Source organism: Pseudomonas sp. GW458-11-26-14-LB4, assembly GCF_059423925.1.
The window spans coordinates 1-112,925 of record NZ_JBWKYU010000021.1 but is presented as its reverse complement, the minus strand read 5'-3'; the positions used below and the strand labels follow the sequence as shown (position 1 = coordinate 112,925).

The window sequence follows — 112,925 nt, the reverse complement described above, 5'->3', positions numbered from 1 at the left end:
GGACGCAATGTGCTGCTGGTGGAGGACAACCCGGTCAACCAGACGGTGATCGAAGCGATGTTGCGCAGTCTGGGATTTACCGTCAGCGTCGCCACCGATGGTGTGCAGGCGGTGCGCAGCGCCGGGGACAACCGTTTCGAAGCGATCCTGATGGATTGCCGCTTGCCGCTGATTGACGGTTACGAGGCAACCCGACAGATCCGCCGCCTGCCCGGCTGCGGCCATGTGCCGATCATCGCCCTGACCGCCAATGCGTTGCAGGGCGACCGCGAAAACTGCTTGTCGGCGGGGATGAACGATTACCTGGCCAAGCCATTCAAACGCAATGATCTGCAGCAGATTCTGCAGCGATGGGTGCAGTAACGGGGCCCTTTCGAGCATCTGCGACTGGCGTGAAAAGCGAAAGTGCGGCAGTCTTAGGCACCCGAACGAGCCTCAAAAGGGGCTTGATTAAAAATTTCAGTGCACAAGTGTACATTCATGTCCTTGGTGCTGTGACTTTCACCACAACGCAATAGTCTATGAGTAGGCTGCCGGTTCGAGGCATGAACGCGTCGATCGGCCGGGAAGATTTGCCCCACCTGCCGCATGGGATTATTGAGGAGCTCGCATGACCAAACAAAACGCCTTTACTCGGGAAGACCTGCTGCGCTGCAGTCGCGGTGAGCTGTTCGGCCCAGGTAACGCGCAACTGCCCGCCCCGAACATGCTGATGGTGGATCGCATCACCCTGATCAGCGAAGAAGGCGGCAAGTACGGCAAAGGTGAATTGGTCGCCGAGCTGGATATCAACCCTGACCTGTGGTTCTTCGCGTGCCACTTCGAAGGCGATCCGGTGATGCCGGGCTGCCTGGGTCTGGACGCCATGTGGCAACTGGTCGGCTTCTTCCTCGGCTGGCAAGGCCTGCCGGGCCGCGGCCGTGCGCTGGGTTCGGGCGAAGTGAAATTCTTCGGCCAGGTCCTGCCGACCGCCAAGAAAGTCACCTACAACATTCATATCAAGCGCGTCCTCAAGGGCAAGCTGAACCTGGCCATTGCCGACGGTTCGGTGACTGTCGACGGTCGCGAAATCTACACCGCCGAAGGCCTTCGCGTCGGCGTGTTCACCTCCACTGACAACTTCTAAGGGTTATTCGCATGCGCCGCGTCGTTATCACTGGTCTGGGCATCGTTTCGTGCCTGGGCAATGACAAAGAGACCGTCTCCGCTAACCTGCGTGCAAGCCGCCCTGGCATCCGGTTCAACCCGGAATACGCCGAAATGGGTCTGCGTAGCCAGGTTTCCGGCTCCATCGACCTCAACCTTGAAGAGCTGATCGATCGCAAGATCTATCGCTTCGTCGGCCACGCAGCGGCTTACGCCTACCTGGCCATGAAAGACGCCATCGCTGACTCCGGTCTGACCGAAGAGCAGGTGTCCAACCCGCGTACCGGCCTGATCGCAGGTTCCGGCGGCGCGTCGACCCTGAACCAGATGGAAGCGCTGGACATCCTGCGCGAGAAAGGCGTCAAGCGCGTCGGCCCATACCGTGTAACGCGGACCATGAGCAGCACCGTTTCGGCTTGCCTGGCCACCCCGTTCAAGATCAAGGGCCTGAACTACTCCATCGCATCTGCCTGCGCCACCAGTGCTCACTGCATCGGTACCGCCATGGAACAGATCCAGATGGGCAAGCAGGACATCGTTTTCGCCGGCGGCGGTGAAGAAGAGCACTGGAGCCAGTCGTTCCTGTTCGACGCGATGGGCGCCCTGTCCAGCAAGCGTAATGACACCCCGGAACAAGCTTCCCGCGCCTACGACGCCGACCGTGACGGTTTCGTCATCGCCGGCGGTGGCGGCATGGTCGTGGTCGAGGAGCTGGAACACGCTCTGGCCCGTGGCGCGAAGATCTACGCGGAAATCGTTGGCTACGGCGCGACTTCCGACGGCTACGACATGGTGGCTCCAAGCGGCGAAGGCGCCATCCGCTGCATGCAGCAGGCGCTGTCCACCGTCGACACCCCGATCGACTACCTGAACACCCACGGCACTTCGACTCCGGTCGGCGACGTTGCGGAAATGAAAGGCGTGCGTGAAGTGTTCGGCGACAAGGCCCCGGCCATCAGCTCCACCAAGAGCCTGTCGGGTCACTCCCTGGGCGCCGCCGGCGTTCACGAAGCGATCTACTGCATGCTGATGATGGAAGGCAACTTCATCGCCGGTTCCGCCAACATCGACGAACTGGACCCTGAAGTGGCCGATCTGCCGGTGCTGACCAAGACCCGCGAGAACGCCACCATCAACACCGTGATGAGCAACAGCTTCGGCTTCGGTGGCACCAACGCCACCCTCGTGCTGAAGCGCTGGGAAGGCAAGTAATTCCCTTCCGCTGAGCCGCACATGAAAACGCCCCGACCGGTTCGGGGCGTTTTTTTTCGCCTGGAGAAAGGCATTTTCAGCGGCGCCAAGATGAAACGTTTGTCATGCAACTTACCGCCCTGCGACTGAATGTCGCGGATTCAGTGGGCTCCAGCGCTGTTGCAGATTTCGCAAGAATACATTGCACAAATCGGGCGTTTACTTAGCAGGCTAACAAAATCTATAAAAGAGTCCTGCACACGCCTTGCTGCAGATAACTTGAGATTTGGAGCTAGCAGATGACTGTAAAAGTAACTGAACGCGACGATTCACACATGTCCCATGAAGGCGTAGCCGCCGGCGTACGGATCTGGGATGTGCACCAACAAGACTTGCTGGTCGGCATGTTCCACAACGAGATCGACGCCCACAACTACAAGGCCGAACTGGAACTGCAGGAACAGCAGCGGGATCGGAAATCCGCCTGAAGCAAAACCACAGCATTGAAAACGACAAACCCCGCCATGAGCGGGGTTTGTCGTTTTGGGGATTTCAGGGCCGCTTCGCAGCCCGGCGGAACCCGCTTACCACATCAGATCATCAGGGATCACATAGGCCGCGTACGGATCGTCCTCGGCATTGACCTCTTCGACCTTCTCGTTGAGCTGCACGATGCGCTGTGGATCGCGCTCCTGAATCTTCAGGGCCGCCTCACGAGGAATCACTTCGTAACCACCGGCATGGTGCACGATCGCCAGCGAGCCGCTGCTGAGCTTGTTGCGCATCAGCGTATTGACCGAGATGCGCTTGACCTTTTTGTCGTCAACGAAGTTGTAGTAGTCCTCGGTCGTCAGCTTCGGCAGACGCGAGACTTCGATCAACTGCTTGACCTGGGCGGCGCGGGCCTTGGCTTCCGCCTTCTCCTGCTGCTGACGGTTCAGCTCCTGGTCGCGCTTGACCTTCTCGGCCTGGGCTTCCTGGGCAGCACGCTGCTGGGAGTCGTCCAGTTCGATCTGGCCTTTGTGGGCCAGGCGCTGTTGTTTCTGTTTGTCTTTGCTGACCTGCTTGGCCTGCTTTTGGTTGACCAGTCCTGCCTTGAGCAACTGGTCGCGAAGGGAAAGGCTCATTGATGCTTACTCACTTGGGCAACGGCTCAGCCACAGCTGGGCGAATTCTTTTCCTGACGTTTGGCTTCGCCCCACAGGGCGTCCAACTCTTCGAGGGTGCAATCTTCCATGGGTCGGTGGGTGTCGCGCAATGCCTGTTCGATAAAACGGAAACGTCGCTCGAACTTGGCGTTGGCGCCACGCAACGCGCTTTCCGGATCGACCTTCAGGTGCCGGGCCAGATTGACCACGGAAAACAGCAGGTCACCAATCTCGTCGGCCACCGCTTGCGGGTCATTTTCGGACATGGCTTCGAGTACTTCATCGAGCTCTTCACGGACCTTGTCCAGCACCGGCAAGGCATCCGGCCAGTCAAAACCGACCTGCCCGGCGCGCTTCTGCAACTTGGCCGAGCGGGACAGGGCCGGCAATGCAGCCGGCACATCGTCGAGCAGTGACAGTTGCTGCGGCTCGGCGGATTTCTCGGCGCGCTCTTCGGCCTTGATCTCCTCCCAGCGCTGTTTGACCTGCTCTTCGTTCAGGCGCGGCACATCCAGCGGCGCATACAGATCACCGGTGGGAAACACATGCGGATGGCGACGGATCAGCTTGCGGGTGATGCTGTCGACCACGCCGGCGAATTCGAACCGCCCCTCCTCCCGTGCCAGCTGGCTGTAATACACCACCTGAAACAGCAGATCGCCCAACTCGCCCTGCAGGTGGTCGAAGTCGCCGCGCTCGATGGCGTCGGCGACTTCGTAGGCCTCTTCAAGGGTGTGCGGGACGATGGTCGCGTAAGTCTGCTTGATGTCCCACGGGCAACCGTACTGCGGGTCGCGCAGACGGTTCATCAGGTGCAGCAGGTCTTCAAGGCTGTAGATCGGTTTCATGGAGTCCGGTTACGCCGCGTTTCGATGATGTTCGGCAACTGGGAAATCCGCCCCAGCAACCGCCCCAGCGCGTCCAGACCCGGAATCTCGATGGTCAGGGACATCAGCGCGGTGTTGTCCTCCTTGTTCGAGCGGGTGTTGACCGCCAGCACGTTGATCCGCTCGTTGAGCAGCACCTGCGAAACGTCACGCAGCAGACCGGAACGGTCGTAGGCGCGGATGACGATGTCCACCGGATAGGTGAGCACCGGCACCGGGCCCCAGCTGACCTGAATGATCCGCTCCGGCTCCCGCCCGGCCAGTTGCAGCACCGAGGCGCAGTCCTGACGGTGAATGCTCACGCCACGGCCCTGGGTGATGTAGCCGACGATCGCATCGCCCGGCAACGGCTGGCAGCAGCCGGCCATCTGGGTCATCAGGTTGCCGACACCCTGGATCTGGATGTCGCCGCGCTTGCCCGGTTTGTAGCCGGTCGCCTTGCGCGGAATCAGTTCCAGCTGTTCGTTGCCGCGTTCCGGCTCGACCAGTTGTTGCGCCAGATTCACCAGTTGCGCCAGACGCAGGTCGCCGGCGCCAAGGGCGGCGAACATGTCCTCGGCGGTTTTCATGTTGGCCTTGTCGGCCAGCTTGTCGAAATCCACCGCCGGCAGGCCGAGGCGACTGAGTTCGCGTTCGAGCAGGGTCTTGCCCGCCGCGACGTTCTGATCGCGCGCCTGCAACTTGAACCAGTGCACGATCTTCGCCCGCGCCCGGGACGTGGTGACGTAACCGAGGTTCGGGTTCAGCCAGTCACGGCTCGGGGTGCCGTGCTTGCTGGTGATGATCTCGACCTGCTCGCCGGTCTGCAGGCTGTAGTTGAGCGGGACGATGCGCCCGTTGATCTTCGCGCCACGGCAGTTGTGACCGATTTCGGTGTGCACGCGGTAGGCGAAGTCCAGCGGCGTCGCGCCCTTCGGCAAGTCGATGGCGTGACCGTCCGGGGTGAAGATGTAGACCCGGTCCGGCTCGATATCGACCCGCAGCTGTTCGGCCAGACCACCGATGTCGCCCAGCTCTTCGTGCCACTCGAGGACCTGACGCAGCCAGGAGATTTTCTCTTCGTAGTGGTTCGAGCCGGACTTGACGTCGGTGCCCTTGTAGCGCCAGTGCGCGCAGACGCCGAGCTCGGCCTCTTCGTGCATCGAATGGGTCCGGATCTGGACCTCCAGCACCTTGCCTTCCGGGCCGATCACCGCCGTGTGCAACGAGCGGTAGCCGTTCTCTTTCGGGTTGGCGATGTAGTCGTCGAACTCTTTCGGGATGTGCCGCCACAGGGTGTGGACGATGCCGAGCGCGGTGTAGCAGTCGCGCATTTCCGGCACCAGCACGCGCACCGCACGCACGTCGTAGATCTGGCTGAATTCCAGACCCTTGCGCTGCATTTTGCGCCAGATCGAATAGATGTGTTTGGCCCGGCCGCTGATGTCGGCTTCGACGCCGGTGGCCTGCAATTCGTCCTTGAGCTGGGTCATCACGTCGGCGATGAAACGCTCGCGGTCGAGCCGCCGCTCGTGCAGCAGCTTGGCAATCTGTTTGTATTGATCGGGTTCCAGGTAACGGAAGGACAAGTCCTCCAGTTCCCATTTGATATGACCGATGCCGAGTCGATGCGCGAGCGGCGCATAGATGTCGAACACTTCCCGGGCGACCCGGTTACGTTTTTCGTCGTCGGCGGTTTTCACCGCGCGGATCGCGCAGGTGCGTTCGGCGAGTTTGATCAGCGCGACACGCACGTCGTCGACCATCGCCACCAGCATCTTGCGCAGGTTTTCCACCTGGCCCTGGGTGCCGAGAACCATCGACTGGCGAGGGCTGAGGCTGGCACTGATCGCCGCCATGCGCAGCACGCCGTCGATCAGCTTGGCGACCACCGGGCCGAAGCGCTGGCTGACCGCCGCGAGTTCGATCTGGCCTTCGCGCACGCCGCGATAGAGAACCGCAGCCACCAGCGAATCCTGATCGAGCTTGAGGTCGGCGAGGATCTCGGCGATCTCGAGGCCCGTGCTGAAACTGCCGCTGCCTTCGGACCAGAGATTCTTCGCCGCATTGGATTGTTGCTCGGCCTGGCGAGCGTACTCGCAGGCCTCTTTCAAGGCTTCGCGATCCAGTGCCAGATCGACACTGACCGCATGATCGAGCCAAGCCTCGAGATTGATACTGCCGTCAGTGTTGATCGGCTGGTGTGCTCTCACCTGTACCATCTTGCTTTACCTTCCCTACGACGCAGATTCAATGCGTCAAATCACTGACCGTCAATGCCCGTTCGCGCTCGCGGGGCCAATGCGAGCGCTACGGACGACCAGTCGGATCAGACGAGCCATCCTGGCTCGCTTCAAATAACGCCATGGCCTCGACATGTGCCGTCTGAGGAAACATATCGAGAATCCCGGCACGTTTTAACCGGTAGCCCTGCTTGATCAATTCGACCGTATCGCGCGCCAGAGTTGCAGGGTTGCACGACACGTACACCAACCGTTTGGCGCCCAGGGTCGCCAGCTTGCGCACCACCTCGAAAGCACCGTCGCGCGGTGGGTCCAAGAGTACCGCAGAAAAGCCGTTTCCGATCCACTGGGCATCGGTCAAAGGCTGGGATAAATCGGCCTGAAAAAACTTTGTGTTATGCAAATTGTTGCTAGCGGCATTGGCCGCCGCGCGATCGACCATGGTCTGCACGCCTTCGACCGCCACCACTTCACGCGCGGCTTTCGCCAGCGGCAGGGCGAAGTTGCCCAGACCGCAAAACAGGTCGAGCACGCGCTCATCGCTCGTCGTTTTCAACCAGTCCAGCGCTTGCGCCACCATGGCCTCGTTGACCCCGGCATTGACCTGAATGAAATCCCCCGGCCGGTAGGCCAGTTGCAGATCCCATTGTTCCAGGCGATAGCCGAGCGACAGTGCATCATCCACCGGCTGCGGCTCGCCTTCGCCATGCAGCCAGAGTTGCGCTTCATGGAACGCGCAGAAATCCTTGAGGATCGTCAGGTCAGCCTCGGACAGCGGCGCCATGTGACGCAGCAGAACGGCGAGTGACGAGCCACTGAACAATTCGACATGCCCCAGCGCCTGAGGTTTGCTCAAGCGACGAAGCATCTCCGGCAAGCGGGTCATGATCGGCTGCAAGGGCTGTACCAGCACCGGGCATTCGCTGATCGCGACGATGTCCTGACTGCCGGCGGCACGGAAACCGACTTCAAGCTTTTTGGCCTTGCTGTCCCAGCGTACGGCGATCCGGGCGCGGCGACGGTAGCCGAATTCTGGACCGGTCAACGGCGCCGCCCACTCCTCGGGTTCGGCACCGGCAACTCGCGACAACTGCTCGGCGAGCATGCGCTGTTTCAGGGCAAGCTGTTCGTTGTGGGGCAGATGCTGAACGCTGCAACCGCCGCAACGGCCGGCGTGCTGGCAAGGTGCGGGACGGCGCAATTCACTGGCGGTGAATACGCGCTCGGTGCGCGCCTCGACCACTTTGCCGTGGGCACCAAGCACCCGCGCTTCGACCTCTTCACCCGCGAGGGCGCCGAGGACGAACCAGGTTTTGCCTTCAAAAAACGCGATGCCGCGACCGTCATTGGCCAGGCGCTCGATGCTCAAACGCTGCTTTTTGCCGGTCGGGATTTGCGGGGCCTTGCTGCCGCCGGTGGGCTGGAAGCGCAGGCCTCTCTCGTGCTTGGCCATCAGTTGGGCGCGTCGAAAATGCCGGTCGACAGGTAACGGTCGCCACGGTCGCAGATGATCGCAACGATCACCGCGTTTTCAACTTCTTTGGACAGGCGCAGCATCGCTGCCACCGCACCGCCCGAGGACACGCCACAGAAGATGCCTTCTTCGCGGGCCAGACGACGAGTGACGTCTTCGGCTTCACTTTGCGCCATGTCGACGATGCGGTCGACACGCTCGGCCTGATAGATCTTCGGCAGGTATTCCTGCGGCCAGCGGCGGATGCCGGGAATGGCCGAGCCTTCCATCGGTTGCAGGCCGACGATCTGCACGTTGTCGTTCTGCTCCTTGAGGTAGCGCGACACGCCCATGATGGTGCCGGTGGTGCCCATGGAGCTGACGAAATGGGTGATGGAGCCCTGGGTCTGACGCCAGATTTCCGGGCCGGTGGTGGTGTAGTGCGCTTCAGGATTGTCGCCGTTGGCGAACTGATCCAGCACCTTGCCACGGCCTTCGGCTTCCATCCGCTGGGCGAGATCGCGAGCGCCTTCCATGCCCTCTTCCTGGCTGACCAGAATCAGCTGCGCGCCGTACGCGGTCATCGCCGCTTTACGTTCGGCACTGGAGTTGTCCGGCATGATCAGGATCATCTTGTAACCCTTGATCGCGGCGGCCATCGCCAGGGCGATCCCGGTGTTGCCCGAGGTCGCTTCGATCAGCGTATCGCCTTCGTGGATCTGCCCGCGCAACTCGGCGCGAGTAATCATCGACAACGCCGGACGATCCTTGACCGAACCCGCCGGGTTGTTCCCTTCGAGCTTGAGCAAAAGGGTGTTGCTGGTGACACCGGGCAGGCGCTGCAAACGCACCAGCGGCGTGTTGCCGACGCAATCGGCGATGGTTGGGTACTGCAAGGTCATGGCGTTTTTCGCAATCCGGACAGCGGGGGCGCCTATCATACCGGCAAACCTGCGCAGGCCATATCACGCAAAGTGTGGTGCTTATGGTTTCTTGGAATAAGCAATAAAAGTCGCGCCAGTGGTGCGACTTTTAAATAGTGTCAGCAGCGCTGACACTTTCTTGTGCAGCTCAAACTATCTGCGGGCGGCTCATGTCCCCGGTGGGAGCTGGCTTGCCAGCGAAGACGTCGGGACTGACAGCACTGTCCTCCGCCACCAACCGCAGATTCAGTCGCAATCCCGACGGGCCGTTCTCGGCCCACAGGGTTCCGCCCTGGCGTTGCACCGCGTTCCTCGCGATGCTCAGTCCCAGACCAAATCCACCGCCCCCCGGCCGCGAGCCGTCGAGGCGAATGAAGGGCGAGAAGATCCGTTCCAGATCCGCCTCGTCCACACCGCCGCCCTCGTCCTCCAGCCACAGGTGCCAGTAATCGCCATCCCGCCGACCGTCGAGTCGCACGATGCCGCCCGGCGGCGAATGACGAATCGCATTGCGCAGAATGTTTTCCAGGGCCTGGGCCAGGGTGTTGAGATTGCCGCGTACCCAGCAGGAAGCTTCCACCCCACATTGCAACTGCCCCACCGGACAGCAGCTTTCGTAGCAGGCATTTTCCGTGAGCATTTCCCACAGCGCCTGAATCTGGATCGCTTCGTCCGGCAACGGTGCGCGCTCGGTGTCGAGCCAGGCCAGTTGCAGGGTGTCCTCCACCAGCCGCTGCATCACGTCGACTTCGCGACCGATGCGTTCGCGCAAAGGTTGCAGCTGCTGCTCGCTTTCGCTGGCAACCCGCAACCGGCTCAGAGGCGTGCGCAGTTCGTGAGACAGGTCGCGCAGCAATTGCTGTTGCAGGGCCACGGTGGATTGCAGGCGTTCGGACATCGAGTCGAAGGCGCGGGCCAGTTCACCGAGCTCATCGGGGCGCTGGGTGATGCCGCTCGACAACCGCACATTCAATTGATCGGCGCGCCAGGCATTGGCCTGCTCGCGAAGATTGTTCAGCGGCACCACCAGCAGGCGATACAGGCCGACGCACAGCAGCAAGGTGAACAGACCGGGAATCACACCGTTGGTGATGACCCGCCAGAACACACGGTATTTCCCCGGCAGGAATCGCTCGGGCAACTCGATCACCAGACTGCCGGCAGTCGGGTCAGTGGGGAACGGGACCCGCAGCCACGGCCGGCCCTTTTTGTGAATCGGCCAGTCAAGGCCTCGCAGGAAAGTCAGGTGCTGAAGCTCTTGAGTGCTCAACGGCTGGCTGCCCAGCGACTGCAGATTGCCACCGATCACGCCGACCCAGCCGGCTTCGCGCAGCTCCATGCTTTGCAACCAGCTATCGATGCCATCGCGCTCGCCCTGCTGCCAGGCGCGTTCGGCCTCGGCGGCATAACGGCTCAGCGTGCGGCGGGCGTCGTCGGAGAGGAACTGGTTGCGCTGTTCCATGTACCGGCCCCAGGACCAGCTCAGCCAGATCATCAGCAGACAGAACGCCACCAGCAGGCAGGCGAGTTTCCAGAACAGCGAGTGCCGGCCCGGCAGGTCATACACTTTCATCGACGGCACTCAGGACGTAACCCTTGCCCCACACCGTGCGCACTTCCCGCTCGGTGTAGCCGACCGACTTGAGTTTGCGGCGGATCTGGCTGATGTGCATGTCGAGGCTGCGGTCGTGGGCGGCATAACCGCGCTGAAGAACGTGCTGATAAAGGAAGGCCTTGCTCAGCACTTCCTCGTCGTTGCGGTTGAGGGTTTCCAGCAGACGGTATTCACTGCGGGTCAGGCCGGCGGGCTGGTCGAGGTAGAACACATCGCACTGCTCGTCGTCGAAACGCAGCCCGCCGACCGGCACCACCGGGGTGACGGCAGCCGGACGACGGTCGAGGGCGACCCGGCGCAGGATCGCTTCGATCCGCACATGCAGCTCGGCCATGCTGAAGGGTTTGGGCAGATAGTCGTCGGCGCCGAGGCGAAACCCGCTGATACGGTCGGCTTCGGCACCGAGGGCTGACATCAGCAGCACCGGGGTGGAATGGCTCTGACGCAGCTGGGTCAGGACGTTCAATCCATCCAGCCCCGGCAACAGAATATCCATCAGCACCACATCGAACGGCTGGCGCCGGGCGATGCTCAGGCCTTCGCTGCCGTTCTGGCACCAGGTGACCTGGAAGCCGCTGCGACCCAGTTGTTCATGGACATAGGCACCGAGGACGGGATCGTCTTCGATGGAAAGAATGCGGGGTTGGCCAATAGAGACAGGAGTCATGACTATCTGCAAATAATTCTCAGTTGGGCGATTATTCAAGATTGCCCGGCGCCCGGCAACCCAAGCTTGACCTGTCGGACAGATGACCGGCCTGCGAGTGAACCACCACGACATCATTTTTCCCAAGATTGCCCGCAAGCAAATCGCTACACTGCGCCGATACCGCGTGCCGGACGCACGTGTGAGTCAACGATCAGCGGGATGCAGGAGAAAGGCGTGCTCAAGAAACTGGGAATCAAAGGTCGCGTGTTGCTGCTGACCCTGTTGCCGACCAGCCTGATGGCACTGGTGCTGGGCGGGTATTTCACCTGGACGCAGCAGTCCGACCTGCAAGCCCAATTGATGCAGCGCGGCGAAATGATCGCCGAGCAACTGGCCCCGCTGGTAGCACCGGCCATGGGCCACGGCGATGCCGAACTGCTCGAGCGCATCGCCACTCAGTCCCTCGAACAACCGGACGTGCGCGCCGTGACCTTCCTCGCGCCCGACCGCTCTCCCCTCGCCCACGCCGGCCCGACCATGCTCAATCAGGCGCCGAGCGGCGACAGCGCGCACTTGCTGCGGCGCAGCGGCAACGATGCCACGCGCTATCTGCTGCCGGTTTTCGGCAAACACCGCAACCTCGCCGGCGAACTGATCCCGCAAGAGTCCGACCGCCTGCTCGGCTGGGTCGAACTGGAGCTGTCGCACAACGGCATGCTGTTGCGCGGCTATCGAAGCCTGTTCGCCAGCCTGCTGCTGATCGGCGCGGGTCTGGCCGGCGCCGCGTTGCTGGCCTTGCGCATGGGCCGCACGATCAACCGCCCGCTGAGCCAGATCAAACAGGCCGTCGCCCAGCTCAAGGACGGTCACCTGGAAACCCGTCTGCCACCGCTGGGCAGTCAGGAACTGGATGAACTGGCGTCCGGCATCAACCGCATGGCCGGCACCCTGCAAAACGCCCGCGAAGAATTGCAGCACAGCGTCGACCAAGCCACCGAAGACGTGCGCCAGAACCTGGAAACCATCGAGATCCAGAACATCGAGCTGGACCTGGCCCGCAAGGAAGCGCTGGAAGCGAGCCGGATCAAATCCGAATTCCTCGCCAACATGAGTCACGAGATCCGCACACCGCTCAACGGCATTCTCGGTTTCACCCACCTGTTGCAGAAAAGCGAGCTGACCCCGCGCCAGCTCGACTACCTGGGCACCATCGAAAAGTCCGCCGACAGCCTGCTGGGGATCATCAACGAGATCCTCGATTTCTCGAAGATCGAGGCTGGCAAACTGGTGCTCGACCATATCCCGTTCAACCTGCGCGACCTGTTGCAGGACACCCTGACCATCCTCGCCCCCGCTGCTCACGCCAAGCAGCTGGAACTGGTGAGTCTGGTGTACCGCGACACGCCGTTGTCGCTGGTCGGCGATCCGCTGCGGCTCAAGCAGATCCTGACGAATCTGGTGAGCAATGCGATCAAGTTCACCCGCGAAGGCACCATCGTCGCCCGCGCCATGCTCGAAGAAGAAAACGACGACAGCGTGCAGTTGCGCATCAGCATTCAGGACACCGGCATCGGTTTGTCGAACGAGGACGTGCGCGCGTTGTTTCAGGCGTTCAGCCAGGCGGACAACTCGCTGTCGCGCCAGCCCGGCGGCACCGGTCTGGGGCTGGTGATTTCCAAGCGTCTGATCGAGCAGATGGGCGGCGAGATCGGCGTCGACAGCACGCCGGGGGAAGGCTCGGAATTCTGGATCAGCCTGAACCTGCCCAAGACCCGCGACGACGCCGAAGACCTGCCTTCCGCGCCACTGCTCGGGCGCCGGGTGGCGGTGCTGGAAAACCACGAACTGGCGCGTCAGGCCCTGCAGCATCAACTGGAAGACTGCGGCCTCGATGTCACGCCGTTCAATACCCTGGAAAGCCTGACCAATGGCGTTACCGGCGCCCATCAAACCGATCAGGCCATTGATCTGGCGGTGCTCGGCATCACCAGTAACGATATGCCGCCGGAACGCCTCAACCAGCACATCTGGGACCTTGAGCACCTCGGTTGCCGGGTGCTGGTGTTGTGCCCGACCACCGAACTGACGCTGTATCACCTTTCGGTGCCCAACCCTCACAGCCAGCTGCAATCGAAACCGGCCTGCACCCGCAAACTGCGCCGGGCCTTGTCGGACATGGTCAACCCGCGCCAGCCGCGCAGCGAACCGGGCGAACCGTTGTCGAGCCGCGCGCCGAAAGTGCTGTGCGTCGACGACAACCCGGCCAACCTGTTGCTGGTGCAAACGCTGCTCGAAGACATGGGCGCCAAGGTGCTGGCCGTGGAAAGCGGTTACGCCGCGGTCAAGGCAGTACAGAACGAAACCTTCGATCTGGTGCTGATGGACGTGCAGATGCCCGGCATGGACGGACGCCAGAGCACCGAAACCATTCGCCAGTGGGAAAGCGAGCGGCACTGCACGCCGCTGCCGATCGTCGCCCTCACCGCCCACGCCATGGCCAATGAAAAACGCGCGCTGCTGCAAAGCGGCATGGACGACTACCTGACCAAGCCGATCAGCGAGCGGCAACTGGCGCAAGTCGTGCTGAAGTGGACGGGCCTGGCGTTGCGCAATCAGGCGCCGGACCGTGGCGGCGAAAGCCTGCTGGGCAATCAGGAATTGCCAATTCTCGATCACGAAGAAGGTTTGCGCCTGGCTGCCGGCAAGGCGGATCTGGCGGCGGACATGCTGGCGATGCTGCTGGCTTCGCTCGAGGCCGACCGCGAAGCCATCCGCACCGCCCGCGACAGTCAGGATCAGAACAGTCTGCTCGAACGGGTGCACCGTCTGCACGGCGCCACCCGTTACTGCGGTGTGCCGCAATTGCGCGCCGCCTGCCAGCGCAGCGAAACCCTGCTCAAGCAGCAGGACCCCAAGGCATCGACTGCGCTGGACGAGCTGGAGCGGGCAATCAATCGCCTGGCGGCCCAGGCGAAGATCAGCGCCTGATCCACGGCAATGCCGGTCAACGTCGACGCAGCTAAAGTTGTCGCGGGTGATTTGCGCCCGCGTCGATGCTCCAGGAGGATTTCATGCGCACGATCGTTTTCAGCAGCCAGACCTACGACCGCGACAGTTTCCTCGCCGCCGACTGCCCGGCCGGGATCGAACTGCACTTTCAGCCAGCCCGGCTCAGTCTCGATACCGCAGCGCTGGCCGAACATCACGAAGTAGTCTGCGCGTTCATCAACGATGACCTCAGCGCCCCGGTGCTGGAGCGTCTGGCGGCGGGCGGCACTCGCCTGATCGCCTTGCGTTCGGCCGGCTACAACCATGTGGATCTGGCCGTCGCCAAACGTCTGGGGCTGGCCGTCGTGCGCGTACCGGCCTACTCGCCCCATGCGGTGGCCGAACATGCGGTGGCGTTGATCCTCGCCCTCAACCGGCGCTTGCATCGCGCCTACAACCGCACCCGCGAAGGTGATTTCAGCCTGCACGGGCTCACCGGTTTCGATCTGGTGGGCAAAACCGTCGGCATCGTCGGCACCGGACAGATCGGCGCGACCTTCGCGAAGATCATGCACGGCTTCGGCTGCGAATTGCTGGCCTACGACCCTTACCCGAACCCTGCCGTCGAAGCGTTGGGCGCGCGCTACCTCAGCCTGCCGGACCTGCTGGCGCAAGCACGGATCATCAGCCTGCACTGCCCGCTCAACGAACAGAGCAAACACCTGATCAACCGCGATTCGCTGGCGCACATGCAACCGGGGGCGATGCTGATCAACACCGGGCGCGGCGGTCTGGTGGACACGCCGGCGCTGATCGACGCCCTGAAGGACGGCCAGCTCGGTTATCTGGGACTGGATGTGTATGAAGAGGAGGCGCAGCTGTTCTTCGAAGATCGCTCCGATCTGCCGCTACAGGACGACGTGCTGGCGCGGCTGCTGACGTTCCCGAATGTGATCGTCACCGCGCATCAGGCATTCCTGACCCATGAGGCGCTGGGCGCGATTGCCGCGACCACCTTGCACAACATCGCGACCTGGGCGGCGGGTACGCCGCAGAACCAGGTCGAAGGCTGAACGATCAGACTCAGACCGGAGGCGGCGTCGGGGTAATCGCCACGCACAGGATCAACAGCGCCAGCCAGCCGAACCCCAGCAAACGTTGCTTGAGGGAGTGGCCGCTGCGCAGCAGGAACCAGACAAACACCAGCGGCATCAGAAACGCCATGATTTTCAGCCAGCCTTCCACCGGGCGCGAACCGTCCGGGTTCAACACCGGTTCGACAGGCTGCGAACGACGGCGTCGCCCCGCCGCGGCCGGCATGATCTTCGGCCGCTCGGGAGCCGGCGGCGGAACGAAGGCCTCGGGCACGGCCTTGTTACGCGGCAGGCTGCCAAAGGAAATCGTCGACGCGCCCTTTTCGGCGTGAGGAGCCTGTGCATCTGCCAGTGGAGCCCCGCAATGAATGCACGCCGTGGCTTCTGAGCTGATGCTCCGCTTGCATTCATAACATTCGATCAGCGCCATGTTCCGTTCCTTGAAAATGAAGGCGGCAGTTTGCCACGACTGCGGTGTCGATTTGAACCGGATCGAAGGTCGCACGCGCGCATCATTCTGCAATCAAGCCCGTGCTAGCATGTCGCGCATATTTGGAGGACCCATGGTCGAACACGATTTCCGCTACACCCTGATGAACCCGCAACATACCCTCACCGAATGCCGCGCCCTGGTTCCGGGCCGCTATCAGGTCACCGGCAACGGTGGCTCGATCCGCATCGGCGACGTGCTGGTCGTGACCCTCAAAGGCAGCAAGGACTTGTCCATGCGCCTGACCGTCGACACCGTCCGCCACCTGATCAACCCGCCGGGTCAATGGACTGCCATGACCACCGGCCCGGTGTTCGGTGAACTGGCGATCCACACCTGGCAGGTCAACTGCGACAGCTGCGCCAAGGAGCTGAGCTTCGAATTCGCCGTGGACGCCAAGCTCGGCAAACCTGCGGAAAAACCGGCCGCCACGGCACGTATTGCGGAGCTGGGCTGGAAAGCCGTCGGCGACAAGCACCTGTGCCCGAAATGCCAGGAGCCGGCGTGATGAAACACCTGGCCCTGACCGCCGTTGTCGGCGCCGGCCTGATGGGTTGCGCCGCGGAACCTGTGCAACTGCAACAGAACCGCAGCTACATTCTGGAATGGATCGGCGAGCGTCCGCTGATGGACTACAGCCACCTGACAGTGACCCTCGGCGATGATGGCCGGGCGTACGGTAATGGCGGCTGCAACCACTGGTTCGCGCCGTACACTCTGGAAGGCGACAAGCTGAGCTTCGGCAAGATCGGCAAAACCCGCAAACTGTGTGCCCCGGCGCTGATGGAGCAGGAGCAACGCTTCCTCCAGGCCCTGGAACACGTGGAACGCTGGGATATCTCGCCGATCGAGCAGATGCGCTTCTGGCCGGCTGAAGGCAAGCCGTTGCGCTGGTGGCTGGAAGAAGGTTGATGCTTTAGATCGCCAAGCCCCTCACCCTAACCCTCCCGAAACGTCGGACCGCCCAAAGGGAGAGGGGACTGATTGGGGGATATTGGAGAGATACGCCGACCTGAAAGACCTTCACCGAATCCATAACCAACCGGATTCCGCTCTGACGAATCTTCAGTCGACCTGATCCTCCAGGTCGATGCAAATCGCCAGACACCTCGGTCGGCCCCCTCTCCCTTCGGGAGAGGGCTGGGGTGAGGGATGCTTTTTAGCGGCAACTCAATTTGTAGCCTGCAACGCCTCAAGCTTCGCCATCACCCCCGCCGCCGTCTGCTCGCCCATCAACTGTTCCCGCACCTTGCCCTTGTTGTCGATGATGTAAGTCACCGGCAAGGCTTCACTGCGCGGCAGTTCGAACAATTCCGCCGGGTCCTGCGCCAGCACGGTGAACTTGATGCCCAGCTTCTCGCTGGCGCTCTTCAGCTCTTCACCCTGCACGTTGTCGAAATTGACCCCGAACACGCCGATCTTCTTGCCCTTGAGTTCGTCCGCCAGGTGATTGAGTTCCGGGATTTCCGTGCGGCACGGGCCGCACCATTCGGCCCAGTAATTGAGCACGACCCATTGTTTGTCGAGGCGCTCGGACGCCACTTTCTGCCCGTTCTGGTCGATGCCGTAGTCGTTACCGCAGCCCCCCAGCATCAACGCCCCGATGATCGTCAATGCCGCTGCCAGTGCCCGTGTCATGTCGTGTTCCTTGTGAAAAATTGAATGCGCCTGCGACCCATCGCCTCCCAAGGTTCTGGATTGCGCGCTGCACAGTTAGAATAGCCGCCACTCTACGCAAGAAGCGACCCGCCCATGACCGATCTGACGCTTTATCACAACCCGCGCTGCTCGAAATCCCGCGGTGCGCTCGAACTGCTCGAAGCCCGTGGCCTGACGCCGACCGTGGTGCGCTACCTCGAAACCCCGCTGGACGCCGCGCAGATCAAGGCCTTGCTCGGCAAGCTGGGCATCAGCGCACGGCAACTGCTGCGCACCGGCGAAGACGAGTACAAGACCTTGAATCTGGCCGATGCCAGTCTCACCGAGAAACAATTGATTGAAGCGATCGCGGCCCATCCGAAGTTGATGGAGCGACCGATTCTTGAGGCCGGCGACAAAGCCGTCATCGGTCGTCCACCGGAGCAGATCCTGGAGCTGCTGCCGTGAGTGCGCCGTACATTATGGTTCTGTATTACAGCCGCAGCGGCTCGACCAACGAGATGGCCCGGCAGATTGCCCGTGGTGTCGAGCAGGCCGGCCTCGAAGCGCGCCTGCGCACCGTGCCGGCGATCTCCACCGAGTGCGAAGCCGTGGCGCCGGACATTCCGGATGAAGGCGCGCTGTACGCCACATTGGATGACCTGAAGAACTGCGCCGGCCTGGCCCTCGGCAGCCCGACCCGTTTCGGGAACATGGCCGCGCCGCTCAAGTACTTCCTCGACGGCACCAGCAACCTGTGGCTGACCGGCGCGCTGGTCGGCAAGCCGGCCGGAGTGTTCACGTCCACCGCCAGCCTGCACGGCGGTCAGGAAACCACCCTGCTGTCGATGATGCTGCCGCTGCTGCACCACGGCATGCTGATCACCGGCCTGCCCTACAGCGAATCGGCGCTGCTGGAAACCCAGGGCGGCGGCACGCCGTACGGCGCCAGCCATCACGCCGGGGCCGACGGTAAAAGCGGTCTCGATCAGCACGAAGTGACGCTGTGCCGCGCCCTCGGCGCACGTCTGGCCAAGACGGCCCGGAAACTGGGGAACTGAGATGGCCAGAAAGACGAAAGTCCTGCCCGCCGTCGAGTGGCTGGAGCCGCGGGTGCGGGCGATGCGGGTGATCAGTCTGCTTTGCTTTTTCGGCCTGGCCGGACTGCTCGCCGCTTATTACCTGATGTTCGCCGACCTGCACGGCGCGCGGCCGTGGGTGATTCTGCTGATCGAGCTGATCCCGTGGATCGTGCTCGCACCGGGCATGATCATGGGCAGCGCACGCGGGCATTCATGGATGTGCTTTGTGGTGAATCTGTATTTCATCAAAGGCGCACTGGCCGCGTATGACCCGAGCCGGCAGCTGTTCGGTGTGCTGGAGATGATCGCCAGTCTGGCGGTGTTTTGCTCGGCACTGCTGTATGTGCGGTGGCGGTATCAGTTGAATCGCAAACTGGCGGGCGAAGGCGAAGTCTCCGTCGCCTGACTGCTCGCCAGATCGCCGAGTTCACCGAGTCTGCCGGGATCGTTCCCACGCTCTGCGTGGGAATGCCGCCCGGGACGCTCTGCGTCCCTGAGACGCGGAGCGTCTCTTTATGCATTCCCACGCGGACGGTTCGACGCCTCGACGTGGGAACGATCGCTTTGAACTCAATGGTTGACGGTGTAAGCCAGCATCATCGAGATCTGGCTCATCGGCCGTCCACCGCTTTCTTCATGCCACTGGTTGAACGCATTCTGCACCGTCGCCAGATCCCGCAGACTGCTCGGCACCTTGTCGACGATCTTCTGTGCATTCAACGCCGCGACCACGTCGTAGCTCGGCACAAAGGTATCCTTGCCAACCATCCGCAAGAACCGTGGCGCCGACAGCCCGCCCAATTGATGACCGTGCTTTTTCAGGTAGGTCCACAAACCGACGATATCGGTCACCGGCCAGTCGGCGAGCAACGCACCGAAACTGCCCTTCTCTTTCTCGACGTCCAGAATGAACTGCGCATTGCGCGGCACGCTCTTGAGCTTGCCCAGGTGACGGATGATCCGCGCATCCTGCATCAGCCGCTCAAGGTGTTCGGCGCTCATCAGCACGACCTTTTCCGGGGCGAACTTGAAGAACACTTCCTCGAAGGCCGGCCACTTGGCATCCACCAGGCTGTGCTTGAGCCCGGCGCGAAACACCCGCAGGGCCATGGTCGAAAGATAACGGTCGTCGCTGATCTTGCGCAGTTGCGCCGGGGTCTTGGGAACGGGCAGATGGGCTTCCAGTTCAGCCGCCGAACCGAAGCGGTTCAGACAGTATTCGTGCAGCCACTTGTAGTCGCGCATGCCCTCTCCTAAAAAATGAATTGAAAACGGCGCCCGCGAGCGCCGTTTCTTTCGAGCGATCAGATCACTTACAGGTTCACCACATTGACGAAACGCGAAGCCGCCGTCTCGTCGATCTTCAGGCTGGTGAAATCAAACAGGTTACGGTCAGCCAGTTGCGACGGGATCACGTTCTGCAGGCTGCGGAAGATGCTTTCGGTACGGCCCGGGGTCTTGCGCTCCCAGTCCACCAGCATTTCCTTGACCACCTGACGCTGCAGGTTTTCCTGGGAACCGCAGAGGTTGCACGGGATGATCGGGAATTGCTTGAAGTCCGAGTAGGCCTGGATGTCTTTCTCGTTGCAGTAGGCCAGCGGACGGATGACCACGTTGCGGCCGTCGTCGGCGCGCAGCTTCGGCGGCATGGCCTTGAGGCTGCCGTTGAAGAACATGTTGAGGAAGAACGTCTCTACGATGTCGTCGCGGTGATGACCGAGGGCCATTTTGGTCGCGCCGATTTCGTCGGCGAAGGTGTACAGCGTGCCGCGACGCAGGCGCGAGCACAGCGAGCAGGTGGTCTTGCCTTCCGGGATCAGCTCCTTGACCACCGAGTAGGTGTCCTTCTCGACGATGTGGTACTCGATGCCCAGCTCTTTCAGGTAGGCCGGCAGCACGTGCTCGGGGAAACCCGGCTGCTTCTGGTCCATGTTCACGGCGACGATCTCGAACTTGATCGGTGCAACCTTCTGCAGGTGCATCAGCACGTCGAGCATGGTGTAGCTGTCCTTGCCCCCGGACAGGCAGACCATGACCTTGTCGCCGTCTTCGATCATGTTGAAGTCGGTGACGGCTTCGCCGGCCAGGCGGCGCAGGCGCTTTTGCAGTTTGTTCTGGTTGACCGTAAGAGTGCCCATGACGCGAAATCCGTGAGGTGTGACGAAAGGCGGGCATTTTACGCAAAAACACTTGGCTTGTGGCCACAGGTTGTCGCCCCTCAAGTGCCTGCTTACACAGACCCCGACGCGATTACCCCGCGGTTTTACAGCGCGATTTGCTCTAAGCCCCCATCACCTGTGCGGTTAAGACCTTTCTATACTGCGACATAAGGTCGCACACAATCTGAAGACCTGTATTTGCTCGGCCGCATTGGCCCGTAGGCGCTCCGCTGGGGGGCGATGGCAATAACGAGAGGAGTGACTGGCATGATCCATCACGTAGTGGGACTTTTTACCCACCCCGATCAGGAATGGAAGGAAATCCGTGGCGACCAGGAAGAAAGCATCAGCCACATGTACCTGACGCACACGCTGATTCTGGCGGCGATCCCCGCTGTTTCGGCATTTATCGGCACGACTCAGGTCGGCTGGGTGATCGGCAACCGCGCACCGGTGATGCTCACCGTCGAAAGCGCGTTGTGGATGACGATCATGTCTTACCTGGCAATGCTCGGCGGAGTCGCGGTCATGGGTGCCTTCGTGCACTGGATGGCCCGCACCTATGACGCCAACCCGAGCCTGGCCCGTTGCGTGGCATTTGCCACCTACACCGCGACACCGTTGTTCGTCGGCGGGCTGGCGGCGCTCTATCCACACATGTGGCTGGGGATGATCGTCGGCACGGCGGCCATCTGCTACACGGTTTACCTTTTGTATGTGGGGCTGCCGACCTTCATGAACATTCCGTCCGACGAGGGTTTCCTGTTTTCCAGCTCGGTGCTGGCGGTGGGTCTGGTGGTGCTGGTCGCCATCATGGCGTTTACCGTGATTGTCTGGGGTCTGGGCGTGGGGCCTGTCTACACCAATTAACGACCGGTTCCTCCCGAGAAGAACAAGATCCGCCAACACAGGCCGCCGCAAGGCGGCCTTCTCATGCCTGGAATGAACGTCGCGACCATTCGGCAGTTTGGCGATACGCAACGCCGAAAGGTTGCGGCATACTCCAAATCTCTGGAGATCCATCAAGCATGCCCGAGCAACTCAATACCCGCGTCGAAGACTGTTTCCAACTCGCTGAATCCTTTTTCAAACGTCCCTTCAAACGCCCCGTGGTGAGCCTCAAGCTGCGCGGGCAAAAAGCCGGGGTCGCGCATCTGCACGAGAACCTGCTGCGCTTCAATCCGCAGCTGTACCGGGAAAACACCGAACATTTCCTCAAGCAGACCGTGGCCCACGAAGTCGCGCACCTGATCGCCCATCAACTGTTCGGCGACCGCATCCAGCCCCACGGCGAGGAGTGGCAACTGATCATGCGCGGCGTTTACGAATTGCCGCCGGACCGCTGCCATACCTATGAAGTCAAACGCCGCAGCGTGACCCGCTACATCTATAAATGCCCGTGTGCCGATAGCGATTTTCCGTTTTCGGCGCAGCGCCATAGCCTGGTCAGGCAGGGTCGGCGCTATCTGTGCCGGCGCTGTCGCAACACATTGGTGTTCAGTGGCGAGATGCGGGTCGAGTAACCCACGAGCTACGCGATGACTTTCGCGGCGCGTAATTCGGCAATCCGCTCAGGACTCAACCCCAACTCCGTCAACACCTGATCTGTATGCTGCCCCAGCGCTGCCCCCACATGCCGCGGCGCCGGCAACGCCTCGGAAAACTTCAGCGGACAGGCGATCTGCGCCTGCACCGTGCCATCACCGCGGGGCACCTGGGTCACCAGTTCCCGCGCCTGCAATTGCGGATGCTGCACCGCCTCGCCCAGGTTCAACACCGGCTCGACGCAGGCATCGATCCCGGCGAACAGCTCGCACAGTTCGGCAAAGTCATGCTTCTCGAACTCGACCTTCAAGGCGTCCTTGAGCGCCCGCTGCTGCTCGGGTTTGGGCGACAAGCCCTGCGCCGCCAGTTCCGGCCGGCCCAGCGCCGCACACAGTTGCTGCATGAAGGCCGGTTCCAGACTGCCCACCGACATCCAGCGCCCGTCGCGGGAGCGGTAGTAATCGTAGAAGCTGCCGCCATTGAGCATCTGATCCTCCCAGCCCGGCTCCTCGCCGCAGGCCAGATACCCGGCACCGGCCATGGCGTTCAGGCTGAACGCGCAATCGGTCATGCTCACATCCAGATGGGTGCCCTGCCCGGTCTGCTGGCGGGAAATCACCGCCGCCAACAAGCCGATCACCCCGTGCAGCGAGCCGCCGGCGACATCCGCCACCTGCATGCCCAGCGGCAACGGCCCGCTGTCGGCGCGGCCGGTGTAGCTGGAGAGCCCGGCCAGCGCCAAATAGTTGATGTCGTGGCCGGCGCGATCCTTGTACGGTCCGGTCTGGCCGTAACCGGTGATCGACACATAAATCAGCTTCGGATTGATCGCCTTCAGCGCCTCGTAACCCAGCCCCAGCCGCTCCATCACACCGGGGCGAAACTGTTCCAGCACGATGTCGTAATTCACCAGCAACTGCTTCACCAGCTCCAACGCCTCGGGCTGCTTGAGGTCCAGCGCCAGGCTGCGCTTGTTGCGGTTGAGATAAGCGTGACTGGCCGAGACGCCGTGATCGTGAGGCGGCAACACCCGCACCAAGTCGAGGCGGGTCGGCGATTCGATGCGCAGCACTTCGGCGCCCATATCCGCCAGCAGCAGCGAGGCAAACGGCCCCGGCAGCAGGGTCGAGAAATCCAGAATCTTCAGTGAGGCCAGCGGTGCAGACATGGGCAATCTCCATCAACGATGCATGCAGCCTAGGCAGCCATCGGCGATGGGGCAATTACCGGATCCATCAGTCGCGCTGACCGTTGCGCTCAAACAGCAGGCAAGAAAAAACCCGCCGAAGCGGGTTTTTCCATTCAAGCGATGCTTACTTCACATTGCTCGGGGTCGGGCCTTCGGCCACGCCCAGGTCATCTTCCTCACGCTCGTCGGAGATACCACGACCGCCCGAGGCCAGCTCGGATTGCAGCACATCGGTGTCCAGCTCCTTGACCCACTTGGCCACGACGATGGTGGCTACGGCGTTACCGACCAGGTTGGTCAGGGCGCGGGCTTCGGACATGAAGCGGTCGATACCGAGGATCAGTGCCAGACCGGCCACCGGCAGGTGACCTACCGCCGACAGGGTGGCCGCCAGTACGATGAAGCCCGAACCGGTCACACCGGCTGCGCCTTTGGAGGACAGCAGCAACACTACCAGCAGAGTGATCTGGTGAGTGATGTCCATGTGGGTGTCGGTCGCCTGAGCGATGAACACGGCCGCCATGGTCAGGTAGATCGCGGTGCCGTCGAGGTTGAACGAGTAGCCGGTCGGGATCACCAGACCTACCACCGATTTCTTCGCGCCCAGACGCTCCATCTTGATCAGCATGCGTGGCAGTACCGATTCCGAAGAGGAAGTACCCAGCACGATCAGCAGCTCTTCACGGATGTAGCGGATCATCTTCAGCACGCTGAAGCCGTGCATGCGGGCGATACCGCCGAGCACGATCAGGATGAACGCCAGGCAGGTGATGTAGAAGCAGATCATCAGTTGACCCAGCTGCACCAGCGAGCCGACGCCGTAGGCACCGATGGTGAACGCCATCGCACCGAAGGCACCGATTGGCGCGAGCTTCATGATCATGTTGATGATGTTGAACATCACGTGGGCGAAGCGATCGATGAAGTCCAGGATCGGCTTGCCGTAGGCACCCAGGCGATGCAGGGCGAAACCGAAGATCACCGAGAACATCAGCACTTGCAGAATGTCACCGGTGGCGAACGCGCCGACGATAGTGGTCGGGATCACGTTGAGCAGGAAGCCGACAACGCTCTGGTCTGCGCCTTGAGCAACATAGGTCGCGACTTTCGAGGCATCGAGGGTGCTGACGTCGATGTGCATCCCGTTGCCCGGTTGCACGATGTTGACCACGATCAGGCCGACCAGCAGGGCGATGGTCGAAACGATTTCGAAGTACAGGAGTGCGTAACCGCCGGTCTTGCCGACCGATTTCATGTTCTGCATGCCGGCGATGCCGCTGACCACGGTGCAGAAGATGATCGGGGCGATGATCATTTTGATCAGTTTGATGAACCCGTCACCCAGCGGCTTTACGGCCACGCCGAACTGCGGGTAGTAGTGGCCGAGCGCAATACCGATACAGATTGCGACGATCACCTGGAAATACAGGGATTTGTACAGTGGCTGACGAGTCGTCATTGCAAAGTTCCTCAAGAGTCCCGCGTGGCAACATCCATCTGTTGAACGCGAAACCTGAATTGCGAACCCTCCTGCACTGGAGGGATTTGTTGTGTCGAACGGCGCTTTCCGGACCGGCTCGGCGCACGCTTCTGTCGCTCTTATCGCAAACGTCGTGCCACTTTGGTGCAAATCGCTGCAAGCCTTTTGATATCAGGGGATCCGGCTTTTTCTGTGTCACCGTTCGGTTACTCAAGTGTGGCGGATTTCCGCCAACTCGCCCGACCTCGTCCTACAATTTGGCGGAAATCCGCCTTGTTACCGATCAAAGGCAGCCGCTACCATCGGTCGCCAGAGGAAGGATCTGCCGCTCATGCGCGAACGCACCATCGCCAGTCACTTTGCCCGCGCCGCCCTCGGTGGCGCGCGGCGCTCGGGTTACGACTACTCGGACCTGCTGCAGCAACTGGGCATCAGCCCCGAACTGCTCGACGAGCCGCGCGCGCGGATCGCCCCGGAACAATTCACCCAACTGATCCAGAACCTGTGGCTGGCCCTGGACGACGAATACCTGGGTTTTGGCAACGCTCCGAGCAAACCCGGCAGCTTCGCCATGATGTGCCACGCCATCATCCATTGCCGCAGCCTGGAGAAGGCTCTGCAACGCGGCTTATTGTTTTATAGCCTATTCCCCGAAGCCCCGCGCCTGACCCTGACTCCCGAAGACGAATGGGTACGCCTGAGCCTCGACGATGCGCAATTGTGGGACCCGGATCACTTTCTCAGCGAGAGCCTGCTGGTGATCTGGCATCGCCTCGGCAGCTGGCTGATCGGCCAGCGGATTCGTCTGGAACAGGCGAGCTTCAGCTACCCGAAACCGGCGCACGGGGCGGAATACGATCTGCTGTTTTCCTGCCCGCTGGAATTTTCGGCAACGCAAAGCAGCCTGGTGTTTCACAGCCGTTATCTGCACATGCCGCTGTTGCAGGATGAACGCACCCTCAAGCATTTCCTCGAACGCTCCCCCGCCGACCTGCTGTCCCGCCCGGACGACGGCAACAGCCTGAGCAGCCGGCTGCGCCGTTTGCTTAGCCATGACAGCGCACGCTGGCCGGACCTCGAAGCAGTTGCCGCGCACCTGCACATCAGCCCGCAAACCTTGCGCCGGCATCTGCGCGAGGAAGGCACCAGTTTTCAGGAATTGAAGGATCAGTTGCGCCGGGACATCGCAATTTATCACCTGGGGCGGGCCGATCTGTCGTTGCAACAGATCGCCGAACAGCTCGGGTTTTCCGAGCCGTCGGCGTTTCACCGGGCGTTCAAGAAGTGGACGGGGCTGACGCCGGGGGCTTATCGGGCGCAGGAGCAGTGAGGCCAAAGATCAAAAGCCCCCTCACCCTAACCCTCCCGAAACGTCGGACCGCCCAGAGGGAGAGGGGACTGATTGGGGGATGCTCAATAAATACGCCGACCTGGAAGCTTGCTGTTGAATCCATATTCGATGCAAATCGCTCAGGTCGATCATTTTCTAGAGACACTTCGATCAGTTCCCTCTCCCTCTGGGAGAGGGTTAGGGTGAGGGCCGATCGTTTTCACACCGCAGGAAAATGAATCCTGAACGCCGCCCCGCCCATCGGCGAATCGCCCAGGGTCAGCTTGGCGCTGTAGCTCTCGATGATGTCCTTGACCACCGCCAGCCCGATCCCCTGCCCCGGGTGCTGGCGGTCCAGGCGTTCGCCGCGTTCGAGAATCCGTGCGCGCTGATCCGGTGGTACGCCGGGGCCGTCGTCTTCGATGCACAGTTCGATTCCGTCCAGGCTTTCACGCACGCTGATGCGCACTTCGCCCAGACACAGGCGATAGGCGTTTTCCAGCAGGTTGCCCATCATTTCCAGCAAGGCGCCCTGCTCGATCGGCACGTAACAGTGCTCCGGCAGATCGAAGGCGACGCGCACGTGTTTGTCGCGGTAGACCTTGTCCAGCGTGTCGCACAGGCTTTGCAGCACCGGGCGCAGGCGCACCTGATGGCGCACCAGACCGCTTTTGCGCAGGCTGGCGCGTTGCAACTGATAGCCGATCTGCTGGCTCATGCGTTCGATCTGGGTTTGCAGCACCCACGCCTGATCGCGGTCTTCGGGGCGCTGGGCCATGTCTTCGCTGACGCCTTGCAATACCGCCAGCGGGGTTTTCAGGCTGTGGGCCAGATCGTCGAGGGAGTCGCGGTACCGGCTGCGCTGCTGGCGTTCGCTGTGCAGCAAGCGGTTGAGGGAACCGGTCAGGCGCAGCAGTTCACGCGGGTGCTGTTCGCTGAGGCTTTCGAGGGTTCCGCCTTCGATTTCGTCGAGTTCCTGACTGAGCCGGCGCAAGGCTTTCAGGCCCCAGGTCAGGCCGATCCACAGCAGCGCCAGCAGCACCAGCAATGCCGCGCCAAAACCGAGGTAGAGATTTTCCCGCAGGCCTTCGAGGGTGGTTTCGTATTCGCGCACCGGTTGCAGGGCCACGATACTGAAGGCTGCACTTTTGCCGCCAAGCAGTTTGACTTCGACGTCATAGACGAAGAATTCCTGCCCGTTGGCTTCGCGGATCCGCGCGAACTCGTTGCCGAGGCCGTCGTAGCGCGGCGTGTAGTTGATCTTCTCTTCCTGGGTGCCCTTCGAACGCCAGACCAGATGCCCTTCGCGGTCATAGATGTAGCCGAGCAGGCGATTGTCCGTGAGGTTGAAGCGCTCGTCGGGCAATTGTGCCGGCATCATCAAGCGGTTGTTTTCAACCCGTGCGGCGGAGATCAGCGTGGTGACATCGGACGCCAGCCGCTGTTCGATCGAGTCCTGCAGCGCCAGGCTGAACGCGCCCTGCATCGCCGGGAGCAACGCGAGCATGAACAACACCGCCAGGGTCGTGGCGGCAAGCATCAGCCGGACGCGAAGGGAACGGATCAAGTGCAGCGCTCATTGAACAGGTAACCGAGGCCGCGCACGGTGTCGATCGGCTTGAACCCGGCCGGACCTTCGAGCTTGCGGCGCAAACGGCCGACCAGCACTTCGATCACGTTTGGATCGCGCTCGTCGTCATCCGGGTACAACTGCTCCATCAACCGATCCTTGGGCACCACCTGCTGGTGATGGCGCATGAGGTATTCGAGGATCCGGTACTCGTAGGCGGTCAGCGCCAGCGGTTGCTCGTCGAGGGTCGCCTGCTTGCGATTGAGGTCCAGCAACAGCGGGCCGGCGACGATGGTCGACTGGGTGAAACCGCTGGAGCGGCGCAGCAACGCATTGAGCCGCGCTTCAAGTTCTTCGAACTGGAACGGCTTGACCAGATAATCGTCAGCCCCGGCTGCCAGACCTTCGACCTTGTCCTGCCAGTTGCCGCGCGCGGTGAGGATCAGGATCGGAAACGTCTTGGCGCCCGAGCGCAGCTGGCGGATCAGGTCGAGGCCACTCATGCCCGGCAGTCCAAGGTCGATCACCGCCAGGTCAAAGTTGAATTGCCCGGTCTGGTACAACGCCTCTTCGGCATTGGCCACGGACTCGACCACGTGACCGCTCTCCGTCAGGCGGGTTTGCAGGTGATGGCGCAACAGCGCTTCATCTTCGACGACCAACAGTTTCATGACGCTCTCCCGGGTAAATCGACAACTCCAAAGGCTTTCGCCTCACATGGCTACGCCGGGTCGCCCCTCGAAGGACGACCCGGCGCGGGCCTGACGCCAATCGCTTAGAAAGCGTAGTTGGCCGACAGGTAAGTCTGGGCGCTGCTGGTCAAATCCAGCGAGCCTTGCTTGCTGCCGCCGCTCTCTTTCATCTCGGTGCTGGCGTTGCTGCGCAGGTAACGGTAACCGAGTTCGACCGAGGTGTTCTGCGAGACTTGCTGCAGCACACCGAACTGACCGCCGACGGCGTAACCGATGTCGCTGTCACGGCTGTAGCCTGGCGAATCCTGGGTCAGCTTGGTCAGACCCGCCGTGGCACCGCCGAACAGCTTGGTGCTGCCGCCCACCGGATAGAACAGATCGTAGCTGCCCAGCAGGTTTTCCTGGCGCAGTTTAATGCCATTGTGCGAGCCCGACACGTTGTCGTAGGTGGCGTAGTAGCGACCCTGGCTGTTTTGCTGCCCCAGACGCAGGCCGTAGGTGTTGTTGCCGTCGATGGCCGCCGTGGCGTCCGGGTGGCCGAGGTTGTCGTTCAGTGCGTTGGATTTTTTGATCTTGTCGCTGGTCTGGCCAAAGGTCAGGCCGGCGAAGTTGCTGGTGGTGTCGGCGTGGGCCGCGATACTGGCGCTCATTACGGTAAAAGCCAGCAGCAGTTTATTTAAACGAGTCATGGAGTTTCCTCTTTCACAGTGCTGTTTGGGTATGGCGCAAGGTTACTGCCCCTCCCCTGTACCGCCCCTGAACGCTCTCTGAACCTGGCCTGAATGAAATGAACTAGGCTGTTTTGACCCTTTATTGTCAGGAGACCCGATCATGCGCCTGCTTCTAACCCTCGCCCTCCTTGTCTTTAGCGGCCTCAGCCAGGCTGCGATCAAGACCGAGGAAATCCCCTATCAGAGTGCTGACGGCACCAAACTGATCGGTTACTACGCCTACGACGATGCAATAAAGGGCCCGCGCCCCGGCGTGGTGGTGGTGCATGAATGGTGGGGCCTGAACGACTACGCCAAGCGCCGCGCCCGGGATCTCGCCGGGCTCGGCTACAGCGCGCTGGCCATCGACATGTACGGTGAAGGCAAGAACACCGAGCACCCGAAAGACGCAATGGCGTTCATGCAAGCCGCCACGCAAAACGCCGATGCGGCCAGCAAGCGCTTTCAGGCCGGGCTGGATCTGTTGAAGAAACAGCCACAGACCGACAAGGATAAAATCGCCGCCATCGGTTACTGCTTCGGCGGTGGCGTGGTGCTGAATGCCGCGCGTCAGGGCGTGCCGCTGGCCGGCGTGGTGAGCTTCCACGGTGCGCTGGCCACCAAGACGCCGGCTACGCCGGGTAGCGTGAAGGCGAAAGTCCTTGTCGAGCACGGCGCGCTGGACAGCATGGTCACCCCGGACAACGTCGCGGCGTTCAAGTCGGAAATGGACAAGGCCGGCGCCGACTATCAATTCGTCAGCCTCGACGGTGCCAAGCACGGGTTCAGCAATCCCGACGCGGATCGCCTGAGCCACGGCGATCACGGTGGCCCGGATATCGGCTACAACAAGGCGGCCGATGAAAAATCCTGGGCGGACATGCAGGCGTTCTTCAAGAAAATCTTTGGCTGAACCCCTGTTGCTGATCGTTCCCACGCTCTGCGTGGGAATGCATACAGTGACGCTCCGCGTCACACAGCGAAGGGACGCGGAGCGTCCCGAGGCTGCATTCCCACGCGGAGCGTGGGAACGATCACAATTCGGGGCCGCAGCGTCGGAGCGATCACGGTTCGACGTGGGAACGATCATGTCGACACTATCCAGCCTTAAGGCAACCCGGCAAAATGCGCCACATGAACTCCAACCCTTTCCTCCCCGCCTGCTGCACCCCGCTCGATGCCCATTGGCCGCTGCCGACGGTGTTGCCCGACACCGTGCTGCTGAGCACCCATTTCGATCCGTCGCAATTGCTCGGTGATGACTTCCGCCGCAGCGCCATCGAGTCGCCGCCGAGCATTCAGCGTTCGGTGGCGAAGCGGCAGGCGGAATTCCTTGCCGGGCGGATTTGTGCACGGGCGGCGTTGCAGCAGCTGGAAGGCTCAAGCACTGTTCCGGCGATCGGCGAGGATCGCGCGCCGATTTGGCCGGCACACATCTGCGGCTCGATCACCCACAGCACCGGCCGTGCGGCGGCGATTGTCGCCAACAAACAGCACTGGCGCGGGCTGGGCATGGACCTGGAAAACCTGCTCAACGCCGAACGCGCCGAACGACTGGCCGGAGAGATCCTGACCCCGCCGGAATTGCAGCGCATGGCCGCCGGTTCCCGGGATCAGATCGCACTCTGGGTGACCCTGACCTTTTCGGTGAAAGAAAGCCTGTTCAAGGCGCTGTACCCGATCGTGCAGCAGCGCTTCTACTTCGAACACGCCGAGGTTCTGGAGTGGAATGAACATGGTCAGGTGCGGCTGCGGTTGCTGACGGATCTCTCCAGCGAATGGCGCAACGGCACGGAGCTCGATGCGCAATTCGGCGTGCAGGACGGGCAGTTGCTCAGTCTGGTCAGCATCCAGGCGTAAGCGGTTTCAGCGCCGCTCCTGATTCCTCGGCCAGCTCAGGCTGAAGCACGCTCCGCCCAGACTCTTGCTCTTGCCGATCAGCGCCCGACCGTCGTGCCAGTGGATGATCCGCCGCACGATCGACAGGCCCAGTCCGTGTCCACCGGACGCCCGGGTGCGGCTGTCGTCCAGGCGCAGGAACGGCGTGAAGATTTTCTCCCAGGCGGTTTCCGGCACACCGGGGCCGTCGTCCTCGACATCCACCCGACAGCGCATCTGCCCGACCTGATAACTGACCGTGACCTTCGAACGCGCATGGCGCATGGCGTTGCTCACCAGATTCTGCAAGGCACGGTGCAGGTAACGCGGCTCGGCCTCGACCCAGGCGTCATCGCAATCCGCCGCCGACAGGCACAAACCGCGCTGTACCGTGACTTCGGCGCGCAGAGGCGCCAGCTCTTCGATCACCTGATTGACCAGTGCATCCAGGTCGATGCGCTGGAAGGTCAGCGCCGGCGAGCCCTGCTCCAGCCGGGCGTACGTGAGCATTTCGTCGACCAGCTTGTCGAGGTCCTCGATGTCGTGGTCCATACCCTCGCGGTATTTTTCCAGTGCCTGCGGGGTGGTGGCCGAGCCGATCATCTCCAGGCCGAAACGCAGGCGCGCCACCGGCGTGCGCAATTCGTGGGACACCGCGCGCACCAGTTCACGCTGGATCGCGAGCAACTGCTGCAAGTGCTCAGCCATGCCGTTGAACGCCGCCGCCAGCTTGCCCACCGAGTCGGCACCCCGGGCCGGCACCCGGGTTTCCAGACTGCCTTTGGCGATGCGCGTGGCGGCAGCTTCGAGCCCGCGCAAACGCCGTTCGAGCTGACGCACCAATAAATAGACGATCAGACCGATCAGGGTCAGGCCGAGCGCGGCGATCAAAACCAGCCATTCCGGCGGGTACGGGTTCATCTGATACAGCGGCCCGATTTCCAGCACCCACGGCGTGCCGACCATGCCGGCGAACACCCGGATCGAATCGCCACCCTTGCCCAGCGCCATCACCGTATCGCCTTCGGACACCCGACGGCTCTGGTCTTCGTCCATGTCCGCGTCGCTGACGGTGACCAGCCGCAAATCGAAGCCGAAGCCTTTGTCCTCTTTCAACTGCGCCAGACGTTTGGGCTGCTCGCCCACGGGCACCCGCACCAGCTCATCGGCCAACAGGTAGATGGTCGCCCGGGCCAGTTGCTCGCTGATCTGCTGCACCTCGCCCACCAGCACCAGTTGATCCTTGTCACTGACCAGCCGATAGACCTTGGCCGCGTGCGGGCCGGTCTGTTCGACCAGCGCCTGGCCGCGCTGCACCCGGGTGCGCTGGGTCAGATCGAGATCGGTCTGGGCAAAGGTCTTCAGCGCCAGCGGAATCCCGAGCAGCCGCTCCCACACCAGCAAGGCGCGATGGCGCTCGGTTTCATTCATCGGTTGCAGGTTGTCGGCCATCAGCGAAAACGTGCCGTGGGCCAGACGCTCGCGGTATTGCTCGCTGCGCACCTGGTTGAGCAGGTGCAGCGCCAGCACGCCGAGCACCGCCACCAGAATCAGCGCCGCGCACATGCCGCCATAGATGCGCAGGAAGATCGAATTCACAGCGGCAGTTCTACGCAGGCTTCCGGCACGAACAGATAACCTTTGCTGCGCACGGTCTTGATCAGGCGCGGGTGATCGGGGTCGTCGCCGATTTTCGGGCGGATGCGCGAGATGCGTACATCGATCGAGCGGTCCTGGCCGTCGTAGCCAATGCCGCGCAGTGCGGTGAAGATTTCTTCCCGGGACAGGATCCGCCCGGCGTTGGATACCAGCAGCCAGAGCAGATCGAATTCGGCGCTGGTCAGCTCGATGCCGCTGTCACTGAGCCAGGCTTCGCGCAAGGCGTTGTCCACCACCAGCGGACCGAACTGCAGACGACGCGGATTGCCCGCTGGCGCCTCCGGTGTGTCACTGCGTCGCAGCAGCGCCTGGATACGCGCCAGCAACAGTCGCGGGCGCACCGGTTTGCAGACGTAGTCGTCGGCACCCAAGTCGAGCCCGAGGATCTGGTCGGCGTCATCGGTGCGCGCGGTGAGCATCAGGATCGGGCCGTCGTAACGGTCACGCACCTTGCGGCAGATGCTCAGGCCGTCTTCGCCGGGGAGCATCAGGTCGAGGATCACCAGGTCCGGCTGTTCCTTGATGATCCGCGCCGCCGCCAGCGCACCGTTGCCTTCGATCTCCACGCGCAATCCGTTGGCTTGCAGGTATTCACGGGTCAGTTCGGCCAGACGCTGGTCGTCCTCGACTATCAATACCTGCCAGGCTTCTTGCTCCACGGGTGACCTCTGCTTGCCGATGCTGCTTATAAAGGAAGGATCCTCCCGTCTTTTTGTCATCTTTAAGGAGGATAAGAATGCGTGCGCATGGCCCGATTGTATAAACGGCGTACAGCCAGAACACAAGTCGGTAAATGCGTTCGGACAAGGCGGATTTTTGTGATAGGGTTCGCGCCCTTAAAAATCCGCTGAAGCGTTTTTCCCGACTGAAAAACAGTGACAAACGGTCTAGCTCAGCAGGTTAGCGGCCTACACGGGAATTCCTGGTTTCTTACACAATTTACGCACAGGTTTATCCACAGCTCGTACGTTGCAAGCCCCCTCGAAACGCATTATCTTGTAGCACGGCGCGAGGACAGACCCTACATATAGGGTTTTCCATTCAAGAGCCCAACCACATTTCGGACCTGAAACTCAAGTGCTTTATTGCCAGTTTCCGGTTGAACCAAGCAAGTTTTTCAAAGCCCAAACCGCACTTGCGGATGGCACCGTTTTTCAGGTTGGCAACGACCGGAACGGTACGGGTGTTGCAGTCGTTACTGCCACCCTGGAAGTAATCCGGCTCGAGCCTTGGCTCGCGGCCGAAAACTTCGGCAAGGATGCGGCGTCATTAGCCTTTTTCCTACTGGTCCGAAGTTGTTATGCCCGACACCCGTCGGTTGTAGTGCTTCGGACCAGAACGGTGAGCACCATGATGGTGCCCAAACAAACATAGAGAATGTGGAGATCACCCCCCATGCAAACCGACACAACTCGCGAGAACCCGCAGGGCACCTTGCCGCAGGCCGCCGATTCGAATTCGGATCTGGCTGCCACCGCGCCTGGCCAACTGCGCGTGATCAAGCGTAATGGCACTGTCGTTCCTTACACCGATGACAAGATCACCGTCGCTATCACCAAAGCGTTTCTCGCAGTTGAGGGCGGCACCGCTGCCGCTTCGTCGCGAATCCACGACACCGTTGCCCGCCTGACCGAACAGGTCACCGCGACCTTCAAGCGTCGCATGCCGTCGGGCGGCACCATCCACATCGAAGAAATCCAGGACCAGGTCGAACTGGCCCTGATGCGTGCCGGCGAGCAGAAAGTGGCTCGCGACTACGTGATCTACCGTGATGCCCGTTCCAAGGAACGCGCCGTTCGCACCACCGCCGAAGCACCGGTACAGGCGCACCCGTCGATCCGCATCACCCGCGCCGACGGCACTCTCGCGCCACTGGACATGGGTCGCCTGAACACCATCGTCACCGAAGCCTGCGAAGGTCTGGCTGAAGTCGACGGCGACCTGATCCAGCGCGAAACCCTGAAGAACCTGTACGACGGCGTGGCCCTGAACGACGTCAACACCGCTCTGGTGATGACCGCGCGTACCCTGGTCGAGCGCGAGCCGAACTACTCGTTCGTGACCGCCCGCCTGCTGATGGACACCCTGCGTGCCGAAGGCCTGGGCTTCCTGGGCGTGGCCGAGAGCGCCACTCACCACGAGATGGCCGACCTGTACGCCAAGGCACTGCCGGCCTACGTCGCCAAAGGTATCGAGTTCGAACTGCTGAACCCTGTTCTGGCCTCCTTCGACCTGGAAAAACTGGGCAAGGCGATCAACCACGAGCGCGACCAGCAATTCACCTACCTGGGCCTGCAGACCCTGTACGACCGTTACTTCATCCACAAGGATGGCGTGCGTTTCGAACTGCCGCAGATCTTCTTCATGCGCGTGGCCATGGGGCTGGCGATCGAAGAGAAGCAGAAAGAAGACCGTGCGATCGAGTTCTACAACCTGCTGTCCTCGTTCGACTACATGGCTTCGACCCCGACCCTGTTCAACGCCGGTACCCTGCGTCCACAGCTGTCGAGCTGCTACCTGACCACCGTGCCGGATGACCTGTCGGGCATCTACCACGCGATCCACGACAACGCCATGCTGTCAAAATTCGCCGGTGGCCTGGGCAACGACTGGACGCCGGTGCGTGCACTGGGTTCGTACATCAAGGGCACCAACGGCAAATCGCAAGGCGTGGTTCCGTTCCTGAAAGTGGTGAACGACACCGCCGTCGCCGTTAACCAGGGTGGCAAGCGCAAAGGCGCTGTCTGTGCCTACCTGGAAACCTGGCACATGGACATCGAAGAGTTCATCGAGCTGCGCAAGAACACCGGTGATGACCGTCGTCGTACCCACGACATGAACACCGCCAACTGGATCCCTGACCTGTTCATGAAGCGCGTCTTCGATGACGGCAAATGGACCCTGTTCTCGCCGTCCGAAGTACCGGATCTGCACGACCTGACCGGCAAGGCCTTCGAAGAGCGCTACGAGTACTACGAAGCCCTGACCGAGTACCCGGGCAAGGTCAAGCTGTTCAAGACCATCCAGGCCAAAGACCTGTGGCGCAAGATGCTGTCGATGCTGTTCGAAACCGGCCACCCATGGCTGACTTTCAAAGACCCGTGCAACCTGCGTAGCCCGCAGCAGCACGTCGGCGTTGTTCACAGCTCGAACCTGTGCACCGAGATCACCTTGAACACCAACAAGGACGAGATCGCGGTCTGCAACCTGGGCTCGATCAACCTGCCGAACCACATCGTCGACGGCAAGCTGGACACCGCCAAGCTCAAGCGCACCATCGACGTCGCCGTGCGCATGCTCGACAACGTGATCGACATCAACTACTACTCGGTACCGCAGGCGAAGAACTCCAACTTCCGTCACCGTCCGGTCGGCCTGGGCATCATGGGCTTCCAGGACGCGCTGTACCTGCAGCACATTCCTTACGGTTCCGACGCTGCCGTCGAGTTCGCCGACAAGTCGATGGAAGCGGTCAGCTACTACGCGATCCAGGCTTCCTGCGACCTGGCCGACGAGCGCGGCTCGTACGAGACGTTCCAGGGTTCGCTGTGGTCCAAAGGCGTACTGCCGCTGGATTCGCAACAGATCCTGATCGAAGCACGCGGCCAGAAGTACATCGACGTCGACCTGACCGAATCCCTGGACTGGGCACCGGTTCGCGCCCGTGTACAGAAAGGCATCCGTAACTCGAACATCATGGCCATCGCACCGACCGCGACCATCGCCAACATCACCGGCGTATCGCAGTCGATCGAACCGACTTACCAGAACCTGTATGTGAAATCGAACCTGTCGGGCGAATTCACCGTGATCAACCCGTACCTGGTTCGCGACCTGAAGGCTCGCGGTCTGTGGGACTCGGTCATGATCAACGACCTGAAGTACTACGACGGTTCGGTTCAGCAGATCGAGCGCATCCCGCAAGAACTCAAAGAGCTCTACGCGACCGCATTCGAAGTGGACACCAAGTGGATCGTTGACGCCGCCAGCCGTCGTCAGAAGTGGATCGACCAGGCCCAGTCGCTGAACCTGTACATCGCCGGCGCATCGGGCAAGAAACTGGACGTGACCTACCGCATGGCCTGGTACCGTGGTCTGAAAACCACCTACTACCTCCGTGCCCTGGCCGCGACCAGCACCGAGAAGTCGACCATCAACACCGGCAAGCTGAACGCTGTATCCAGCGGCGGCAACCACGGCGACGACTCGGTCCTGGCAGCCCCTGCCGGCCCGGCTCCAGTACCGAAGGCTTGCGCCATCGACGAGCCGGATTGCGAAGCTTGCCAATAAGCTGAGCTGAATCGGGCGTTGCGAAACGCCTGATCCGAGAAACCCCCGACAGACTTCTGGTTTGTCGGGGGTTTTCTTTTGCCCGCGATAAAAGCAAAAGCCGCCCTCACCCTAGCCCTCTCCCGGAGGGAGAGGGGACTGACCGAGGTGTTTGGGAGAGATACGCCGACGTGAAATACCGAGGTGAACTTGGGTTTTGAAACGCATCCAACTCAACTCCCGCATCTTCCTCTCCAAAGCCCCCTCACCCTAACCCTCTCCCGAGGGAGAGGGGACTGACCGAGTTGTTTGGGAGAGATACGCCGACGTGAAAGACCGAGTTGAACTAAAGCAAACATCCCTGCTTCCACCACTCAATACGATGAGCGTTAGCTCGAGTAAGGCTTTTGACGTGCCGGCCCCATCGGAAGGCTGAGTGGAGGGATTTATCCGGGGGTGGGAGCGCAGCGACCGTGCGGCGCAGCCGCATGCATCGAGAGGAGGTGCAGCGAAGCAAACCGTAGGCGATGCCCCCGGATGAATCCCGTAACGAAGGAACACCGAGCCAAAGCGAGGTGCCGAACGCCGGGGCCCAGCGTTTTGGTTCCTTTTGGGCGTTTGCAAAAGGGACTCGCCGTAAGGGCGAAACCGCCAGCGGCAACACCCGCAGAAACGGATAAACACCCCAAACCGCAGCCAAAAAAAAGCCCCTCAAAAAGAGGGGCTCCCATACAAAACCAAACCCAGAAATCAGGTCATCTGAATAATGGTCTGCATAATGGTGCTCTGAGTCGAAATGGTCTTGGCATTCGCCTGATAGTTACTCTGACCCTTGATCAGATCAACCAGCTCATTGGTCAGGTTAACGTTCGACTCCTCCAGCGAGTTCGAAACAACCGAACCCAGCGTACCGGTCTCCGGCGCATCGTAGCCCGGAATACCCGAAGCGTAAGTCTCTTTCCAGCTGGTACCACCAATCGGCTGAAGACCCTGCTCGTTGGTGAAGCTCGCCAGCGCAACCTGGCCGATGGCCTTGCTCTGGTTGTTGCTGAAGTTGGCAAACAGCGTACCGGTACCGTCGATGGTCAGGTTGGTGATCTGGCCAGTCGCGTAACCATCCTGAGTCGGGATCGAACGCGCGGTGTCAGCGTTGAACTGAGTGGTCTTGGCCATCGAAATGGTGATGCCAGCCGGGTTCGCCGAAGCACCGTTGGCCTTCCACACGCCGTTGGTGACAGTACCCGGTACCCAGCCAGTGAGTTTCAGGTCGCTGCTGATCACGGCAGGCGGCGTGCTGACCTGAGTCAGTTGACCGGTGGAGTCGAAGGTCATGGTCGAAGCGACAGGTGCGGTGACTTTCGGATCGCTGCCGGTAGCATCCGGGTTACGACCGTCTACCAGGGTGTAGACCTTCCAGGTGTTGGCACCGGTTTTCACCATGTATTGGTCCATGACGTGGGAGTTACCCTGGCTGTCATAGATCGGGGTGCTGAACGACTTGGTGTAGGTCTCGGTCTTGCTAGGGTCGAACTTGCCGGCCGCCACTGTGTCGTCGATCACCGGAGCGGTCGAGTTCAGGTTGATGGTCGAGGTCACCAGCGAGGTGGACTTCGGCGCGAGGTTCGAGGTGTCGATCTTCAGGTCGGTCAACACGCCGTTGATGACCTTGCCGTTGGAGTCCACACCATAGCCTTGCAGACGCGAGGTGTAGTCGGTGTTGGTGATGAAGCCGTCCTTGTCGACCTTGAACGTACCGGCACGGGTGTAGGAGATCGAGCCGTTGTTGCTCAGGGTGAAGAAGCCCGAACCGTTGATGCCCATGTCCAGCACGTTGCCGGTGTTGTTGATGTCGCCTTGGGTGAACTGCTGGGAAACGTTGGCCAGGCGCACACCGTTGCCGATGACCTTGCTGCCGCTACCCAGGCGAGTGGCCGAGTAGACGTCTTCGAATTCTGCACGGGACGATTTGAAACCGGCGGTCGCAACGTTGGCGATGTTGTTGCCGGTCACGTCCAGTTGCTTGTTGGCTGCATAGAGACCGCTAAGGCCGATATTGAAAGACATATTCCACTCCTTTGTGCCGGTTAGTCGGCTCTATATACCAATGGTTTGTACTTTGGACAGGGCAACGGTGCCCTTGCCGGACAGGTTGAGCATCAGCTCGCCACCGGTCTGGCTGATCGTCACGCTGGTGACCGTGGCTGGCAGGTAGGTCGCCATATCGGTCGAGGTACCGTTGATCGAGGCGTTCGCCTTGACGGTGTAGGTACCGGTTTTCACCAGGTTGCCGTCCTTGTCCTTGCCGTCCCATGTGAAGCTCGCATTGCCGGCGGCGCGGCTGCCCAGGTCGATGGTGCGAACAACGGTGCCGCTGCTGTCGGTGATGGAGACGGTGCCGCCGGCAATCGACGACGGAACGGTGACCGAACCGGTCATGCCTTTGCTCGGATCGTCGAGCTGTACCGAGTTGGTCTGCACGATCACGTTGCGGCCGACCAGCGACGAAGCCTGCAGGGCTTGCGACGAGTTGTAGTTGCCGGCCAGCGAGCTGACGGTGCTGTTGAGGGTGGTGATCCCCTCAAGGCTGCTGAACTGCGCCAACTGGGCAACGAATGCGCTGTTGTCCTGCGGGTCGAGCGGGTTCTGGTTCTTCAGCTGGGTTACCAGCAGTTGCAGGAACGCGTCCTTGCCCAGGGCCTGGCCGCCGGTCGAGCTGTTGGTGGCCGAAGCGATGCCGCCGGTGGTCGTGCTACTGGTCTTCTTCGAAGAGTTGGCCAGTATGTCGTTCATCGTCAGGCTGCTGGTGGTATCGGTAACACTCATGGCAGTCGCCCCTTATTACTGACCGAGGGTCAGTACCTTCTGCATCATGGTCTTGGCGGTGTTCATCATTTCGGCGTTGGTCTGGAACGACCGGCTCGCGGAAATCATGTCAGCCATTTCTTCCACCACGTTGACGTTCGGGTAGTAGACGTAGCCCTTTGCGTCGGCTGCCGGATGGTTCGGCTCGTAGCGCGCTTCGAGGTTGCTCTGGTCTTCGACCACGCCCATGACCTGCACGCCCTGGCCCGCAGCATCCTGGTTCTGGAACAGCGAATTGCTGCCGCCGCTCTGGCCGCCCTGGAACATGGTGGCGAATACCGGGTGACGGGCACGGTAGGTCTGATCGATGCTCGACGAGACGGTCTCGGCGTTGGCGATGTTCGAAGCCACGGTGTTGAGGCGGGTGGTCTGGGCGCTCATGCCGCTGCCGGCAATGTTGAAAACGCTGGACAGGGACATGGATTACTCTCCGCGCAGGGCTGATACCAGCCCTTTGAATTTGCTGTTGAGCAGGGTGAAGCTGGCCTGGAAGCCGACCGCGTTTTCCGCGTAGTTCGACTGTTCCAGCTGGGCGTCCACGGTGTTCTGGTCGATCGACGGCTGCATCGGCGTGCGATACATCAGCGACTCGTCGCCATTGCCCAGCCCTTCAGCTTCGATGTGACGGCTGTTGGTCATGTTCAGGGCGATGGTGCCGTTGGCGTTCTTCTGGCTCTGTGCTTCGAGCACTTTGGAGAACTCCAGATCCCGCGCCTTGTAGTTCGGGGTATCGGCGTTGGCGATGTTGTTGGCCAGCACTTCGGCACGCTGGGCGCGGAAGCCCAGAGCCTTTTCGTGAATGCCGAGCGCTTTATCGAAGCTGATGCTCATGTCGGGAACCTTCAGGTGACCGGATTTTTCGTAACAGGGTTATAGCAAGCGGCGTGCCAGTTTGAGAAAGCCCCGGATTACGGGGCTTTGCGCGGAACCGGCAACGCGGCAATGCCAGAAAAGCGGCAACCGGTTTCCGCCGGACGCCGCTTTTCTGCCGCCGCCTGCCACCGGCAAAACCTTCAGGCATAAAAAAACGGGAGCCCCTGAGGACTCCCGTTTCTTGTGTTGCCGGTCTTGATCACTTCGCCTGGTAGATGATCCCCGGGCTGCACTGAACCATCTGGTAATGATCCGGCAGACCGTTCAGCGCCTCGGAAGCGCCAAGGAACAGATAACCGCCCGGCTTCAGCGTGCTGTGGATGCGCAACAGGATGTCCTTCTTCACCTCGGCGGAGAAGTAGATCAGCACGTTGCGGCAGAACACGATGTCGAACTTGCCCAGGCTTGCGTAGCTGTCGAGCAGGTTGAACGAGCGGAACTCCACCCGGTTCTTGATCGGTGCCTTGATCACCCAGCGCCCCGGCCCTTTCGGGTCGAAGTAGCGCTGCAGACGATCGGCGGACAGACCGCGACCGATTGCCAGGCTGTCGTACTCGCCGGTCTTGCAGTTGGTCAGCATGCTGCCGGACAGATCGGTGGCAACGATCTGCACACCCATCTTCAACTGGCCGATGTTGGTCCGCTCGAACTCGTCGATCGACATCGACAGCGAATAGGGTTCCTGACCCGACGAGCAGGCCGCCGACCAGATCCGCAGACGCTGGTTGGGAGCGGCCTTGATCGCTTCGGGCAGCACCTTGTTCTTCAAGACTTCAAACGGATAGGTGTCGCGAAACCACAGGGTTTCGTTGGTCGTCATGGCATCGACCACCTGCTCGCGCAAACCGCTGCGCGGCTGGGTCTGGATGCGCTGAACCAGCTCACCCAGGGACTTGATGCCTTGCTGCTCCATCAGTTTGTTGAGACGGCTCGACACCAGGTACTGCTTGTTTTCACCGAGCAAAATGCCACAGGCTTTTTCCAGGAAGACCCGGAACTGTTCGAAATCCAAATTACCCGTAGACAAATGATGCCGCCTCTTAAATCGTGTTGAACGCCAGGGGCAAAAGGCCCTTAGCTGATATCTGCTGCTTTGATCCGGTCGACTACCCGGGATGCCAGGTCATCAGGACGGAATTTGGCCAGGAAGTCATCGGCACCGACTTTCTTGACCATCGCCTGATTGAACACACCCGACAACGAAGTATGCAGGATGATATGAAGCTTTTGCATGCGAGGGTCGCTGCGGATCTCGGCCGTCAGGGTGTACCCGTCCATCTCCGGCATTTCGATGTCGGAGATCATCATCAGGAACTCTTCTTCCGGCTTCTTGCCCTCGTCGACCAGCTTGCGCAGGTAATCCAGCGCCTGCTTGCCGTCGTTCAACGCCACCACTTCGACGCCGACCGTCTGCAGGCAACGCGTCACCTGCTTGCGCGCCACCGACGAGTCATCGACCGTCAGCACCCGCAGCGACAACGCCTTGCTCTGGGTCTCGACATCCACCACGCCGACCGAAATCGCTTCCGGCGTCGGCGCAACTTCCGCCAGCACCTTCTCGACGTCGATGATTTCGACTAACTGATTGTCGACCCGAGTCACAGCGGTCAGGTAATGATCGCGTCCGGTGCCCTTGGGCGGCGGATGGATCTCTTCCCAGTTCATGTTCACGATACGTTCCACCGAGCGCACCAGGAAACCCTGCGTCTTGGTGTTGTATTCCGTGATGATCACGAACGGACTGTTCTTGTCTTTCAAAGCACCGGAGCCGGTCGCCATCGCCAGATCAAGGATCGGAATGGTCGCCCCCCGGATATTCGCCACCCCGCACACGACAGGACTGGACTTGGGCATCAGCGTCAGTTGCGGGCATTGCAGCACTTCCCGAACCTTGAACACGTTGATCCCGTAGAGCTGCTGGCCGTCGAGACGGAACAACAACAGCTCCAGGCGATTCTGCCCCACCAGTTGCGTGCGCTGGTTCACCGAATCCATTACACCAGCCATGCCCAGACTCCTACACCAACGCCAAGTGTTGTTGCGACGCACATTCATTGCTAAACGGCACGGCGCTTGCTTTTTAACTCGTATGAACGCTCAAACGACATTTTTCCGACGCCTGACATCTCCCCTCCGCAGAGGGCTTTGCGCGATGTCCGCCATTTGCCTTTTTTTCGCTGGCAGCCCTGCCGGTGCTGATGCGGTTACCTTGCCTGACATGCTTATCGGCGTCACTCAGGGCTTTCTTGAATTCACCGTAGAAGACTATCTGGCTACCAGTCAAACGGAAGGCCGTTATGAAATCGAGGTCAACCAGCTCGATCCACGCATGCGCATGCCTATGTGCGACAAGGAATTGACAGCGACACTGGAGAGTCCGGCACGCCCTCTGGGCCGTGTCACGGTCAAGGTCCGCTGCGAAGGCACCTCCCCCTGGACGGTGTTCGTGCCCGCTCAAGTCCGCCTGTTTCGCGAGATTGTGACCACCACGCGACCACTCAAACGCGCCGGCATCATCGAGCCTCAGGACGTGACGTTGCGCGAACGCGACGTCAGCACGATCAATCAGGGTTTCCTGACGTCGGTGGATGAAGCGATCGGACAAAAATTGACCCGACCAACGGTAGCCGATCAAGTCATTACCCTGGTGCATCTGGAACAGGCGGAAGTGGTTCGCAAGGGCGATCAAGTGGTGATCACCGCCCGCAGCGGCACCCTCGCCGTCCGCATGCCGGGCGAAGCCCTGTCGAACGGCGGCCTGAAAGAACAGATTCGGGTGAAAAACCTCAATTCCCAACGGGTTATCAAGGCGCAGGTTATCGCGCCGGGCCAGGTGGAAGTTGCCATGTGAGCGGCCATGTAGCGGTGATGTGAGCGGCTGTATGAACGGATGTTTGAAAAGCCTCTGAGTACTCAAGCAGAAAACTGGCGCTGACCAGAGCTGTTCCCTAAACTGTGCCGCAGCAGGATCTGCAACGGCGCATGCAAGCTCATTGCTAAATGAGCCTAAAGTTTTCCAGGGGATGGCCGAGAACATGGCAAGCGTCCAAATTCCCAGAGGTTTTTAACATGGTCATCGATTTCAGCCGTTTGAACAGCTCCTCGTCACTTACGGGCAGTACACGTACCAGCAACGCCAAGGAAACCGCCGAAACCGGCACCTCCGCGCCGCTGAATACCCCGGCCGAACAGGCCAGTACCGCAAAAAGCGGGGAATCGGTACACCTCAGCAATGAGGCTCAACAGTTGCAGAAGGTCACTGACAAGCTGCGCGATCAGCCTGCCGTCGATAAAGCCCGCGTGGCCGAGTTGAAAGCAGCGATTGCCGATGGCAGCTACAAGGTCGACAGCAACCGTGTAGCCAGCAAACTGCTTAATTTCGAAGCCCAGCGCTAGGCCTCGGTCAGCGCCAGGCTTTTGGACGCTTAAAACCCAAGGCCAGCCATGCACGACACTAATTTATTGCAACTGATCACCGACGACTTTGCTCCAGCTCAACAATTGCTGGAGTTACTGCAAACCGAGTCCCTCGCCTTGCACGGTCGCGACATGCCTCTGCTGGAAGAAATTCTGGCGCGCAAACAGGCATTGATCATTCTGCTCGAACAGCATGGCCGCAAGCGCAGCGAAATCCTCGCCAGTCTCAATCTGTCGCTCGACCGCGCAGGCCTGGAACAACTGGCCAGCCAGTCGAGCATCGGCGATCAGTTGCTGAGCCAGAGCGATGTCCTGACCGACCTGATTGCCCAGTGCCAGGCGGCCAACGTCAAGAACGGCCAGTCGATCATCATGCAGCAGGCCGCCACGGCCAATCAGCTGAAAATCCTCACCGGCGGCGAGCCTCCCGCGCTCTATGACGCCAGTGGCACCTTCTCCAAACTGCAGAAACCGCGCGCGCTCAGCCAGGCGTGATGCTTTCTTCTATGCTTGCGCCCTATCAACGTGCGAAACATGCTGGCAAAATACTGGCCAGCCGTAGTCAAATTTTGTCTGGAGATTGATTTAACGTGTCCAACGATGACGCTCCGCAGCCCCCAAAGGTGCTCACCACGCCCCTGGAGATCTCCAGCAATCTGCGCCAGCTGCAAGAGAGCCACGATCCGCTGATCATCACCTTTCACGAGCGTAGCCAGCGCTTCCAGAGCTACCTGATTGAAGTCGATCGCGAAAACGGTTCGATCAAGCTTGATGAAATGATCCCGCGCGACGGCGAACGTTTTCTGGAAGCAGGCGAACCGTTCAAGGTTGAGGGCTTTCATGATGGCGTGCGCATCGCCTGGGAATGTACAGGAACGCTGAGCATCAAGGATTCCGACGGCGACCGCTTCTACACCGGCGACCTGCCCACCGAAGTGGTTTATCACCAGCGCCGCAATGCCTTCCGCGCCGCCCTGAAGCTGACCGACCTGGTCAGCGTCGAACTGGGTGGCGAAAAGCTCAAGTCGCCGATCGGCGGCAAACTGCTGGATATCTCTGCCACCGGTTGCAAGCTGCGCTTTGAAGGCGATATCACCGACCGCCTGCAATTGGGCCAGGTCTATGATCGCCTGATCGCCGCACCGCTGTTCGGCAACCAACCGGTATCGGTCGAGCTGCGTTACCTGCACTTCGAAGAAAAGCTCAACATCACCTTCGCCGGCCTGCGCTTTCACAACATCAGCGGCCCGGCGGCCCGCAACGTCGAGCGTTTCGTTTATCAACTGCAGCGCGAAGCGCGTCGGTTCGATAAAGACGATCTCTGATCGGCAGGTATAAAAAACGGGCAGCCACTGCGGTGACTGCCCGTTTTTTTGTGCCCGATTCAAGGCTTGGCGGGGCTGATATCTGGCCCGTCACTCTCAACTGTCGAGTCGGTTGGCACGTCAGGTTCCGGCTGGGGTTCCGGCTCAGGAACGACCGTATTCTGCATCTGCTCCTGCACCACCTGCTCGTCGACTCGCGGGTCAAGCGCTGCCACCAGCGGCGAACTGGACATGCTGTCCGGCATCGCCACGTGATGCAGCGGTGCATCGTCCACCTGGTGCAGATTGGTCACGGCTTTCGGTCGGATCCGCCACACCAGCACCAACGCGAAAAAGGTGAAGAACGCATACAGGCTCTGCGGCCCGAACAGCTTCATCAGCACCCCGGCCGCCAGCGGCCCGATACTGGCGCCCACGCCGTAAGTCACCAGCAGCATCGCCGTCAGCGACACCCGGCGCTCGCCTTCAACGTGGTCGTTGGAAAACGCCACCGCCAACGGGTACAGGCAAAACTGCACCAGCGAGCAGAGGAAGCCGACCACGAACAGAACCTCCAGCGGCACCTGCGGCAGGATCGCCAGCGGCAACGCGGCAATCGCGAGGAACAACGCAAAGCAGCGAATCAGCAGCGCCCGGTCATAGCGGTCGGACAACCAGCCCAGCGGCCATTGCACCACCAGCCCGGCAAAAATGCAGCTACCCATGAACAGACCGACCTGCTCGGTGGACAACCCCTGCTGCGAAGCATACAGCGGCGCCAGACCGTAGAACGAACCGATGATCAGCCCGGCCCCGAGCACCGTACTCAGCGACTGCGGCACGCGCTTGATAAAGAAGCGCGGCTCCATCGGCGCCGGATGCAGCGGCGCCGGGTGAATCCGTCGGGTCAGCGCCACCGGCACCAGACACAGGGCAAAGCACAGCGCGACCAACATCAGCAGTTCCAGGCCAAGGCCCGGGTGCATGACCAGAATCAGCTGACCGAGCACCAGCCCCAGGTACGACGCAATCATGTAGCCGCTGAACACCAGACCGCGCTGATTGGCGTCTGCCTGCTCGTTCAGCCAGCTCTCGATGACCATGTATTGGCACATCATGCCGAGGCCGACGATGGTCCGCAGCACCAGCCAGGCCGGCAGCCAGTCCACCAGGCCATGACCGAGCACCGCCGCACCGACGATCCCGGCACACGCCGAGTAGGCACGGATATGCCCGACCCGAGCAATCAGGCGGTGACCGATCTTGCCGCCCAGCACCAGACCGAAATAGTTGGCCGCCATCAACGCACCGACCCACAACCCGTCGACATGGTCGGCAGCCAGACGCAAAGCCAGATAAGTAGAAAGAAGGCCCGAGCCGATCAACATCATCAGCGAGGCGAAATACAGCGCTCGAAAGGATTTCCAGATTTGGCGCATCGGCGTTCCGAGCGGCTCCTTGCGGTAAGTATCGGGCTATCAAACGATAGCCCGACGGCGACATGTCGTCAGGCCTGGGCTGCTAGAACACGGCGTTCCCAGGGAGTGATTTCGTCAAAGAAACTGGTCAACTCCATGGTCTTCGAAGCGATGTAGCCTTCGATGAACTCCGTGCCGAACAGTTCCTTTGCAAGCTGGCTGCGTTTCAGACGTTCGAGCGCCGCGTGCAAGGTACACGGCAGCGAAAGATTGTCCGGCACTTCGAACTCGCCCTGAATCGCTTCGCTTGGTTCGAGTTCATGCTCAATGCCGTACAAGCCGGCGGCCAGGCTCGCGGCGATCGCGAGATACGGGTTGGCATCGGCGCCCGGCAAGCGGTTCTCGACCCGACGCGCAACCGGCGAACTGGCCGGAATGCGCAGTCCGGCGGCGCGATTGTCGTGGGACCAGCAGGCATTGTTCGGCGACGCAAACGGATGGCACAGGCGCTGATAGGAATTGACGTTCGGCGCGAACAGCGCGGTGAAGTCAGCCATGCCCGCCTGCTGCCCGCCGATGAAGTGGCGGAACATCGCAGTCGGCTGACCGTCCGCATCGCTGAACACATTCTTGCCGCTGCCGATCTCGACGATGCTCTGGTGAATGTGCATCGAACTGCCCGGCGTGTGCGCCAGCGGCTTGGCCATGCACACCACGGTCAAACCGTGTTTGAGCGCGACTTCCTTGAGCAGGTGTTTGAACAGGAAGGTCTGGTCGGCCAGCAACAGCGGATCACCGTGCAGCAGGTTGATCTCGAACTGGCTGACGCCCATTTCGTGCATGAAGGTATCACGCGGCAGACCGAGGGCCGCCATGCATTTATAGACTTCACTGAAGAACGGCCGCAGACCGTTATTGGAGCTGACGCTGAACGCCGAGTGACCGTCCTCGCGACGACCGTCGAGACCGACTGGCGGCTGGAACGGTTGGTTCGGGTCGGTGTTCGGAGCGAACACAAAGAATTCGAGTTCGGTCGCCACCACCGGCGCCAGACCTAGGGCTGCGTAGCGGGCGATGACTTTCTTGAGCTGACCACGGGTCGACAGGTTGGAGCTTTCGCCGGTCAGCTCGTCGGCATCACAGATGGCAAAGGCCCGCGGCTCTTCACTCCATGGCAACGGATGGATCTGCGCCGGATCGGCCACCAGCGCCAGGTCACCGTCATCGCTGCCATAGAATTTCGCGGCGGGATAACCACCCATGATGCATTGCAGCAGCACCCCCCGGGCCAACTGCAAACGCCGCCCTTCGAGGAAACCCTCGGCGGTCATTACCTTGCCACGTGGCACACCGTTCAAATCCGGCGTGACACATTCAATCTCATCAATGCCCGTCAATCGCTGCGCGAGTGAACGCTGGCCATCGGTTGTCATGACGCAATCCTTGTTATTGTGCGAGCCGCGAACGGCGACCCGGACAAAATAGGCTTCGGCTGTTCGGAATATCAAGCAGCAGCCAACAAAAAGAATTCCGGTCGATGAATCGGTGATTCAGGGCAGGTAAATACTGAACACGCCGCCGCCCAACGGGCCGCCATTACGAATCTCGGTCCGACCGCCAACACCGTTGCGCTGATGCAGCGCAGCGATGCGTCCGGCGAAGTACAGACCCAGCCCGGTGCTGCCACTGCTGTGGTTGATGCCCTGCACGTAATCGGACTGGCGCTCGAGCATTTCGGCCGGGTAACCGTCGCCGTCGTCATTGATGCTCAGCACCAATTGCCCGGCTTCGTCGCTGACGGTGATCAGCAGCGATTCACGGGCGTAACGGATCGCGTTGTTGATGCAGTTGCCCAGCACCGAGGCGATCAGTTCACGATCAAAGAAACCCAGCGGACTCAGCGGATCGACTTCGTAAGTGGCCAGAATTCCGCGACTGGCGAATACCTCTTGATGGGCCGCCAGCTGCGCCTCGATAAAATCGTCCAGCTCGTGATAGGCCGGCTGCAACGGCATCTGATTGACCCCGAGCTTGTACAGCCCGAGCAGTTGCACCAGCATGCCGTTGAGGTGGGCGAACTCGAAGTCGATCACGCCCTGCTCCGGCCCCTGGCGCTGCGCTTCGGGCAGACGCGCCAGCCATTGGCTGTGGGCCTGCATCAGCATCGCCAGAGAGTTCTTCATGTCGTGCACGGTGGAGGCGATCACCGTGGAAAAATCCAGTGCCTGCTCGTCTTGGTTCATTCGCCAAACGCCTTGCTTTTCAGCTTCTGATAACGCGGATAACGCGCGTCGGTGTCGGGCATCAGACCCACCAGTTTCAGGCAGGCCCGACATTCTTCCAGCTCCGCCGACGGCACATTGGTGTCGGTGCCGTGCAGCAGCGACTGGGCCATGTTCAGCGCGATACTGATATTCTTCGGTTGCATCTTCAGCGCCTTGCGGAACACCTCGCGGGCCTCCACCAGGTTGCCGGTCTTGTACACGCGCACGCCCTGACGGTTGAGGTCGGCGGCAGCGTTGCTGGAGCTGAGAATAGTCGGGTCGTCGGTGAGCTTGGCGATGTCTTTCATCACCGTCGGGTCATCGCCGTAGATTTCCGCGCAGCTCTTGAGCATCGACGTACCCGCCTCGGCCTGGCCGAGCATCTGCAATTGCTTGGCCACCAGCAACGCCGCCTCGGGGCTCATGAATTGCTCCATGCCGTCGAGGCGCATCAGCGCTTGTTCGGTAAGTTTTTCGGCGGTCTCGGCATCGTTGAGCAACAGGCTCGTGGCCTTCATCAGACGCGCGCGAATCTGCAGGCCCGGGTCGGTCGGGTTTTCCTTGGCCACGGCGCTGAGGGTGGTGTTGATCTCCAGACGCGTGCGGGTGTCGAGCCCGCGCTCGCTGCCCTTGCTGATCAGCGCGTGAGCCAGGCCGAGATTGCTTTCCGGATCCTTGAAGCGCGATTGCGCGCCCTGATTCACCGCCTGGCGATAAGCCCGGGAGGCGGTGTCGAAATCTTCGTTGGCCATCGCCAGCTTGCCCAGCAACGCCTGACGGCGCACGGCCAGCGGCGACAGGCGAATCGCCTCCTCCAGCACTTGCTGCGCGCCTTTGGTATCGCCTTCGGCGACCAGCACGTCAGCCATGCCGTCATACAGCGCCGGCATCATCGGGAAGACCTTCAGGGCTTTTTCGTAAACGCCCTTGGCCTGACTGACCTGCCCACGCTTGAACAGCAATTTGCCCAACCCGGCAAACGCCCACGGCAACGGCCGGTCGGCGATGATGCTGTCGTAAAGGCGCTCGAGCGCTTCGTTCTGGTTCATGTCGCGCAACGCATCGGCGCGATAGCGCAGGCACAGCGGCGAATAGCGGATGTCTTGTTTGCACAGGGCGATGCAGGCGTTGAGCACTTCCATCGGTTTGCCACGGTCGAGGGCTTGCAGAATCGGCTTGAGCAGGGTCTTGCGCTGCTCCAGACGCTCCAGCCGCTGAGCCAGGCCGGAACGGTTGAACGGCTTGGTCAGGTACGCGTCCGGCTCGTGCTCCAGGGCACTGAGCACCATCGCCTGGCTGGTCTCGGCCGTGACCATCACGAACACCGCTTCGTGGCTGATCAGCTTCTCCATCATCAGGTCTTCCAGCACCTGCTGACCGTTCTTCTTGCCGTCACCGAGGTGGAAGTCCTGAAGGATGAAATCGTAGGACTTCTGCGCGCACATTTTCAGCGCCTGCTCACCAGTGTCTGCGGTGTCCACATCCTTGACGCCCAACTCGCGCAACATCGAACGCACGGAACTGCGGAAATCCGAGAAATCATCGACGATCAGAAAACTCTTTTGGTGATACGACAGCATCGAGGATTTCCAGGCAATTGAAGAGGATGGACCATTTCCAGGCGCGCAGATGATAGCTGCCGGCCAAATGCTATCAAGCGATTTCGCGCGACTCTGAAGTCACCGAATGGGTTATCGGCCGGATCAGGGGTTCTCTTGAAGCGAGGGTTCAAGATTCGTTGCGCAAGGATTACCCTGCGCGGCGGTTCTCACCTTCCAACGGCAAAGGATTCATCGTGTACATCAAGGGACGCTACATCGTGTCGGCCTGTGCGCTGCTGTTTTTGCAGCAGGCACTGGCGAGCGGAATGGACTGCACAAAGGCGGCGAGTGTTGTGGAGAAGGCGATTTGCGCGGACAAGCCGTTGCATGAGCTGGATGCGCAGATGGGGGCGGCTTACCGAAAGTTGATGAAGGCTGCACCGGCGCAGGCGGAAGTGAAAAAGGCTCAGCGTGAGTGGCTGCAGGAGCGTGATCGGTGTGGCGAGGAGGCCAGTTGTCTGAGCCAGCGTTATCAGGATCGTTTGCAGGTATTGCACGCGCAGTGGATCGACGCGGTGGCCTACAAACCGGACGAGATCGATAGACAGGTCATGGAGGATCTGCAGCAACGGGTTCGGGAGATGAGTAAGGAAAGTCCGGAGTTTGCACTGGAGCGGGCACTTGGCTCTCTCACCAGCGAAAAAGGCGAAACCTCATTCTCCGGCGATCCAAATGACGACCCAGCCGAGGATCAGACCGTGTTCCCCAAAAGTATTCCCAAGGGCGTCACCCAGGATGAATGGAAAGCGCTTAACGCTTCCGGCCTCGATGCTGATGCCGAGCAAGGTCAGGTGAATTACACATTGATAGACCTGGACGGCGACGGCCAACGGGATCTGTTCGTTTCAACCTATACCGGTGGTACGAGCCTGTTCAGTTTCCATGAAACCTTCCGTCGAGATGGAGAGCGCTTTACTAGAAGGTTGGCCCCGTATGATCCGGAAGCCGGCGCCGGCAGCTCGTTGTTCTCCACCAGTGATCGCGGCGCCAACCAGTCGGCAGGCTGGATCAAATCTCACGGAAGAATGTATCTCGCCTACCGCAACGGCTCATACGGTGCTGATGATGTGTACTTGCTCAATCCCCTGAAGATCAACAGCCAAATACCAACGGTGACAGTTCGGTATGACTACAAGTTGATCGTGCCGAGTAATCAATACTCCGAGGAAAGCAGTACCAGCTACGTACTGGACCCAGTTTTGCGAAAGACTCTCATAAAAGCCCTGATCCAATCGGGTGCGGGTAAACCTCAACAACCCAGCCAACACAAAGGTCCCCTCTGCCCTATTCCTGCATCGGGCTCGGGTGACGATGATTATTACAGTTACGGCGCAGGTTACTACGCAGTAGAAACCGTCATGGACTTGCCAGTTTTCATCGACAAAGAGTGCTTCATCGCAAGGCTGAACAATTGGTTTGGTAGTTACAGCGAGAAAGACGGATTGCCCGCCTTGCTGACTTTGCGCAAGCCTGGGTCTCAGGATCCCGAACGGGGCTTCTCAGTCAACGGCCGCCGACATTTCACGAACGTCACAACCTCGATTGGAAAGGCAGAGGGTGGAGCTGAAATTTTCTAGCCTTTCCTCCTGCAAGATTGAAAGACACAAAAAAGCCCCACCAGACACCTCTACGTGGGGCTTTGTACTTCAGGGCGCTTCTCAGACCTCCGCCACCAACACATCGGCAATCCGAATACTCAATGCCGCACCTGTCAGCGTCGGGTTCACGCAGGAGGACGATGGCATGACGCTCGTGCCTGCGATGAACAGGTTGGAATGGTCGTGACTGCGGCAATCGCGATCTACCACCGAGTCTTTCGGATCATCGCCCATGATGGTGGTGCCCATGATGTGCTGACGGTTCTGGAAGCCCGTGTCGGTGCTGAGGATGTCGGCGTCGAGCAATTTCGCAAACTGCTTGAAGTCTTCCAGCGCCTTCTCTTTACCGGCGTGCCAGTAGTCGGGAACGCTGTAGTAGATCTCGGGAACCGGCAGACCGATGGCGTCGAACTTGGTCTTGCTCGGGGTGACCCGGTTTTCCGGCAGCGGCAAGGTTTCGAAATCGACGGCCCAGTTCAGGGAGCGCGCCGATTGCAGGCGGATCTGCTCATCGAGCTTCGAGCCCAGCACGCCTTTGGCAATCAGGTTCGAAGTGATCTGCGACGTCGGCACGGTGTTGCGCACCTTGATCTTGTAGCTCGGGTAATCGTTGCGAAACGCGCCATCGCGACTGTTCAGATAGACCAGCAATTGCGTCGGCCCTTCGCCCGGCCACATGTCTTCCTTGGTCATGACGTTCATGCTGATGCCGGTGTGATCCATCAGGTTGCGCCCGACCTGATCCGAGGAGTTGGCAATCCCGTTCGGGTACTTTTCCGAGGTCGACATCAACAGCAGCTTCGGCGACTCGATACCGTATGCCGCCAGTACAAAGGCCCGGGCGGTCAGTTTGTGTTTGGTCTTGTCGGGGCGCATGTACCAGATCGCGGTGATCTTGCCGTCGTCGCCCGCCTCGATCTTGTAGACGACAGAGTTGTCCAGCACCTTGGCGCCATGGCGCTCGGCCTCATCGATATGCATCGAACCGTCGTACTTGGCTGCAATCGGGCATACCGGGTTGCAGTTGTTGTTGCCGGCACAGGGAGGCCGTTTGCCATAGGGGCGGGTTGCCCGGCCGTTCGGCTCGAGGATCGGGTTATACCCGCCCTTGCTGAGCAATTCGGAGAGGCGCTTGAACATGTAGCTCGGCTTCAGGCCCTCCATCGGATAGGGAATCGAGCGCGGCGGATAGGCGTCCCCGCCCTGCCCGCTTTCGTCCTGGCCGTCGACACCGGAAACGCCCAGTTCGATTTCAGCCCGAGCGTAATACGGTTCCAGCTCGTCATAACTGATCGGCCAGTCACGACCACGGCCATACAACGACTTGAGACGAAAATCGTTGGGCAGCATGCGCCACAGCGAGGAACCGAAGTGCCAGGTGGTGCCGCCCACCACACGCAAGTAAGAAGTGTTGTATTTCACTGGCCCTACCTGCTGCAAATAGTCGCCGTAGGTCGACGGCGCGTGAGGCAGGCTCGGATAGGGCGACCCGGCGCCCTGCAGCTTGGCATTGGCCAGCGAGAGTTTCACCGGGGCATTGCGGAACGTTTCCACCACATCACGGCGATTCACCCGGGGGCCGGCCTCGAGCACGATCACCGACTTGTTCGCTTTGGCCAGGCCCGTGGCGATCAGACCGCCCATGACACCGGAACCGATGATCACTACATCGGCATCGAATTGATCGCTGCTCATACTGTCGAGTCCTGAATGACTGCTGGTTTGGGACCCCATGAATCCGGGCCGCCACCGTAGGTTGGAATGATGAGAATGCCGTGAGTGGGCTGATACATCATGGCGAGGGAATAGCTGATCAGCTCCGCATCCGCCGGCTCACCGACGATGCCCAGATACCAGGCGGAAATGATGCTGGTGGCCGTAGCCCGCAGCGATGGATCCGGATTCGGTTGCGCCAGGTATTCATCGACATGCCGGTACCCCTGCGCGCCGATCAATTGCTTCAAGGCAATCACGTTGGTCGAGAAATTCGGCGCGCGCTTGTCCAGCGCAGCGTAATAACGATCGGCCAGAACCGGATTGACCGCACGGCTGACCAGAAACTGCGACAGCGCAATGAAATCGTCGCCCGATACCTGCGCTGCCAGCACCGACTGCCAGGGCAGCGCACTGCCGATCATCGCGGCCAGGCCCAGCGTCACGGAACCACGCAACAGATTGCGGCGAGTGAGCCCAGTCGAGCTTTCGGTTTGAGTTTTTTCGTGTTTGTGCGTCATTGAAGTGTCCATTGCTCAGGCCTCCTTGCGCCGACGTGCAATCAAGGCCCATGCGCCCAGGCCCATCAACACGCACACGAGAATGATGACCGGGGTCGTAAACTTCGCCATTACTGCCAGCGGTGCCTTGGGACCACCGTCCCGTACCTGCGCCACATCGGCGGCGGTGACAATCGTGTCGGCATTGCCGTAGCGCGACAGCACGTAGTTGCTGACGTCGGCAATCTGCTGGTCGTTCAGGCGGTCGGTGAACAGCGCGTCAGGGCCGAAACCCGGCATGTCGATGGCCACACCGTCGACTTCACGATGCACGCCGTACACGATGGCCGCGATCAGGTTGTCGCTGCGACTGGTGGCAGTGTTATGAAACAGTGATGGGTATTCCCGCGTGCCCTGACCGTTCGGCTGATGGCAGTTGGCGCAAGTGCCACTGAATATCTGCCAGCCCGGGTTGTCCCCCGGTTTGCCTCCGCGCAGCGTCAATTCATCGACCGAGGCCTGACCGTACTCGTGGCGGGCTTTGGTTTCCCCACTGTTGATCGGCGCCGTCTGCAGCAGATAGGCCGCAATGGCTTTGAGATCCACATCGCTCAAATGCTGCAGACTGTTCTCCACCGCCTCGGCCATCGGCCCCGCCGCCTGGGCCTTGCCCTCGACGTGACCGGTACGCAGATAGGCCACGATCTCGTCGCTCGACCAGGCACCGATGCCGCTGACTTTGTCGGAAGTGATATTGGGGGCATACCAACTGCCCAGTGATCCGCCGGCCAACGGTTTTGCGCTGTCGGCCGCCATCAGGACATTGCGCGGTGTGTGGCAGGTATCGCAGTGAGCCAGGCCGTTGACCAGATAGTCGCCGCGATTGACCTCGGCGGACTTGGCCGGATCCGGCGTGAAGCGTGTTTTGCTGTGGAACAGCGCGTTCCAGCCAATCATCGACGCGCGGATATTGAACGGGAAATCCAGAGCGGTTTTCTGGTTCAGCGTATCGACCGGCGCCACTTCATGCATGAAGTAGTCGTAGAGCGCAGCAATGTCGCTGTCGGTCATCTTCGAATAGGAGGTGTAGGGCATCGCCGGGTAAAGCCGAGTGCCATCGGCCGCCACCCCGTCACGCACCGCACGGGCGAATTGCTCTGACGTGTAATTGCCGATACCCGCCGTTTTCGAAGGCGTGATGTTGGTCGAGTAGATCGTGCCCATCGGTGAACCGAGCGGATAGCCGCCCGCAAAAGCCCTGCCGCCTGGCGCCGTATGACAAGCCACACAGTCAGCGGCTACCGCTAGACGCTTGCCCACCGACGCGGTGCTGTCGAGCGCCTCGCCGTACGCGGCGCCAGCTATGGCGATCAGCAGCGTAACCAATCCGGCAGAGGCGTACCCCCTGCGTTTCCCTTTATCAATGCGACGCGACATGAGTCCTACCCTAGGCTGCTTCGTTCTTTTTTTTTCACGGTTCTGGAAATCACGAACACAGCGTCCTCGTCATCTCGGAAGCCAAGAACGAGGAGGTACGATGTCGTACGTATTTATTGGAATATTCCATACAATGTAACACTTTGCAATAAATAGAAAAGGCCAAGTGCCATCTTTTGTATGTATGTGCTGAATGCTCTAAAACGCTGGTTACAAGGGTGTTTAATGCAGAATATATTTAAATAAGAAACAACTGGTAACCCTACAGTTGTGGACTCCGCAGCCGAAAGATGTACGACGACTAGCCATTTGCTTACGAGCTGCGCTCGATATTGACCCGCCCCCACATGTCAGCAGGATGCCCCTTATGAGTTGGTTGAATGACGCAAGACTTTCCACGAAATTGATCACGGCCTTCGCGGCGTGCGCCTTCATCACCCTGGGGGTAGGCCTGCTGGGAAGCCGGGGAGTGACCGAACTCTCGACAAGCCTCAGATCGGTGTTCGGCAACAACCTCGTCGCCGTCGCCAACATCGCGCAGACCAAAATCAAGGCTGTCGGACAGACCCGTGACATGTATCGGCTTTACGTCGCCACAGCCGCCAACCTGCCCCAGAGCACCAAAGACGAATTCCTCGCCTCGATGAGCGCCAACCAGTTGGCGAGCGAAAAAGCCTTTGCCGAATACCGGAAAACCGAGCTTGCCGACGACGAACGTGCGGCGGGCGACCGGATGGAGAAAGCCTGGCCCGTTTACCAGGCGATCGTGCAAAGGTACCTGGCCCTGATGAAGGCCGGCGACCTGGAAAATGGCCGCGAACTGCTGCTCGGCGACCTGCAGAAAAACTACCGCGTCGTCATGGACGAATTGACCATCATGACCAACTCCAACGACATGCAGGTCAGCGAAGCCGCAAAGCGATCGGTTCTGACGGAGTCCTCTGCCAAGACATCGCTGTACATCGGCATCGTGCTGGCCTTCGTCGCGGCGATTTTGCTTGGCCTGTTCATCAGCCGACTGATCAGCCGCCCCATCTCCAAAGCCGTTGAAAGCGCCCGAAGCATCGCTGGGGGCGACTTGACTCAAAACATCGTCAGCACCGGCCGCGACGAGGCCGGTCAGTTGCTCACGGCCCTGGCCGAGATGCAGGGCAGTCTGAAAAGCACTATTCAGCAGATCGCCAGCGCGGCAGATCAACTGGCGTCCGCTGCCGAAGAACTCACCGCCGTCACAGACAATGGAAGCCGCGGACTGATTCGTCAGAACGACGAGATTCAGCAGGCTGCAACCGCTGTCACGGAAATGACCTCCGCCGTGGAGGAAGTTGCGCGCAATGCGGTATCCACCTCCGAGGCCTCCCAGACCACCAGCCGGGAAGCCAGCAATGGACGCGATCAAGCGCGAAACGCCGTTGCTGCGATCAACCATGCAACCACGGAAATCGCCACCTCCACCACCATGGTCAAGGACCTGGCAGAGAAAGTACGGGACATCGGCAAGGTTCTGGATGTCATCCGGGGGATTGCCGAGCAAACCAATCTGCTGGCGCTTAACGCCGCCATCGAGGCTGCACGCGCGGGTGAGCAAGGTCGAGGTTTTGCCGTGGTCGCCGACGAGGTACGAGCCCTGGCGGCAAGAACCCAGGCTTCGACGGGGGAAATCGAAGGCATGATCAACGACGTTCGCAACAGTGCAGACGAAGCCGTCGGCGCCATGGGGAAAAGCCAGGCGCTGGTCAGCGAAACCCAGTCACTGGCGCAAGCGACCGGCCAGGCATTGGAGCTGATTGCCGACGGCATCTCGCAGATCAATGATCGCAACCTCGTCATCGCCACAGCCTCGGAAGAACAGGCACACGTTGCTCGTGAAGTGGACCGAAATCTGGTCAACATTCAGGATCTTTCCACCCAGACAGCGGCAGGCGCACATCAGACCAGCGCCTCGACCCAGGAACTGTCCAACTTGGCGGCGTCGTTCAACACTCTGGTCAGTCGCTTTCGCTTATAAATTCCTGAAAACAAAAAGCCCCGCCAGATCACTCTGCGCGGGGCTTTTTCAATAGATGGTGTCCCAGGGCAGGTTCGAACTGCCAACCTTCCCCTTAGGAGGGACAATTAAGACTCAGCAGGATCTGGCATAAGCCCCGTATTGCTGGGCTTGTTCGTCCCATTGAGTCCATGAAAACAGAGCGGTATAGTGCTTTTTGCTGCCACCCTGCTGTCACGGTCGAATCCTTGAAAACCAAAATCACTCAAAAGCTAATTGGCAGCCTGGCCGCCGAGGCGAAAGCATACCGCGTGCATGACACCGTGCAGCCGGGTTTCTTTATCCGCGTTCTGCCCAGCGGTCACAAGTCCTATATGGTCACATGGGGGCGCAACAAGAACGCGACCTTGGGGCGCGTTGGTGTCCTAACGCTCGATCAAGCCAGAACCGAGGCCGCTCAGTACCTGGCCGACGCGCACGCCCACGGCGAGCCACTGGCAGTCGCTCAGGGTCGAAAGGGGATTGCCCTGCCGTCTCTTCGCGAATTCATCGACGACACCTATATGCCGTGGTTCAAGACACACCATAAAGGGCATGAGAAAACCCTGCACACGCTTAATAACAACTTCGACGCGATCATGCCGCAGCGCCTAGGCGACATCACCGGCCGCGATCTGGACCAGATCCGCACGGGATGGATGCAGTCAGGCAACAAGCCGTCGACGGTCAACCGGAAAATGGGCTCTATCAGCGGCGTATTCAGCAGAGCCGTTGAATGGGAGTACATCGATGCCCACCCGATGGATAGGCTCAAAGCCTTAAAGGTCGACTCGATGGGACTGGTCCGCTACTTAGATGCTGAAGAGACCAAACGACTTCGGGAAGCACTCGACGCCCGTCAAGACGAGGCACGGGTGGAGCGCGAGAGTGCTAACAAATGGAGAGCGGATCGAGGCAAGGAACTGATGCCGAGCTTGCTGCAGGTCCCATTCACCGACCACCTAAAGCCTATGGTCTTGGTATCGCTGAATACAGGCATGAGACGTGGAGAGCTGTTTGACCTGAAATGGTCGGCGGTGAACTTCCATACGAAGACGATCACCGCTGCCGGCGCCACCACCAAAACCAGCGACACGCGACACATCCCGATGAACAAGGAAACGGTGCGCGTACTGGAAGACTGGAAAAAGCTGGCCGGCAAATCTCGATACGTGTTCCCGAGTCAGGAAGGCGGCCGTCTGGAGGACGTTAAAAGCGCCTGGCTCAGGCTGCTAGAGCGCGCCGAGATCGAAGGCTTCCGCTGGCACGATATGCGGCACGACTTCGCGTCACGCCTAGTGATGGCCGGCGTACCACTCAACACGGTACGGGATCTGCTGGGGCACGCCGATATCAAGATGACACTTAGGTATGCCCACTTGGCGCCTGGGACGAAAGCCGCAGCAGTAGAGCTGATTTAGAAGGGAATCAACTCTTTATCCGTGATAGGAACGATGGTCGGGCTAGATTTGTGCAGACTCACATGATCTAAGAGTTTGTCCCAATTGTCTGTTACGAGAAACATTACCAGCCTATCCGGCTCCGTGGAGAAAGTCATATCCGGATAATGCTGCCAAAAGTAAGCACTAGCCTTAATTGTCTCCCAGATACGAAGCTCATCGTACGTTAGCGCCTCTGGCATGTAGAGCGCAAGGTTAACCAAACGCACAGACTCATCGGTCGACCAGACTTTATCAATCACGCTGGAGAGACTATTCCCATCGAAGTCCCCGTGGGCTTGGCTCATCGCCTGAGCGATCGCCCACTCGATAACGGCCGTCAGTGATCGCTTCTGCACTCTTCCCATTATGTCTAGAGCAAATTTTATCTTCGGATCAATTCTGATACCGACGCTAACGGTTGTACTCGTCTCGCCAGCTCGCTTACTTGTCTTCGTCGCCATACCAATCCATCTGCTCTCTGAAGGTCAATTTAACTGACGTGATGGGCACAGCTTGCTCGACCCGCAAACCACTGTCAATCCATGCGAATACGTGCACGTTTAGCATTTGCTTGCATTGCTAGAATTATGCATTGTAACCTAGCAACATCTGGCCCCCCTTTGGGTGTCGGAATTTAGGGAGATATCCATGGAACAAGGTCAACAACAGATGGCACCGTTGTCGGTGAGCGTCGAAGAGTCTGCCCGTATTTTGGGCATATCGCGTTCGGCCACCTACGAGCTGATTGCTCAGGGCGAAATCAAAACATTTAAGATCGGCCGGCGACGATTGGCCTTGGCATCGGAACTGAAAGCATTCGTTGAGCGCGCCGCAAAGGCCGGCTCACGATGAATTGTGAAGAGAATAAGGAGCGAGGAATGCGCAGGACCGCGCTGAAGGATGCTAAGGCGGTGTTCGAGCACCGCCTTAGCAAAAACACACTGGATAGCACCAACGTGAAGGGCAAACTATGACACGCCATTCTTCAACCGAGCAAGACCGCAAGATGATCGAGGCGCTTAGAAACGGCCCGGTTTCCTCCGTCGAGGCAGCTCAAACGCTCGACATCGTTCAGCCGCCGAGCACTATTCGTCGCCTAAGAAAAAAGGGGCACGAAATCCGCACCTACTGGACGCACCAGTCGACCGAGCCGGGTCGACCGCCGCACCGGGTTGCCAAATACATTTTGATGCGCGAAGCCTCGTAAACCATTGACTAGCCGGCGCCTCCATATCGGAGGCGCTTGCGCCTGCCTGCGAGCCATTGAATGGCATCTTCAAGAACAGTCCGAACCAAGAAAGCTAAAACGCCTCCTTTTGCGATGCTGTTTCTTGCCATGGGCCAGTCTGCCAATTACAGGGCTATGGGGCCCTGGTCTCGCTGCGTCCTCAATGAACTCATGATGCAGTACCGCGGCAACAACAACGGCGATCTCTCGGCGACACGGACAATGGCAAAGGAGTGGGGCATTGCATCTGACAATACCCTTCGGAAGGCTCTGGCAGAACTCGAGGCCGGCGGCTGGATCATCCAGACCAGGAGCAGTATTTTTTCTCGCCATGGCGCGCGTTGCGCGCTCTATGCACTGAGCTGGTTTGCCATCGACGAATGCCCTGGCAAGGATCTTGAAATAGGCCCAACCCGCGCACCTCCACGAACAATCCGCAGCCTCGCAACTTCGAATTCTTCCAGCGCAGAAAATGCGCACATACCGGCGCAGAAAATGCGCACGTAGAACGATCCATTTGTACGGCTCTGTCCGGTTGTATTTTTGACCTCTGTCTACGTGCGCAGAATGTGCGCCGTAATTTCCCGTTTACGTGCGCAGAAAGTGCGCACCCTTATAGATATCTACCATGCTGTCTGAGCTTTTAGTGCAGACCCGAAAGGATCAGGATGAATAGAAACCAGATGCGTGCGGCCATGACTGACAGCCTCGTCTTGCCGATGTCGGTAATAGATAGTGAGCAGTGGAGAGGTATGCCACTTGTGTCGAGAGTGATCCTGTGGGATCTGTTGCCTCAAGCGTGCAGTGCCCGGCCGAGAGCGATCCTTCCATCCAGAGCCGTCGCCTTTTCTGAACATTTGAGGTGTCGCAGGGCTCTGATCGACCTGATTGAGCGCGGCCTGATTGTCCGAACCATGACCAGGCCGGATCGATATGCGCTCAACTTCCCGCCCTACTCCGAATACCCGCATTCTGGCCGGTAATGAAAAAGGCACCACCCCGTAACAGGGTAGTGCCTTCGATACTGCGAAGCTTTCGTAGTTTGTCAGTCGATGTCTGCAGGAGCGAACTTCTCAGCACCAGCCCGCAGTGAACGCAGCCCAATCACCGCCGCCCGGGCCACTCGGTCGATGAAGCCCGTCTCCAGACTTGTGCAGCGCCCTCCCATTCCCACGATCGCGAATTGGATCGCATGGAACGCCTCTGTTTCGTCGTGGGCGGCCAGCTCGGCAATCTCGGCATCGAAGCAGGCGATGCCCTTCTCCCAGTCCCCAGGCACGCCGTAGTTGTACCGAGGCCAATTGATGAGCCGTCCGGAATCATCGCGCTTGGTGAAGCTCAGGTCGTCCCGTGATCGAATATCGGCGCTCATTGGGCCACCTCCGCCGCGTCGAGCGCCTTCTGCATCTGTTCAACTTCGCTGTCGACGTAGTTCGCCCAGTCATAACCAAGGAAGCTGCCAAGGCTGGCCAACTCTTCGATGTCGTGCGACTTTCCGTGCTTCAAATCCTTGGTGATCGCGTTGAACAGCACCCGCATATTGCTGATGCGTTCATGTGTGGCGCGCAGCAGTTCAAGGGCCTCGTCGGCGATACGAGCGGCTGGCTGACTCATTGCACACCCCCTACGCAGATTCCACGGAATGGCGCCGCGCTTGGCAAGACCTTCACGCTGATGGCGCCGAGGATCTTTAGAGGCGCCAACTGGGCCAGCTTGATGTTGGCCGGCAGCACCATGGTGGTTATGACCTGGCCGTGCGCGTCCAAAATTTGGATGGTATTCTGTTTAAATTGCATGACGTGTCCCTTTAAGTTACGTCGTGTGATCGCCAAGCCGCTGTTGACGCAGCGGCTTGGCACCTTTTCTGTGATGGCTCAAAACAGAGCCATCGATTCAATCGGCAAAATATTCCGCCGGTTATTGCTTAGCCTTCTCGCTGATCCAACCTGCTGCCCAGCTCAGAGGGTCTTTCGACTCCATCGGCTTGAGTGGCTTGCCATCTCGGGCTGCCTGCCTGCCCTCCTCTTCTGTTTCACCGTGAATCCATACGGTTGTTTGCCTAAAACCAGCTTCGCGCTGACGCTCTTTGTAGATCCTCTGGCGATCGGCCGCAGATAGTGGGCCTTTCGATTCTTCCTTCTTCACAACAACCTCCGTTAGCAGTCACGACAGGCCAATAATGGATCATCGTTAGCAGTCACACAAGAGGAAGGGTGCAAAAAATTGCACCCCGGAGATGCGAGGACTTTTGCTCACATCTATCTCACAGATCCGGAACTGAGCTCCCAACCTTGCTGATGGGAGATCTGGGTGAACTACTTTCTGGTTCGATAATCAGGCTAAAAAAGTGACCAGGCTCGGCTCGTGCTTTCACACTGAAGCTCTAAATGGGTGGATACAAAAAAACGCGAATTCGAGTAAAAAATACTTTTCTACACTGGTAACAGGCAAACGTAGTCGATAACATTCAGATGTTTTCTTTGTCATAGGGGGGGCGCAATGGGCGCTATGGCGTTTTACGTTATCGGCTGGTTCGAACCCAGTCTCCCCGACCTATGGCGATAATCCAAACGCGATGGAAGGTTCTGATAGATCTTCCAGAAGAGAGCCTGTCGTCACTGCTAACTATATTTAATGCTGATACTGGTAAGTCGTTCATTCGTACCTTAGGCGGTAGAACCGAATTTGCATTTAACCCTCAAACCTTGCACTGCACGAATCGATTTTATGATCTACTCCGTGTTTGTTGCAAAAAATATGGATTCGATGGGAGCAAATTTCCATTTAAAAATATTGAATCTGGAATTATTTTCAACTTCAGATTCCGCCTGTATGGCAAAAAATTACTGGCAATGGAAATTGAGCGACAAGCACTGCCAACTGATGAAAACACAGACATATTAAAACTTAGCATACTTCGTAATGACAAATCGCTAAAGCATCTAGTTCTGTCCATCATAGGGCTCATCAAGAGCCCCCAAAAGAAAAATTTCAAGCCTGCCGCGGACTGGCCAAAAACCTACGTCTGCAATTGCATTACAGGGGCGCACAATGAACTTCCTAATACGCGCCAGTTAGTTCAGCTTCTCACGAGACATAGAAATCCCTCTGCAATGACTGTGGAGCATGTGACGAATAAGAATAGCCCACTACAAAGTGACGACTCAACACTATTAATTGATCGTCAAGGCATCCTCGCGGTTATTCCTGACGAATTGAAATTTGACCAAACTGTCACACGCAGATTCTTGGCAGCAAGCAACACTCTCGAGCTGGTCGCCTGCACTGAGAGGATGATTGAGAAAAAGACATTATCAACCTTAACCAGCTTATCAATCGCAGATTTGTCGTTTTACTTCAAAAAACCTGAAAAAAGATTTTTACATAGTATGTCATCCAAACTAATTTGGCAGCAAACAGCTGCTGAATTCGACCTATCGCCTACGCAATGGATTGAAGTGGAACAAGAAATGCAAACTAGGGAAACAGCTGGTCGCGGTGATCGTATACTCCTTATAATCACTGCTCTTGAATCAGAGGCCGCTCCGTTTTACGCGCGCATGATAGACCCAACGCCTGTATCATATGGCGACTTCATCGTAACCCGCGGACTATACGAAACCTCAAGTGGCACCCTTAATATCTATTTGTTCTCAGTCGGTGTTGGCAACACAAAATCCGCAATTAACACCTCGAGACTTTTAGAACTACTGCGACCAGATCTAACGATATTTAGCGGAATCGCAGGTGGCCGCAAAGAGGCAAAAATAGGAAGTGTAGTTGTGGCAAGCCTTGTATACAACTACGAATCAGGCAAAGAAACTGAATATAAACTATTACCGCGTCCTCGCATTTTTGGACTTTCTCCAAAAGCAGAGTCTTTGGCGACTGCTTTTCTAACTCGAGACAGGGGCATAGAAAAACCTTATGAAACGTTCTTTAAACCAATTGCGTGCGGAGAAAAACTAGTAGGAAGTACCGGTGGCAGATCAGCAACGACCATTGCTACAACCTATGCTGATGCATTGGCAATTGAAATGGAAGGCTTTGGTTTTTTAGCTGCCATGAATGAAACCGGCATTCCTGGAATACTGATTCGCGGGATATCAGACCTACTGGACAATAAAGAACAACAAGAAGACCACCCGCTCGCTATAAATAACGCAGCTGATCTTGCATTTCGGCTGATTGATTTTTTTGATCAAATCACACCCGCAAGTAAAAATTAAAATCAAAGCAATCTCACAGCCATACCAAGGGTCAGAATATTAGTTCTGACCTTTATTGAGTTACAACCTCAAAAGTTGATAGCTAGAAGCATGATCATCGTAGTCACACTTTAATCTAAGTACGGTAGATTCATAAACGAGAAAGGGGTAAAACTATGCTAACCTAACTTTACAAGAATCGTCCTCATCGTTCAAACACTTTGATAGCGCCCTAGCGTAATAGACACAGTGTGTGACGTTTAGATCTTATTGAGACGTTTTTGGTCTCGCTGTGCTACCCCTAATCTGACGTTGCACGAAGGTAGCAAGCACCGATCGCGTCCTTGCCCTGGGCACGGGCCAACGTGACAAGGCGCACCAACATCCGATTGCAGTCAGCCTCAGAAGCTCTTTGCTCGGTCATGACCGGCTGCCCGCCGATGAACATCACGAAAATCCAATGGGTAAGCATTTACGGCTCCTTTTCCATGCTAAACAGATCGCAGACAACCGAACCCGGTCCGCGGCAATTGGGCCAGCGGAATCGAGCTAGACCATTAAACTAAAGTAGCAGCCCTAGCCTTCTGACTTGATTTGCCCTTCGTGGTATGGCTATTTGTCATTACTCCACTCAAGGACGAAATCAGTGTCGATAAAACGAAAAATCGCCTACGCCCACTATTTGCCCGGCTGGGCATTCGATGGTGGAAACAGAGACACACTCAAGGCTAGTCGGCGGGTAGTGCCGGACGAATACGAAGAAGAGATGATGGGCAATCTGTTCTGCCCTGGGTGCTACACCAACGTCGAGCGTACGCCCAAGGAAAAGGACATATTCACCAACCAGCGCGACCCTTTTTACCGCCACCTGAAACGATGGCAGCATATTGGCTGCGTGCTCAGAGCAAAGAAACCGGTGGGCAAACGGTACGACTCTTGGGAAGAGGCTCGGCAAGCGATCGAACATGAACACCTGGCGATCGTGAAACAGTTCTTGCAGGAAAAACCAGAAGTCCGGCTGGAGTTGGAAGGCGAGTACGACGAAACACCGGTCGAAGACATCGATGGGCCTCTATCGGAGGTGCCTATAGGTCGGCACAACGGAGAATCATTCGAGCTTCCCAGCACAATTACTACCGTCGCCGGCATATGCCGAAGCTTCGAGAAAAACAAAGACAAATACTTTTTCCTACCTGAAGCTTCGCACGCAGTGAAATTAGCTGAGCTTCTCAAGAATGTGGCGGATGTTGATTACGATATTCTCGATACCCCACAAACGTCGCGCCTCTACTTCGGAAAGATCATCGCCAGCCGCAACGCGGGCAGCCATGACCTATCAACCCGAATGACCAAGCTGGTTTGTAATGGATCGGTGAAAGATTTCTACCTGAAGCTTCCAAATGGCTTCTGCCGTGACAAAGGCATTACTGACAATTCGCAGGGGCGCATTGTCATGTTCTTTGGGAAAATCACGCAGAGTGGAATTGGCTTAGCAGCAACGAATCTCGCTTGGGGCGAAATCGCCTTGGTTCCGGCTAAATACAATGAACTGTTGATGCCAGAGTGAGCGAAACGTAGAAACTCCTGACAGCAGGCCGGAGCAGGTCTATTTAATTGTGATCCTGGATCACCTTTGAACCTCCAGACCGAAGTGATTTTCCCTCACTTCGCTTTGCGATGAAGCGCCGAGGAATTCTCGGTAGTTCGAACCCCCTCACATCCGAGGTATTACCTCTCTGGGGGAAGATGTGCTCAAAACTGAGCGCATCGAGTACGCGACACGTTTTCATAATTCTCAAAACGTGTCGCGACACCTGCCATACCGAAATGGGAGGCCAGGTTCAGCCCCCATTGGGGGTTGCATGGATTTGAAATCCAACCAACTTCCCCCACTGGGGAGAGTTCCTCTAATGAGGAAAAGTCCCACCACTCCACCTGCACCGCAGCATGAACGACTGGGCTGAAAACTCAGCCGCGTATCATTTTGGATTCCGGCTACTTACTGCAACAAAATCCCTCCCCTTCTCGCCCGGCAAAACCAACTATTTCAGTCCCATTCAGTCCCATTTCGTGTAGCACCTGAGGTGCACCCTAAAAACACTGGATATAAGATCAGATCATGCCTAATGTGGGTTTGAAGCCAATTCAAATCCACTCGAGGCCATCCCATGAACACAGCCAAGACCGCTCGAGGTCGACAACATAAACCGACTCGCTCAGAGGTGGCCGCAGCGTGGGGCCGCCTGCGCGACGCTGCCAGCGAAGGAAGCATCCAAGCATCCGCCCTCCTCATCGCACTTGCGGAAAACAAACCGGTCATTGCCATGGAATCGCCCGCCGCATGACTGAACGCGACAAAAGCGGGAAATGGAAGCCCGGGCAGTCAGGCAACCCAGGTGGACGCTCCGGGCAAACACAGGAGCTTCGCGCTCGACTTGCCGAGGGTGCTGACGCAGTTACCAAGAAGGTGCTCGCTGCTGCCAAGAAGGGCGATATGCAGGCCTGCCGATTGATCCTTGAGCGCCTTGTCCCGCCAATCAAACCGACCTCTGAGCCGGTGCAATTCGAACTCGAAGACACGGACCTGCCGAGCGCAGCCAAATCAATCATGCGTGCTGTTGCCGGCGGACAACTCGCGCCCGACCAGGGCAAGTCGCTCATCGAAGGCTTGGGCGCCGTCGCCCGGGTGATCGAGGTCGCTGAGCTTCAAAAGGCCGTCGAAGAACTCCGCACGCAAATGGAGGGAATGCAGCAATGAGCATCAAGTCATTGAAAGCAGAACTGCAAAGGATCGCCCAGAAGATCGGCGCCGCAGATGAAACTGTACTGCTGATTGTGCTCGCGGTGATCCGAGCGAATACCAGAGAGACCCAAGCGGAAGAAGACTTTCCGAAAACCGCCGGGCACCAGGTCGACTATCGAATTCAGGGGCAAAACGTATCGCTTTTCTTCCCCTTCGCAGAAATGGATAGCGACCAGGGTGAGCAAATGGCGAAGGCCATCATTCTCCACACCCGGCAGACAGAACGGGCCGGCCGGACACCTCAAGTCGGCGTACTCAATATGCGCGCTGCGCCCGAGGAAGGGGCTTGGATCGTTACCTGGCCTCCTGAAGGTGTCTCGGTTGAGCAGCACGCTGCAGAGCATTACCAGCGGATCGTTGAGGCGCGCAATGAACATCCGTAACCAAATCGCCCGACTGAAGCAGGCGGCCGGCGACTCCAAATTTAGCAGCGACGTTCGGCAGATCAGCCAGCTGATGGACGAGTTGAGCACCGAAGCCGTCGACGCTGCCGCCGCCATCGGGGAAATCTCTCTTCTCGATATTTTCAACGCCTCTACATCCTCCACCGCCCTACCCCTATCCCAAACAATCCAAAGGTAACGCAATGAAAATCGGCAAACGCTCAGTTCTCAAGGTCGGCCTGGCCAACCTCCACTACTCCGAATACGAGCACTCTCGCATTGAGGCTCACACCTTCTCTATCCAGCGTCCGGACGGGACCAAAGGTGTATGGCAAGCCGGCGGCTTGATGAAGTCAGCTCGTCAGCTTCAGACACTGGCGCTGGAGACCTTCAAAGACTTCGGCGAAGAGATCGTCTCGATCCGGGAAAACAAAGATTTCAACTCGTCCGCGATCGAGCGCTTGAGCAAAGAGAAAATCGCAGGCGTGACAGACGCCCTACTTCCTGCAATGCAGTCGGTCGCGAAGGATATGCTCACCCTGGCCGAAACCGTCACCCAAGGCTTCTCTCCTGTCACTCCGCGCGCGAGTAGCGACATCGCAGGCTTTCTCGCAGACCAAGAACTGAGAGCCCTTGTGCGAGGCCTCAGTCCGGAAGAACGCCGCAACCTCATGTCCGAAGCGCGCCGGGGTGGTCACCCCGATATCGTCGAAGCAGTGCTGAGAGCAAATCCGATGCTCTCTGGCCTCAACTCTGAAGCAGCAGCGAGCCTTTCCCGGGCGGGCATCGCCGCCTCTCGCGCAGATGACATTGACGCTCTCCGTCAAATGCTGGCCGTCTACGACGATGTGCTTGCCACAACCTCTCAGGTCGGAGTGGCGCTCAGTGGAATGGTCGCGAATTCAGCCGGTTACGCGGGCCGGTTCGAAAAGTGGCGGTCGGGTTGTGACGGCTCAGAAGCGTTGCGCGCCTGGCTGGAAAAGATCCCTGCTCGAGGCGGGCCGAAGGCCGCAGAGGAAGAATCCGAAGCCGCGTAAGCGTTTCGAATGCGGCCGTCACGATGCGGCCGCCAACTGGGAGCAGATATCTTGACCACTTACCAGGAACGCTTCGCCGAGGCGTGCAAGACAACCCGCTTTGCACCCTACACGCTGAAACAAGGCCCTGACTCTGGCTACGTCGTGTGGGATGTCCAGCACGTCCGCGACGGCCAGAAGGTGACAATTGACGGGCCGTTCTTCACCGAGGACGAAGCTAGGGTTTCGGCCAACCTTCTACGCGGCACCTTCCGGGGTGCCAGGGCCTACCAAGGGATTCACGACCGGATCTGGAACTACGACCCGTGTCACGAACAGGTGACGGTCGACCAGGCGCGGATGTCGCGCTCGCTGCTCGCCATCCGACTGGGCGTTTCGGTGCCCAACAACAGCGCCGAAGGCGCCAAGGAGTAAACCATGGCAATGGCCACCAACTACGGCACCAAGACCCGAATCCTGCTTGGCGGCTCAGCCGGCAAGCTGTTCGGGCGCGAACACATTTACGAACTCTCCACCGGCGACACGCGGGAGGCCGTGAAGGCGATCGACGTCAACCATCCCGGTTTTGCGAAGTACCTCGCTGACGCGAGACGAAAGGGACTTGAGTTTGCGATTTTTCGGAACCGGAAAAACATCGGCGAGAAGGAACTGAAGATGGGTGGCGCACAGGAGATCCGAATAGTCCCGGTGATCGCCGGCAGCAAGCGTGCGGGCATATTTCAGACTGTGCTTGGTGTGGTTTTGATTGCGATGAGTTCAGTCACAAACGGCGCGACATTGGCACCTGGCATCGCACTCGCCGCCGGCGGCGTCATTCAGATGCTGAGCCCCCAAGCTACCGGTCTCAAACAAAGCTCATCTCCGGAAAACGCCCCGTCTTATGCTTTCGGCAGCGCCAAGAACACCACCGCAAGCGGCAACCCGGTGCCAATCTGCATCGGCGAGCGCCGGTGGGGCGGGATGATCATATCGGCGTCGATCTTTGCCGAGGACAAAACGTAAACAGAATTTGCGATCTAACTCACTCATCGTCCATCAATTTGAATACTCTCTTTACAATCATTAGTAAAGTGAGGACCAGATTCGCTGTTAAGAACACTGAAATCGAGAACAGCAAATTCTTAAAATCAAATTCTGCCAAAGCCCCCAAGATTCCTTCTACCGGGGGAGTCTTAGGCTTGGGAGCGCTGGTGAGATATGCAATCATACAGAGTACTGCCGAAAAAACCGAGATTATTATGGAGTAGGAAATATTTACTACCAGCTCACTGAGTAAGCTTTTGTGCGATGTAAATCGACGAATCATACTTTCTTCTGGAAACTCAGCAGGTGCTTCCTGCAACTCTTTTATACTTGCAGCAGGCTTTATAGCCCCACGATTCTTATCCGCTAGAGAGATCAGCTTTTCTGTGACACGTTTATTCTGATCATAAACCAGGACAAGCAAATTCAATAACAAGCCAGCAAAAATAGCACACACAGAAGTTAGCAGGCTTATCGTATTAGCCTTATCGGAAATCTCGCTATTAAAAACCAATACTGCTGTGGCAAAGGGGATCAATACGAATATAAAAAAATCCGAATAAGAAAAATCTTCAGAAGATGCGTCAAATATCGCCGACTTGAAATGCCTTCGCAATATGAACCATATATTAATTTTCTGGCTCATTTAGACACCTTCCCTAAAAACTCTTTTACCAGATCAGTCGCAAATTTATGTAGGCTCGCAGGGACAGGGCTACCATCGACCATCTCAACGTTATCTTCATCAATGTCAATAGCAGCAATCGGTTCGCCGTTTTTTAGTGAAAGGACCTTTTTGCGGCCGCCGGACTCCACAACTGCTTTAACATCTGCGGCGAAGTCGGAAAGGATCTCGACATATGTACGGTCACCGCCATCCATACTGCTTCGGAGACCTTTTATATTCGGAAAACCCCGACCTTTTTTTGGTTTCAAAATTAGGTCAGCTCGATCGACACCCAAGTTGTCTGCGATGTCAGCGCCGTTTTCGGTCAGAGCGTATCGGCCAAGACGAATTTCTTTAACCTCGGACTTATCCAACCATTCTTGCACCGACTTCTCATGTGCCAGGGGCGACATCTGCACGCTAAGCCCAACCATATTCTTAAAATATAAATTAAACTCACGATGAAAGAACGATTTTATCCCGCGATTTCCAGCTGTGTGCAGAAGAATAACCCCGGTCCTGCTTTTTGCTGGGATGCTAAAATTAAAATACAAAGATCGAACATCGCTTTCATCATGCTTCTTGCTGTATGTTTTTTTCTTGGTCTTAGTGTCTACGATACTACCTGCCAGCCCATACTCACCGTATTCGAGCCAGCCGAATACCGTTCGCGCTTTCTTTTCGACCTCAATAACCTCAACTGTTTTTTTAGCGTCCTTATCATCATGAAGAGACGCCTTCAAGGTCTCCATGAAGCTATGAATAAAGTCCAACATATCCCGAGTTCGGATATTGTCCAGTTCGTGATAACGCTCACTACGCGGGCCAGCAAGTAAATTGTCATGAACTTTGATCGTGTAAGCGGACAACGAGTGCATATGATTCCTTTCTATTTCTTGAGCTGGGCGCAGTGATATCGTTTTGACGTTACGAGCTTAGCTCGGAGGATCGTTCAGTACACGATTTTTTTAGCTATGCCTGAGCTGATACGCACAAATTCGGGTTTATTCGCCCTACCCGCTTGATAAGTAACACTCAAAGTGCAACAGTATTAGTAGAACACCTTAACTGATACGGACAGCACATCATGTTCATCCGCGCATACCTCCGAGCATCAACCGAAGAGCAGGACGCCGGCCGCGCTCGGGCATCACTTGAGCAATTCGCCACCGACCACAACAAGGTGATCGCGAGTGTGTACCTGGAGAACGCCAGCGGCGCGTCGGCAGATCGGCCGGAGCTGCTACGCCTGCTCAAAGATGCGCGAAAGGGTGACGTACTGCTTGTGGAGTCGATAGACCGCCTCTCGCGCCTTCCTGTGGAGGATTGGCAGAAGCTCAAGGCTGCGATCGACTCCAAAGGCCTGCGCATCGTTGCGCTTGATCTGCCAACGAGCCATCAAGGAATGCAGGACACCAAAGGTGATGAGTTCACCGGCCGAATGCTTGGCGCGATCAACTCGATGCTGGTGGAGATGATGGCGGCGATCGCGCGCAAGGATTACGAGCAGCGTCGCGAGCGGCAGGCCCAGGGTATCGAGAAGGCGAAAGCCGCCGGCAAGTACCAGGGTCGACCAGTCGATGAAGATCTTCACAAGCGTGTTGCGGAACTACTCGACGCCGGCTTGGGCATTCGCGCTACAGCTCGGCACGCCAACTGTTCGACAACGACAGTTCTACGGATAAGGGATCTGGCTAAGGTCTGAGTGCAAAATAAAAAGCCCTGCAAGGGCAGGGCTTTGGCTTCCTAAGTATCAAACGGGCTCAAGCCGAGTGATGTCTGGATGCTCACGGCTTTTTGCTTCCCAAAGATCATAAGCAGATTGCATCGCCAGCCACTGGCGACCGCTGCTCAATCCGGCCATTTCCAATCGAAACGCCATCTCAGCGCTTATGCTGGTGTGTCCATTAAGGACAGTAGAAAAGTGGGCGCGCGAATAGCCCAGGTGCTCAGCTAAATCTCCAACACCCATCCTCAATGCCGGAAGCACGTCTTCGCGTAAGATTTCCCCAGGGTGGGGCGGATTGTGCATAGGCATAGTCATTACCCTCCTGTCAGTGGTAATCGCAATAATCCAAAAGCTCAACGTCTGAGCCGTTGAATTGGAAGATCACGCGCCAGTTGCCTGAAACTGTGACCGACCAGAAACTCGCCAGGTTCCCCTTGAGTTGATGCAAGCGATAGCCCGGAATGTCCATATCACTCGGTTTAACAGCGACGTCAAGAGCACCAAGGATGCGGATCAAGCGAGCAGCGTGCTCGGCCTGAATACCCCGGGTCGTCCGTGTTAAGTAAAAGTCCCGAAGGCCCTTATGCTTGAAGGTCGTTATCATGATCGGAGTGTAGGGTGGGGCCGAACACCCAGCAAGGCAACGCCCCATTGATTGTTGCTATGGAGAGCAACGCGGATGTCGAAAGGTTGAAATACGTAGTGAATTCGCTGATTCACGGATAACAACTTCGACGGCGGCGCCAGTCTTTTCTGATCTCCCTGCTGCCACCCTGCTGTCACAGAGAAAATACGAAGAATGCAGAAAAACTGGAGACGCCCGGAATATATGGTGTCCCAGGGCAGGTTCGAACTGCCAACCTTCCCCTTAGGAGGGGGATGCTCTATCCAATTGAGCTACTGGGACACAAATCTGTCGGTGCGACAGACGGCGTGCATGTTAACGGCCGGGCCCTGTTTTGTCATGTCGTCCGCAGGGCTTTTTAAGTGTAGGCAGGCGCCTTGCAAGGGTGCCGGACGTTTTACCGTGCAATTTGCATCGCCGCAAAAAGCCATCATTGCAGAATGCAATGCGTGCACTTCGAAAAACCCTGCTAAATGCTTATTTTTAAAGGATTTAACAGCGGTTAGACTATTGGCACGACGGCTGCTTTACCGATTCTTATACAAGAACAATCGGAGACTCGTCTCATGAACAGCGCCCTCGTGTTCGCAAACGCAATCGCACTGGCCGTCCTGGTGGGCTTTCACTTCGTCCCCGAGGACGACGAGAAAGTGGCCGGGCGCATGCCGCATTACCTGCAAGTGCAGAAGGCGCCGCAATGGGCGGTGTTGAGCGATCAGAGCTTCGCCCCGCAAGCGGTCAGCGAATCTGAACAGGCGTTGCCGGCGCATTCGACTGAACGTCTGGTTTTTTGAAATATCCTCAGGAGTACAGCATGTCTAAGTCAGCTGCAGGATTTCTGATCCTCGCCTTATTGAGTGGCCTCGGGCATTTTTCGCTGTTCGAGCAAACCGAAATATCCCTGCCCCTGATCGGTTGCGGCGTCTTTTCGGCGCTGTTCGTATTGGCGCTGGTGGCCGGGCGCAAGATCAAGTTTGATCCGGTATTGCGCTAAACCTGACCAGCTCCAGCAAATGATTGACGGCATCGGCCAGGTCGCCCGAGTTGTCGATCAGGTGCACAGGGCTGTCGGTTGAACGCCTGTCCTTGAACAGCGTGTTACGGGCCAGCCTCGCATCGATCTGCTCAAGCGTCTCCCGGCCACGCCGGAGCAGGCGCTCACGCAGGACATCATCCCGAACCGTGAGCAACACCGGCACTAGCGTCGGGTAGTGTTCCAGCGTTTGCCGGAGGTTCGCCCGAGAGCCGTTCACCAGGACGTGCTTACCGGCTTTCAACCACTGATCCATCTCCGCAGGAATCCCGTAGGAAAGGCCGTTGGCCTCCCACCACAGCGAGAATTTGCCTGCATGCTGACGCTGCTGGAACTCCTGCGGCGTCACGCCGATCGCATCCTCGCCCATGGATTCGGCCGAACGGGTGATCACGCGCCTGATGATTTCGCAGTCCAACGCCCGTAAAGGTTCACGCGCAGCCTCGATCAGAGTGTCCTTGCCAGAGCCGGAAGGTCCCATGAGGTAAATCAGCCTGCCATCCATCCTGAAAACGCCCTCCGGCGGGCATTTGCCCCTAGTAAATCGGCCATTTGCCACTATCCTGTACAAGGTAAGGAACAACGATTCAACCCGCATAGCATGCACGTTCTGACGCCTTCGGGCATCAGTCGACATGTTTCAGGACGCGGTCAGCGATACGGGCCGATGCTTTCTTTTCAAACCAGTCCGCATTTCTGATAATTGGTGCTGGCATTACGCCTTTACCCGGATCAATATTTGTCACAGAATTGACGCCAATGATCTGGCAATTTTGAGGCATGATGCGCGCCTCTTAACAATTCAGGTTGAACCATTTGGCGCGGATGCTTGTCCTACCACTCATCCTGCGGCCAATCCCGAGAACCGCTCCCCTGAACTAACCGGTTAAATATATGCGCCCATTGAAACAGGCAATTTATTCCAGCCGTACGGCTGACAAGTTCGTCGTACGTCTGCCAGACGGAATGCGTGAACGCATTGCCGAGGTGGCTCGCAATCATCATCGCAGCATGAACTCCGAGATCATTGCGCGCCTTGAGCAGAGTCTTATTCAGGAAGGTGCACTGGGCGAAGAGCTGAGCATGCGCCTGGACAGCCCGGAGCTGTCACTGCACGAACGCGAGTTGCTGCAACGCTTCCGCCAACTCTCCCATCGCCAGCAGAACGCGCTGGTTTCTCTGATCGCCCACGACGCCGAAATGGCCGCAGACGCATCCTGAGTCAAACCGAACATCTCAAGCCAGCATGAATGCTGGCTTTTTTTTGCCTGCGATTCGGGCTACTTACAGGCGAAAAAAAGCCCGCCAATTGGCGGGCTGTTTTTTATGCAGTCGGTCAGAGCAGGAAAATCGTCGCCAGCCCCAGGAAGATGAAGAATCCGCCACTGTCGGTCATGGCCGTGATCATCACACTGGCGCCCATCGCCGGATCGCGACCCATCTTGGCCAGCGTCATCGGGATCAACACCCCCATCAATGCTGCCAGCAACAGGTTCAACGTCATGGCAGCCGTCATCACCACGCCCAACGACCAGCTGCCGTAGAGCAAGTAAGCGACCACACCGATCACACCGCCCCAGACCAGGCCGTTAATCAACGCCACGGCCAACTCTTTGCGCATCAGGCGCGAGGTGTTGCCGGTGCTGACCTGATCGAGCGCCATGGCGCGAACGATCATGGTAATCGTCTGGTTGCCGGAGTTGCCGCCAATGCCCGCCACGATCGGCATCAGCGCCGCCAGGGCCACCAGCTTCTCGATCGAACCTTCGAACAGGCCGATCACCCGCGATGCGACGAATGCGGTGATCAGGTTGATCGCCAGCCACGCCCAACGGTTGCGCAGGGACTTCCAGACGGAGGCGAAAATATCTTCCTCTTCACGCAGACCCGCCATGTTGAGGACTTCGCTTTCGCTCTCCTCACGAATCAGGTCGACCATCTCGTCGATGGTCAGACGGCCGATCAGCTTGCCGTTCTTGTCGACCACGGGGGCCGAGATCAAGTCGTAACGTTCGAACGCCTGAGCGGCGTCATAGGCGTCCTCGTCCGGGTGAAAACTCACCGGGTCACTGGCCATGACCTCGGAAACCTGTTTCTCCGGGTCATTCACCAGCAAACGCTTGATCGGCAGCACGCCCTTGAGCACGCCGTCGTAGTCGACCACGAACAGTTTGTCGGTATGGCCCGGCAATTCTTTGAGGCGACGCAGGTAACGCAGAACCACTTCGAGACTGACATCCTCACGGATGGTCACCATCTCGAAGTCCATCAGCGCGCCGACCTGCTCCTCGTCGTAGGAGAGGGCCGAACGCACACGCTCGCGTTGCTGCTGGTCCAGAGTCTCCATCAGCTCATGGACGACGTCTCGCGGCAGCTCGGAGGCCAGGTCAGCAAGTTCGTCGGCATCCATGTCCTTGGCCGCAGCCAGGAGCTCATGATCGTCCATGTCGGCGATCAGGGTTTCACGGACGGAATCGGATACTTCGAGAAGAATGTCGCCGTCGCGATCGGCCTTGACCAGTTGCCAGAGCGTCAGACGATCGTCCAGCGGCAGGGCTTCAAGAATGTAGGCGACGTCGGCGGAGTGCAGATCGTCGAGCTTGCGTTGCAATTCGACGAGGTTTTGCCGGTGGACCAGGTTCTCGACCCGGTCATGATGCGGGCCTTCCTGGCGATGAGTCAGGTCTTCGACGACCCGCTGGCGCTGCAGCAGCTCGACGACCTGAGCCAGGCGATCCTGCAGGCTTTCCTGTGTTTTCTTTACTTCGATTTCGGACATAGGCGAACTCCACTCCCAGCAGCGGGGCACGCCGGAAGGATCAATCAGTCAATTCATGATTGGTGAAACGGGTTACTGAATAACTACTGGGTAAGTCCATGGAGGTTTTCCATAAGCCCCGGCGGGGCTGACGGGCGCAATGATACACCGCCTGACGGTTTTAAACGTTAAAAAATAGTGGCTGAAACAAGCGCTTGCGAGACAAAGCTGAGCACTGTCCTGATCCTTCACACTGCGACGACGCATCCTGAAAAGAAAACACACCGGCGGTGAAAAAACTGCCGACTACGCTTGAGAACAATCGTCATGGAGGACGCCGAATGCCATCGAAAACATCCCGATTCATGCTGACCACCCTGCTCTGCCTGCCCGCCATCGGGAGCGCAACGACACTTCATCGTTGCGAAGCTTCAGATGGTCACGTCACGTTCACCACGCTGAGCTGCGCGAACGATGAGCACCTTTCATTGCAGGAAGTTCGCCCCTACTCGCCTGGCTCCACAGTCACCCTGATACCCGAAGCCCGGCACGAAGAAATATCCGGTATGAATATCAGAAAGCGAGAAATGGCCGTCGTCGGGCGCACCCAAGACAAATGTGGAGATCTGATCGACGCGCGACAGAAACGCGAGGCGATCATCAATCAACGAATCATCGCCGGCATGAGCCAACAGGATGTTGAAAGCGCCTTGGGCAAACCCGACAAGGTGAGCATCCGAAATTCGGCAACGAGTTATCGTTACGACCTCAAGCGAGGCCGCAGTGCTCAAATCGATTTTGATGAGAAAGGATGCGTGACGGGAAAAGCCAAATCCCGGACAGCAAAAAGCCCGCGTTAAACGCGGGCTTTTCGGTATATGGTGCACTCGACAGGATTCGAACCTGTGACCGCTCGGTTCGTAGCCGAGTACTCTATCCAGCTGAGCTACGAGTGCAATTTGTGTTTTTAGACCAGACCACAACTGGCTGTAACCAAGTCATCCGCATTGCTGCAATTGACTCTTAAATGGTGCACTCGACAGGATTCGAACCTGTGACCGCTCGGTTCGTAGCCGAGTACTCTATCCAGCTGAGCTACGAGTGCATTTTGTGTTTTTAGACCAGATCACAACTGGTTGAAACCGAGTCATCTGCATCGCTGCAATTGACTCTTAAATGGTGCACTCGACAGGATTCGAACCTGTGACCGCTCGGTTCGTAGCCGAGTACTCTATCCAGCTGAGCTACGAGTGCATTTGTTGCGCCGCATTATAGCCCGTCTAATCTCTATTCCAACCACTTTTTCTATAAATTTCAATAACTTACAGAAAAAGCCAGATTACAACGTACTAAGCAAATAATGGCGGAGAACGGGGGATTCGAACCCCCGACACCCTTTTGAGGTGTACTCCCTTAGCAGGGGAGCGCCTTCGGCCACTCGGCCAGCTCTCCGCAACACGGGGCGTATATTAACCACCTTCTTCCCCGTTTGCAAACATAAAAATCGATAAAAATTAATGGCTTGGTTCTTCGTCCTTCTCTTTCTTTATACGCAGATAGATTTCTTCACGGTGCACGGCCACCTCTTTCGGGGCGTTGACGCCGATACGCACTTGATTTCCTTTAACGCCGAGCACGGTCACGGTGATTTCGCCATCACCGATAATCAGGCTTTCTGCGCACCGACGAGTCAGAATCAGCATACCTTTCTCCTCACGCGAATCATTTCAGGGACAACAGTCTGCAAAAAAAAGGCACCCGACCTACAACCGGAGCGATCGTAGCCCTACATGCCTGAGTATTGACCAGCGCGAGCAAAAGAACAGTTCAGGGCCCACGCCATTCAAAAAATAAAGGGCGCGGTCAGACCGCGCCCTTCAGACAACGCATCACTCGCCCTGACGGGCCGGAGCGTCGAGTTCGAAAGCCGTGTGCAGGGCGCGCACGGCCAGTTCCAGGTACTTCTCTTCGATCACTACGGAAACCTTGATTTCCGAGGTCGAGATCATCTGGATGTTGATGCTTTCTTTTGCCAGGGATTCAAACATGCGGCTGGCCACGCCTGCGTGGGAACGCATGCCGACGCCGACGATCGAGACCTTGGCAATCTTGGTGTCGCCAACCACTTCACGGGCACCGATCTCGCGAGCGGTGTTTTCCAGCACGGTCTGCGCAGACTGGTAGTCGTTGCGGTGCACGGTGAAGGTGAAGTCAGTGGTGTTATCGTGCGCGACGTTCTGCACGATCATGTCGACTTCGATGTTCGCGGCACTGATCGGGCCGAGAATCTTGAACGCCACGCCCGGGGTGTCTGGCACGCCACGGATGGTCAGCTTGGCTTCATCGCGGTTGAAAGCGATGCCGGAAATGATCGGCTGTTCCATGGTTTCCTCTTCATCAATAGTAATGAGGGTGCCCGGACCCTCCTTGAAGCTGTGCAGTACGCGCAGCGGAACGTTGTACTTGCCGGCGAATTCCACCGCGCGGATCTGCAGCACCTTGGAACCGAGGCTGGCCATTTCCAGCATCTCTTCAAAGGTGATCTTGTCCAGACGCTGAGCAACCGATACCACACGCGGGTCAGTGGTGTAGACACCATCGACGTCGGTGTAGATCTGGCACTCGTCAGCCTTCAGCGCAGCGGCCAGCGCCACACCGGTGGTGTCGGAACCACCACGACCCAGGGTCGTGATGTTGCCGTGCTCGTCGACGCCCTGGAAACCAGCGACCACCACCACGCGACCTGCTTTCAGGTCACCGCGAATCTTCTGGTCATCAATCTGCAAGATACGCGCTTTATTGTGCGCGCTGTCCGTCAGGATCCGCACCTGGTTGCCGGTGTACGACACCGCCGGCACACCGCGCTTGATCAGCGCCATGGCCAACAGGGCGATCGTCACCTGCTCACCGGTGGAAACGATCACGTCCAGTTCACGCGGAACCGGTTGATCTTCGCCACTGATTTGCTTGGCCAGATCGATCAGACGGTTGGTTTCGCCGCTCATTGCAGACAGCACAACCACCAGGTCATCGCCGGCATCGCGGAATTTCTTAACCTTGTCGGCGACCTGCTCGATTCTCTCGACAGTGCCGACCGAGGTGCCTCCAAATTTCTGTACGATCAAAGCCATTTCAAAGCCGCCTCTGCCCATGAAGGGCGCCCAATAATCACTCAAACAGCCGTCGGGCCCGCCACTAGACTGCGGGCCCGACGGGCCGCCTTATAAACCCTGCTCGACGAATGGAACGGTCAGCGCCAGTGCGCCATCCAGTGCGCCGGCGTCGACACCGCCGCCCTGCGCCATGTCCGGACGACCACCGCCCTTCCCGCCCACTGCCGCAGCAGCCTGTTTCATCAAATCACCGGCTTTGAGTTGGCCAGTCAGGTCCTTGGTTACGCCTGCAACCAGTACGACCTTTTCCTCATGGACACTGCCGAGCAGGATCACTGCGCGGCCGAGTTTGTTTTTCAGCTGATCGACCAGCGCCAGCAGCGCCTTGCCGTCCTGACCATCCAGACGCACGGCCAGCACTTTCACGCCCTTGACGTCCACGGCCGAAGCCGACAGATCGTCGCCAGCGGCAGCAGCGGCCTTGGCCTGCAACTGCTCGAGCTGCTTCTCAAGCGCACGGTTGCGCTCCAGCACAGCCGACAGCTTGTCGATCAGGTTGTCGCGGCTGCCCTTGACCAGGCTGGCCGCTTCCTTGAGTTGTTCTTCAGCAGCGTTCAAGTAAGCCAGCGCCGCAGCGCCGGTGACCGCTTCAATACGACGCACACCCGATGCCACACCGCCTTCGCTGATGATTTTCAGCAGGCCGATGTCGCCGGTACGGTTGGCGTGGATACCGCCGCACAGTTCGACGGAGAAATCACCGCCCATGCTCAGCACGCGCACGTTGTCGCCGTACTTCTCGCCAAACAGCGCCATCGCGCCCTTCTGCTTGGCGGTTTCGATGTCGGTTTCTTCGGTTTCAACGGCGGAGTTCTTGCGAATCTCGGCGTTGACGATGTCTTCCAGCGCCTTGATCTGCTCAGGCTTGATCGCTTCGAAGTGGCTGAAGTCGAAACGCAGGCGCTGACTGTCGACCAAAGAACCTTTCTGTTGAACGTGGTCGCCCAGCACTTTGCGCAACGCAGCGTGCAGCAGGTGAGTGGCCGAGTGGTTCAGCGAAGTGGCGTGACGCACGTCAGCTTCGACGTGGGTTTCCACCGGTGCGCCAACGATCAGGCTGCCCGACGCCAGTACGCCGTGGTGCAGGAACGCGCCGCCGGTCTTGGTGGTGTCGCGCACGTCGAAACGGCTGTTGCCGGCCTGCAGGTAACCGCAATCGCCGACCTGGCCACCGGATTCGGCGTAGAACGGGGTCTGGTTCAGCACCACAACGCCTTCCTGCCCTTCACTCAAGACGTCCACGGACTGGCCATCTCTATAGAGAGCAACGACTTTCGCCGAACCGCTGGTGGCGTGATAACCGGTGAACTCGGTATCGACGTCAACCTTGACCAGGCTGTTGTAGTCCAGACCGAACGAGCTGGCGGAACGTGCACGGACGCGCTGGGCTTCCATTTCACGCTCGAAACCGGCTTCGTCGATGGTCAGGCTGCGCTCGCGGGCGATGTCCGCGGTCAGGTCCATCGGGAAACCGTAGGTGTCGTAGAGTTTGAACACCACGTCGCCTGGAACCACGTCGCCTTTGAGCTCGGCCAGATCCTGCTCGAGGATTTTCAGGCCCTGCTCCAGGGTCTTGGCGAACTGCTCTTCTTCGGCTTTCAGTACGCGCTCGATGTGCGCCTGCTGGGATTTCAGCTCCGGGAACGCTTCGCCCATCTCGGCCACGAGTGCGGCAACGATCTGATAGAAGAAGCTGCCCTTGGCGCCCAGCTTGTTGCCGTGACGGCAAGCGCGACGGATGATCCGGCGCAGTACGTAACCGCGACCTTCGTTGGACGGCAACACGCCGTCGGCTATCAGGAAGCCGCAGGAACGAATGTGGTCAGCCACGACTTTCAGCGACGCCTGAGCGTCGTTGGTGCAGCCGATGGCCTTGGCCGATGCGGCCAGCAGGCTCTGGAACAGGTCGATTTCATAGTTCGAGTGAACGTGCTGCAGCACGGCACTGATCCGCTCAAGACCCATGCCGGTGTCCACCGACGGGGCTGGCAGCGGGTGCAACACGCCATCGGCGGTGCGGTTGAACTGCATGAATACGTTGTTCCAGATTTCGATGTAACGGTCGCCGTCTTCTTCTGGCGAGCCCGGTGGGCCGCCCCAGATGTCGGCGCCGTGATCGTAGAAAATCTCGGTGCAAGGACCGCACGGGCCGGTATCGCCCATGGTCCAGAAGTTGTCGGAGGCGTATGGCGCGCCCTTGTTGTCGCCGATGCGCACCATGCGCTCGGCCGGCACACCGACTTCCTTGGTCCAGATGTCGTAGGCCTCGTCATCGCTGGCGTAGACGGTGACCCACAGTTTTTCCTTCGGCAGGTTCAGCCACTTCTCGGAGGTCAGGAAGTTCCAGGCGTAGGTGATGGCATCACGCTTGAAGTAGTCGCCGAAGCTGAAGTTACCCAGCATTTCGAAGAAGGTGTGGTGACGGGCGGTGTAACCGACGTTTTCCAGGTCGTTGTGCTTGCCGCCGGCGCGCACGCATTTCTGGCTGGAGACGGCGCGGGTGTACGCGCGCTTTTCCTGGCCCAGGAAGCAGTCCTTGAACTGGTTCATCCCCGCGTTGGTGAACAGCAGGGTTGGGTCGTTGCCCGGAATCAAAGAGCTGGAGGCTACACGGGTGTGGCCTTGCTCTTCGAAGAAGCGAAGGAAGGCTTCACGGATTTCTGCGCTTTTCATTAGGTTCTTCCACGGAGGCTGCGGCCAAAGGCCTGTACGAAACGTCAACAGACGAAACGACGGCAAAGGGCCGCATTATATCGGCCCTGCGCGCGGGGTACAGCGTGTTTATACGATAGAAACGGTCAATTGGGTGGCTAACGCTGTCACTTGCGCGAAAACTCGACGAATGTCGCGATCACTTGCTCGATTTGCGAGCGATTGACGTCCATGTGCGTGACCATCCGCAGGCGGGCGGCAGCGCTCAATTTGATCCCGCGCTCGGCAGCGAAAGCCTTGATCGCCTCGGCACGGTCGCCCATCTGCACGTAAACCATGTTGGTCTGCACCGGCTCGACGCTGAAACCGGCCTCGCGCAGGCCTTCAGCCAGATACTGGGCGTTGGCATGGTCATCCGCCAGACGCTCGACGTTGTGATCCAGCGCGTACAGCCCGGCCGCCGCCAGCAATCCAGCCTGACGCATGCCGCCACCGACCATTTTGCGCAGGCGCCGGGCCTTTGCAATCAACGCCGACGAACCGCACAGCACCGACCCCACAGGCGCGCCGAGGCCTTTGGACAGGCACACCGAGACCGAATCGAAATATTGGGTGATTTCCCGAGCATCGACCCCGAGCTTGACCGCCGCGTTGTACAGCCGCGCGCCGTCCAGATGCAGTTGCAGGCCGTTGTCCCGAGTGAACTGGCGGGCCCGGGCCAGATAGTCCAGCGGCAACACTTTGCCCTGCATGGTGTTTTCCAGCGCCAGCAGGCGCGTACGGGCGAAGTGGAAATCGTCGGGCTTGATCGCCGCGGCCACCTGATCCAGGTCCAGCGAGCCGTCGGCCTGCACTTCCAGCGGCTGTGGTTGAATCGAACCGAGTACCGCTGCGCCGCCGCCCTCGTACTTATAGGTGTGCGCCTGCTGACCGACGATGTATTCGTCACCGCGCTCGCAGTGTGCCATCAGGCCCAGCAGGTTGCTCATGGTCCCGGTCGGGACGAACAGCGCGGCGGCGAAACCCAGCCGTTTTGCCAGTTCGGCTTCCAGACGATTGACCGTCGGATCTTCGCCATACACGTCATCGCCGGTGTCGGCGCGGGTCATCGCGTCAAGCATGGCGGGGGTCGGTTGAGTGACGGTGTCGCTGCGAAGATCGATAACGCTCATGAACCTGGCCTCAAGTCAGCTGGGGAAATCCCTTTACGAAGGTGAATTACTGCGGGCACGGCGCGGATTAATCAACCCTCGCGCAAGGAAAAGTCGTTTCCTGTGCTTCGAAAAATCCGATGGCAATCATCACAAAGGCGCAATGCACAGCCCGGCAATCTGTGTTAAAAACGCTGCGCCGCCCGATAAAGGGCGGCGAAACGTTCTCAGGGCGGGGTGCAATTCCCCACCGGCGGTAATTGCGCGCAATGCGCATAGCCCGCGAGCGCTTGGTGTCAGGCACGGCAAAAACCGTGAGCGGCGGCAAGGTCAGCAGACCCGGTGTGATTCCGGGGCCGACGGTCATAGTCCGGATGAAGAGAGAACGGGATTGACGCCAAAGGGCCGTCCGCCGTGTTCGCGCGAGCGTGCGTACCCTTGAATCCCTTTCGATTCATAACGCCCTGTTTTTCACACAAACAGGAGTCAGAACATGCAACCCACCGCTATCGACAGCAAAAGCAAACACACTCACGGCGAGCGCGTCGCGTTCATCCAGGCCTGCTGGCACAAGGAAATCGTCGACCAGAGCCGTAAGGGTTTCCTCGCCGAAATGATCGCTCAGGGGTATCAGGAATCGGACATCGATTTCTTCGAAGTCGGCGGCGCCTTTGAAATGCCTCTGCACGCCAAGCTGCTGGCCAAGACCGGTCGTTATGCCGGTATCGTTGCCGCCGCCCTGGTGGTGGACGGCGGAATCTACCGTCACGAGTTCGTTGCCCAGTCGGTCGTCAGCGGCCTGATGCAGGTGCAGCTGGAAACCGAAGTGCCGGTGTTCTCGGTGTCGCTGACCCCGCACCACTTCCATGCCGGCGAAGAACACCAGAAGTTCTTCTTCGAGCATTTCGTGCACAAAGGTCAGGAAGCGGCGAAGACCTGCGCCGATACGTTGCAGAAAGTGCGTGCATTGCGCCGCACCGAGCCGCGTGCTGTAGCGGTCTGATGCAATAACGATCTCCCCCGCGCGCGGCGTGGGGGAGGTTCAGTTTCAGGCAAGATTTTCGTCAGTGGTCGGCACGATCAGAATGCCCGCCCGCAGGCCGTTCTTGACCTTGGGGTTGGGGAAGATGATCCGCGCGCCCTGCTCTTCGATGATCCAGCGGGTATTGGCCAGGTCTTCGGCCAGCACATAACCCACATCCAGTTCCGAAAAGTTTTCGATGTCCGCCGGCAGGTTCAGGCGGAACGCATCGCTGTGCTTGATGATTTCCCGTGCCACGCTGAACAGTTGCAGACCGTCCAGGCCCTGCTCGGCCATTTCCGGCTCAGTGCCTTCGATGATCTGCTTCAGGCGGGTTTCCAGCAGTGACACATTGACCCCGGCGTTCTGCCCGAACGGCCGCGCCTTGCCCAGCTCCAGCGTGAAGGACTCGGCCCCCAGCTTGTCGTAGGTGTAGGAGCTGAACACGATCGACGGCTTGTTCTGCAACAGCACCGCCTCCATGCCGGCCGCGCGCAGGCGGGCCAGTTCAAGACGGGAATGCTGGCGACCTTCCTTCCACGGATACAAGGCGAACTGCTCGATTTTCGAACCGCGAATTGCGGTGTGCAGGTCGTAGTGCAGGCGCTGACGGTCAGGAAGACTGAAGAAACTCGCCGCCAGGCGTTCCAGCTCGCAGGCGCGCAGGGCTTCGGAACCGCTGCTTTGTTCGTGACGGCCGTTGAACAGCCGATTGACGTCCTGCTCGACGAAACGTTCGCCCTTGCGAATCGCTTCCGGGTTGCCGAACAGGAACAGAATGCGTGCGCGCGGCTTCAGATCGCCGCGAGCGATGTCATGCAGCAACCGGTCGAGCAATTCGATCGGTGCCGTTTCGTTGCCGTGGATGCCTGCCGACAGCAGCAGGTCCAGACCATTGTCGCGCGCTTCGGGTGGCCGGACTTCCAGCGCCCCCTCGCTCAACCAGCGCATGCGCACGCCTTCGACAGTCAGTTGAGTCTTCTCCGCCGGTTCGCGGCCGGCGAGGGTCAGTTCAAGCAGTTTGCCGAGGGCGAGCATAGAGCGGTTTCCTTAGTGGTCGTGATTGCAATCCGGGCCGTGCACGTGACCGTCATCGTCGCCGAGGTCAGCCGGTTCCATCTCCAGTTGCAGACTTACCAGATTAGTCGCCAATGGGCGCAACAGCAGGTTGGCGTACTCTTCGTCGCCCTCTTCGACGTCCACGCCGATCAACAGTTGGCCGCGGCCGTCCTGCTGGATCCACAGCTCTTTGCCTTGCCACATGACCGCGACGCGGGTGCAGGAAGTTTCCAGTTGCTTGCCGTCGGTGTCTTCAAGGATCAGCCGCAGGGAATCGCTCATGTCTTTTTTACGCTCTGTTGGGGGAGACAAGCCGCGCGCCACGTTCAGGCGGCACGCCGGCCATCAATTGATCTGGAATGGATAAACCGCGCCCAGTTTAAGGATTTGCGTCAGTTCATCCAGTGCCGTCCGGCATTCAAGCAGCAATTGCGGATCCGCCAGATCACTTTCGGTCAGGCGGTCGCGATAGTGCTTTTCAACCCATTCGGTCAACGAACCGTACAACGGGGCGGTCATGATAACCCCTGGGTTGACGGCCGCCAGCTCGGTTTCGTTGAGCGCGACACGCAGACGCAGGCACGCCGGGCCACCGCCGTTCTGCATGCTTTGCTTGAGGTCGAAGACTTTGACTTCGCGAATCAGGCCGCCGGAGCTGGTCAGGCCTTGCAGGTAATTCCACACGCGCTCGTTGCCACGGCACTCTTCCGGCACGATCAGCAGCATCGAACCGTCAGGACGCGACAGCAACTGGCTGTTGAACAGGTAGGAACGCACCGCGTCGTCCACGGTGACCGCCGAACGCGGCACGCAGACCGACTGGAAGTTGCCGCCAACCTTCGCCAGTTTGGCTTGCAGTTCAGCCAGCATCTGATCGGTGTCGAGGAACGCGTCCTCGTGATAGAACAGCACCTCGCCGTTGCCCACCGCGATCACGTCGTTGTGGAACACGCCCTGATCGATCACCGCAGGATTCTGTTGCGCGTAGACCACGCCGTCGTCACGCAGACCGTGCAAACGAGCGACCGCTTGCGACGCTTCGAGGGTCTGACGCGCCGGGTATTTCTGCGGTGCCGGGTAACGGGTGTCGAACGCACTGCGCCCGAACACGAAGAACTCAACGCCGGCCTCGCCGTACTCACGACAGAAACGCGTGTGGTTGGCTGCGCCTTCGTCACCGAACTGCGCCACCGCCGGCAATGCGGCGTGGTGCGCGAAGTGCTGCTGATTGGCGAACATCGCGCCCAGCACGCGACTGGTGGTCGGGTGCTCAATGCTGCGGTGGTATTTGCAGTTCAGGTTGGCGGCGGTGAAGTGCACGCGACCGTCAGCGGTGTCGGCACTCGGGCTGACCGTGGCGGCGTTGGCCACCCACATGCTCGACGCGGAGCAACTGGCAACCAGCAGCGGCATCGCTTCTTTGGCGGCACGCTCGATCACCTGAGCGTCGGTGCCGCTGAAACCCAGACGGCGCAAGGCAGCCACATCCGGACGCTCTTGCGGTGCGAGAACGCCCTGCTGAAAGCCCATTTCCATCAGCGCTTTCATTTTCGCCAGGCCTTGCAGCGCCGCTTCCTTCGGGTTCGAAGACTGCTGGCTGTTGCTCTGGGACGCAACGTTGCCGTAGGACAGACCACCGTAGTTATGGGTCGGCCCCACTAGACCGTCAAAATTGACTTCATAGGATTTCATCAGCGAGGCTCCACGAGAATCTGTTGTTATAGGCTTCAGTAACTATTCTTTGAGACCGCGGCGCGGCCATCGCCAGCAGGCTGGCGATTAGCATCACGCCATCTTCACGCCAGGCGTCAGGGCCGCCGGCAACACCAGACTTGGAGTTTCCAGCGAGGCCACCGGGTACGCGCAGTAATCCGCCGCGTAGTAGGCGCTGGCGCGGTGGTTGCCCGAAGCGCCGACACCGCCGAACGGTGCGCTGCTCGCAGCACCGGTCAGTTGCTTGTTCCAGTTGACGATCCCGGCACGGCTTTCCAGCCAGAACTGCTGGTAGCGCTCTTCGGAATCCGACAGCAGACCTGCGGCCAGGCCAAACGCAGTGTCGTTGGCTTCGGCAATCGCGGCTTCGAAATCGGTGTAGCGAATCACTTGCAGCAACGGGCCGAACAGTTCTTCATCGGAACGCTCGGCAACCGCCGTCACATCCACGATGCCCGGGGTCAGCAGCGCCGACTGCGCCTGCGGCTGCGTCATCGCCAGCAGCGACACCGCGCCGTTGGCCAACAGATGCGCCTGGGCATCCATCAACGCTTTTGCCGCGCCAAGGGAAACCACCGAGCCCATGAACGGCGCCGGCTGCTGATCGAACGCACCGACCTCAATGGTCGAGCTGACTTCCACCAGACGCTTGAGCAGGCTGTCGCCCCACGCGCCTTCCGGCACCAGCAGACGACGGGCGCAGGTGCAACGCTGACCGGCAGAAATGAACGCCGACTGAATGATCGTGTACACCGCGGCGTCGAGGTCGGCGACCTGATCGACCACCAGCGGGTTGTTACCACCCATTTCCAGCGCGAGGATCTTGTCCGGGCGACCGGCGAACTGCTGGTGCAGGTGATTGCCAGTACGGCTTGAACCGGTGAAGAACAGACCGTCGATGCCCGGGTTCGCCGCCAGAGCGATCCCGGTTTCGCGGGCGCCTTGCAGCAGGTTCAGCACGCCGGCCGGCAGACCGGCTTCGATCCAGCACTTGACCGTCAGCTCGGCGACTTTCGGGGTCAGCTCGCTTGGCTTGAACAGCACGCTGTTACCGGCCAGCAGCGCCGGCACGATGTGGCCGTTCGGCAAATGACCTGGGAAGTTGTAAGGGCCGAACACCGCGACCACGCCGTGGGGCTTGTGGCGCAACACGGCGGTGGCGTCGCCCAGCGGGCCGCTCTTCTCGCCGGTACGTTCGCGGTAGCTCTGCACCGAGATCGCAATCTTGTTGACCATGCTGGTGACTTCGGTCGCGGCTTCCCACAGCGGTTTGCCGGTTTCCTCACCGATGGTGCGGGCCAGCTCGTCAGCGTGGTTTTTCAGCGCAGCGGCGAACGCTTCGAGCACGCTGATGCGATCTTCCAGGGTACGACGGGCCCAGCCCGGGAACGCCTGACGCGCAGCCTGCACGGCCGACTCGACCTGAGCGGCAGTGGCGCCCTCCCCCGACCACAGCACTTGCTGGGTCACCGGGTTCAGCGATTGAAAGGCCTCGCCCTGACCGGCCAGCCACTCACCTGCGATGTATAGCGAATTCATTATTTCGACTCCCGGGCAGCAGACAACGCCACGGCGCGAACCTGATCGCCAGCGTTGAGTTGAAGACGTTTGGCGGTCAGCGGATCGACCACCAGCGTGCCGGCGGCCAGACGGGCCGGCGCCGCCGTGATACGGCAGTCTTCGCGTTTGCGGTTATGGATGATGAACGGCGTGGCGTCGTCGCCCGGCGTGCCGATAGCCAGCACCAGCGCTTCGCTGTCACGCACCGCGCGGATCTTGCTGGTCTCGCACTCGATGGCCGGGCCGGCGTCGAAGATGTCGACGTAACCCTGATAGCTGAAGCCTTCGCTCTTGAGCATCGCCAGCGCCGGCTCGGTGTCCGGGTGCACCTGGCCGATGACGTTGCGCGCGTCCGGCGACAGGAAGCAGGTGTACAGCGGAAATTTCGGCATCAGTTCGGCAATGAACGCCTTGTTGCCGACACCGGTCAGGTAATCGGCCTGGCTGAATTCCATCTTGAAGAAGTGACGGCCCAGGCTTTCCCAGAACGGCGAACGGCCGGCGTCATCCGACACACCGCGCATCTCTGCGATGATCTTGTTGCCGAACAGTTGCGGGAATTCGGCGATGAACAGCATCCGCGCCTTGGACAGCATGCGACCGTTGAGGCCGGTGCGGTAATCGGCGTGCAGGAACAGCGAGCACAGCTCGGAGTTGCCGGTCAGGTCGTTGGCCAGGAACAGCGTCGGGATCTCGCGATAGATGTTCAGTTCCTGCGAGGCGCTGACGGTCAGGCCGACGCGGAAGTTGTACCAAGGCTCGCGCAGACCGACGGCGCCGGCGATGGCGGAAATCCCCACCACGCGACCGTTGTCGTCTTCGAGCACGAACAGGTAGTCCGCGTCGCCACGGCCGGCTTCACCGCGAAAGGTCTTCTCGGCCCAGCCGACCCGGTGGGTCAGGCGCTCTTCGTTGGCCGGCAAGGTGGTCAGGCCGGTGCCGGTGCTGCGGGCCAGGTCGATCAGAGCGGACAAATCGCTGCTGCGTACGGGACGAACAATCATGCTATCTCCTCAAACGGGCCGCCGTGGCCACCCGTGAAACTCGCTAAGGCGTTAAACCGCCACCAGGCGCACGCTGGCACCTTCACCGACGCCCAGGGCTTCGGCCGCTTCCAGATCCAGGGTCACCGGTTTTCCCGGCGCGTAATCCAGCTCGAGCAATACCGCGCGGTAATCCTGCAACTGGGCGTTGGCCACCAGATACTGGCGACCGGCACCTTTGACCGGCTCGCCGAGTTTCACCGGCACCACGCGGCTCTGGGCGATCGAACGGATCCCCGAAACACGCGCATGCAGGGTCGGGCCACCGTCGAAGATGTCGATGTAGTGATCGGTCTCGAAGCCTTCGCGCATCAGGATGTCGAAGGTGATCTGCGCACGCGGGTGTACCTGGCCCATCGCTTCCTGAGCGGAGTCCGGCAGCAGCGGCACGTAGATCGGGTAATGCGGCATCAGCTCGGCGAGGAACGTCCGGCTTTTCAGGCCACACAGACGCTCGGCCTCGGCGTAGTTCAGGTCGAAGAAGTTGCGACCGATGGCGTCCCAGAATGGCGAGTCGCCGTTCTCGTCGCTGTAACCGACGATCTCGGTCACCACCGAATCGGCGAACCGCTCAGGATGGCTGGCGACGAACAGCAGACGACCACGGGAGTTGAGCTCAGACCACGGTGAACCCACCAGCTCGCGCTGCACGTAGAAACTGGTCAGCAAGCTGTTGCCGGTCAGGTCGTGGCACTGCGAAAGCACGTGGATCTTGTTGTGGATCTTCAGCTCGCGGGAAGCGTGCACGAAGGTCTCGTTGCGAAAGCTGTAGAACGGCTCGGAATAACCGGCCGAAGCAACGATTGCCGAGCAGCCCACCAGTTTGCCGGTGGCGGTGTCTTCGAGGACGAAGAAGTAACTCTCTTCGCCGTTGAAGCTCACTTCGGCGGCAAACGAAGCTTCGCTCGCAGCGATCTTGTCGCTCAGGCGTTCAACGTCATCCGGCAAGGAAGTGACACCAATCGGGCTGTCCGCAGCCAGACGCTGTACCTCGCCCAGATCAGCCATTTGCGCGGGGCGCATCACCAGCATGGTGTCACTCCTTTCTCTACTTCAGGTCGGCGAAAGCGCCGACTCGGGAAAAAAATGCCGGGCAGGCCCGGCACAGGAAAATGGTCCCGGCGCCTGTCGATCACGACAGACGCCGGGCGGTCTTGCATGAATCAGGCTTGGGTCAGTTTCGCCGCAGCACGTTCGAAGCGATCCAGACCGGCGTCGATGTCCGCGTCTTCAACCACCAGGCTCGGGGCGAAACGGATTACGTCCGGACCAGCCTGCAGAATCATCAGGCCTTCTTGTTCAGCGGCGTTGAAGATGTCCTTGGCCTTGCCTTTCCAGGCATCGCTCAGCACGCAACCGATCAGCAGACCGAGACCGCGCACCTGGGTGAACAGGCCGTACTTCTCGCCGATCTGTTGCAGGCGGGTCTTGAACTTGTCGTGCTTGGCGTTGACGCCGTTCAGCACCTCAGGGGTATTGATCACGTCGATCACCGCTTCGGCCACGGCGCACGCCAGCGGGTTGCCGCCGTAAGTGGTGCCGTGAGTGCCGACGACCAGATGTTTGGCCAGCGCTTCGGTGGTCAGCATCGCGGCGATCGGGAAACCGCCGCCCAGGCTCTTGGCGCTGGTCAGGATGTCCGGCACCACACCGAAATGCTGGTAGGCGAACAGGTTGCCGGTGCGGCCCATGCCGGTCTGCACTTCGTCGAACACCAGCAGCGCGTTGTTCGCGTCGCACAGTTCACGGGCGCCTTGCAGGTAAGCCAGCTCGGCCGGCAGCACGCCGCCTTCGCCCTGGATCGGCTCCAGAACGACCGCGCAGGTCTTGTCCGAAACAGCGGCTTTCAGCGCCGCCAGATCGTTGTACGGCACGTGAGTGATGCCGGTGATTTTCGGGCCGAAACCGTCGGAGTACTTCGACTGGCCACCGACGTTCACGGTGAACAGGGTGCGGCCGTGGAAGCTGTTGAGCGCGGCGATGATTTCGTACTTCTCGGTGCCGAAACGGTCGAACGCGACGCGACGGGCCAGCTTGAAGGCGGCCTCGTTGGCTTCGGCGCCGGAGTTGCAGAAGAACACGCGCTCGGCAAAGGTGGCGTCGATCAGCTTGTGCGCCAGACGCAGCGCAGGCTCGTTGGTGAACACGTTGGACACGTGCCACAGCTTGTTCGCTTGCTCGGTCAAGGCACCAACCAGCGCCGGGTGCGCATGGCCCAATACGTTGACGGCGATGCCGCCGGCGAAGTCGATCAGCTCGCGGCCGGCCTGATCCCAGACGCGGGAACCGGCGCCACGCACCGGGATGAAAGCGGCAGGCGCGTAGTTGGGAACCATAACCTGGTCGAAATCGGCGCGTCGTACCGCAGCGTGCTCAACGGACATCGGAGTCTCCTGATGAGGGCCACCCGCCTGAAACTGGCGAGCGATGGGGGGATTGTAAGGACAGTTTTGTGCCCGGCCTTGTCGCCAAGCGACAACTTCTTATAGCGCAAACCCCGGTTTTTCCCGGGTTTACGGCAATGCGACATATAGCGTCGCAAAGGCGCAGTTTAAACTGCCGCCAGCCATTTCAGCAGGCCTGCGAGCATATCAATTGCGACGGGATGGCCTGTCATACATATGTACCACCTGACACAAGATGCATTTTGCTCTGCTTGAGCTCTTTTTCGACGCTCAAGGACGCCAACGATGCCATCCACCACCGGGCAATCGCCCGCCAGTTCGCCCACGCCCGGTGCGACCGCACAAAGCCCCGCTTCCCACTATGAACCGCTGGTGAAAGCGATCCCCGATTGGTTGGGCAAGGCATCGTCCGCCAGACGCACCGCCCTGAAGAACAACCGTCGCGCCCTCCCGGATCCGATCAAGTCAGCGCCTGCCTCGCAACACCAGGCGCTCAGAAACGCCATCACCCGGCACATGAGCGCGCAGAACGCCGTCGATCAAATGCTCGAACGGATACAGAACGCCAGCACCTTCGCCGAGCCCATCCTGACCGAGGCGCTGAAAACGCGTTTCGACCTCGAGCTGAACGTCAAGGAAACCTTTCTGCAGTTGTACATCCCGGTGAAGGCCGCAGGCATTACCACCGGCACCCGGACGTGGACGGTGTCGCTGCTGGACGCGGCATTGCATAACTTCGAGGCGGGCGAAACAGAACCCGGGGCCTACGCCAGCGGCTCCTCGTTCATCACCCGCCCGACCGGGACCGGACAATTCGAGACACTGGCGCCACTTAATGCAGAACCCGGCATTCCAGCCTTCAGCCGACTGTGCCGGGAACTGGATATCGGTGCCCGCTACAAAAGCTACCTGGAGGAAAGTCTCGCGCTCGCCAACCCGGTGGCAGCTTCGGTGCTGCGGCACAAGGTCAATACCGCGCAGAAAACCGCACTGCGCGCCGCACTGAAGCTGGCGCGGATGAATGGCGACATCGGAGAAGCGAATCTGCATTCGATTGAAAGTCTGCTGGACGGGACATCCGTGGTTTTGATGAACGGTCAGCCCATGCTGTGCCACGATTTGACGATGATGTCGGTCGCACTGACCGGAATCCTGGTGTTTGCACCTGACCTTAAAAGCGCGAAAACCGCCGTTGCAGTGGTGGCTTACATACCGGACGACCCCGATCATCCGATCAAGGAGTACCTCTCCACGGGCGACCTCGCACACGAACTGATCCGACAGCTGCGCGATACGGAGTACCAGCGATTCTTCAGCCGCTTCGTCACTCACGAACAACGTGGACAATTTTTCGGCCAGCTCAAGCAACGTCTGAGCAAAGTGCAATGGCACCCACCACAAGCCGGCAGTCAAATGCCGCCGTGGCGCGACACCCTTATCGAAAGGCCCGACCTGCAATTCTCGGCCACCCCCATCGCCGGTGAACTCTGGGAACATCTTTATCAGCGCAAGCTCAACAAAATCCTCAACGATGCCGCAGTGATCGCTGTTCCCACTGCCATGGTCGATCGCAATGCACGCTGGAGGCGCTGGGATTCGTTTGTCAGTGTCGCAACGTCGATCCTGGAAATCGCCGCGTTCGTCGTTCTGCCGTTCGTGCCGTTTCTGGGTGAAATGATGATGGCGTACATCACCTATCAGCTGCTCGACGAGCTTTTCACGTTCTATGTCGATTTGGCCGAAGGCCAAACCACCGAAGCCTGTGCGCACTACTTCGCTGCACTGGAATCACTGATTCAACTGGGTGCTTTCGGGATTGGCACCAGTGTCGCCATGGCCGAACTGCCCAAGGTACTGCCGCCCGAAGTGGTGGCATTCATGGATCGGTTTCAACCCGTGAAACTGCGCAACGGCAAAACCCTGTACTGGAAGCCGGATCTGAGCAGCTACGCCCGTGACACCCTGCCAGCGGCAGGCTCCCTGCCCGACGCCCAGGGTCTGCACTGGCATCAGGGCAAAAAACTGCTACCGCTGGATCAGACGCACTACGCGGTCAACGATCACGAGATACCCGGTCAACTGCGCATCGAACACCCTTCACGTACCGATACCTACGAACCTGTCGTGCGGCATAACGGCGAAGGGGCTTTTCACACCGAGCTGGAAAATCCGCTGCGATGGGACACCAACACTGCGTTGCAGCGAATCGGCCACAGCGTAGAGGCATTTACCCCGGCGCAGCGCGAACGCATTCTGAAAATCAGCGGCTACACTGAAGACGGTTTGCGCAAAATGCATGTGAATCAGGAACGCATACCGCCGCTGCTGGCCGACACTATTGAGCGTTTCAGAATCGATCAGGATTTGCAGACGTTCATCGAGCATTTGACCAGCGACGAGCCAACGGTTTATCGCAAGGCCGATCCGCTGATCCAGCTGCAATTGCTGAACGAACAAGGCTTGTGGCCGAAAACCAGAAGGCTGCGCCTGATCGACGCCGAGGGAGCGACGCTCTGGCAATCCTCCGATGATGTGCAGCTCCCGCTAACGGACGTTCACGTTAATCGTCTGATCGACAACGACCTGCTCAAGACATTGCTGCGGGCTCTCGATGAACCCGAAATCAGCACCCTGCTCAATGAAGAGTTCGGGCAAAAAATCGCCCTGGATGTACGCGTCCGTCAACTTCGCAGCCGACTCGCGCAGATTGCCAGGCAACAGCGCCCTGCCCTGTTCGAACAACGCTATGAGTCAAGCCAGCATCGCGCTACACCGCTGGTGAAACAGGTGGCGCGGCACGTACCGAACCTGCCTGTCAGGATCACCGAAGAACTCATTCACACCGCCACCGGCACCGAACTGACGCAGCTAAGTGAAGACGTGCTTCCGGAGCGTCAGCAACAGCTCTCTGAAACCGCATTGCACGAGCTACGCATCACCCGGGCTTATGAAGGACTGGAAATCGATTCGGTGCATAACCAGGATTCCGAGACTTTGGCGCTGCACAGCCTGCCGCTGCTGCCAGGCTGGTCGGACACCGTCAGCCTTGAAGTGCGTGACCAATCGTTCGCAGGAAAGCGGCTCGACACCACCGGTCCCATGGGCGCCCCTATCGAAAAAATCCTGGTACGCCGAGCCGATGGCACGTGGCAGCCGTTTGATCAGGCCGGACTGGAATTGCACGGCCCGACGGATTTCTACACCAGCGTGCTGCAAGCCCTGCCCGACGACCGACGTCAGGCGTTGAATCTGCAAATCGGCGAAGGACAAAAGCTCCGCCAGCTCATTCGCGACAATCCTCTGCCACGCGACAGTCTGCGACTCACACTGGCGGTCGAATCCTCTCCCGCCACCGACGTCGACACTTTGCGCCTGCTGGGCACTGACGGTTACTCACGCAATCTGTCACCCGATGGTTCTCCGCCGACCCTGGACATGCGGGTGCGCGATGTTTTTCCCGGGATCACCCAAGAAGGCCTGCAGGCCATGGTGCAACGCCTGCAAAACCATCTGGAGAATCCGATCGCCGAGCTGTCACGACTGCGCCTTGAATACGCCCGCCTGGAAAACGACCTTGATCTATGGCGCCTGAGAGACGTACGGATCGATCCCGCCACCGGCCAGGAACTGTCTATCGCCCGACGAGCTGCCGCCGCTCGTGATCGACAGCTTTTCGCCCGAACCCTGCTCAGCTGCTGGCGCCGCGAGACTCCGGAACGCTTTGGCTATCGCATGCGTTTTATCGAACCCTTGCTGGGCGATCTGCCGGTGCTGGCGGCAGACTTCAGCCATGTAAACAGCCTGGAACTGAGCGGCAGCGGAGCATCGGCAGGCATCGAAACATTTATTGAACGCTTCCCTCTTTTATCCCGACTCGACCTGCAGAACTTCGACTTGCACACCCCGCCGCAAAACCTCTCGACCCTGTCCGCGCTGCGCCGATTAAGGCTGCGCAAATGTGGAATCATCCTGACCCCGGAAAACCAGACGCTGCTCACTTCACTCAATGAACTGGTTGAACTGGATCTCAAGGACAACCCACTCGGCAGCAGCTTCGATTTAACCTTCCTGCCATCGCTGACCTACCTCAACCTGTCCCGCACCGGGATTGCCGAAGTCCCGCCCGGCTTGATCGATCACCCGCAAATCAGGAGCGCCTGGCTGACCGATAACCGGATCACCACACTGCCTGAAGCGTTGTTCGAACTCTCGCCTGCTGCGGCTGCCGGATACGACTTTTCCGGTAATCCACTCACTGCCGCCACACGCGAGCGGGTAAAAACCTGTTTCACCCGCACCGGCGTCAATTTTGGCGTACGTGCCGAACAGGCCGATATCACCCGCACCACGGCCCTGTTTCCAGATATCGATGAGGGCCAGGCCAGCGGCCTGATTTATCGCCTGCCCGGCTCACTGGTTCAGGGCCGCTTGCAACTGACGGCGTGGGAAACCGAGCTGGCCACGCTGAGTGCCGATCTGAATCTTTGGGCCCGAGACATTCCCGACCGCGACCCGATCAGCGGCGCGATGCTGGAAGCCAACGAACGCTTCACCGAACAGGATGCACGCGAGACGTTTGCCGGCAATCTGCTGCGCCTGTGGCGTCACCGCTCGAAAATCCATCCGCACGCCAGGGCCGATGTTTTTACGGCCGAGGCCAAATTCATTGGTGACCTTCCGATACTGAGCGCGGACTTCAATCACATCACTGCGCTGACCATCAACGGGAATAAAGGCTTGCGCGGTGACGCGGCGTTTCTGCGAAGTTTCTCCCGGCTCAAACGGCTGTTCTTTCGCAACGGCCAACTGGATCAACTGAGCGAGACACTCAAAAACCTGTCGACGCTGGAAGTCCTGGTGCTGGATAGCTGTGGCGTGAGCCTTACAGCCGAATCACTGACAGCGCTGGCCGCAATGCCCAGACTCGAATCACTGGAGTTACCGGGCAATCCGCTGAATCTGGTGCCCGATCTGCAAACCCTGAACTCGCTGACCTACCTCGACCTTTCACGCACGGGCCTGCTGGAAGTCCCGCCTGGCCTGATCGACCATCCGACGCTCAAGACGGCGATCCTCAGTGAAAACCAGATCACCGAATTACCCGAGAGCCTGTTTGAATTATCGGCTCAGGCCGGTGACGGCTACGACCTCTCGAACAATCCACTGAACGCCAGCACTCGCGAGCGGATCAAACAATACAACCGCGAGACCGGGCAGGATTTCGCCGTACTCGCCGACCTTGCAGATATAGAAACCACCCAGCAGCTGTTTCCCGACCTCGACGCGCAAGACGCCAGCGATGTGTTCTACAGCTTGCCGGGCTCGATTGAACATGGCCGAAGCCAGCTGCGGCACTGGCAGGCAGAAATCCGCCAACTGGATGCCGACCTTGCACGGTGGGCAGCGGCAGGACCGAGTATTCATCCGGACACGGGGCAGGTGCTCAATCCCCGGCAGGTGTTCGTGATGCAGACCAACAGAAAGCTGTTTGCCCAACGAATCGAAGAACTGTGGCGCTTCCGGTTTGCCGAAAAAGCCACGCAAAGGGGCAATGTGCTGATCGCAGAGCTGCCGTTCATTGGCGATTTGCCCGTGCTGTCGGCTGACTTCAGCCACATCGCCGAGCTGACCCTTGACGGCAATCCGGCCCTGAGCGGCATCGATGCTTTTCTTTGGCCTTTCACCGGCCTGCGTCATCTGGAACTGCACGAGTTCAAACTGGAGCAATTGCCCGAAGCTTGCGAACGCATGCCGTTGCTGGAGCGCCTGGTGCTGGAGTACTGCGAGCTGACCCTGACGCCGCCGACTCAGGCCCGCCTGTCGTCCATGAGCCGTCTACAGTTCCTCAATCTGAGCCACAACCCGCTGGGCGCTGCACCAGAGTTGAAGACCTTGCCGGCGCTGACTCACGTGCGCCTGATCGACACCGGGATCTCTCATCTGCCGGAAGGCCTGGTCGAGCACCCGACGCTGATCATGGCCAACTTCGAACACAACCGGATCAGCGAGCTTCCCGACAGCCTGCTCGATCGCCCTGCGCTTTCACCCAACCAATTCATGCTTGGCGAAAACCCGTTTTCACCCGCCACTCGCGAGCGGATCAAGACCCGCTACCAGCACACCCGGCAAGACTTTGGAGTACCGATGCCGACGGCGGACATCGACCGCGTGCGCGTTTTGTTTCCGACCCTCGACGCCGAACAAGCCAATCGAATGTTGTATTTGTTGCCGGGAACCGTCGCTCAGGGTCGACTTCAAATCGCTCAGTGGGAAACGCAATGGCAGCAACTCGATACAACCCTCAACCGTTGGGTCAGTGAGGTTCCCGAGCAACATCCGTCAACCGGTACGCCACTCACAGATGAGGACAAAATCGTTGAACGCACCGGCCGCGATCAATATCGCCGTGACCTGCAAGCGTTCTGGCGCGCACGCTCGACCGCACAACCGGAGATGCGATCAGACAGGCTGATCATCAATCTTCCGTTTATCGGCGAGCTGCCCTCACTGAGCGCCGACTTCAGCCATGTCACCACATTGTCGATCACCGGCAACGCCCAATTGCGCGCCGGCGATGTTTTCTTCGACGCCTTTTCAGGGCTGAAAACACTGGAGCTGCGCGATCTTGGATTGCAGCAAATACCGGATTCGTTCCGGCGTATGCCAGCCCTGGAAAATCTGGTACTGAGCAATTGCGCGGTGACGCTGGATGTCGAGGGCCGTTCCACCCTTGCTTCGCTGACACGATTGAAAAAACTCGACTTGTACAACAACCCTCTGGGACTGGCGCCAGACATCCGCTCCTTGCCGGCGCTGGATTTTCTCGATCTGGCCGGCACCGCGATCAGCGAAATTCCCGACGGAATGATCAACCATCCGCAACTAGAAATCGTCATCCTCAACAACAACCGGCTCAACGAAATTCCTGACGAAGTTTTCAACCTGCCGGCGGAAATCGGTAACGGTTACGACTTTGGCAACAACCCTCTGAGCCCGGCGTCGCGAGAGCGCGTCAAGGATTACTTCCGGCGCACCGGGGGTGATCTGGGCGTGCTTGCCGAAGAGGCAGATCGGGCTCGGGTGCAAACGCTTTATCCGTCGCTGGACGATGATCAGGCCAGCACCTTCCTCTATCGCCTGAGTGGCACGTTGGCTGATGGCCGTCAGGAAGTAGCAAGAAGGGAAATGGCGCTGAGCGATCTCACCCGCAGCCTCGCTCATTGGAGCAGCGACATCCCTGTGAGTGCGCCTGACGGCCAACCGCTGCCCGTAACCGAGCGACTGCGTCAGGAACAATTGCGTACGCAGTTCGCCGAAGCACTGCTGACCTGCTGGCGCCAGATCCCGATGGAGGACTCGAGTCTCGACAGTTTCGGGTTCAGCCACACTGTGAGTTTCATCGGCGAGTTGCCGACACTCGGCGCCCCATTGCCCTACGTGCCGGACCTGTTCCTGGTGGGTGAAGGCCATTCATCAAGGCTCGGACGCTTCCTTGAAGCTTTTCCCGGCCTGGACAGCCTGGCCATTCGCGAATGCGATCTCGGCGATATTCCCGAGGATATTTTCACCATGAATCAGTTGACCGCCCTGAGCCTGCCGGACTGCAAAATCAGGCTGACACCCGAATCGGCAGCAGCGCTGGCGAGCATGGACAAACTCGAGGTACTCAACCTGCGCGACAACCCGCTGGGGCTGACGCCGGACGTCAGCAACCTGCATGGCCTGACCGACCTCGACCTGAGCGATACCGGAATTACCGAAATACCGCGAGGCGTACTGGAAAACCTGCACTGGAACGAGATTGATCTGTCCGGCAATGCGATCACAGACGTGCCGGAAGAAATCATGGATGTGCCCGCGGCAGTCGGCGACCGCTACGACTTGCGCGATAACCCGTTGTCGACCGAGAGCAAAGCAAGAATCCGGGCCTACTATCAGGAGACTGGCAACAACCTGAACGTCGCCGGCATCGACGATACACCGCGCCCGGCTGAAATGAGGCCTGATCTGGAAATCGAAGACTGACCGATACAGCGCCATGGCAGCCAATGCCATGGCGTAATTGGTGAGGGATCAACCGCGCTCTGGCGGCACCGACGACAGTTCGAACGGACTGCTGCTGCGCCGCTGGTTGCGGTCTTCCCGCGGCGTGGCGCCGAAGAAGTTGCGATAGGCGCTGGAGAAATGCGGTCCCGAGGAAAAACCGCACGACAGGCCGATCTGGATGATCGACTTGCTGGTCTGCATCAACATCTGCCGGGCCTTGTTCAGGCGCAGTTCCAGGTAGTACTGGCTCGGCACGCGGTTGAGGTATTGCTTGAAGATCCGCTCCAGCTGCCGACGGGACACGCACACGTGCTGGGCGATTTCGTCGGTGGTCAGCGGCTCTTCAATGTTGGCTTCCATCAGCAGCACCGCCTGGGTGAGCTTCGGATGGCTGGAGCCGAGCCGGTTCTGCAATGGAATGCGCTGACGCTCGCCGCCTTCGCGGATGCGCTCGACCACCAGTTCTTCAGAGACCGCACCGGCCAGCTCCGCACCGTGATCACGGGCCAGCACTGCCAGCAGCAAATCGAGTACCGACATGCCGCCGCACGCCGTCAGGCGATCGCGATCCCAGTCGAACAGATGACTGGTGGCGATGACTTTCGGGAAGCGTTCGGCGAAATCGTCCTGCCAGCGCCAGTGCACGGCAGCGCGGTAACCGTCGAGCAGACCGAGTTGCGCCAGCGGGTACACACCGGCCGACAGACCGCCGATTACACAACCGGCACGCACCAGTTGCTTGAGCGCGCTGCTGAGCGCCGGCGCCAACGTGGTCGGTGGCTCATCGGCGAGCAGGAAAAGTTTCTGGAAGTTTTCGAGTTTGCCGGCCCAGGGTTCGCCGGGCAGTTGCCATTCACCCTCGGCCGGTGCTTCGGCCTGCAGGAAGGACAACTCGTAAACCACGTCCGGATGCACACGCTGGGCAACACGCAAGGCCTCCTCTGCCAGCGCCAAAGTCAGAGCTTTAGTGCTGGGCCAAATCAGGAAACCAATTCGATGGGCAGTCATGGCGGGCGATCCGAAACGTAAACAGAGGGAAAAACCGAAATCGGCTGCAACCAAATTAGACCATCTGGCGCGCTGCGCAGCATGACCTAATCTGGTGCATAACGGGAGCGATTACTTGAGGCTGCCCGAGAGGAATTGTTGCAAACGTTCCGACTGCGGATTGACCAGCACTTCACGCGGGTTGCCGCTTTCTTCGACGACGCCTTTGTGCAGGAACACCAACTGGTTCGACACTTCACGGGCAAAGCCCATTTCGTGGGTCACCACCACCATGGTCCGGCCTTCCTGAGCGAGGGCCTGCATGACTTTCAGCACGTCGCCGACCAGTTCCGGGTCAAGGGCGGAAGTCGGTTCGTCGAACAGCATCACTTCCGGTTCCATCGCCAGCGCACGGGCGATTGCCACGCGCTGTTGTTCGCCACCAGACATGTGCCCCGGGAACGCATCCTTACGATGAGCCACGCCGACCTTGTTCAGGTAGTGCTCGGCTTTCTCGCGGGCTTCGGCCTTGGACACGCCCAGCACGTGAACCGGCGCTTCCATGATGTTTTCCAGCGCGGTCATGTGCGACCACAGGTTGAAGTGCTGGAACACCATCGACAGGCGCGAACGCATGCGTTGCAGCTGTTTCGGATCAGCGGCTTTCAGCGCGCCGTCCTTGTTCGCTACCAGTTTCAGCTCTTCGTTGTTGAGCAGGATCTTGCCCGCGTGCGGCTGCTCGAGCAGGTTGATGCAGCGCAGGAAAGTACTTTTGCCGGAGCCACTGGAGCCGATGATGCTGATCACATCGCCGGCGGCCGCTTTCAGGGAAACGCCCTTGAGCACTTCGTGACTGCCATAGCGTTTATGCAGGTCTTGGACTTCAAGTTTGTACATGCGGTCGGTTCTCACAAAAACAGTCAGTCGTTGAGCAAAGGGCCGTCGCGCAGCGCGTCGCGCCCCGCCACTTTGGCCAGCCAGAAACCGGGTTGGGCGTAACGCAGCCGCTCAATGGCAAACAGCACCCCGGACGTACCAGCACACACCGTGCTGACCCGATCCGACAGCGGATCGATCACTTCGAAAATCTTGTCACCGGCTTCAACCCACTCGCCGGGCTTGCGCAGAAAACTCACCACGCCCGGATGCGGCGGCAGGAGCAATTCAGTGCCCTCGAACGGCATGCCTTCGCACGGTTCGTGCGCCGCGCTCGGCCACTCGCCACGGATCAGGCCTTGCTCGGCGAGGAACGCCAGAATGCCTTCTGCCCAGGCTTCGGCCTGCGCCGGCGTGGTGTCAGCCTGACCACCCAGTTCAACGGTGGTCGCCAGGCACGCCAGTGGAATCTGCGCGTCCGGGAACAGACGCGACAGACGCAGCCACGGCAGAGAACAGGCTTCATCGAACGAGCTGCCGCCGGAATCTTCCGCCAGCAGGCCGACCTTCACGTCCAGGTGCGCGGCGAGCGAACGCCACTGCGGCCAGTGCTGCGGCAAGGCGTACATGTGCAGCGCGGCTTCGCAGTCGCAATGCAAGTCCAGCACCACATCGGCGGTGGCGGCGTGTTGCAGCAGGATGCGCTGCATGCCTTGCAACTGGCTACTCGCCTCAGGCAATTCGGCCAGATGATCGGCCATCGCCTGACGGATCAAACGGATGTTGGCGCGCGGATCATCACCGAGTTGTCCTTCCAGCCTGGCGGCCACGGGGGCGCTGAGCTCGACGAAATCACGGTTGAAATTCTTGCCGCTGCCGGCCTCGAAACGGCCCTGATGGTTGCCTTGCAGCAACTGGCCGAGGCCCAGCGGATTGGCCACCGGCACCAGTTCGATGACGCCGTTGAGCAGGCCCTTGGCTTCGAGCTCGCCGAGGCGTTTTTTCAGTTCCCAGGCGGTGCGCATGCCGGGCAGTTCGTCAGCGTGGAGGCTGGCCTGGATGTAGGCCTTGCGCTCGCCGCTACCGAAGCGGAACACCGAAATCCGGCGCTCGCTGCCCAGGTGGCTCCACGGCAGAACGTGGTCGATGCGTTCCATATCAGTGCTTCCTCGGGGCCAGGTAGCTCAGCCAGCGACGCTCGGCCAGCTTGAACAGGCGCACCAGAATGAAGGTCAGGCACAGGTAGAACACGCCGGCGGTGATGTACGCTTCGAACGGCAGGTAGAACTGCGCGTTGACGGTACGGGCCGCGCCGGTGATGTCGATCAGGGTGACGATGGACGCCAGACTGGTGGTCTGCAGCATCATGATCACTTCGTTGCTGTACTGCGGCAGCGCCCGGCGCAGGGCCGATGGCAGCAGGATGCGCTTGTACATCTTGACGCGCGACATGCCCATGGCCTTGGCCGCTTCGATCTCGCCGTTCGGCGTGGCCTTCAGGCTGCCGGCGATGATTTCAGCGGTGTAGGCGCTGGTGTTGATCGCGAACGCCAGGCACGCACAGAACGTTGCGCTGGACAGCCACGGCCACAAGAAGCTTTCACGCACCGCTTCGAACTGGGCCAGACCGTAGTAGATCAGGAACAGTTGAACCAGCATCGGCGTGCCGCGAATCACGTAGGTGTAGAGCCAGGCTGCGCCATTGACCACAGCGTTCTTGGATACGCGCATCAGGCCCAGCGGCAGTGCCGCGAGCAGACCGAAGAACAGCGACAGCGCGAGCAACTTGAGGGTGGTGACCAGACCGCCGAAGTACAGCGGCAGGGCCTCCCAAATGACGTTGTAGTCGAAGATCATAGATCAGCCGCCCTTACGCCTACCGAGTAGCGCTTCTCAAGGTGACGCAGCGCCAGCAACGAGACACTGGTGATCACCAGGTACATCGCCGCTACTGCGAGGAAGAAGGTGAAAGGCTCGCGGGTGGCGTCGGCCGCCTGCTTGGCCTTGAACATCATGTCTTGCAGACCGACCACGGAAATCAGCGCGGTGGCCTTGGTCAACACCAGCCAGTTGTTGGTGAAGCCCGGAATCGCCAGACGAATCATCTGCGGCACCAGCACCCGGAAGAACACCTGGAAGCTGCTCATGCCGTACGCCATGCCGGCTTCGGCCTGACCTTTGGGGATCGCCATGAACGCGCCGCGGAAGGTTTCCGACAGGTAAGCACCAAAGATGAAACCGAGGGTGCCGATACCGGCGGCCAGCGGGTTCAGGTCGATGTAGTCGTCATAGCCGAGCATCGGTGCGACGCGGTTGAGCAGGTCCTGACCGCCGTAGAAGATCAACAGGATCAGCACCAGGTCGGGAATCCCGCGAATCACCGTGGAATACAGATCGCCCAGCCACGCCAGCCAGCGCACCGGCGACAGGCGCAACGCGACGCCGATCAGCCCGAGAACGATGGCCAGGGCCATGGACGACAAGGCGAGCTGAAGCGTCAGCCAAGCGCCATCGAGGATGACAGCCCCGTAGCCTTTCAACATGATTCAGGTCCTCGAAAGTTGGGATGAAAAAATGGCGCAAACCGCAGAGATCCTGTTGCTTGCGCCATTTCGGACGGGTCGAGCGACGTCTTTACTTGCCGTAAATGTCGAAGTCGAAGTACTTGTCCTGGATTGCCTTGTACTTGCCGTTCTCGCGGATGGCCGCGATGGCGGTGTTGATCTTGTCTTTCAGGGCGTCGCCCTTGCGTACCGCGATGCCTACGCCGTCGCCGAAGTATTTGACGTCGGTGAACGCCGGGCCCACGAACGCGAAGCCTTTGCCGGCGTCGGTTTTCAGGAAGCCGTCATTCAACAGCGTAGCGTCCGCCACGGTGCCGTCGAGGCGGCCGGCAGCCACGTCGAGGTAGATTTCGTTCTGCGAGCCGTACGGCTTGATCTCGGCACCCAGCGGGGCCAGGACTTCGCGGGCGAAACGCTCGTGGATCGAACCACGTTGTACGCCGATGTTCTTGCCTTTCAGCTCAGCCAGACCTTCGCTGACCTGAGTGCCTTCCTTCATCACGAGGCGGGCCGGGGTGTTGTAGTACTTGTTGGTGAAGTCCACGGACTTCTTGCGGTCTTCAGTGATCGACATGGACGACAGGATCGCGTCGATCTTGCGCACTTTCAGTGCCGGGATCAGACCGTCGAACTCTTGCTCGACCCACTGGCACTTGACCTTCATTTCTTCGCACAGCGCGTTGCCGATGTCGTAGTCGAAACCGACGATGCTGCCGTCCGGCGCTTTGGAGGCGAATGGAGGGTAAGCCGCTTCGATACCGATTTTCAGAGGCTTTTCATCGGCGAATGTCGGCAGGGACAGCACGGACAGTGCCAGGGCGCCAAGCAGCACAAGTTTCTTCATCTTGGGACTCCATCGGTAAAGGGCAAAAACGGCAGAGTGAGCGACAGCCCAATATGCGAATGGGTGTAACGAAATCGGTTGCTGCGTGCGTGGGACAATTCCAGTCAAAACCGCGAAGGCTTCAACGCAAGCCACGACGAGCGAGTGATCGGCATTCTAACGACAGGCCCGAAGCCGATATTTCTTCAATGCGACAACTAATTACAGATGCACCGAGAAACCCGCTTGAGCACATTGACAGCCCTGCAATTTCATGCAAGAGCGAAAGACAGTGAACCGATCTATGCTGCAAATTGCGGGCCTATTATTCGCAAACCCTTCTAATCCGGCAAGCGCGGGGTTATGTCTTATTTTTCACAGGGTGTTTTGAGGCTCTAAAACGGGGCGATGCGTTTCCGGATGCCCCGTTGTGGAGCGGGCGGTTACACATTCAGTTACTTGAAGGCGGACGGGTAACAGTGGGAATGGGCTGACGGAGCAATTCGATAATTATTGGAAAACAAAAAGCCCCGCCCGGCGCAATGCCGGACGGGGCTTTTCAGCCTTCAGACCCGCCGCTTAGGCGACGTTCATGGTCTTGTGCGTATCGATCAGATGCTGCACCACACCCGGATCGGCCAGGGTGGAGATGTCGCCCAGGCCTTCGTATTCGGCGGTAGCGATCTTGCGCAGGATGCGGCGCATGATCTTGCCCGAACGGGTCTTCGGAAGCCCCGGCGCCCACTGGATCACGTCCGGCGAAGCGATCGGCCCGATCTCCTTGCGCACCCAGTTCTTCAGTTCCAGACGCAATTGCTCGCTCGGCTCTTCGCCATTCTTAAGGGTGACGTAGACATAAATGCCCTGCCCCTTGATGTCGTGCGGCACACCGACCACCGCCGCTTCGGCGACTTTCGGGTGAGCGACCATCGCACTTTCGATCTCGGCAGTGCCCATGCGGTGGCCGGAGACGTTGAGTACGTCGTCCACGCGACCGGTGATCCAGTAGTAACCGTCGGCATCGCGACGTGCGCCGTCACCGGTGAAGTACATGCCACGGAAGGTCTTGAAGTAGGTATCGACGAAACGGTCATGGTCACCGTACAGAGTGCGCGCCTGACCTGGCCACGAATCGAGAATCACCAGATTGCCTTCGGCCTCGCCTTCGATGATGTTGCCGAGGTTGTCCACCAGCGCCGGCACCACACCAAAGAACGGACGTGCGGCCGAACCCGGTTTGAGCGCGTGAGCGCCTGGCAGCGGGCTCATCATGTTGCCGCCGGTTTCGGTCTGCCACCAGGTATCGACGATCGGGCAGCGGGATTTGCCGACGTTCTTGTAGTACCAGTCCCAGGCTTCCGGGTTGATCGGCTCGCCCACCGAACCCAGCAGACGCAGGCTGCTGCCGTCCGCGCCTTCAACAGCGGCGGTGCCGGAGGCCATCATCGCGCGGATCGCGGTCGGCGCGGTGTAGAGAATGTTGACCTTGTGCTTGTCGACGATCTTCGCCACCCGGGTGATGTCCGGATAGTTCGGCACGCCTTCGAACAGCAGCGTGGTCGCGCCGTTGGCCAGCGGGCCGTAGACGATGTAGGAGTGACCGGTGACCCAGCCCACGTCAGCGGTGCACCAGTAGATTTCGCCCGGACGGTAGTCGAACACGCGCTCGTGAGTCATCGCCGCGTACAACAGATAGCCGCCTGTGGTGTGCTGCACGCCCTTCGGCTTGCCGGTAGAGCCGGAGGTATAAAGGATGAACAGCGCTTCTTCGGCGCCCATCTCTTTCGGCGCGCAGACGGTGCCCGCCACTTTCATCAGGTCTTCGTACCAGATGTCGCGATGCTGGTTCCACTTGATGTCGCCGCCAGTGCGCTTGCACACGATGACTTTCTGGATGCTGCTGGTTTCCGGGTTGGTCAGGGCGTCATCGACGTTGGCCTTGAGGGAAATCTTCTTGCCGGCACGGATGCCTTCGTCAGCGGTGATCACCACTTTCGAGCGGCAGTCGATGATGCGACCGGCCAGGGCTTCCGGCGAGAAACCGCCGAACACCACCGAGTGAATCGCGCCGATCCGGGTGCAGGCCAGCATGGCGACCACGGCTTCGGGGATCATCGGCATATAAATGGTCACCACGTCGCCGCGGTGCACGTCCTGGCCACGCAGGGCGTTGGCGAGTTTGCACACTTGTTCGTGCAGTTCGCGGTAGGTGATGTTGCGGCTTTCGGAAGGATCGTCGCCTTCCCAGATGATGGCGACCTGATCGCCGCGCTCGGCCAGATGACGGTCGAGGCAGTTGTAGGAAACGTTCAGGGTGCCGTCGGCAAACCACTTGATGTCGACATGGTGATCGTCGAACGAAGTCTGTTTCACCGTGGTGAAAGGCTTGATCCAGTCGAGGCGCTTGGCTTGTTCGCGCCAGAAGCCGTCAGGGTTGACGACCGACTGTTGGTACATGGCTTTGTAGGTCGCCTCGTCGGTCAGCGTATTGGCCAGAACCTCGGGACGAACGGGATACAGGGAAGCCGCACTCATCTTTCCTACCTCGGTGTAATAGTTGTTTTTGTATGACCCTGTTGTAGCCGGGGCGCCCGTATAGAACCATTCGACGATGGTAGTAACAAGCCCCTACAAAACATCCAGAAATGCCCACAACACCTCCGAAGCAAACCCCGCAACCCTTGTGGGAGCTGGCCTGCCAGCGATTCAGACGCCTCGCTTTCCCGGTAAAGCCGCAGCGCTGGTAACACCATCTCCAAGGATTGTTACCAAATCTGCCAAAGGTGTTTATCAAAACCGGGTCTGTTTACCCCTACCCCGCCTCCCTAAAATTCACCTCGCCGACAAGGCAAAGCGATTAACAACGTTACAGCCCCCACGAAGGCCGTTAATCCAGCTCTGAAGTAACAAACCAAACGATGAAGTTCCACACGCAACCCCAAAAAGGTTGCGTGACCCCACTCGACCTCAAGAAGGTAAATTCAAATGAAAGCTTTATTGGTTCTGGCCCTCAGCAGTCTGTGCGCAACCGCCATGGCAGACGAGGTTCCGACTGATGTCGCACAGCAACAACCGGTTATCGAGGAATACACTTACTCCACTCACCTGGACATCGCCAAAGTTGTTTCCATGAGCGAAGTTCCGAATGTCTGCGAAGTTGTTCCGGCGAAAATGGAGTACGACGACTCCAAGGGGCAGCGTCACATTCTGCGTTACAGCATCATGGGTAACGGCTGCACCAATTGATGCGTTGAGACTGCACCGAATCGGATCACTCAGCGCAACATCGAGAGTCGATTCCAGCCCGGCTTCGGTCGGGCTCAGTTGTGTTTGAAGCGGCGCAAAAGGGTTGCAAAACACAAGATATAGTGAAAAACGCGGTTTTTTGCTCGTTTTTTGAGCAATCAATCACACGCCAAAAAATTAATGAAAAAATTTTCTCCGGGGCCAATCCCGGCGAAAGCCCTGTAAACCCTCGCTCCGATCGAAATCACCCCTGCGCTCGACCGCCCTGCGCTGTTTCGCCCTCCCCCACGCCCGTGTTTTTTTCCCTATAATGCCGCCCTAATCGGGTCAGCAATATTCCCTTACAGGGATCAAAGCCATTCTGAAGCCCCGCAGCAGCGACAACGCTGACCTGCGCCCGTCAGAGGCTCTCGAAAACCCGTAAAAATTTTCTGTTTATTGCCTGCGTAGCACCGCTGCAAAAAACGACATCCAACGCGGCCTGTACGGCCGTGTGAAAAACCAACCAATCAGTTTTCACACGGGCACAGGCCCTCACGCAGGAGACGACACGTCATGCTGAGCTGGGACGAATTCGACAAAGAAGACAGTGAAGTAGCAGCAGTGAAAGGCGCCAACGCCGGCCACGCTAGCGAAGCCAACATGGACCGCCTCGACAGCGCCGGCGGTGCCGCCGCCCTCGAAGCCCGCGCCGTGACCGCCGAAGACTCGGCTGCCGTGGCCCGCGCCAAGGCTGCACTGGATTCCCTCGACGTTGCCGAAGGCCTCGCCGAACTCGAAGGCTCCGCCGCCCGTGTCGCCGTTGACGAAAAGCGCATGATCAACTGCCGTGCCGACCTCAACCAGCTCGTGCCATTCAAGTACGACTGGGCTTGGCAGAAATACCTGGACGGCTGCGCAAACCACTGGATGCCGCAAGAAGTCAACATGACCGCCGACATCGCCCTCTGGAAAAACCCGGAAGGCCTGACCGACGACGAGCGCCGCATCGTGATGCGCAACCTCGGCTTCTTCTCCACCGCCGACTCCCTGGTTGCCAACAACCTGGCCCTGGCCGTGTACCGCCTGATCACCAACCCGGAATGCCGCCAGTACATCCTGCGCCAGGCATTCGAAGAGGCGATCCACACCCACGCCTACCAGTACTGCATCGAATCGCTGGGCATGGATGAAGGCGAGATCTTCAACATGTACCACGAGATCCCGTCGGTCGCGAAAAAAGCCGCCTGGGGCCTGAAATACACCCGCGCCATCTCCGACCCGGAATTCAACACCGGCACCGTCGAAACCGACAAGGAACTGCTGCGCAACCTGATCGCCTACTACTGCGTTCTGGAAGGCATCTTCTTCTACTGCGGCTTCACCCAGATCCTCTCCATGGGCCGCCGCAACAAAATGACCGGCGTCGCCGAGCAGTTCCAGTACATCCTGCGCGACGAATCCATGCACCTGAACTTCGGCATCGACGTGATCAACCAGATCAAAATCGAAAACCCACACCTGTGGGATGCCGAAATGAAGGAAGAAGCTTCGCAGATGATTCTGCAAGGCACCCAGCTGGAAATCGAATACGCGCGTGACACCATGCCTCGCGGCGTACTGGGCATGAACGCAGCGATGATGGAGGACTACCTGAAGTTCATCGCTAACCGTCGCCTGTCGCAGATCGGTTTGAAGGAAGAGTACCCAGGGACGACTAACCCGTTCCCTTGGATGAGCGAGATCATGGACTTGAAGAAAGAGAAGAATTTCTTTGAGACTCGTGTGATCGAATACCAAACTGGTGGTGCGCTTAGCTGGGACTAATGGTCTCGCTCGCCACGATTTGACGATTGCTGCTTGAGTCGTCGAATTGAGAAAGCAAAAAGCCCCGATTTGATCGGGGCTTTTTTATGGGCGGCTGGTTGTCCTTTCAGACCCTACATTGCAGAGTTCAATCTCCTACAGCACTTACAGCCGCTTCGCATTGAAGCCAACTGCAAGCACCTCTAAGCTCAATTGCAGGTGCCTAAGAAACACCCAACGTAGAAAGCTTGATCAGTCACACAGACGCATATGCCGTCAGTGGAGCTGTCTCGCTCGTTGGGATTTCTTAAGTCCACTCTACGTTGGGGCCAGGCCCTCCAAAAATCTAAACGTAGAGGTAATGGATATGCCCGATCCTTTTTCTGTAACAGTCTTCTCGCGTCACAACCTCGCTCTACATGCCCTTCTGCTCGAAAACCAAACGTGGTTCTGCGCCCGCGATGTGGGTCGTTTGATGGGTGTCCATCTGTGCGAACGCATGGTCAACAAGCTAGATAAGGATCAGCGTCGCGTTTTGTGGATTGAGTATTTTCGGCAACCCGAAAAGCAACTGATGCTCAGCGAGTCCGGTGTGTATGCGCTGCTGGTGTATCACTACGTCCCGGGGAACCGGTTGTTACGGGAATGGTTAACTCTGCAGGTGGTGCCGGCCTTGCGTGATGCAGAACACTCGGAACATTCAGATCGGCCGAAGTTGAGTTTGTTGGATTGGCCGGAGATGTCGTTGAGTCTGCTGCATTGGCAGGATGAAGGCTGGATTCGGCTACGGGATATGCCTTATCTGCTGAGCGATCAGACGCAACGACGGACATCGGGCAAGCCTTGGTGGAGAAAGGTTGCGCAGGTGTTTCAGTCTTCGAGGCATTCCATGGGCTAGTGATGGTGGTTGTAGGACTTCGCGAGATCCGTCGTTATTTTCTGTAGGAATTTTCGTAGACATCGGTAATGGCCACTCAGTATCGTCCGAGGGTTTTCAACCCTCGGCGATTGTATGGATACGGAAAAAACTAATAGCGATTGGAGTGACGTAGAGATTCAGGCTGCGGTCGATGCCTACCTCAAGATGCTGGCGCGTGAGCAGAGCGGCCAGAAATTCGTCAAGACTGAGGAAAATCGCATTCTGCGTGAAGGCCCACTCGCCGGCCGGACGAAGGGTTCTGTCGAATTTCGGATGCAGAACATTTCTACCGTGTTGGTAGAAATGGGTCGAAAGCGTATTGAAGGCTACAAGCCTGCCAAGAATGTTGGTGTGAATGTAGCGCGTAGCATCCGTAAAGCACTTGATGATTCCACCGTTTTGACGCTTGAAGATTCTGATCCAACTGCGGACGAAGCGTTACTGGAACAACGCGCAGACAAATTTGAGCGAACGCAATTTGATTATGTCCCCAAAGGGATAAAGACACCTCTCCAAACGACGTCCACCAGAAAGGTTTACTTTCGTGATCCCGAATTGAGGGGCTGGGTTCGTCAGGAAGCCAATGGGAAGTGCGAAGGTTGTGGCGAAGAAGCGCCATTTAAGAAAAATGGAAAACCGTTTCTTGAAGTTCATCACGTAAAGCATATGTCGCAAGAAGGATCGGACCAGCCTTCGAATGTCGTGGCGCTGTGTCCCAACTGTCACCAACGTTGCCACCATTCGGATGACAGAGAAGCTTTCACTGCTTGGCTGTATGACAACGTTGGAAGACTCGAAAGGGAATAATCGCGGTTTATCTGACTAATCGCGTTTGCTGACTTTTGGGCTGCTTCGCGGCCCAGCGGGAGCTGGCTCACTCACACAGACTTTGCATCATCCCGAAAACAATCAGTGCAACCCACCCCACCTCCCGCTATTAATACCC

The 112,925-nt window shown here is 59.1% G+C and carries 107 protein-coding genes, 5 tRNA genes, 1 pseudogene and 1 riboswitch (1 of these 114 running past the window's edge); of the genes and pseudogenes, 47 read left to right on the top strand and 66 right to left on the bottom strand.

What is annotated here, in order from left to right:
• From AC07XZ_RS23955 to AC07XZ_RS23940, 4 genes are all read left to right on the top strand, one after another.
• Positions 1–363, top strand: the 3' end of a protein-coding gene (locus AC07XZ_RS23955) for an ATP-binding protein (RefSeq protein WP_102688134.1). It extends 1,539 nt beyond the left edge of the window; 363 of the gene's 1,902 nt are visible here — the last part of the coding sequence; its start codon lies off the left edge, out of view; its stop codon occupies positions 361–363.
• 247 nt (positions 364–610) lie between these two features.
• Positions 611–1,126, top strand: coding sequence for a 3-hydroxyacyl-[acyl-carrier-protein] dehydratase FabA (gene fabA, locus AC07XZ_RS23950; RefSeq protein ID WP_003227150.1), 516 nt, complete (start codon positions 611–613; stop codon positions 1,124–1,126).
• Between the two features lie 11 nt (positions 1,127–1,137).
• Positions 1,138–2,358: a beta-ketoacyl-ACP synthase I gene (gene fabB / locus AC07XZ_RS23945; RefSeq protein WP_007957797.1), complete on the top strand. Its 1,221-nt coding sequence runs from the start codon at positions 1,138–1,140 to the stop codon at positions 2,356–2,358.
• A 278-nt stretch (positions 2,359–2,636) separates the two neighbouring features.
• Positions 2,637–2,825: a hypothetical protein gene (locus tag AC07XZ_RS23940; RefSeq protein ID WP_039772867.1), complete on the top strand. Its 189-nt coding sequence runs from the start codon at positions 2,637–2,639 to the stop codon at positions 2,823–2,825.
• A 96-nt stretch (positions 2,826–2,921) separates the two neighbouring features.
• On the opposite strand, the gene AC07XZ_RS23935 is transcribed toward AC07XZ_RS23940, so the two are convergent.
• The 7 genes from AC07XZ_RS23935 to AC07XZ_RS23905 form a co-directional block, all read right to left on the bottom strand.
• The gene (locus AC07XZ_RS23935) at positions 2,922–3,464 is read right to left on the bottom strand and encodes a DUF2058 domain-containing protein (RefSeq protein WP_007957793.1); all 543 of its coding nucleotides are present in this window, start codon (positions 3,462–3,464) and stop codon (positions 2,922–2,924) included.
• A 26-nt stretch (positions 3,465–3,490) separates the two neighbouring features.
• The gene (gene mazG, locus AC07XZ_RS23930; protein ID WP_085745419.1) at positions 3,491–4,324 is read right to left on the bottom strand and encodes a nucleoside triphosphate pyrophosphohydrolase; all 834 of its coding nucleotides are present in this window, start codon (positions 4,322–4,324) and stop codon (positions 3,491–3,493) included.
• Between the two features lie 5 nt (positions 4,325–4,329).
• Positions 4,330–6,573, bottom strand: coding sequence for a GTP diphosphokinase (gene relA, locus AC07XZ_RS23925; protein ID WP_085745095.1), 2,244 nt, complete (start codon positions 6,571–6,573; stop codon positions 4,330–4,332).
• An 88-nt stretch (positions 6,574–6,661) separates the two neighbouring features.
• Positions 6,662–8,047, bottom strand: a complete 1,386-nt coding sequence (gene rlmD, locus AC07XZ_RS23920) for a 23S rRNA (uracil(1939)-C(5))-methyltransferase RlmD (RefSeq protein WP_102688135.1) — start codon at positions 8,045–8,047, stop codon at positions 6,662–6,664.
• Positions 8,047–8,949, bottom strand: coding sequence for a cysteine synthase CysM (gene cysM / locus AC07XZ_RS23915; RefSeq protein ID WP_102688136.1), 903 nt, complete (start codon positions 8,947–8,949; stop codon positions 8,047–8,049). Before cysM ends, rlmD begins: the two co-directional genes overlap by 1 nt.
• 169 nt (positions 8,950–9,118) lie before the next feature.
• The gene (locus AC07XZ_RS23910; protein ID WP_102688137.1) at positions 9,119–10,543 is read right to left on the bottom strand and encodes a HAMP domain-containing sensor histidine kinase; all 1,425 of its coding nucleotides are present in this window, start codon (positions 10,541–10,543) and stop codon (positions 9,119–9,121) included.
• Positions 10,530–11,252 (bottom strand): response regulator transcription factor, encoded by a 723-nt coding sequence (locus tag AC07XZ_RS23905; RefSeq protein ID WP_085607389.1) that lies wholly within the window; start codon positions 11,250–11,252, stop codon positions 10,530–10,532. Before AC07XZ_RS23905 ends, AC07XZ_RS23910 begins: the two co-directional genes overlap by 14 nt.
• A 216-nt stretch (positions 11,253–11,468) precedes the next feature.
• Between AC07XZ_RS23905 and AC07XZ_RS23900 the strand changes: the two genes are divergently transcribed.
• Both AC07XZ_RS23900 and AC07XZ_RS23895 read left to right on the top strand, forming a co-directional pair.
• Complete coding sequence (locus tag AC07XZ_RS23900) at positions 11,469–14,222, top strand: response regulator (RefSeq protein WP_102688172.1); 2,754 nt, start codon at positions 11,469–11,471, stop codon at positions 14,220–14,222.
• An 83-nt stretch (positions 14,223–14,305) separates the two neighbouring features.
• Complete coding sequence (locus AC07XZ_RS23895) at positions 14,306–15,295, top strand: 2-hydroxyacid dehydrogenase (protein WP_102688138.1); 990 nt, start codon at positions 14,306–14,308, stop codon at positions 15,293–15,295.
• Between the two features lie 10 nt (positions 15,296–15,305).
• Here AC07XZ_RS23895 and AC07XZ_RS23890 read toward each other — a convergent pair whose 3' ends face one another.
• A complete protein-coding gene (locus tag AC07XZ_RS23890) occupies positions 15,306–15,746 on the bottom strand; it encodes a hypothetical protein (protein WP_085607393.1) in 441 nt (146 codons plus the stop codon).
• 133 nt (positions 15,747–15,879) lie between these two features.
• Here AC07XZ_RS23890 and AC07XZ_RS23885 point away from each other — a divergent pair, with 133 nt between their 5' ends.
• Positions 15,880–16,314, top strand: coding sequence for a hypothetical protein (locus AC07XZ_RS23885; protein ID WP_007957770.1), 435 nt, complete (start codon positions 15,880–15,882; stop codon positions 16,312–16,314).
• Complete coding sequence (locus AC07XZ_RS23880) at positions 16,314–16,718, top strand: META domain-containing protein (protein ID WP_039772881.1); 405 nt, start codon at positions 16,314–16,316, stop codon at positions 16,716–16,718. Before AC07XZ_RS23885 ends, AC07XZ_RS23880 begins: the two co-directional genes overlap by 1 nt.
• Before the next feature lie 258 nt (positions 16,719–16,976).
• Here AC07XZ_RS23880 and AC07XZ_RS23875 read toward each other — a convergent pair whose 3' ends face one another.
• Entirely contained in the window at positions 16,977–17,444 is a 468-nt protein-coding gene (locus AC07XZ_RS23875) for a TlpA disulfide reductase family protein (RefSeq protein WP_102688139.1), read from the bottom strand.
• A 114-nt stretch (positions 17,445–17,558) separates the two neighbouring features.
• Between AC07XZ_RS23875 and arsC the strand changes: the two genes are divergently transcribed.
• From arsC to AC07XZ_RS23860, 3 genes are read left to right on the top strand one after another with little or no spacing between them, the layout of a single operon-like run.
• Positions 17,559–17,912, top strand: a complete 354-nt coding sequence (arsC, locus tag AC07XZ_RS23870; RefSeq protein WP_064383567.1) for an arsenate reductase (glutaredoxin) — start codon at positions 17,559–17,561, stop codon at positions 17,910–17,912.
• Entirely contained in the window at positions 17,909–18,505 is a 597-nt protein-coding gene (gene wrbA, locus AC07XZ_RS23865; protein ID WP_102688140.1) for an NAD(P)H:quinone oxidoreductase, read from the top strand. The genes arsC and wrbA overlap by 4 nt, the downstream gene beginning before the upstream one ends.
• Before the next feature lies 1 nt (position 18,506).
• Entirely contained in the window at positions 18,507–18,932 is a 426-nt protein-coding gene (locus tag AC07XZ_RS23860; RefSeq protein WP_102688141.1) for a DUF2069 domain-containing protein, read from the top strand.
• A gap of 164 nt (positions 18,933–19,096) precedes the next feature.
• Here the strand turns inward: AC07XZ_RS23860 and AC07XZ_RS23855 are convergent, their stop codons facing one another.
• Positions 19,097–19,771 carry a DNA-3-methyladenine glycosylase I gene (locus AC07XZ_RS23855; protein ID WP_102688142.1) on the bottom strand — a complete coding sequence of 225 codons (675 nt, stop codon included), beginning with the start codon at positions 19,769–19,771 and terminating at the stop codon, positions 19,097–19,099.
• 68 nt (positions 19,772–19,839) lie between these two features.
• The gene (gene ttcA, locus AC07XZ_RS23850; protein ID WP_064598661.1) at positions 19,840–20,664 is read right to left on the bottom strand and encodes a tRNA 2-thiocytidine(32) synthetase TtcA; all 825 of its coding nucleotides are present in this window, start codon (positions 20,662–20,664) and stop codon (positions 19,840–19,842) included.
• A 288-nt stretch (positions 20,665–20,952) separates the two neighbouring features.
• On the opposite strand from ttcA, the gene AC07XZ_RS23845 reads away from it, so the two are divergent.
• Positions 20,953–21,555 (top strand): Yip1 family protein, encoded by a 603-nt coding sequence (locus AC07XZ_RS23845; protein WP_007957761.1) that lies wholly within the window; start codon positions 20,953–20,955, stop codon positions 21,553–21,555.
• A gap of 158 nt (positions 21,556–21,713) precedes the next feature.
• Positions 21,714–22,208: a SprT family zinc-dependent metalloprotease gene (locus AC07XZ_RS23840; RefSeq protein ID WP_007957760.1), complete on the top strand. Its 495-nt coding sequence runs from the start codon at positions 21,714–21,716 to the stop codon at positions 22,206–22,208.
• An 8-nt stretch (positions 22,209–22,216) separates the two neighbouring features.
• Here AC07XZ_RS23840 and AC07XZ_RS23835 read toward each other — a convergent pair whose 3' ends face one another.
• Together AC07XZ_RS23835 and AC07XZ_RS23830 are read right to left on the bottom strand one after the other, a co-directional pair.
• Positions 22,217–23,398: a CaiB/BaiF CoA transferase family protein gene (locus tag AC07XZ_RS23835; protein ID WP_102688143.1), complete on the bottom strand. Its 1,182-nt coding sequence runs from the start codon at positions 23,396–23,398 to the stop codon at positions 22,217–22,219.
• A gap of 145 nt (positions 23,399–23,543) precedes the next feature.
• A complete protein-coding gene (locus AC07XZ_RS23830) occupies positions 23,544–24,878 on the bottom strand; it encodes a dicarboxylate/amino acid:cation symporter (protein ID WP_064383574.1) in 1,335 nt (444 codons plus the stop codon).
• Between the two features lie 352 nt (positions 24,879–25,230).
• On the opposite strand from AC07XZ_RS23830, the gene AC07XZ_RS23825 reads away from it, so the two are divergent.
• The gene (locus AC07XZ_RS23825) at positions 25,231–26,229 is read left to right on the top strand and encodes an AraC family transcriptional regulator (RefSeq protein ID WP_102688144.1); all 999 of its coding nucleotides are present in this window, start codon (positions 25,231–25,233) and stop codon (positions 26,227–26,229) included.
• Between the two features lie 220 nt (positions 26,230–26,449).
• Here AC07XZ_RS23825 and AC07XZ_RS23820 read toward each other — a convergent pair whose 3' ends face one another.
• The 3 genes from AC07XZ_RS23820 to AC07XZ_RS23810 form a co-directional block, all read right to left on the bottom strand.
• Positions 26,450–27,796 carry an ATP-binding protein gene (locus AC07XZ_RS23820; RefSeq protein ID WP_041475405.1) on the bottom strand — a complete coding sequence of 449 codons (1,347 nt, stop codon included), beginning with the start codon at positions 27,794–27,796 and terminating at the stop codon, positions 26,450–26,452.
• Positions 27,793–28,470, bottom strand: a complete 678-nt coding sequence (locus tag AC07XZ_RS23815; protein WP_085745105.1) for a response regulator transcription factor — start codon at positions 28,468–28,470, stop codon at positions 27,793–27,795. Before AC07XZ_RS23815 ends, AC07XZ_RS23820 begins: the two co-directional genes overlap by 4 nt.
• Positions 28,471–28,574: 104 nt before the next feature.
• On the bottom strand, positions 28,575–29,180 hold the full coding sequence (locus AC07XZ_RS23810; protein ID WP_064598671.1) for a hypothetical protein: 606 nt from the start codon (positions 29,178–29,180) through the stop codon (positions 28,575–28,577).
• Positions 29,181–29,322: 142 nt separating this feature from the next.
• Between AC07XZ_RS23810 and AC07XZ_RS23805 the strand changes: the two genes are divergently transcribed.
• Positions 29,323–30,114, top strand: coding sequence for a dienelactone hydrolase family protein (locus tag AC07XZ_RS23805; RefSeq protein WP_102688145.1), 792 nt, complete (start codon positions 29,323–29,325; stop codon positions 30,112–30,114).
• 221 nt (positions 30,115–30,335) lie between these two features.
• The gene (locus AC07XZ_RS23800) at positions 30,336–31,061 is read left to right on the top strand and encodes a 4'-phosphopantetheinyl transferase family protein (RefSeq protein ID WP_102688173.1); all 726 of its coding nucleotides are present in this window, start codon (positions 30,336–30,338) and stop codon (positions 31,059–31,061) included.
• 6 nt (positions 31,062–31,067) lie between these two features.
• Here the strand turns inward: AC07XZ_RS23800 and AC07XZ_RS23795 are convergent, their stop codons facing one another.
• Together AC07XZ_RS23795 and AC07XZ_RS23790 are read right to left on the bottom strand one after the other, a co-directional pair.
• Entirely contained in the window at positions 31,068–32,678 is a 1,611-nt protein-coding gene (locus AC07XZ_RS23795) for an ATP-binding protein (protein WP_007957745.1), read from the bottom strand.
• A complete protein-coding gene (locus AC07XZ_RS23790; RefSeq protein WP_085745108.1) occupies positions 32,675–33,397 on the bottom strand; it encodes a response regulator in 723 nt (240 codons plus the stop codon). Before AC07XZ_RS23790 ends, AC07XZ_RS23795 begins: the two co-directional genes overlap by 4 nt.
• Before the next feature lie 736 nt (positions 33,398–34,133).
• Here AC07XZ_RS23790 and AC07XZ_RS23785 point away from each other — a divergent pair.
• On the top strand, positions 34,134–37,028 hold the full coding sequence (locus tag AC07XZ_RS23785) for a ribonucleoside-diphosphate reductase subunit alpha (RefSeq protein ID WP_085745109.1): 2,895 nt from the start codon (positions 34,134–34,136) through the stop codon (positions 37,026–37,028).
• Between the two features lie 729 nt (positions 37,029–37,757).
• On the opposite strand, the gene flgE is transcribed toward AC07XZ_RS23785, so the two are convergent.
• The 6 genes from flgE to AC07XZ_RS23755 all read right to left on the bottom strand — a co-directional run bounded on the left by flgE (position 37,758) and on the right by AC07XZ_RS23755 (position 42,749).
• Positions 37,758–39,071: a flagellar hook protein FlgE gene (gene flgE, locus AC07XZ_RS23780; RefSeq protein WP_085607420.1), complete on the bottom strand. Its 1,314-nt coding sequence runs from the start codon at positions 39,069–39,071 to the stop codon at positions 37,758–37,760.
• Positions 39,072–39,101: 30 nt separating this feature from the next.
• Entirely contained in the window at positions 39,102–39,830 is a 729-nt protein-coding gene (gene flgD / locus AC07XZ_RS23775; RefSeq protein ID WP_085745111.1) for a flagellar hook assembly protein FlgD, read from the bottom strand.
• A 15-nt stretch (positions 39,831–39,845) separates the two neighbouring features.
• Positions 39,846–40,289, bottom strand: coding sequence for a flagellar basal body rod protein FlgC (flgC, locus tag AC07XZ_RS23770; RefSeq protein ID WP_007960329.1), 444 nt, complete (start codon positions 40,287–40,289; stop codon positions 39,846–39,848).
• A gap of 3 nt (positions 40,290–40,292) precedes the next feature.
• Positions 40,293–40,700, bottom strand: coding sequence for a flagellar basal body rod protein FlgB (gene flgB, locus AC07XZ_RS23765; protein ID WP_007960328.1), 408 nt, complete (start codon positions 40,698–40,700; stop codon positions 40,293–40,295).
• 241 nt (positions 40,701–40,941) lie between these two features.
• Positions 40,942–41,769 (bottom strand): protein-glutamate O-methyltransferase CheR, encoded by an 828-nt coding sequence (gene cheR / locus AC07XZ_RS23760; protein ID WP_007960327.1) that lies wholly within the window; start codon positions 41,767–41,769, stop codon positions 40,942–40,944.
• A 47-nt stretch (positions 41,770–41,816) separates the two neighbouring features.
• Positions 41,817–42,749, bottom strand: coding sequence for a chemotaxis protein CheV (locus AC07XZ_RS23755; protein ID WP_007960326.1), 933 nt, complete (start codon positions 42,747–42,749; stop codon positions 41,817–41,819).
• Between the two features lie 82 nt (positions 42,750–42,831).
• Between AC07XZ_RS23755 and flgA the strand changes: the two genes are divergently transcribed.
• From flgA to AC07XZ_RS23735, 4 genes are all read left to right on the top strand, one after another.
• Positions 42,832–43,593 (top strand): flagellar basal body P-ring formation chaperone FlgA, encoded by a 762-nt coding sequence (gene flgA, locus AC07XZ_RS23750; protein ID WP_102688146.1) that lies wholly within the window; start codon positions 42,832–42,834, stop codon positions 43,591–43,593.
• A 218-nt stretch (positions 43,594–43,811) separates the two neighbouring features.
• The gene (flgM, locus tag AC07XZ_RS23745; RefSeq protein WP_007960324.1) at positions 43,812–44,138 is read left to right on the top strand and encodes a flagellar biosynthesis anti-sigma factor FlgM; all 327 of its coding nucleotides are present in this window, start codon (positions 43,812–43,814) and stop codon (positions 44,136–44,138) included.
• A 48-nt stretch (positions 44,139–44,186) separates the two neighbouring features.
• Positions 44,187–44,654 carry a flagella synthesis protein FlgN gene (locus AC07XZ_RS23740; RefSeq protein ID WP_007960323.1) on the top strand — a complete coding sequence of 156 codons (468 nt, stop codon included), beginning with the start codon at positions 44,187–44,189 and terminating at the stop codon, positions 44,652–44,654.
• Between the two features lie 95 nt (positions 44,655–44,749).
• A complete protein-coding gene (locus tag AC07XZ_RS23735; protein ID WP_085607428.1) occupies positions 44,750–45,484 on the top strand; it encodes a flagellar brake protein in 735 nt (244 codons plus the stop codon).
• Positions 45,485–45,543: 59 nt separating this feature from the next.
• Here the strand turns inward: AC07XZ_RS23735 and AC07XZ_RS23730 are convergent, their stop codons facing one another.
• From AC07XZ_RS23730 to AC07XZ_RS23715, 4 genes are all read right to left on the bottom strand, one after another.
• Positions 45,544–46,902: an MFS transporter gene (locus AC07XZ_RS23730; RefSeq protein ID WP_102688147.1), complete on the bottom strand. Its 1,359-nt coding sequence runs from the start codon at positions 46,900–46,902 to the stop codon at positions 45,544–45,546.
• Between the two features lie 68 nt (positions 46,903–46,970).
• Positions 46,971–48,212 carry a glutamine synthetase family protein gene (locus AC07XZ_RS23725; RefSeq protein ID WP_173892800.1) on the bottom strand — a complete coding sequence of 414 codons (1,242 nt, stop codon included), beginning with the start codon at positions 48,210–48,212 and terminating at the stop codon, positions 46,971–46,973.
• Positions 48,213–48,431: 219 nt separating this feature from the next.
• On the bottom strand, positions 48,432–49,124 hold the full coding sequence (locus AC07XZ_RS23720) for a sensor histidine kinase (RefSeq protein WP_064598685.1): 693 nt from the start codon (positions 49,122–49,124) through the stop codon (positions 48,432–48,434).
• Positions 49,121–50,725 (bottom strand): tetratricopeptide repeat-containing response regulator, encoded by a 1,605-nt coding sequence (locus tag AC07XZ_RS23715; protein ID WP_011335516.1) that lies wholly within the window; start codon positions 50,723–50,725, stop codon positions 49,121–49,123. Before AC07XZ_RS23715 ends, AC07XZ_RS23720 begins: the two co-directional genes overlap by 4 nt.
• A 215-nt stretch (positions 50,726–50,940) precedes the next feature.
• Between AC07XZ_RS23715 and AC07XZ_RS23710 the strand changes: the two genes are divergently transcribed.
• Positions 50,941–52,323 (top strand): lysozyme inhibitor LprI family protein, encoded by a 1,383-nt coding sequence (locus AC07XZ_RS23710; protein WP_256590583.1) that lies wholly within the window; start codon positions 50,941–50,943, stop codon positions 52,321–52,323.
• Positions 52,324–52,404: 81 nt separating this feature from the next.
• Here the strand turns inward: AC07XZ_RS23710 and AC07XZ_RS23705 are convergent, their stop codons facing one another.
• The 3 genes from AC07XZ_RS23705 to AC07XZ_RS23695 are packed head-to-tail and all read right to left on the bottom strand — an operon-like array spanning position 52,405 to position 55,994.
• Positions 52,405–54,039 (bottom strand): GMC family oxidoreductase, encoded by a 1,635-nt coding sequence (locus tag AC07XZ_RS23705; RefSeq protein WP_102688149.1) that lies wholly within the window; start codon positions 54,037–54,039, stop codon positions 52,405–52,407.
• Positions 54,036–54,590 (bottom strand): sugar dehydrogenase complex small subunit, encoded by a 555-nt coding sequence (locus tag AC07XZ_RS23700; RefSeq protein ID WP_102688150.1) that lies wholly within the window; start codon positions 54,588–54,590, stop codon positions 54,036–54,038. The genes AC07XZ_RS23705 and AC07XZ_RS23700 overlap by 4 nt, the downstream gene beginning before the upstream one ends.
• 3 nt (positions 54,591–54,593) lie before the next feature.
• Positions 54,594–55,994, bottom strand: a complete 1,401-nt coding sequence (locus tag AC07XZ_RS23695) for a c-type cytochrome (protein WP_085745120.1) — start codon at positions 55,992–55,994, stop codon at positions 54,594–54,596.
• Positions 55,995–56,352: 358 nt separating this feature from the next.
• Here AC07XZ_RS23695 and AC07XZ_RS23690 point away from each other — a divergent pair.
• The 3 genes and pseudogenes from AC07XZ_RS23690 to AC07XZ_RS23680 form a co-directional block, all read left to right on the top strand.
• Positions 56,353–57,144: pseudogene (locus tag AC07XZ_RS23690) on the top strand (MCP four helix bundle domain-containing protein); the annotation flags it as partial.
• Positions 57,139–58,002, top strand: a complete 864-nt coding sequence (locus tag AC07XZ_RS23685; RefSeq protein WP_404943279.1) for a methyl-accepting chemotaxis protein — start codon at positions 57,139–57,141, stop codon at positions 58,000–58,002. The pseudogene AC07XZ_RS23690 and the gene AC07XZ_RS23685, both read left to right, overlap by 6 nt.
• Positions 58,003–58,229: 227 nt before the next feature.
• Positions 58,230–59,441 carry a site-specific integrase gene (locus AC07XZ_RS23680; RefSeq protein ID WP_256590584.1) on the top strand — a complete coding sequence of 404 codons (1,212 nt, stop codon included), beginning with the start codon at positions 58,230–58,232 and terminating at the stop codon, positions 59,439–59,441.
• Here AC07XZ_RS23680 and AC07XZ_RS23675 read toward each other — a convergent pair.
• A complete protein-coding gene (locus AC07XZ_RS23675) occupies positions 59,438–59,923 on the bottom strand; it encodes a hypothetical protein (protein ID WP_083368182.1) in 486 nt (161 codons plus the stop codon). The genes AC07XZ_RS23680 and AC07XZ_RS23675 overlap by 4 nt on opposite strands.
• Positions 59,924–60,110: 187 nt before the next feature.
• On the opposite strand from AC07XZ_RS23675, the gene AC07XZ_RS23670 reads away from it, so the two are divergent.
• The 3 genes from AC07XZ_RS23670 (at position 60,111) to AC07XZ_RS23660 (ending at position 61,197) form a co-directional block, all read left to right on the top strand.
• Positions 60,111–60,314, top strand: a complete 204-nt coding sequence (locus tag AC07XZ_RS23670) for a helix-turn-helix domain-containing protein (RefSeq protein ID WP_102688153.1) — start codon at positions 60,111–60,113, stop codon at positions 60,312–60,314.
• 118 nt (positions 60,315–60,432) lie between these two features.
• A complete protein-coding gene (locus AC07XZ_RS23665; RefSeq protein ID WP_102688154.1) occupies positions 60,433–60,669 on the top strand; it encodes a helix-turn-helix domain-containing protein in 237 nt (78 codons plus the stop codon).
• Between the two features lie 60 nt (positions 60,670–60,729).
• On the top strand, positions 60,730–61,197 hold the full coding sequence (locus AC07XZ_RS23660; RefSeq protein WP_256590585.1) for a helix-turn-helix domain-containing protein: 468 nt from the start codon (positions 60,730–60,732) through the stop codon (positions 61,195–61,197).
• A gap of 538 nt (positions 61,198–61,735) precedes the next feature.
• Here AC07XZ_RS23660 and AC07XZ_RS23655 read toward each other — a convergent pair.
• The 4 genes from AC07XZ_RS23655 to AC07XZ_RS23640 form a co-directional block, all read right to left on the bottom strand.
• Positions 61,736–62,062 carry a hypothetical protein gene (locus AC07XZ_RS23655; protein ID WP_102688157.1) on the bottom strand — a complete coding sequence of 109 codons (327 nt, stop codon included), beginning with the start codon at positions 62,060–62,062 and terminating at the stop codon, positions 61,736–61,738.
• On the bottom strand, positions 62,059–62,304 hold the full coding sequence (locus tag AC07XZ_RS23650) for a hypothetical protein (RefSeq protein WP_102688158.1): 246 nt from the start codon (positions 62,302–62,304) through the stop codon (positions 62,059–62,061). Before AC07XZ_RS23650 ends, AC07XZ_RS23655 begins: the two co-directional genes overlap by 4 nt.
• Positions 62,301–62,486, bottom strand: a complete 186-nt coding sequence (locus AC07XZ_RS23645; protein ID WP_102688159.1) for a hypothetical protein — start codon at positions 62,484–62,486, stop codon at positions 62,301–62,303. The genes AC07XZ_RS23650 and AC07XZ_RS23645 overlap by 4 nt, the downstream gene beginning before the upstream one ends.
• Before the next feature lie 121 nt (positions 62,487–62,607).
• A complete protein-coding gene (locus AC07XZ_RS23640) occupies positions 62,608–62,835 on the bottom strand; it encodes a hypothetical protein (RefSeq protein ID WP_102688160.1) in 228 nt (75 codons plus the stop codon).
• Positions 62,836–63,245: 410 nt separating this feature from the next.
• On the opposite strand from AC07XZ_RS23640, the gene AC07XZ_RS23635 reads away from it, so the two are divergent.
• On the top strand, positions 63,246–64,919 hold the full coding sequence (locus AC07XZ_RS23635) for a 5'-methylthioadenosine/S-adenosylhomocysteine nucleosidase family protein (RefSeq protein ID WP_102688161.1): 1,674 nt from the start codon (positions 63,246–63,248) through the stop codon (positions 64,917–64,919).
• Positions 64,920–65,199: 280 nt separating this feature from the next.
• Here the strand turns inward: AC07XZ_RS23635 and AC07XZ_RS23630 are convergent, their stop codons facing one another.
• On the bottom strand, positions 65,200–65,370 hold the full coding sequence (locus tag AC07XZ_RS23630; RefSeq protein WP_158247733.1) for a hypothetical protein: 171 nt from the start codon (positions 65,368–65,370) through the stop codon (positions 65,200–65,202).
• A 174-nt stretch (positions 65,371–65,544) separates the two neighbouring features.
• Between AC07XZ_RS23630 and AC07XZ_RS23625 the strand changes: the two genes are divergently transcribed.
• The 7 genes from AC07XZ_RS23625 (at position 65,545) to AC07XZ_RS23595 (ending at position 70,123) form a co-directional block, all read left to right on the top strand.
• Positions 65,545–66,465, top strand: a complete 921-nt coding sequence (locus AC07XZ_RS23625) for a hypothetical protein (RefSeq protein WP_102688162.1) — start codon at positions 65,545–65,547, stop codon at positions 66,463–66,465.
• Between the two features lie 774 nt (positions 66,466–67,239).
• Entirely contained in the window at positions 67,240–67,656 is a 417-nt protein-coding gene (locus AC07XZ_RS23620; RefSeq protein ID WP_102688163.1) for a DUF5681 domain-containing protein, read from the top strand.
• On the top strand, positions 67,653–68,084 hold the full coding sequence (locus AC07XZ_RS23615) for a hypothetical protein (RefSeq protein WP_102688164.1): 432 nt from the start codon (positions 67,653–67,655) through the stop codon (positions 68,082–68,084). The genes AC07XZ_RS23620 and AC07XZ_RS23615 overlap by 4 nt, the downstream gene beginning before the upstream one ends.
• On the top strand, positions 68,071–68,283 hold the full coding sequence (locus AC07XZ_RS23610; protein WP_256590586.1) for a hypothetical protein: 213 nt from the start codon (positions 68,071–68,073) through the stop codon (positions 68,281–68,283). The genes AC07XZ_RS23615 and AC07XZ_RS23610 overlap by 14 nt, the downstream gene beginning before the upstream one ends.
• Positions 68,284–68,287: 4 nt before the next feature.
• Entirely contained in the window at positions 68,288–69,121 is an 834-nt protein-coding gene (locus AC07XZ_RS23605) for a hypothetical protein (RefSeq protein ID WP_102688165.1), read from the top strand.
• Positions 69,122–69,172: 51 nt separating this feature from the next.
• Positions 69,173–69,535 (top strand): hypothetical protein, encoded by a 363-nt coding sequence (locus AC07XZ_RS23600; protein ID WP_371921036.1) that lies wholly within the window; start codon positions 69,173–69,175, stop codon positions 69,533–69,535.
• A 3-nt stretch (positions 69,536–69,538) separates the two neighbouring features.
• Positions 69,539–70,123, top strand: coding sequence for a tail assembly protein (locus tag AC07XZ_RS23595; RefSeq protein ID WP_102688167.1), 585 nt, complete (start codon positions 69,539–69,541; stop codon positions 70,121–70,123).
• Between the two features lie 19 nt (positions 70,124–70,142).
• Here the strand turns inward: AC07XZ_RS23595 and AC07XZ_RS23590 are convergent, their stop codons facing one another.
• Together AC07XZ_RS23590 and AC07XZ_RS23585 are read right to left on the bottom strand one after the other, a co-directional pair.
• Positions 70,143–70,790: a hypothetical protein gene (locus AC07XZ_RS23590; protein WP_102688168.1), complete on the bottom strand. Its 648-nt coding sequence runs from the start codon at positions 70,788–70,790 to the stop codon at positions 70,143–70,145.
• Positions 70,787–71,689 carry a hypothetical protein gene (locus AC07XZ_RS23585; RefSeq protein WP_102688169.1) on the bottom strand — a complete coding sequence of 301 codons (903 nt, stop codon included), beginning with the start codon at positions 71,687–71,689 and terminating at the stop codon, positions 70,787–70,789. Before AC07XZ_RS23585 ends, AC07XZ_RS23590 begins: the two co-directional genes overlap by 4 nt.
• 209 nt (positions 71,690–71,898) lie before the next feature.
• Here AC07XZ_RS23585 and AC07XZ_RS23580 point away from each other — a divergent pair, with 209 nt between their 5' ends.
• Positions 71,899–72,516, top strand: a complete 618-nt coding sequence (locus tag AC07XZ_RS23580) for a recombinase family protein (RefSeq protein ID WP_102688170.1) — start codon at positions 71,899–71,901, stop codon at positions 72,514–72,516.
• Between the two features lie 48 nt (positions 72,517–72,564).
• Here AC07XZ_RS23580 and AC07XZ_RS23575 read toward each other — a convergent pair whose 3' ends face one another.
• The 3 genes from AC07XZ_RS23575 to AC07XZ_RS23565 all read right to left on the bottom strand — a co-directional run bounded on the left by AC07XZ_RS23575 (position 72,565) and on the right by AC07XZ_RS23565 (position 73,447).
• Entirely contained in the window at positions 72,565–72,849 is a 285-nt protein-coding gene (locus AC07XZ_RS23575) for a HigA family addiction module antitoxin (RefSeq protein ID WP_102688175.1), read from the bottom strand.
• A gap of 16 nt (positions 72,850–72,865) precedes the next feature.
• Positions 72,866–73,144 carry a type II toxin-antitoxin system RelE/ParE family toxin gene (locus AC07XZ_RS23570; protein WP_102688174.1) on the bottom strand — a complete coding sequence of 93 codons (279 nt, stop codon included), beginning with the start codon at positions 73,142–73,144 and terminating at the stop codon, positions 72,866–72,868.
• A gap of 226 nt (positions 73,145–73,370) precedes the next feature.
• Positions 73,371–73,447: transfer RNA gene (locus tag AC07XZ_RS23565), tRNA-Arg, on the bottom strand.
• Positions 73,448–73,731: 284 nt separating this feature from the next.
• Here AC07XZ_RS23565 and AC07XZ_RS23560 point away from each other — a divergent pair.
• Positions 73,732–73,959 carry a hypothetical protein gene (locus AC07XZ_RS23560; protein WP_102688171.1) on the top strand — a complete coding sequence of 76 codons (228 nt, stop codon included), beginning with the start codon at positions 73,732–73,734 and terminating at the stop codon, positions 73,957–73,959.
• A gap of 20 nt (positions 73,960–73,979) precedes the next feature.
• Complete coding sequence (locus AC07XZ_RS23555) at positions 73,980–74,159, top strand: PA3371 family protein (protein WP_085745123.1); 180 nt, start codon at positions 73,980–73,982, stop codon at positions 74,157–74,159.
• Here the strand turns inward: AC07XZ_RS23555 and phnN are convergent.
• Positions 74,134–74,703, bottom strand: a complete 570-nt coding sequence (gene phnN / locus AC07XZ_RS23550) for a phosphonate metabolism protein/1,5-bisphosphokinase (PRPP-forming) PhnN (RefSeq protein WP_102688176.1) — start codon at positions 74,701–74,703, stop codon at positions 74,134–74,136. The genes AC07XZ_RS23555 and phnN overlap by 26 nt on opposite strands.
• 389 nt (positions 74,704–75,092) lie before the next feature.
• Between phnN and AC07XZ_RS23545 the strand changes: the two genes are divergently transcribed.
• Complete coding sequence (locus AC07XZ_RS23545; RefSeq protein ID WP_003178899.1) at positions 75,093–75,419, top strand: Arc family DNA-binding protein; 327 nt, start codon at positions 75,093–75,095, stop codon at positions 75,417–75,419.
• A gap of 115 nt (positions 75,420–75,534) precedes the next feature.
• Here AC07XZ_RS23545 and mgtE read toward each other — a convergent pair whose 3' ends face one another.
• Positions 75,535–76,977: a magnesium transporter gene (gene mgtE, locus AC07XZ_RS23540; protein WP_007960287.1), complete on the bottom strand. Its 1,443-nt coding sequence runs from the start codon at positions 76,975–76,977 to the stop codon at positions 75,535–75,537.
• Between the two features lie 320 nt (positions 76,978–77,297).
• Here mgtE and AC07XZ_RS23535 point away from each other — a divergent pair, with 320 nt between their 5' ends.
• Positions 77,298–77,816 carry a cell envelope protein SmpA gene (locus tag AC07XZ_RS23535; RefSeq protein ID WP_085745125.1) on the top strand — a complete coding sequence of 173 codons (519 nt, stop codon included), beginning with the start codon at positions 77,298–77,300 and terminating at the stop codon, positions 77,814–77,816.
• Between the two features lie 19 nt (positions 77,817–77,835).
• Here AC07XZ_RS23535 and AC07XZ_RS23530 read toward each other — a convergent pair.
• The 8 genes from AC07XZ_RS23530 to ltaE all read right to left on the bottom strand — a co-directional run bounded on the left by AC07XZ_RS23530 (position 77,836) and on the right by ltaE (position 83,953).
• Positions 77,836–77,912, bottom strand: a tRNA-Arg gene (locus AC07XZ_RS23530).
• Positions 77,913–77,984: 72 nt separating this feature from the next.
• Positions 77,985–78,061: transfer RNA gene (locus AC07XZ_RS23525), tRNA-Arg, on the bottom strand.
• A gap of 72 nt (positions 78,062–78,133) precedes the next feature.
• Positions 78,134–78,210, bottom strand: a tRNA-Arg gene (locus AC07XZ_RS23520).
• 107 nt (positions 78,211–78,317) lie between these two features.
• Positions 78,318–78,408, bottom strand: a tRNA-Ser gene (locus tag AC07XZ_RS23515).
• A gap of 62 nt (positions 78,409–78,470) precedes the next feature.
• Positions 78,471–78,659, bottom strand: coding sequence for a carbon storage regulator CsrA (csrA, locus tag AC07XZ_RS23510; protein WP_002554426.1), 189 nt, complete (start codon positions 78,657–78,659; stop codon positions 78,471–78,473).
• Between the two features lie 186 nt (positions 78,660–78,845).
• Positions 78,846–80,087 carry an aspartate kinase gene (locus tag AC07XZ_RS23505; protein ID WP_007951048.1) on the bottom strand — a complete coding sequence of 414 codons (1,242 nt, stop codon included), beginning with the start codon at positions 80,085–80,087 and terminating at the stop codon, positions 78,846–78,848.
• A gap of 90 nt (positions 80,088–80,177) precedes the next feature.
• Complete coding sequence (gene alaS / locus AC07XZ_RS23500; protein WP_102688615.1) at positions 80,178–82,802, bottom strand: alanine--tRNA ligase; 2,625 nt, start codon at positions 82,800–82,802, stop codon at positions 80,178–80,180.
• Between the two features lie 146 nt (positions 82,803–82,948).
• On the bottom strand, positions 82,949–83,953 hold the full coding sequence (ltaE, locus tag AC07XZ_RS23495) for a low-specificity L-threonine aldolase (protein ID WP_085745127.1): 1,005 nt from the start codon (positions 83,951–83,953) through the stop codon (positions 82,949–82,951).
• 198 nt (positions 83,954–84,151) lie between these two features.
• Positions 84,152–84,323: riboswitch (FMN riboswitch) on the top strand.
• A 102-nt stretch (positions 84,324–84,425) separates the two neighbouring features.
• Here ltaE and AC07XZ_RS23490 point away from each other — a divergent pair.
• On the top strand, positions 84,426–84,935 hold the full coding sequence (locus AC07XZ_RS23490; protein ID WP_011335530.1) for a 6,7-dimethyl-8-ribityllumazine synthase: 510 nt from the start codon (positions 84,426–84,428) through the stop codon (positions 84,933–84,935).
• A 45-nt stretch (positions 84,936–84,980) separates the two neighbouring features.
• Here AC07XZ_RS23490 and astE read toward each other — a convergent pair whose 3' ends face one another.
• The 7 genes from astE to AC07XZ_RS23455 all read right to left on the bottom strand — a co-directional run bounded on the left by astE (position 84,981) and on the right by AC07XZ_RS23455 (position 92,712).
• A complete protein-coding gene (gene astE, locus AC07XZ_RS23485) occupies positions 84,981–85,991 on the bottom strand; it encodes a succinylglutamate desuccinylase (protein ID WP_007951052.1) in 1,011 nt (336 codons plus the stop codon).
• A 12-nt stretch (positions 85,992–86,003) separates the two neighbouring features.
• The gene (locus AC07XZ_RS23480) at positions 86,004–86,294 is read right to left on the bottom strand and encodes a hypothetical protein (RefSeq protein ID WP_064598799.1); all 291 of its coding nucleotides are present in this window, start codon (positions 86,292–86,294) and stop codon (positions 86,004–86,006) included.
• 63 nt (positions 86,295–86,357) lie between these two features.
• Positions 86,358–87,704, bottom strand: a complete 1,347-nt coding sequence (gene astB, locus AC07XZ_RS23475) for an N-succinylarginine dihydrolase (protein WP_102688616.1) — start codon at positions 87,702–87,704, stop codon at positions 86,358–86,360.
• A gap of 93 nt (positions 87,705–87,797) precedes the next feature.
• The gene (gene astD, locus AC07XZ_RS23470) at positions 87,798–89,267 is read right to left on the bottom strand and encodes a succinylglutamate-semialdehyde dehydrogenase (protein ID WP_166673453.1); all 1,470 of its coding nucleotides are present in this window, start codon (positions 89,265–89,267) and stop codon (positions 87,798–87,800) included.
• Positions 89,264–90,289: an arginine N-succinyltransferase gene (gene astA / locus AC07XZ_RS23465; protein ID WP_064598805.1), complete on the bottom strand. Its 1,026-nt coding sequence runs from the start codon at positions 90,287–90,289 to the stop codon at positions 89,264–89,266. The genes astD and astA overlap by 4 nt, the downstream gene beginning before the upstream one ends.
• A gap of 51 nt (positions 90,290–90,340) precedes the next feature.
• Positions 90,341–91,360 carry an arginine/ornithine succinyltransferase subunit alpha gene (gene aruF, locus AC07XZ_RS23460; RefSeq protein WP_011335535.1) on the bottom strand — a complete coding sequence of 340 codons (1,020 nt, stop codon included), beginning with the start codon at positions 91,358–91,360 and terminating at the stop codon, positions 90,341–90,343.
• A gap of 131 nt (positions 91,361–91,491) precedes the next feature.
• Entirely contained in the window at positions 91,492–92,712 is a 1,221-nt protein-coding gene (locus tag AC07XZ_RS23455) for an aspartate aminotransferase family protein (RefSeq protein ID WP_102688618.1), read from the bottom strand.
• Positions 92,713–93,018: 306 nt separating this feature from the next.
• Between AC07XZ_RS23455 and AC07XZ_RS23450 the strand changes: the two genes are divergently transcribed.
• Positions 93,019–100,758 carry a dermonecrotic toxin domain-containing protein gene (locus tag AC07XZ_RS23450; protein WP_102688619.1) on the top strand — a complete coding sequence of 2,580 codons (7,740 nt, stop codon included), beginning with the start codon at positions 93,019–93,021 and terminating at the stop codon, positions 100,756–100,758.
• 48 nt (positions 100,759–100,806) lie between these two features.
• On the opposite strand, the gene argR is transcribed toward AC07XZ_RS23450, so the two are convergent.
• The 7 genes from argR to acs form a co-directional block, all read right to left on the bottom strand.
• The gene (gene argR, locus AC07XZ_RS23445; protein WP_011335538.1) at positions 100,807–101,787 is read right to left on the bottom strand and encodes a transcriptional regulator ArgR; all 981 of its coding nucleotides are present in this window, start codon (positions 101,785–101,787) and stop codon (positions 100,807–100,809) included.
• Between the two features lie 111 nt (positions 101,788–101,898).
• Positions 101,899–102,663, bottom strand: coding sequence for an ABC transporter ATP-binding protein (locus AC07XZ_RS23440; RefSeq protein WP_003227281.1), 765 nt, complete (start codon positions 102,661–102,663; stop codon positions 101,899–101,901).
• A gap of 23 nt (positions 102,664–102,686) precedes the next feature.
• A complete protein-coding gene (locus AC07XZ_RS23435; protein WP_102688620.1) occupies positions 102,687–103,799 on the bottom strand; it encodes a succinylglutamate desuccinylase/aspartoacylase family protein in 1,113 nt (370 codons plus the stop codon).
• Position 103,800: 1 nt separating this feature from the next.
• Positions 103,801–104,499: an ABC transporter permease gene (locus tag AC07XZ_RS23430; RefSeq protein WP_011335540.1), complete on the bottom strand. Its 699-nt coding sequence runs from the start codon at positions 104,497–104,499 to the stop codon at positions 103,801–103,803.
• Positions 104,496–105,185, bottom strand: coding sequence for an ABC transporter permease (locus AC07XZ_RS23425; RefSeq protein ID WP_007951063.1), 690 nt, complete (start codon positions 105,183–105,185; stop codon positions 104,496–104,498). Before AC07XZ_RS23425 ends, AC07XZ_RS23430 begins: the two co-directional genes overlap by 4 nt.
• Before the next feature lie 91 nt (positions 105,186–105,276).
• A complete protein-coding gene (locus AC07XZ_RS23420; protein ID WP_064383630.1) occupies positions 105,277–106,050 on the bottom strand; it encodes an ABC transporter substrate-binding protein in 774 nt (257 codons plus the stop codon).
• Positions 106,051–106,608: 558 nt separating this feature from the next.
• Complete coding sequence (acs, locus tag AC07XZ_RS23415) at positions 106,609–108,564, bottom strand: acetate--CoA ligase (RefSeq protein ID WP_007951065.1); 1,956 nt, start codon at positions 108,562–108,564, stop codon at positions 106,609–106,611.
• Positions 108,565–109,014: 450 nt separating this feature from the next.
• Here acs and AC07XZ_RS23410 point away from each other — a divergent pair, with 450 nt between their 5' ends.
• The 4 genes from AC07XZ_RS23410 to AC07XZ_RS23395 all read left to right on the top strand — a co-directional run bounded on the left by AC07XZ_RS23410 (position 109,015) and on the right by AC07XZ_RS23395 (position 112,786).
• A complete protein-coding gene (locus AC07XZ_RS23410; RefSeq protein WP_007912695.1) occupies positions 109,015–109,275 on the top strand; it encodes a DUF2790 domain-containing protein in 261 nt (86 codons plus the stop codon).
• 555 nt (positions 109,276–109,830) lie between these two features.
• Positions 109,831–111,081, top strand: a complete 1,251-nt coding sequence (locus AC07XZ_RS23405) for a ribonucleotide-diphosphate reductase subunit beta (protein WP_007951068.1) — start codon at positions 109,831–109,833, stop codon at positions 111,079–111,081.
• 346 nt (positions 111,082–111,427) lie between these two features.
• A complete protein-coding gene (locus AC07XZ_RS23400; protein ID WP_102688622.1) occupies positions 111,428–111,958 on the top strand; it encodes a BRO-N domain-containing protein in 531 nt (176 codons plus the stop codon).
• A gap of 114 nt (positions 111,959–112,072) precedes the next feature.
• Positions 112,073–112,786: an HNH endonuclease gene (locus tag AC07XZ_RS23395; protein WP_102688621.1), complete on the top strand. Its 714-nt coding sequence runs from the start codon at positions 112,073–112,075 to the stop codon at positions 112,784–112,786.
• Positions 112,787–112,925: the final 139 nt, after the last annotated feature.

What these genes read in the sequence shown, in the direction of transcription:
- AC07XZ_RS23490 (WP_011335530.1), top strand. Translation starts at nt 84,426, where the DNA reads ATGCAACCCACCGCTATCGACAGCAAAAGCAAACACACTCACGGCGAG.
- AC07XZ_RS23450 (WP_102688619.1), top strand. Translation starts at nt 93,019, where the DNA reads ATGCCATCCACCACCGGGCAATCGCCCGCCAGTTCGCCCACGCCCGGT.
- astB (WP_102688616.1), bottom strand. Translation starts at nt 87,704, where the DNA reads ATGAAATCCTATGAAGTCAATTTTGACGGTCTAGTGGGGCCGACCCAT.
- AC07XZ_RS23740 (WP_007960323.1), top strand. Translation starts at nt 44,187, where the DNA reads ATGCACGACACTAATTTATTGCAACTGATCACCGACGACTTTGCTCCA.
- flgE (WP_085607420.1), bottom strand. Translation starts at nt 39,071, where the DNA reads ATGTCTTTCAATATCGGCCTTAGCGGTCTCTATGCAGCCAACAAGCAA.
- AC07XZ_RS23805 (WP_102688145.1), top strand. Translation starts at nt 29,323, where the DNA reads ATGCGCCTGCTTCTAACCCTCGCCCTCCTTGTCTTTAGCGGCCTCAGC.
- AC07XZ_RS23860 (WP_102688141.1), top strand. Translation starts at nt 18,507, where the DNA reads ATGGCCAGAAAGACGAAAGTCCTGCCCGCCGTCGAGTGGCTGGAGCCG.
- cysM (WP_102688136.1), bottom strand. Translation starts at nt 8,949, where the DNA reads ATGACCTTGCAGTACCCAACCATCGCCGATTGCGTCGGCAACACGCCG.
- AC07XZ_RS23845 (WP_007957761.1), top strand. Translation starts at nt 20,953, where the DNA reads ATGATCCATCACGTAGTGGGACTTTTTACCCACCCCGATCAGGAATGG.
- fabB (WP_007957797.1), top strand. Translation starts at nt 1,138, where the DNA reads ATGCGCCGCGTCGTTATCACTGGTCTGGGCATCGTTTCGTGCCTGGGC.
- astE (WP_007951052.1), bottom strand. Translation starts at nt 85,991, where the DNA reads ATGCTCGCCCTCGGCAAACTGCTTGAACTGACCCTCGCCGGCCGCGAA.
- AC07XZ_RS23700 (WP_102688150.1), bottom strand. Translation starts at nt 54,590, where the DNA reads ATGGACACTTCAATGACGCACAAACACGAAAAAACTCAAACCGAAAGC.
- AC07XZ_RS23685 (WP_404943279.1), top strand. Translation starts at nt 57,139, where the DNA reads ATGCAGGGCAGTCTGAAAAGCACTATTCAGCAGATCGCCAGCGCGGCA.
- AC07XZ_RS23660 (WP_256590585.1), top strand. Translation starts at nt 60,730, where the DNA reads ATGGCATCTTCAAGAACAGTCCGAACCAAGAAAGCTAAAACGCCTCCT.
- phnN (WP_102688176.1), bottom strand. Translation starts at nt 74,703, where the DNA reads ATGGATGGCAGGCTGATTTACCTCATGGGACCTTCCGGCTCTGGCAAG.
- AC07XZ_RS23575 (WP_102688175.1), bottom strand. Translation starts at nt 72,849, where the DNA reads ATGCCTATGCACAATCCGCCCCACCCTGGGGAAATCTTACGCGAAGAC.
- alaS (WP_102688615.1), bottom strand. Translation starts at nt 82,802, where the DNA reads ATGAAAAGCGCAGAAATCCGTGAAGCCTTCCTTCGCTTCTTCGAAGAG.
- astA (WP_064598805.1), bottom strand. Translation starts at nt 90,289, where the DNA reads ATGATTGTTCGTCCCGTACGCAGCAGCGATTTGTCCGCTCTGATCGAC.
- AC07XZ_RS23605 (WP_102688165.1), top strand. Translation starts at nt 68,288, where the DNA reads ATGAAAATCGGCAAACGCTCAGTTCTCAAGGTCGGCCTGGCCAACCTC.
- AC07XZ_RS23655 (WP_102688157.1), bottom strand. Translation starts at nt 62,062, where the DNA reads ATGAGCGCCGATATTCGATCACGGGACGACCTGAGCTTCACCAAGCGC.
- AC07XZ_RS23570 (WP_102688174.1), bottom strand. Translation starts at nt 73,144, where the DNA reads ATGATAACGACCTTCAAGCATAAGGGCCTTCGGGACTTTTACTTAACA.
- AC07XZ_RS23815 (WP_085745105.1), bottom strand. Translation starts at nt 28,470, where the DNA reads ATGAAACTGTTGGTCGTCGAAGATGAAGCGCTGTTGCGCCATCACCTG.
- AC07XZ_RS23840 (WP_007957760.1), top strand. Translation starts at nt 21,714, where the DNA reads ATGCCCGAGCAACTCAATACCCGCGTCGAAGACTGTTTCCAACTCGCT.
- AC07XZ_RS23645 (WP_102688159.1), bottom strand. Translation starts at nt 62,486, where the DNA reads ATGCAATTTAAACAGAATACCATCCAAATTTTGGACGCGCACGGCCAG.
- acs (WP_007951065.1), bottom strand. Translation starts at nt 108,564, where the DNA reads ATGAGTGCGGCTTCCCTGTATCCCGTTCGTCCCGAGGTTCTGGCCAAT.
- AC07XZ_RS23665 (WP_102688154.1), top strand. Translation starts at nt 60,433, where the DNA reads ATGACACGCCATTCTTCAACCGAGCAAGACCGCAAGATGATCGAGGCG.
- AC07XZ_RS23875 (WP_102688139.1), bottom strand. Translation starts at nt 17,444, where the DNA reads ATGACACGGGCACTGGCAGCGGCATTGACGATCATCGGGGCGTTGATG.
- AC07XZ_RS23535 (WP_085745125.1), top strand. Translation starts at nt 77,298, where the DNA reads ATGCCATCGAAAACATCCCGATTCATGCTGACCACCCTGCTCTGCCTG.
- AC07XZ_RS23895 (WP_102688138.1), top strand. Translation starts at nt 14,306, where the DNA reads ATGCGCACGATCGTTTTCAGCAGCCAGACCTACGACCGCGACAGTTTC.
- AC07XZ_RS23755 (WP_007960326.1), bottom strand. Translation starts at nt 42,749, where the DNA reads ATGGCTGGTGTAATGGATTCGGTGAACCAGCGCACGCAACTGGTGGGG.
- mgtE (WP_007960287.1), bottom strand. Translation starts at nt 76,977, where the DNA reads ATGTCCGAAATCGAAGTAAAGAAAACACAGGAAAGCCTGCAGGATCGC.
- AC07XZ_RS23785 (WP_085745109.1), top strand. Translation starts at nt 34,134, where the DNA reads ATGCAAACCGACACAACTCGCGAGAACCCGCAGGGCACCTTGCCGCAG.
- AC07XZ_RS23405 (WP_007951068.1), top strand. Translation starts at nt 109,831, where the DNA reads ATGCTGAGCTGGGACGAATTCGACAAAGAAGACAGTGAAGTAGCAGCA.
- AC07XZ_RS23855 (WP_102688142.1), bottom strand. Translation starts at nt 19,771, where the DNA reads ATGCGCGACTACAAGTGGCTGCACGAATACTGTCTGAACCGCTTCGGT.
- AC07XZ_RS23650 (WP_102688158.1), bottom strand. Translation starts at nt 62,304, where the DNA reads ATGAGTCAGCCAGCCGCTCGTATCGCCGACGAGGCCCTTGAACTGCTG.
- AC07XZ_RS23580 (WP_102688170.1), top strand. Translation starts at nt 71,899, where the DNA reads ATGTTCATCCGCGCATACCTCCGAGCATCAACCGAAGAGCAGGACGCC.
- flgC (WP_007960329.1), bottom strand. Translation starts at nt 40,289, where the DNA reads ATGTCCCTGTCCAGCGTTTTCAACATTGCCGGCAGCGGCATGAGCGCC.
- ltaE (WP_085745127.1), bottom strand. Translation starts at nt 83,953, where the DNA reads ATGAGCGTTATCGATCTTCGCAGCGACACCGTCACTCAACCGACCCCC.
- AC07XZ_RS23635 (WP_102688161.1), top strand. Translation starts at nt 63,246, where the DNA reads ATGGCGATAATCCAAACGCGATGGAAGGTTCTGATAGATCTTCCAGAA.
- AC07XZ_RS23715 (WP_011335516.1), bottom strand. Translation starts at nt 50,725, where the DNA reads ATGCTGTCGTATCACCAAAAGAGTTTTCTGATCGTCGATGATTTCTCG.
- csrA (WP_002554426.1), bottom strand. Translation starts at nt 78,659, where the DNA reads ATGCTGATTCTGACTCGTCGGTGCGCAGAAAGCCTGATTATCGGTGAT.
- fabA (WP_003227150.1), top strand. Translation starts at nt 611, where the DNA reads ATGACCAAACAAAACGCCTTTACTCGGGAAGACCTGCTGCGCTGCAGT.
- AC07XZ_RS23430 (WP_011335540.1), bottom strand. Translation starts at nt 104,499, where the DNA reads ATGATCTTCGACTACAACGTCATTTGGGAGGCCCTGCCGCTGTACTTC.
- AC07XZ_RS23835 (WP_102688143.1), bottom strand. Translation starts at nt 23,398, where the DNA reads ATGTCTGCACCGCTGGCCTCACTGAAGATTCTGGATTTCTCGACCCTG.
- AC07XZ_RS23610 (WP_256590586.1), top strand. Translation starts at nt 68,071, where the DNA reads ATGAACATCCGTAACCAAATCGCCCGACTGAAGCAGGCGGCCGGCGAC.
- argR (WP_011335538.1), bottom strand. Translation starts at nt 101,787, where the DNA reads ATGACTGCCCATCGAATTGGTTTCCTGATTTGGCCCAGCACTAAAGCT.
- AC07XZ_RS23940 (WP_039772867.1), top strand. Translation starts at nt 2,637, where the DNA reads ATGACTGTAAAAGTAACTGAACGCGACGATTCACACATGTCCCATGAA.
- AC07XZ_RS23480 (WP_064598799.1), bottom strand. Translation starts at nt 86,294, where the DNA reads ATGAGCGATTCCCTGCGGCTGATCCTTGAAGACACCGACGGCAAGCAA.
- flgA (WP_102688146.1), top strand. Translation starts at nt 42,832, where the DNA reads ATGAACGCTCAAACGACATTTTTCCGACGCCTGACATCTCCCCTCCGC.
- AC07XZ_RS23885 (WP_007957770.1), top strand. Translation starts at nt 15,880, where the DNA reads ATGGTCGAACACGATTTCCGCTACACCCTGATGAACCCGCAACATACC.
- AC07XZ_RS23595 (WP_102688167.1), top strand. Translation starts at nt 69,539, where the DNA reads ATGGCAATGGCCACCAACTACGGCACCAAGACCCGAATCCTGCTTGGC.
- flgB (WP_007960328.1), bottom strand. Translation starts at nt 40,700, where the DNA reads ATGAGCATCAGCTTCGATAAAGCGCTCGGCATTCACGAAAAGGCTCTG.
- AC07XZ_RS23905 (WP_085607389.1), bottom strand. Translation starts at nt 11,252, where the DNA reads ATGACTCCTGTCTCTATTGGCCAACCCCGCATTCTTTCCATCGAAGAC.
- AC07XZ_RS23395 (WP_102688621.1), top strand. Translation starts at nt 112,073, where the DNA reads ATGGATACGGAAAAAACTAATAGCGATTGGAGTGACGTAGAGATTCAG.
- AC07XZ_RS23670 (WP_102688153.1), top strand. Translation starts at nt 60,111, where the DNA reads ATGGAACAAGGTCAACAACAGATGGCACCGTTGTCGGTGAGCGTCGAA.
- AC07XZ_RS23555 (WP_085745123.1), top strand. Translation starts at nt 73,980, where the DNA reads ATGTCTAAGTCAGCTGCAGGATTTCTGATCCTCGCCTTATTGAGTGGC.
- AC07XZ_RS23880 (WP_039772881.1), top strand. Translation starts at nt 16,314, where the DNA reads ATGAAACACCTGGCCCTGACCGCCGTTGTCGGCGCCGGCCTGATGGGT.
- AC07XZ_RS23435 (WP_102688620.1), bottom strand. Translation starts at nt 103,799, where the DNA reads ATGGAACGCATCGACCACGTTCTGCCGTGGAGCCACCTGGGCAGCGAG.
- AC07XZ_RS23590 (WP_102688168.1), bottom strand. Translation starts at nt 70,790, where the DNA reads ATGAGCCAGAAAATTAATATATGGTTCATATTGCGAAGGCATTTCAAG.
- AC07XZ_RS23705 (WP_102688149.1), bottom strand. Translation starts at nt 54,039, where the DNA reads ATGAGCAGCGATCAATTCGATGCCGATGTAGTGATCATCGGTTCCGGT.
- AC07XZ_RS23505 (WP_007951048.1), bottom strand. Translation starts at nt 80,087, where the DNA reads ATGGCTTTGATCGTACAGAAATTTGGAGGCACCTCGGTCGGCACTGTC.
- relA (WP_085745095.1), bottom strand. Translation starts at nt 6,573, where the DNA reads ATGGTACAGGTGAGAGCACACCAGCCGATCAACACTGACGGCAGTATC.
- AC07XZ_RS23910 (WP_102688137.1), bottom strand. Translation starts at nt 10,543, where the DNA reads ATGAAAGTGTATGACCTGCCGGGCCGGCACTCGCTGTTCTGGAAACTC.
- AC07XZ_RS23440 (WP_003227281.1), bottom strand. Translation starts at nt 102,663, where the DNA reads ATGTACAAACTTGAAGTCCAAGACCTGCATAAACGCTATGGCAGTCAC.
- AC07XZ_RS23455 (WP_102688618.1), bottom strand. Translation starts at nt 92,712, where the DNA reads ATGTCCGTTGAGCACGCTGCGGTACGACGCGCCGATTTCGACCAGGTT.
- AC07XZ_RS23425 (WP_007951063.1), bottom strand. Translation starts at nt 105,185, where the DNA reads ATGTTGAAAGGCTACGGGGCTGTCATCCTCGATGGCGCTTGGCTGACG.
- AC07XZ_RS23730 (WP_102688147.1), bottom strand. Translation starts at nt 46,902, where the DNA reads ATGCGCCAAATCTGGAAATCCTTTCGAGCGCTGTATTTCGCCTCGCTG.
- AC07XZ_RS23585 (WP_102688169.1), bottom strand. Translation starts at nt 71,689, where the DNA reads ATGCACTCGTTGTCCGCTTACACGATCAAAGTTCATGACAATTTACTT.
- AC07XZ_RS23630 (WP_158247733.1), bottom strand. Translation starts at nt 65,370, where the DNA reads ATGCTTACCCATTGGATTTTCGTGATGTTCATCGGCGGGCAGCCGGTC.
- flgM (WP_007960324.1), top strand. Translation starts at nt 43,812, where the DNA reads ATGGTCATCGATTTCAGCCGTTTGAACAGCTCCTCGTCACTTACGGGC.
- AC07XZ_RS23400 (WP_102688622.1), top strand. Translation starts at nt 111,428, where the DNA reads ATGCCCGATCCTTTTTCTGTAACAGTCTTCTCGCGTCACAACCTCGCT.
- AC07XZ_RS23725 (WP_173892800.1), bottom strand. Translation starts at nt 48,212, where the DNA reads ATGACCGCCGAGGGTTTCCTCGAAGGGCGGCGTTTGCAGTTGGCCCGG.
- aruF (WP_011335535.1), bottom strand. Translation starts at nt 91,360, where the DNA reads ATGCTGGTGATGCGCCCCGCGCAAATGGCTGATCTGGGCGAGGTACAG.
- AC07XZ_RS23620 (WP_102688163.1), top strand. Translation starts at nt 67,240, where the DNA reads ATGACTGAACGCGACAAAAGCGGGAAATGGAAGCCCGGGCAGTCAGGC.
- AC07XZ_RS23810 (WP_064598671.1), bottom strand. Translation starts at nt 29,180, where the DNA reads ATGACTCGTTTAAATAAACTGCTGCTGGCTTTTACCGTAATGAGCGCC.
- AC07XZ_RS23890 (WP_085607393.1), bottom strand. Translation starts at nt 15,746, where the DNA reads ATGGCGCTGATCGAATGTTATGAATGCAAGCGGAGCATCAGCTCAGAA.
- AC07XZ_RS23560 (WP_102688171.1), top strand. Translation starts at nt 73,732, where the DNA reads ATGAACAGCGCCCTCGTGTTCGCAAACGCAATCGCACTGGCCGTCCTG.
- AC07XZ_RS23420 (WP_064383630.1), bottom strand. Translation starts at nt 106,050, where the DNA reads ATGAAGAAACTTGTGCTGCTTGGCGCCCTGGCACTGTCCGTGCTGTCC.
- AC07XZ_RS23825 (WP_102688144.1), top strand. Translation starts at nt 25,231, where the DNA reads ATGCGCGAACGCACCATCGCCAGTCACTTTGCCCGCGCCGCCCTCGGT.
- flgD (WP_085745111.1), bottom strand. Translation starts at nt 39,830, where the DNA reads ATGAGTGTTACCGATACCACCAGCAGCCTGACGATGAACGACATACTG.
- AC07XZ_RS23410 (WP_007912695.1), top strand. Translation starts at nt 109,015, where the DNA reads ATGAAAGCTTTATTGGTTCTGGCCCTCAGCAGTCTGTGCGCAACCGCC.
- AC07XZ_RS23720 (WP_064598685.1), bottom strand. Translation starts at nt 49,124, where the DNA reads ATGAACCAAGACGAGCAGGCACTGGATTTTTCCACGGTGATCGCCTCC.
- arsC (WP_064383567.1), top strand. Translation starts at nt 17,559, where the DNA reads ATGACCGATCTGACGCTTTATCACAACCCGCGCTGCTCGAAATCCCGC.
- AC07XZ_RS23545 (WP_003178899.1), top strand. Translation starts at nt 75,093, where the DNA reads ATGCGCCCATTGAAACAGGCAATTTATTCCAGCCGTACGGCTGACAAG.
- AC07XZ_RS23675 (WP_083368182.1), bottom strand. Translation starts at nt 59,923, where the DNA reads ATGGCGACGAAGACAAGTAAGCGAGCTGGCGAGACGAGTACAACCGTT.
- AC07XZ_RS23615 (WP_102688164.1), top strand. Translation starts at nt 67,653, where the DNA reads ATGAGCATCAAGTCATTGAAAGCAGAACTGCAAAGGATCGCCCAGAAG.
- rlmD (WP_102688135.1), bottom strand. Translation starts at nt 8,047, where the DNA reads ATGGCCAAGCACGAGAGAGGCCTGCGCTTCCAGCCCACCGGCGGCAGC.
- AC07XZ_RS23800 (WP_102688173.1), top strand. Translation starts at nt 30,336, where the DNA reads ATGAACTCCAACCCTTTCCTCCCCGCCTGCTGCACCCCGCTCGATGCC.
- AC07XZ_RS23830 (WP_064383574.1), bottom strand. Translation starts at nt 24,878, where the DNA reads ATGACGACTCGTCAGCCACTGTACAAATCCCTGTATTTCCAGGTGATC.
- ttcA (WP_064598661.1), bottom strand. Translation starts at nt 20,664, where the DNA reads ATGGGCACTCTTACGGTCAACCAGAACAAACTGCAAAAGCGCCTGCGC.
- AC07XZ_RS23695 (WP_085745120.1), bottom strand. Translation starts at nt 55,994, where the DNA reads ATGTCGCGTCGCATTGATAAAGGGAAACGCAGGGGGTACGCCTCTGCC.
- AC07XZ_RS23935 (WP_007957793.1), bottom strand. Translation starts at nt 3,464, where the DNA reads ATGAGCCTTTCCCTTCGCGACCAGTTGCTCAAGGCAGGACTGGTCAAC.